This window comes from Bacillus kalamii, from assembly GCF_047238185.1.
GTDB lineage: Bacteria > Bacillota > Bacilli > Bacillales > DSM-1321 > Bacillus_AD.
Window position 1 is genome coordinate 1 of record NZ_JBDFMI010000006.1, and the last position, 115,343, is coordinate 115,343.

The 115,343-nt window shown below is 41.7% G+C and carries 129 protein-coding genes, 1 tRNA gene and 1 other annotated feature (1 of these 131 running past the window's edge); of the genes, 14 read left to right on the forward strand and 116 right to left on the reverse strand.

The features are described from left to right. Positions 1 to 3: 3 nt before the first annotated feature. The 27 genes from ABC357_RS17775 to ABC357_RS17905 all read right to left on the reverse strand — a co-directional run bounded on the left by ABC357_RS17775 (position 4) and on the right by ABC357_RS17905 (position 11,165). Positions 4 to 549 carry a site-specific integrase gene (locus tag ABC357_RS17775; protein ID WP_412888937.1) on the reverse strand — a complete coding sequence of 182 codons (546 nt, stop codon included), beginning with the start codon at positions 547 to 549 and terminating at the stop codon, positions 4 to 6. A gap of 158 nt (positions 550 to 707) precedes the next feature. Next, complete coding sequence (locus tag ABC357_RS17780; protein ID WP_412888938.1) at positions 708 to 1,352, reverse strand: hypothetical protein; 645 nt, start codon at positions 1,350 to 1,352, stop codon at positions 708 to 710. Then, on the reverse strand, positions 1,333 to 1,593 hold the full coding sequence (locus ABC357_RS17785; protein WP_412888940.1) for a hypothetical protein: 261 nt from the start codon (positions 1,591 to 1,593) through the stop codon (positions 1,333 to 1,335). The genes ABC357_RS17780 and ABC357_RS17785 overlap by 20 nt, the downstream gene beginning before the upstream one ends. A gap of 6 nt (positions 1,594 to 1,599) precedes the next feature. Beyond that, the gene (locus ABC357_RS17790) at positions 1,600 to 1,893 is read right to left on the reverse strand and encodes a hypothetical protein (protein WP_412888941.1); all 294 of its coding nucleotides are present in this window, start codon (positions 1,891 to 1,893) and stop codon (positions 1,600 to 1,602) included. Then, on the reverse strand, positions 1,883 to 2,167 hold the full coding sequence (locus ABC357_RS17795) for a hypothetical protein (RefSeq protein ID WP_412888942.1): 285 nt from the start codon (positions 2,165 to 2,167) through the stop codon (positions 1,883 to 1,885). The genes ABC357_RS17790 and ABC357_RS17795 overlap by 11 nt, the downstream gene beginning before the upstream one ends. A 14-nt stretch (positions 2,168 to 2,181) precedes the next feature. Next, on the reverse strand, positions 2,182 to 2,379 hold the full coding sequence (locus tag ABC357_RS17800) for a hypothetical protein (protein ID WP_412888943.1): 198 nt from the start codon (positions 2,377 to 2,379) through the stop codon (positions 2,182 to 2,184). A 23-nt stretch (positions 2,380 to 2,402) separates the two neighbouring features. After that, positions 2,403 to 2,672: a hypothetical protein gene (locus ABC357_RS17805; protein WP_412888944.1), complete on the reverse strand. Its 270-nt coding sequence runs from the start codon at positions 2,670 to 2,672 to the stop codon at positions 2,403 to 2,405. Positions 2,673 to 2,676: 4 nt separating this feature from the next. Next, a complete protein-coding gene (locus ABC357_RS17810; protein ID WP_412888945.1) occupies positions 2,677 to 2,865 on the reverse strand; it encodes a hypothetical protein in 189 nt (62 codons plus the stop codon). A 542-nt stretch (positions 2,866 to 3,407) separates the two neighbouring features. Then, positions 3,408 to 3,572 (reverse strand): hypothetical protein, encoded by a 165-nt coding sequence (locus ABC357_RS17815; protein ID WP_412888946.1) that lies wholly within the window; start codon positions 3,570 to 3,572, stop codon positions 3,408 to 3,410. A gap of 41 nt (positions 3,573 to 3,613) precedes the next feature. Beyond that, a complete protein-coding gene (locus ABC357_RS17820) occupies positions 3,614 to 3,772 on the reverse strand; it encodes a hypothetical protein (RefSeq protein WP_412888947.1) in 159 nt (52 codons plus the stop codon). 26 nt (positions 3,773 to 3,798) lie between these two features. Then, the gene (locus ABC357_RS17825; protein WP_412888948.1) at positions 3,799 to 3,972 is read right to left on the reverse strand and encodes a hypothetical protein; all 174 of its coding nucleotides are present in this window, start codon (positions 3,970 to 3,972) and stop codon (positions 3,799 to 3,801) included. Between the two features lie 85 nt (positions 3,973 to 4,057). Continuing rightward, on the reverse strand, positions 4,058 to 4,246 hold the full coding sequence (locus ABC357_RS17830; protein ID WP_412888949.1) for a helix-turn-helix domain-containing protein: 189 nt from the start codon (positions 4,244 to 4,246) through the stop codon (positions 4,058 to 4,060). Then, positions 4,239 to 4,712 carry a hypothetical protein gene (locus ABC357_RS17835; protein WP_412888950.1) on the reverse strand — a complete coding sequence of 158 codons (474 nt, stop codon included), beginning with the start codon at positions 4,710 to 4,712 and terminating at the stop codon, positions 4,239 to 4,241. Before ABC357_RS17835 ends, ABC357_RS17830 begins: the two co-directional genes overlap by 8 nt. Beyond that, complete coding sequence (locus tag ABC357_RS17840; protein ID WP_412888951.1) at positions 4,709 to 5,104, reverse strand: hypothetical protein; 396 nt, start codon at positions 5,102 to 5,104, stop codon at positions 4,709 to 4,711. Before ABC357_RS17840 ends, ABC357_RS17835 begins: the two co-directional genes overlap by 4 nt. Positions 5,105 to 5,299: 195 nt before the next feature. After that, on the reverse strand, positions 5,300 to 5,503 hold the full coding sequence (locus tag ABC357_RS17845; RefSeq protein WP_412888952.1) for a hypothetical protein: 204 nt from the start codon (positions 5,501 to 5,503) through the stop codon (positions 5,300 to 5,302). A 76-nt stretch (positions 5,504 to 5,579) separates the two neighbouring features. Beyond that, entirely contained in the window at positions 5,580 to 5,840 is a 261-nt protein-coding gene (locus ABC357_RS17850) for a hypothetical protein (RefSeq protein ID WP_412888953.1), read from the reverse strand. A gap of 26 nt (positions 5,841 to 5,866) precedes the next feature. Continuing rightward, positions 5,867 to 6,577 (reverse strand): hypothetical protein, encoded by a 711-nt coding sequence (locus ABC357_RS17855; RefSeq protein WP_412888954.1) that lies wholly within the window; start codon positions 6,575 to 6,577, stop codon positions 5,867 to 5,869. Between the two features lie 47 nt (positions 6,578 to 6,624). After that, on the reverse strand, positions 6,625 to 6,903 hold the full coding sequence (locus tag ABC357_RS17860; protein WP_412888955.1) for a helix-turn-helix domain-containing protein: 279 nt from the start codon (positions 6,901 to 6,903) through the stop codon (positions 6,625 to 6,627). Between the two features lie 48 nt (positions 6,904 to 6,951). Continuing rightward, on the reverse strand, positions 6,952 to 7,143 hold the full coding sequence (locus tag ABC357_RS17865) for a hypothetical protein (protein WP_412888956.1): 192 nt from the start codon (positions 7,141 to 7,143) through the stop codon (positions 6,952 to 6,954). Between the two features lie 14 nt (positions 7,144 to 7,157). After that, the gene (locus ABC357_RS17870) at positions 7,158 to 7,700 is read right to left on the reverse strand and encodes a site-specific integrase (RefSeq protein WP_412888957.1); all 543 of its coding nucleotides are present in this window, start codon (positions 7,698 to 7,700) and stop codon (positions 7,158 to 7,160) included. 15 nt (positions 7,701 to 7,715) lie between these two features. Next, on the reverse strand, positions 7,716 to 7,955 hold the full coding sequence (locus tag ABC357_RS17875) for a hypothetical protein (RefSeq protein ID WP_412888958.1): 240 nt from the start codon (positions 7,953 to 7,955) through the stop codon (positions 7,716 to 7,718). Between the two features lie 115 nt (positions 7,956 to 8,070). Continuing rightward, a complete protein-coding gene (locus tag ABC357_RS17880; RefSeq protein WP_412888959.1) occupies positions 8,071 to 8,856 on the reverse strand; it encodes an ATP-binding protein in 786 nt (261 codons plus the stop codon). After that, positions 8,834 to 9,580, reverse strand: coding sequence for a conserved phage C-terminal domain-containing protein (locus ABC357_RS17885; RefSeq protein WP_412888960.1), 747 nt, complete (start codon positions 9,578 to 9,580; stop codon positions 8,834 to 8,836). The genes ABC357_RS17880 and ABC357_RS17885 overlap by 23 nt, the downstream gene beginning before the upstream one ends. 96 nt (positions 9,581 to 9,676) lie before the next feature. Further along, complete coding sequence (locus ABC357_RS17890) at positions 9,677 to 10,342, reverse strand: ORF6N domain-containing protein (RefSeq protein WP_412888961.1); 666 nt, start codon at positions 10,340 to 10,342, stop codon at positions 9,677 to 9,679. Between the two features lie 124 nt (positions 10,343 to 10,466). Next, the gene (locus tag ABC357_RS17895; protein ID WP_412888962.1) at positions 10,467 to 10,625 is read right to left on the reverse strand and encodes a hypothetical protein; all 159 of its coding nucleotides are present in this window, start codon (positions 10,623 to 10,625) and stop codon (positions 10,467 to 10,469) included. A 29-nt stretch (positions 10,626 to 10,654) separates the two neighbouring features. Then, positions 10,655 to 10,891, reverse strand: a complete 237-nt coding sequence (locus tag ABC357_RS17900; protein WP_412888963.1) for a DUF771 domain-containing protein — start codon at positions 10,889 to 10,891, stop codon at positions 10,655 to 10,657. A 16-nt stretch (positions 10,892 to 10,907) separates the two neighbouring features. Continuing rightward, on the reverse strand, positions 10,908 to 11,165 hold the full coding sequence (locus ABC357_RS17905) for a helix-turn-helix domain-containing protein (RefSeq protein ID WP_412888964.1): 258 nt from the start codon (positions 11,163 to 11,165) through the stop codon (positions 10,908 to 10,910). A 176-nt stretch (positions 11,166 to 11,341) separates the two neighbouring features. Between ABC357_RS17905 and ABC357_RS17910 the strand changes: the two genes are divergently transcribed. From ABC357_RS17910 to ABC357_RS17920, 3 genes are read left to right on the forward strand one after another with little or no spacing between them, the layout of a single operon-like run. Further along, a complete protein-coding gene (locus ABC357_RS17910; RefSeq protein ID WP_412888965.1) occupies positions 11,342 to 11,671 on the forward strand; it encodes a helix-turn-helix domain-containing protein in 330 nt (109 codons plus the stop codon). Positions 11,672 to 11,704: 33 nt separating this feature from the next. After that, positions 11,705 to 12,103, forward strand: coding sequence for an ImmA/IrrE family metallo-endopeptidase (locus tag ABC357_RS17915; RefSeq protein WP_412888966.1), 399 nt, complete (start codon positions 11,705 to 11,707; stop codon positions 12,101 to 12,103). Positions 12,104 to 12,123: 20 nt separating this feature from the next. Beyond that, positions 12,124 to 13,257 carry a tyrosine-type recombinase/integrase gene (locus ABC357_RS17920; RefSeq protein WP_412888967.1) on the forward strand — a complete coding sequence of 378 codons (1,134 nt, stop codon included), beginning with the start codon at positions 12,124 to 12,126 and terminating at the stop codon, positions 13,255 to 13,257. A 138-nt stretch (positions 13,258 to 13,395) separates the two neighbouring features. On the opposite strand, the gene ABC357_RS17925 is transcribed toward ABC357_RS17920, so the two are convergent. Beyond that, positions 13,396 to 13,467: transfer RNA gene (locus ABC357_RS17925), tRNA-Arg, on the reverse strand. Positions 13,468 to 13,744: 277 nt separating this feature from the next. Here ABC357_RS17925 and clpP point away from each other — a divergent pair. Further along, positions 13,745 to 14,338 carry an ATP-dependent Clp endopeptidase proteolytic subunit ClpP gene (gene clpP / locus ABC357_RS17930; protein WP_412888968.1) on the forward strand — a complete coding sequence of 198 codons (594 nt, stop codon included), beginning with the start codon at positions 13,745 to 13,747 and terminating at the stop codon, positions 14,336 to 14,338. 95 nt (positions 14,339 to 14,433) lie between these two features. On the opposite strand, the gene ABC357_RS17935 is transcribed toward clpP, so the two are convergent. The 11 genes from ABC357_RS17935 to ABC357_RS17985 all read right to left on the reverse strand — a co-directional run bounded on the left by ABC357_RS17935 (position 14,434) and on the right by ABC357_RS17985 (position 28,457). Further along, positions 14,434 to 16,044 carry an MFS transporter gene (locus tag ABC357_RS17935; RefSeq protein WP_412888969.1) on the reverse strand — a complete coding sequence of 537 codons (1,611 nt, stop codon included), beginning with the start codon at positions 16,042 to 16,044 and terminating at the stop codon, positions 14,434 to 14,436. 232 nt (positions 16,045 to 16,276) lie between these two features. After that, entirely contained in the window at positions 16,277 to 17,953 is a 1,677-nt protein-coding gene (locus tag ABC357_RS17940) for an amidohydrolase (protein ID WP_412888970.1), read from the reverse strand. A gap of 30 nt (positions 17,954 to 17,983) precedes the next feature. Then, positions 17,984 to 19,606, reverse strand: a complete 1,623-nt coding sequence (locus tag ABC357_RS17945) for an MFS transporter (protein ID WP_412888971.1) — start codon at positions 19,604 to 19,606, stop codon at positions 17,984 to 17,986. Positions 19,607 to 19,703: 97 nt separating this feature from the next. After that, positions 19,704 to 21,647 (reverse strand): BglG family transcription antiterminator, encoded by a 1,944-nt coding sequence (locus ABC357_RS17950; protein WP_412888972.1) that lies wholly within the window; start codon positions 21,645 to 21,647, stop codon positions 19,704 to 19,706. A 106-nt stretch (positions 21,648 to 21,753) separates the two neighbouring features. Beyond that, entirely contained in the window at positions 21,754 to 22,014 is a 261-nt protein-coding gene (locus tag ABC357_RS17955; RefSeq protein ID WP_412888973.1) for an HPr family phosphocarrier protein, read from the reverse strand. Positions 22,015 to 22,042: 28 nt separating this feature from the next. Next, positions 22,043 to 22,987, reverse strand: a complete 945-nt coding sequence (gene whiA, locus ABC357_RS17960; protein ID WP_412888974.1) for a DNA-binding protein WhiA — start codon at positions 22,985 to 22,987, stop codon at positions 22,043 to 22,045. Positions 22,988 to 23,063: 76 nt separating this feature from the next. Next, on the reverse strand, positions 23,064 to 24,050 hold the full coding sequence (locus ABC357_RS17965) for a gluconeogenesis factor YvcK family protein (protein WP_412888975.1): 987 nt from the start codon (positions 24,048 to 24,050) through the stop codon (positions 23,064 to 23,066). Next, complete coding sequence (gene rapZ, locus ABC357_RS17970; protein WP_412888976.1) at positions 24,047 to 24,943, reverse strand: RNase adapter RapZ; 897 nt, start codon at positions 24,941 to 24,943, stop codon at positions 24,047 to 24,049. Before rapZ ends, ABC357_RS17965 begins: the two co-directional genes overlap by 4 nt. 53 nt (positions 24,944 to 24,996) lie before the next feature. Beyond that, the gene (locus ABC357_RS17975; protein WP_412888977.1) at positions 24,997 to 25,455 is read right to left on the reverse strand and encodes an NUDIX hydrolase; all 459 of its coding nucleotides are present in this window, start codon (positions 25,453 to 25,455) and stop codon (positions 24,997 to 24,999) included. 443 nt (positions 25,456 to 25,898) lie between these two features. Further along, entirely contained in the window at positions 25,899 to 26,846 is a 948-nt protein-coding gene (trxB, locus tag ABC357_RS17980; RefSeq protein WP_412888978.1) for a thioredoxin-disulfide reductase, read from the reverse strand. 117 nt (positions 26,847 to 26,963) lie between these two features. Continuing rightward, complete coding sequence (locus ABC357_RS17985) at positions 26,964 to 28,457, reverse strand: tetratricopeptide repeat protein (RefSeq protein WP_412888979.1); 1,494 nt, start codon at positions 28,455 to 28,457, stop codon at positions 26,964 to 26,966. Positions 28,458 to 28,733: 276 nt separating this feature from the next. On the opposite strand from ABC357_RS17985, the gene ABC357_RS17990 reads away from it, so the two are divergent. Further along, positions 28,734 to 28,946 carry a helix-turn-helix transcriptional regulator gene (locus tag ABC357_RS17990; RefSeq protein WP_412888980.1) on the forward strand — a complete coding sequence of 71 codons (213 nt, stop codon included), beginning with the start codon at positions 28,734 to 28,736 and terminating at the stop codon, positions 28,944 to 28,946. Positions 28,947 to 29,051: 105 nt separating this feature from the next. Here ABC357_RS17990 and hisIE read toward each other — a convergent pair whose 3' ends face one another. The 13 genes from hisIE to hprK all read right to left on the reverse strand — a co-directional run bounded on the left by hisIE (position 29,052) and on the right by hprK (position 40,192). After that, positions 29,052 to 29,684 (reverse strand): bifunctional phosphoribosyl-AMP cyclohydrolase/phosphoribosyl-ATP diphosphatase HisIE, encoded by a 633-nt coding sequence (gene hisIE, locus ABC357_RS17995; protein WP_412888981.1) that lies wholly within the window; start codon positions 29,682 to 29,684, stop codon positions 29,052 to 29,054. Then, positions 29,681 to 30,439: an imidazole glycerol phosphate synthase subunit HisF gene (hisF, locus tag ABC357_RS18000; RefSeq protein WP_412888982.1), complete on the reverse strand. Its 759-nt coding sequence runs from the start codon at positions 30,437 to 30,439 to the stop codon at positions 29,681 to 29,683. Before hisF ends, hisIE begins: the two co-directional genes overlap by 4 nt. Further along, a complete protein-coding gene (hisA, locus tag ABC357_RS18005; protein ID WP_412888983.1) occupies positions 30,436 to 31,179 on the reverse strand; it encodes a 1-(5-phosphoribosyl)-5-[(5-phosphoribosylamino)methylideneamino]imidazole-4-carboxamide isomerase in 744 nt (247 codons plus the stop codon). The genes hisF and hisA overlap by 4 nt, the downstream gene beginning before the upstream one ends. Beyond that, positions 31,176 to 31,811 (reverse strand): imidazole glycerol phosphate synthase subunit HisH, encoded by a 636-nt coding sequence (gene hisH / locus ABC357_RS18010; RefSeq protein WP_412888984.1) that lies wholly within the window; start codon positions 31,809 to 31,811, stop codon positions 31,176 to 31,178. The genes hisA and hisH overlap by 4 nt, the downstream gene beginning before the upstream one ends. Next, entirely contained in the window at positions 31,812 to 32,399 is a 588-nt protein-coding gene (gene hisB, locus ABC357_RS18015) for an imidazoleglycerol-phosphate dehydratase HisB (protein WP_412890066.1), read from the reverse strand. Between the two features lie 21 nt (positions 32,400 to 32,420). Beyond that, positions 32,421 to 33,686, reverse strand: a complete 1,266-nt coding sequence (gene hisD / locus ABC357_RS18020; RefSeq protein WP_412888985.1) for a histidinol dehydrogenase — start codon at positions 33,684 to 33,686, stop codon at positions 32,421 to 32,423. A 28-nt stretch (positions 33,687 to 33,714) separates the two neighbouring features. Beyond that, positions 33,715 to 34,338 carry an ATP phosphoribosyltransferase gene (gene hisG / locus ABC357_RS18025; protein WP_412888986.1) on the reverse strand — a complete coding sequence of 208 codons (624 nt, stop codon included), beginning with the start codon at positions 34,336 to 34,338 and terminating at the stop codon, positions 33,715 to 33,717. Then, entirely contained in the window at positions 34,335 to 35,516 is a 1,182-nt protein-coding gene (locus ABC357_RS18030) for an ATP phosphoribosyltransferase regulatory subunit (protein WP_412888987.1), read from the reverse strand. The genes hisG and ABC357_RS18030 overlap by 4 nt, the downstream gene beginning before the upstream one ends. A 211-nt stretch (positions 35,517 to 35,727) precedes the next feature. Then, positions 35,728 to 36,273, reverse strand: a complete 546-nt coding sequence (locus ABC357_RS18035; protein ID WP_412888988.1) for an acyltransferase — start codon at positions 36,271 to 36,273, stop codon at positions 35,728 to 35,730. After that, positions 36,270 to 36,923, reverse strand: a complete 654-nt coding sequence (gene ppaX, locus ABC357_RS18040) for a pyrophosphatase PpaX (protein ID WP_412888989.1) — start codon at positions 36,921 to 36,923, stop codon at positions 36,270 to 36,272. Before ppaX ends, ABC357_RS18035 begins: the two co-directional genes overlap by 4 nt. Further along, positions 36,920 to 37,867, reverse strand: coding sequence for a nucleoside recognition domain-containing protein (locus ABC357_RS18045; protein ID WP_412888990.1), 948 nt, complete (start codon positions 37,865 to 37,867; stop codon positions 36,920 to 36,922). The genes ppaX and ABC357_RS18045 overlap by 4 nt, the downstream gene beginning before the upstream one ends. Before the next feature lie 542 nt (positions 37,868 to 38,409). Then, on the reverse strand, positions 38,410 to 39,222 hold the full coding sequence (gene lgt / locus ABC357_RS18050; protein WP_412888991.1) for a prolipoprotein diacylglyceryl transferase: 813 nt from the start codon (positions 39,220 to 39,222) through the stop codon (positions 38,410 to 38,412). Between the two features lie 43 nt (positions 39,223 to 39,265). Further along, the gene (gene hprK / locus ABC357_RS18055) at positions 39,266 to 40,192 is read right to left on the reverse strand and encodes an HPr(Ser) kinase/phosphatase (protein ID WP_412888992.1); all 927 of its coding nucleotides are present in this window, start codon (positions 40,190 to 40,192) and stop codon (positions 39,266 to 39,268) included. Between the two features lie 260 nt (positions 40,193 to 40,452). On the opposite strand from hprK, the gene nagA reads away from it, so the two are divergent. From nagA to ABC357_RS18070, 3 genes are read left to right on the forward strand one after another with little or no spacing between them, the layout of a single operon-like run. After that, positions 40,453 to 41,640 (forward strand): N-acetylglucosamine-6-phosphate deacetylase, encoded by a 1,188-nt coding sequence (nagA, locus tag ABC357_RS18060; RefSeq protein ID WP_412888993.1) that lies wholly within the window; start codon positions 40,453 to 40,455, stop codon positions 41,638 to 41,640. Between the two features lie 3 nt (positions 41,641 to 41,643). Continuing rightward, on the forward strand, positions 41,644 to 42,414 hold the full coding sequence (gene nagB / locus ABC357_RS18065) for a glucosamine-6-phosphate deaminase (protein ID WP_412888994.1): 771 nt from the start codon (positions 41,644 to 41,646) through the stop codon (positions 42,412 to 42,414). Positions 42,415 to 42,445: 31 nt separating this feature from the next. After that, positions 42,446 to 43,168 carry a GntR family transcriptional regulator gene (locus ABC357_RS18070; RefSeq protein WP_412888995.1) on the forward strand — a complete coding sequence of 241 codons (723 nt, stop codon included), beginning with the start codon at positions 42,446 to 42,448 and terminating at the stop codon, positions 43,166 to 43,168. 44 nt (positions 43,169 to 43,212) lie between these two features. Here ABC357_RS18070 and ABC357_RS18075 read toward each other — a convergent pair whose 3' ends face one another. Beyond that, positions 43,213 to 43,794: an undecaprenyl-diphosphatase gene (locus ABC357_RS18075; RefSeq protein ID WP_412890067.1), complete on the reverse strand. Its 582-nt coding sequence runs from the start codon at positions 43,792 to 43,794 to the stop codon at positions 43,213 to 43,215. A gap of 271 nt (positions 43,795 to 44,065) precedes the next feature. Here ABC357_RS18075 and ABC357_RS18080 point away from each other — a divergent pair, with 271 nt between their 5' ends. Continuing rightward, on the forward strand, positions 44,066 to 44,770 hold the full coding sequence (locus ABC357_RS18080) for an N-acetylmuramoyl-L-alanine amidase (RefSeq protein WP_412888996.1): 705 nt from the start codon (positions 44,066 to 44,068) through the stop codon (positions 44,768 to 44,770). Between the two features lie 62 nt (positions 44,771 to 44,832). On the opposite strand, the gene ABC357_RS18085 is transcribed toward ABC357_RS18080, so the two are convergent. Further along, a complete protein-coding gene (locus ABC357_RS18085; RefSeq protein ID WP_412888997.1) occupies positions 44,833 to 45,924 on the reverse strand; it encodes a DUF4097 family beta strand repeat-containing protein in 1,092 nt (363 codons plus the stop codon). A 24-nt stretch (positions 45,925 to 45,948) separates the two neighbouring features. Then, on the reverse strand, positions 45,949 to 46,257 hold the full coding sequence (locus tag ABC357_RS18090; RefSeq protein ID WP_412888998.1) for a magnetosome magnetite crystal formation protein family: 309 nt from the start codon (positions 46,255 to 46,257) through the stop codon (positions 45,949 to 45,951). 411 nt (positions 46,258 to 46,668) lie between these two features. On the opposite strand from ABC357_RS18090, the gene ABC357_RS18095 reads away from it, so the two are divergent. Further along, entirely contained in the window at positions 46,669 to 46,836 is a 168-nt protein-coding gene (locus ABC357_RS18095) for a hypothetical protein (protein ID WP_412888999.1), read from the forward strand. Between the two features lie 68 nt (positions 46,837 to 46,904). Here ABC357_RS18095 and uvrA read toward each other — a convergent pair whose 3' ends face one another. From uvrA to argS, 7 genes are all read right to left on the reverse strand, one after another. After that, positions 46,905 to 49,772, reverse strand: a complete 2,868-nt coding sequence (uvrA, locus tag ABC357_RS18100; RefSeq protein ID WP_412889000.1) for an excinuclease ABC subunit UvrA — start codon at positions 49,770 to 49,772, stop codon at positions 46,905 to 46,907. Between the two features lie 7 nt (positions 49,773 to 49,779). Then, positions 49,780 to 51,756 (reverse strand): excinuclease ABC subunit UvrB, encoded by a 1,977-nt coding sequence (gene uvrB / locus ABC357_RS18105; protein WP_412889001.1) that lies wholly within the window; start codon positions 51,754 to 51,756, stop codon positions 49,780 to 49,782. A 173-nt stretch (positions 51,757 to 51,929) separates the two neighbouring features. Beyond that, the gene (locus ABC357_RS18110; RefSeq protein ID WP_412889002.1) at positions 51,930 to 52,163 is read right to left on the reverse strand and encodes a CsbA family protein; all 234 of its coding nucleotides are present in this window, start codon (positions 52,161 to 52,163) and stop codon (positions 51,930 to 51,932) included. A 101-nt stretch (positions 52,164 to 52,264) separates the two neighbouring features. Then, on the reverse strand, positions 52,265 to 53,506 hold the full coding sequence (locus ABC357_RS18115; protein WP_412889003.1) for a sensor histidine kinase: 1,242 nt from the start codon (positions 53,504 to 53,506) through the stop codon (positions 52,265 to 52,267). An 11-nt stretch (positions 53,507 to 53,517) separates the two neighbouring features. Next, positions 53,518 to 54,189, reverse strand: a complete 672-nt coding sequence (locus ABC357_RS18120; protein ID WP_412889004.1) for a response regulator transcription factor — start codon at positions 54,187 to 54,189, stop codon at positions 53,518 to 53,520. A 161-nt stretch (positions 54,190 to 54,350) separates the two neighbouring features. Further along, the gene (locus ABC357_RS18125) at positions 54,351 to 56,483 is read right to left on the reverse strand and encodes a heavy metal translocating P-type ATPase (protein ID WP_412889005.1); all 2,133 of its coding nucleotides are present in this window, start codon (positions 56,481 to 56,483) and stop codon (positions 54,351 to 54,353) included. A gap of 350 nt (positions 56,484 to 56,833) precedes the next feature. Next, complete coding sequence (argS, locus tag ABC357_RS18130; RefSeq protein ID WP_412889006.1) at positions 56,834 to 58,525, reverse strand: arginine--tRNA ligase; 1,692 nt, start codon at positions 58,523 to 58,525, stop codon at positions 56,834 to 56,836. Between the two features lie 88 nt (positions 58,526 to 58,613). Beyond that, positions 58,614 to 58,834, reverse strand: a binding site (T-box leader). Between the two features lie 281 nt (positions 58,835 to 59,115). Between argS and ABC357_RS18135 the strand changes: the two genes are divergently transcribed. After that, complete coding sequence (locus ABC357_RS18135; RefSeq protein ID WP_412890068.1) at positions 59,116 to 59,898, forward strand: histidinol-phosphatase HisJ family protein; 783 nt, start codon at positions 59,116 to 59,118, stop codon at positions 59,896 to 59,898. Positions 59,899 to 59,938: 40 nt separating this feature from the next. On the opposite strand, the gene ABC357_RS18140 is transcribed toward ABC357_RS18135, so the two are convergent. Then, a complete protein-coding gene (locus ABC357_RS18140) occupies positions 59,939 to 60,781 on the reverse strand; it encodes an STAS domain-containing protein (protein WP_412889007.1) in 843 nt (280 codons plus the stop codon). Between the two features lie 213 nt (positions 60,782 to 60,994). Here ABC357_RS18140 and ABC357_RS18145 point away from each other — a divergent pair, with 213 nt between their 5' ends. Beyond that, entirely contained in the window at positions 60,995 to 61,324 is a 330-nt protein-coding gene (locus ABC357_RS18145) for a four-helix bundle copper-binding protein (RefSeq protein WP_412889008.1), read from the forward strand. 211 nt (positions 61,325 to 61,535) lie between these two features. On the opposite strand, the gene ABC357_RS18150 is transcribed toward ABC357_RS18145, so the two are convergent. From ABC357_RS18150 to ABC357_RS18210, 13 genes are all read right to left on the reverse strand, one after another. Further along, complete coding sequence (locus tag ABC357_RS18150; RefSeq protein WP_412889009.1) at positions 61,536 to 62,354, reverse strand: SDR family NAD(P)-dependent oxidoreductase; 819 nt, start codon at positions 62,352 to 62,354, stop codon at positions 61,536 to 61,538. Positions 62,355 to 62,382: 28 nt separating this feature from the next. Further along, positions 62,383 to 62,808 (reverse strand): MarR family winged helix-turn-helix transcriptional regulator, encoded by a 426-nt coding sequence (locus ABC357_RS18155; RefSeq protein WP_412889010.1) that lies wholly within the window; start codon positions 62,806 to 62,808, stop codon positions 62,383 to 62,385. A 91-nt stretch (positions 62,809 to 62,899) separates the two neighbouring features. Next, on the reverse strand, positions 62,900 to 63,655 hold the full coding sequence (locus ABC357_RS18160; RefSeq protein WP_412889011.1) for an SDR family NAD(P)-dependent oxidoreductase: 756 nt from the start codon (positions 63,653 to 63,655) through the stop codon (positions 62,900 to 62,902). Between the two features lie 343 nt (positions 63,656 to 63,998). After that, positions 63,999 to 64,433 carry a MarR family winged helix-turn-helix transcriptional regulator gene (locus ABC357_RS18165; RefSeq protein WP_412889012.1) on the reverse strand — a complete coding sequence of 145 codons (435 nt, stop codon included), beginning with the start codon at positions 64,431 to 64,433 and terminating at the stop codon, positions 63,999 to 64,001. Between the two features lie 354 nt (positions 64,434 to 64,787). Then, a complete protein-coding gene (locus ABC357_RS18170) occupies positions 64,788 to 65,261 on the reverse strand; it encodes a GNAT family N-acetyltransferase (protein ID WP_412889013.1) in 474 nt (157 codons plus the stop codon). 61 nt (positions 65,262 to 65,322) lie between these two features. Next, on the reverse strand, positions 65,323 to 66,528 hold the full coding sequence (locus ABC357_RS18175; RefSeq protein WP_412889014.1) for an MFS transporter: 1,206 nt from the start codon (positions 66,526 to 66,528) through the stop codon (positions 65,323 to 65,325). Between the two features lie 117 nt (positions 66,529 to 66,645). After that, the gene (locus tag ABC357_RS18180) at positions 66,646 to 67,239 is read right to left on the reverse strand and encodes a TetR/AcrR family transcriptional regulator (RefSeq protein ID WP_412889015.1); all 594 of its coding nucleotides are present in this window, start codon (positions 67,237 to 67,239) and stop codon (positions 66,646 to 66,648) included. A gap of 161 nt (positions 67,240 to 67,400) precedes the next feature. Further along, a complete protein-coding gene (locus tag ABC357_RS18185) occupies positions 67,401 to 67,781 on the reverse strand; it encodes a DUF2500 domain-containing protein (protein ID WP_412889016.1) in 381 nt (126 codons plus the stop codon). Beyond that, on the reverse strand, positions 67,778 to 68,164 hold the full coding sequence (locus ABC357_RS18190; RefSeq protein ID WP_412889017.1) for a DUF2500 domain-containing protein: 387 nt from the start codon (positions 68,162 to 68,164) through the stop codon (positions 67,778 to 67,780). Before ABC357_RS18190 ends, ABC357_RS18185 begins: the two co-directional genes overlap by 4 nt. Positions 68,165 to 68,367: 203 nt before the next feature. Next, positions 68,368 to 69,090, reverse strand: coding sequence for an MBL fold metallo-hydrolase (locus ABC357_RS18195; protein ID WP_412889018.1), 723 nt, complete (start codon positions 69,088 to 69,090; stop codon positions 68,368 to 68,370). 163 nt (positions 69,091 to 69,253) lie between these two features. Further along, on the reverse strand, positions 69,254 to 70,195 hold the full coding sequence (gene manA / locus ABC357_RS18200) for a mannose-6-phosphate isomerase, class I (RefSeq protein ID WP_412889019.1): 942 nt from the start codon (positions 70,193 to 70,195) through the stop codon (positions 69,254 to 69,256). Between the two features lie 318 nt (positions 70,196 to 70,513). Beyond that, positions 70,514 to 71,446: a permease prefix domain 1-containing protein gene (locus tag ABC357_RS18205; RefSeq protein WP_412889020.1), complete on the reverse strand. Its 933-nt coding sequence runs from the start codon at positions 71,444 to 71,446 to the stop codon at positions 70,514 to 70,516. Positions 71,447 to 71,458: 12 nt separating this feature from the next. Continuing rightward, positions 71,459 to 71,785, reverse strand: a complete 327-nt coding sequence (locus tag ABC357_RS18210) for a PadR family transcriptional regulator (protein WP_412889021.1) — start codon at positions 71,783 to 71,785, stop codon at positions 71,459 to 71,461. A gap of 166 nt (positions 71,786 to 71,951) precedes the next feature. Here ABC357_RS18210 and ABC357_RS18215 point away from each other — a divergent pair, with 166 nt between their 5' ends. After that, complete coding sequence (locus ABC357_RS18215; RefSeq protein WP_412889022.1) at positions 71,952 to 73,442, forward strand: multicopper oxidase family protein; 1,491 nt, start codon at positions 71,952 to 71,954, stop codon at positions 73,440 to 73,442. Between the two features lie 214 nt (positions 73,443 to 73,656). Here ABC357_RS18215 and ABC357_RS18220 read toward each other — a convergent pair whose 3' ends face one another. The 10 genes from ABC357_RS18220 to ABC357_RS18265 all read right to left on the reverse strand — a co-directional run bounded on the left by ABC357_RS18220 (position 73,657) and on the right by ABC357_RS18265 (position 83,815). Then, positions 73,657 to 74,556: a 1,4-dihydroxy-2-naphthoate polyprenyltransferase gene (locus tag ABC357_RS18220; protein WP_412889023.1), complete on the reverse strand. Its 900-nt coding sequence runs from the start codon at positions 74,554 to 74,556 to the stop codon at positions 73,657 to 73,659. 157 nt (positions 74,557 to 74,713) lie between these two features. Beyond that, entirely contained in the window at positions 74,714 to 75,064 is a 351-nt protein-coding gene (locus ABC357_RS18225; RefSeq protein WP_412889024.1) for a hypothetical protein, read from the reverse strand. Between the two features lie 136 nt (positions 75,065 to 75,200). Beyond that, complete coding sequence (locus ABC357_RS18230; RefSeq protein ID WP_412889025.1) at positions 75,201 to 76,202, reverse strand: acyltransferase; 1,002 nt, start codon at positions 76,200 to 76,202, stop codon at positions 75,201 to 75,203. Then, a complete protein-coding gene (locus ABC357_RS18235; protein WP_412889026.1) occupies positions 76,180 to 77,274 on the reverse strand; it encodes an alanine/ornithine racemase family PLP-dependent enzyme in 1,095 nt (364 codons plus the stop codon). Before ABC357_RS18235 ends, ABC357_RS18230 begins: the two co-directional genes overlap by 23 nt. Beyond that, entirely contained in the window at positions 77,271 to 78,371 is a 1,101-nt protein-coding gene (locus ABC357_RS18240; protein ID WP_412889027.1) for a D-alanine--D-alanine ligase family protein, read from the reverse strand. The genes ABC357_RS18235 and ABC357_RS18240 overlap by 4 nt, the downstream gene beginning before the upstream one ends. Positions 78,372 to 78,948: 577 nt before the next feature. After that, the gene (locus tag ABC357_RS18245; RefSeq protein ID WP_412889028.1) at positions 78,949 to 79,401 is read right to left on the reverse strand and encodes a DUF2269 family protein; all 453 of its coding nucleotides are present in this window, start codon (positions 79,399 to 79,401) and stop codon (positions 78,949 to 78,951) included. Between the two features lie 141 nt (positions 79,402 to 79,542). After that, positions 79,543 to 80,652 (reverse strand): sensor histidine kinase, encoded by a 1,110-nt coding sequence (locus ABC357_RS18250; protein ID WP_412889029.1) that lies wholly within the window; start codon positions 80,650 to 80,652, stop codon positions 79,543 to 79,545. Further along, the gene (locus ABC357_RS18255) at positions 80,642 to 81,322 is read right to left on the reverse strand and encodes a response regulator transcription factor (RefSeq protein WP_412889030.1); all 681 of its coding nucleotides are present in this window, start codon (positions 81,320 to 81,322) and stop codon (positions 80,642 to 80,644) included. Before ABC357_RS18255 ends, ABC357_RS18250 begins: the two co-directional genes overlap by 11 nt. A 66-nt stretch (positions 81,323 to 81,388) precedes the next feature. Continuing rightward, a complete protein-coding gene (locus ABC357_RS18260; protein ID WP_412889031.1) occupies positions 81,389 to 82,333 on the reverse strand; it encodes a D-alanyl-D-alanine carboxypeptidase family protein in 945 nt (314 codons plus the stop codon). Positions 82,334 to 82,696: 363 nt separating this feature from the next. Continuing rightward, positions 82,697 to 83,815: a YkvI family membrane protein gene (locus ABC357_RS18265; protein ID WP_412889032.1), complete on the reverse strand. Its 1,119-nt coding sequence runs from the start codon at positions 83,813 to 83,815 to the stop codon at positions 82,697 to 82,699. Positions 83,816 to 83,997: 182 nt separating this feature from the next. On the opposite strand from ABC357_RS18265, the gene ABC357_RS18270 reads away from it, so the two are divergent. Further along, on the forward strand, positions 83,998 to 85,293 hold the full coding sequence (locus tag ABC357_RS18270) for an MFS transporter (RefSeq protein WP_412889033.1): 1,296 nt from the start codon (positions 83,998 to 84,000) through the stop codon (positions 85,291 to 85,293). Positions 85,294 to 85,380: 87 nt separating this feature from the next. On the opposite strand, the gene ABC357_RS18275 is transcribed toward ABC357_RS18270, so the two are convergent. The 30 genes from ABC357_RS18275 to ABC357_RS18420 all read right to left on the reverse strand — a co-directional run. Next, positions 85,381 to 86,571, reverse strand: a complete 1,191-nt coding sequence (locus ABC357_RS18275) for a PDZ domain-containing protein (RefSeq protein ID WP_412889034.1) — start codon at positions 86,569 to 86,571, stop codon at positions 85,381 to 85,383. 134 nt (positions 86,572 to 86,705) lie between these two features. Next, the gene (locus ABC357_RS18280; protein WP_412889035.1) at positions 86,706 to 88,163 is read right to left on the reverse strand and encodes a S41 family peptidase; all 1,458 of its coding nucleotides are present in this window, start codon (positions 88,161 to 88,163) and stop codon (positions 86,706 to 86,708) included. A gap of 132 nt (positions 88,164 to 88,295) precedes the next feature. Continuing rightward, complete coding sequence (gene map, locus ABC357_RS18285; protein WP_412889036.1) at positions 88,296 to 89,042, reverse strand: type I methionyl aminopeptidase; 747 nt, start codon at positions 89,040 to 89,042, stop codon at positions 88,296 to 88,298. A gap of 367 nt (positions 89,043 to 89,409) precedes the next feature. After that, on the reverse strand, positions 89,410 to 89,961 hold the full coding sequence (locus tag ABC357_RS18290; protein ID WP_412889037.1) for a GNAT family N-acetyltransferase: 552 nt from the start codon (positions 89,959 to 89,961) through the stop codon (positions 89,410 to 89,412). Positions 89,962 to 90,072: 111 nt separating this feature from the next. Beyond that, complete coding sequence (locus tag ABC357_RS18295) at positions 90,073 to 91,419, reverse strand: murein hydrolase activator EnvC family protein (RefSeq protein WP_412889038.1); 1,347 nt, start codon at positions 91,417 to 91,419, stop codon at positions 90,073 to 90,075. 131 nt (positions 91,420 to 91,550) lie between these two features. After that, complete coding sequence (gene ftsX, locus ABC357_RS18300) at positions 91,551 to 92,435, reverse strand: permease-like cell division protein FtsX (protein WP_412889039.1); 885 nt, start codon at positions 92,433 to 92,435, stop codon at positions 91,551 to 91,553. Continuing rightward, positions 92,425 to 93,111 (reverse strand): cell division ATP-binding protein FtsE, encoded by a 687-nt coding sequence (gene ftsE / locus ABC357_RS18305; RefSeq protein ID WP_412889040.1) that lies wholly within the window; start codon positions 93,109 to 93,111, stop codon positions 92,425 to 92,427. Before ftsE ends, ftsX begins: the two co-directional genes overlap by 11 nt. Positions 93,112 to 93,394: 283 nt before the next feature. Then, on the reverse strand, positions 93,395 to 93,730 hold the full coding sequence (gene cccB, locus ABC357_RS18310) for a cytochrome c551 (RefSeq protein ID WP_412889041.1): 336 nt from the start codon (positions 93,728 to 93,730) through the stop codon (positions 93,395 to 93,397). A 53-nt stretch (positions 93,731 to 93,783) separates the two neighbouring features. Further along, the gene (locus tag ABC357_RS18315; protein ID WP_412889042.1) at positions 93,784 to 94,650 is read right to left on the reverse strand and encodes a YitT family protein; all 867 of its coding nucleotides are present in this window, start codon (positions 94,648 to 94,650) and stop codon (positions 93,784 to 93,786) included. A gap of 407 nt (positions 94,651 to 95,057) precedes the next feature. Next, a protein-coding gene (gene prfB, locus ABC357_RS18320; protein ID WP_412889043.1) for a peptide chain release factor 2 occupies positions 95,058 to 96,162 on the reverse strand; the annotation gives its coding sequence in 2 pieces (ribosomal slippage) (positions 95,058 to 96,089 and positions 96,091 to 96,162; 1,104 coding nt in all). An 84-nt stretch (positions 96,163 to 96,246) separates the two neighbouring features. Next, positions 96,247 to 98,754, reverse strand: coding sequence for a preprotein translocase subunit SecA (gene secA / locus ABC357_RS18325; protein ID WP_412889044.1), 2,508 nt, complete (start codon positions 98,752 to 98,754; stop codon positions 96,247 to 96,249). 297 nt (positions 98,755 to 99,051) lie between these two features. Then, a complete protein-coding gene (hpf, locus tag ABC357_RS18330) occupies positions 99,052 to 99,612 on the reverse strand; it encodes a ribosome hibernation-promoting factor, HPF/YfiA family (RefSeq protein WP_412889045.1) in 561 nt (186 codons plus the stop codon). 851 nt (positions 99,613 to 100,463) lie between these two features. After that, positions 100,464 to 100,811, reverse strand: a complete 348-nt coding sequence (fliT, locus tag ABC357_RS18335; protein WP_412889046.1) for a flagellar protein FliT — start codon at positions 100,809 to 100,811, stop codon at positions 100,464 to 100,466. Then, a complete protein-coding gene (fliS, locus tag ABC357_RS18340; protein ID WP_412889047.1) occupies positions 100,811 to 101,209 on the reverse strand; it encodes a flagellar export chaperone FliS in 399 nt (132 codons plus the stop codon). The genes fliT and fliS overlap by 1 nt, the downstream gene beginning before the upstream one ends. Before the next feature lie 28 nt (positions 101,210 to 101,237). After that, positions 101,238 to 103,304: a flagellar filament capping protein FliD gene (gene fliD / locus ABC357_RS18345; RefSeq protein ID WP_412889048.1), complete on the reverse strand. Its 2,067-nt coding sequence runs from the start codon at positions 103,302 to 103,304 to the stop codon at positions 101,238 to 101,240. A 15-nt stretch (positions 103,305 to 103,319) separates the two neighbouring features. Further along, on the reverse strand, positions 103,320 to 103,661 hold the full coding sequence (gene flaG / locus ABC357_RS18350) for a flagellar protein FlaG (protein ID WP_412889049.1): 342 nt from the start codon (positions 103,659 to 103,661) through the stop codon (positions 103,320 to 103,322). 148 nt (positions 103,662 to 103,809) lie between these two features. Beyond that, positions 103,810 to 105,030 (reverse strand): flagellin N-terminal helical domain-containing protein, encoded by a 1,221-nt coding sequence (locus tag ABC357_RS18355; RefSeq protein ID WP_412889050.1) that lies wholly within the window; start codon positions 105,028 to 105,030, stop codon positions 103,810 to 103,812. A 156-nt stretch (positions 105,031 to 105,186) separates the two neighbouring features. Then, positions 105,187 to 105,411, reverse strand: a complete 225-nt coding sequence (csrA, locus tag ABC357_RS18360) for a carbon storage regulator CsrA (RefSeq protein WP_412889051.1) — start codon at positions 105,409 to 105,411, stop codon at positions 105,187 to 105,189. 5 nt (positions 105,412 to 105,416) lie between these two features. Continuing rightward, a complete protein-coding gene (gene fliW / locus ABC357_RS18365; RefSeq protein ID WP_412889052.1) occupies positions 105,417 to 105,854 on the reverse strand; it encodes a flagellar assembly protein FliW in 438 nt (145 codons plus the stop codon). A gap of 26 nt (positions 105,855 to 105,880) precedes the next feature. Next, on the reverse strand, positions 105,881 to 106,444 hold the full coding sequence (locus tag ABC357_RS18370; protein ID WP_412889053.1) for a DUF6470 family protein: 564 nt from the start codon (positions 106,442 to 106,444) through the stop codon (positions 105,881 to 105,883). Positions 106,445 to 106,497: 53 nt separating this feature from the next. Next, the gene (gene flgL, locus ABC357_RS18375) at positions 106,498 to 107,394 is read right to left on the reverse strand and encodes a flagellar hook-associated protein FlgL (RefSeq protein WP_412889054.1); all 897 of its coding nucleotides are present in this window, start codon (positions 107,392 to 107,394) and stop codon (positions 106,498 to 106,500) included. Between the two features lie 14 nt (positions 107,395 to 107,408). Beyond that, the gene (flgK, locus tag ABC357_RS18380) at positions 107,409 to 108,992 is read right to left on the reverse strand and encodes a flagellar hook-associated protein FlgK (protein WP_412889055.1); all 1,584 of its coding nucleotides are present in this window, start codon (positions 108,990 to 108,992) and stop codon (positions 107,409 to 107,411) included. A gap of 32 nt (positions 108,993 to 109,024) precedes the next feature. Beyond that, on the reverse strand, positions 109,025 to 109,501 hold the full coding sequence (locus ABC357_RS18385) for a flagellar protein FlgN (RefSeq protein WP_412889056.1): 477 nt from the start codon (positions 109,499 to 109,501) through the stop codon (positions 109,025 to 109,027). A gap of 137 nt (positions 109,502 to 109,638) precedes the next feature. Beyond that, on the reverse strand, positions 109,639 to 109,902 hold the full coding sequence (gene flgM, locus ABC357_RS18390) for a flagellar biosynthesis anti-sigma factor FlgM (protein WP_412889057.1): 264 nt from the start codon (positions 109,900 to 109,902) through the stop codon (positions 109,639 to 109,641). A gap of 128 nt (positions 109,903 to 110,030) precedes the next feature. After that, positions 110,031 to 110,456, reverse strand: coding sequence for a TIGR03826 family flagellar region protein (locus ABC357_RS18395; RefSeq protein WP_412889058.1), 426 nt, complete (start codon positions 110,454 to 110,456; stop codon positions 110,031 to 110,033). Positions 110,457 to 110,504: 48 nt separating this feature from the next. Then, positions 110,505 to 111,197, reverse strand: coding sequence for a ComFC family protein (locus tag ABC357_RS18400; RefSeq protein WP_412889059.1), 693 nt, complete (start codon positions 111,195 to 111,197; stop codon positions 110,505 to 110,507). Further along, on the reverse strand, positions 111,190 to 112,587 hold the full coding sequence (locus tag ABC357_RS18405; RefSeq protein ID WP_412889060.1) for an ATP-dependent helicase ComFA: 1,398 nt from the start codon (positions 112,585 to 112,587) through the stop codon (positions 111,190 to 111,192). Before ABC357_RS18405 ends, ABC357_RS18400 begins: the two co-directional genes overlap by 8 nt. 318 nt (positions 112,588 to 112,905) lie before the next feature. Next, positions 112,906 to 113,748, reverse strand: a complete 843-nt coding sequence (locus ABC357_RS18410) for a DegV family protein (RefSeq protein WP_412890069.1) — start codon at positions 113,746 to 113,748, stop codon at positions 112,906 to 112,908. 223 nt (positions 113,749 to 113,971) lie between these two features. Then, complete coding sequence (locus ABC357_RS18415) at positions 113,972 to 114,661, reverse strand: response regulator (protein WP_412889061.1); 690 nt, start codon at positions 114,659 to 114,661, stop codon at positions 113,972 to 113,974. A gap of 65 nt (positions 114,662 to 114,726) precedes the next feature. Then, positions 114,727 to 115,343, reverse strand: partial view of a sensor histidine kinase gene (locus ABC357_RS18420; RefSeq protein WP_412889062.1) — the 3' portion only. The gene runs 529 nt beyond the window's last position; only the last 617 of its 1,146 coding nucleotides appear in the window; its start codon lies off the right edge, out of view; it ends in the stop codon at positions 114,727 to 114,729.

Consider the following 115,343-nt stretch of genomic DNA (forward strand, 5'->3'; position numbering starts at 1 on the left):
AATTTAAATTTTGAAATTAGCCATTGCTTTGTCCATAATGTCTTGGTTAACTCCTATATAACGACGAGTGATATTAGGTGAGGAGTGATTAAATATTTCCTGTAGCATCGCCACATCTTTTCCTTGTTGATAATAAAAGTGGTATCCAAATGTCTTTCTTAATGTATGAGTCCCTATATTTTGAAGGTTAAATTCATCAGCTACTTCTCGTAATATTTTATATGCCATTGAACGTCCAATGGGTTTATTTACGCCTTCTCTACTTTTAAATATAAAGTGATCATCACTCATACCTTGGATAAAATGCTTTAATTCTCTTTTTAAAGAAGGTGTTATCCTAATCCACTTTTGCTTATCTGTTTTTTGCTCCCTGATAGCAATATGCATACCTTTTACATCTTTGACTTTTAGTTTCAAAATATCTGAAATTCTTAACCCTGTATTTATTCCTGTCACAAAAAGGATATAGTCTCTTTCATTTTTGTTTTTGAGATAGGCCTTGATTGCTTCGACCTTTTCCATATCTCTTATAGGCTGGACAAAGTTCACAAGCTTGTCTCCTTTCAAAAAGAAAAGACGCTGCATTTTAGCAACGTCTTAATATTCAAATGGCTACCAACCAATTCAATTCCCATAACCATTATAACGAATTCAGAATAAGGAACACAAACATTGTAATAATTGTTTAAAGTGTAAAATGTGTAAACCTAAACAGACAATTCTTCTTTATATATTAACCATGCCAGCTGTTTAACGATGCTCTTTTTTATTTCATTTAACCGGACCCTTGATAGACTCATATGAATGGCAATTGCCGTCATTGTTTCTCCATCCATAATGCATTCTAATACAGTACGTTCTTTCTCATTCCCCAAAGAAATAACAGCAGCGTCCATTTTCTCAATCTTCCTGTTTAACTCAATGTACCTCTTATACATCCTTTGCTCTCGATCATCTAAGTTCTTTAGCTCTGCCTGGCTTAATCCAGAAGATCCTTTCGGTAAACCAGCTTCATCTCCATATTGTGCCACGCCTGAACTAATTGACAGAGAAGGATCCTTGAATAACTCATTTGCTAACCTTACTCTTTCATTTCTCATCCACTTATAATTTTTCAGGTCCTCTTCAGTTTTTTGAACAATATCTAAGGCTGGTTCAATATCCAAGAAGGAAATCTGATCTTCATCTATTTTTAAAACCGGCAATTCTTCTTTGTGCCATTCTTTACAATCCTCAATTTCTCCAATGCTTTTCTGATGTACTCTGCAGATGCTTTTTTCTCCCCATAGGCTTCCAGGGCAGTTTATACAAATGGTTTCACAGAATTGGCGTTTAGGAATGGTTGTTTTCATTTAATCTCTCCTTGTCTTCCCTTGTTTCAATCATGTTCTTTACCTTTTCATAACAACCCATTAAGGTACTGGAGCATTCATGATAGTCACTATTCCAAAGTTCATATAATCCAAACTGATTTTTTTGAACATACAAGCCAGCTATTGTTAACCGGCTTGTATTATCTAAAATAGAAAGTTGGTTGAAAATTGGGTCATCAGCAGGGCCTAATTCGTGGTAAATATTTAATTGTTCGACCATAAGGACCTACATATCTACAAGCTCTGATGATTCATACAATGACAGCTTGCCTTCTAATTCTTTAATATAAATCTCTTGTTCTTCCATGCGCTTTTTCATGCCATATATATAGTGGGCTTGATCCACATTTTCTTGCATAGCATGATCAGCAAGTTGTTGTACTGTCCAAGAGGAAGGATTAAATGGTTCCAAATATTTTTCTGAACCTTTTATAATCTGTTCTCTTCTGATGGTTTCTCTATAGCTTTCGGCCTGTCTATATAAAGGATGTGTTAAATGTCTTTCAAGATTACTGCGCATTTATCTTTCCCCTTCTTTTAACAGGATGTGTGGCTGCTGTTTTTTCATCCCATCCTTTTTTTATTCGCTTATTAAATGTGACTCTTGATATTCCGAATTTCTCAGCGATCAATTTCCACTCTTTCCATTTGCCTCTGTTCTGTTTTTTAACAGGCTGCATTATTGCTCTTTCTATATCCCATCCTTGGTGATAAACTCGACTTTTTAACGATTTTTCACTAATTCCATTAAGTTCAGCTATTGCATAATGTTCTGGCGTAAGATAATTTTTCAAAATCCTTACCTCCTTTAATCATCTTCCAATAGAACTAAATTCAATCTATTTTTACTATTCTGTATTCTTTTTCGGTAAGAGGGATAGGTCATGTAGAGTAAGAAATCAATTGTTTTCTTGGTTTCAATACTGATCTGACGTATGTTACCTTCAGTAATAAATTCTTCTCCTTTATATAAAGCATAAATTCTTTCATACCAAGGAATGGACATTCATAAGACCTCCTATAACTTACTCACTGCTTTAATCTGTACTTATGGTTAAAATTGTAGTCTGTATAATTAATCTGAATATGCCCTAAATCTAAGCACCAATCTAAATAAGTGTGTTTTGGGTTGCCTTTTTCAGCTCCATTGGAAGTAATACCCCATTTGCGCTTAGTATTTATATCAGTGTCATTGCCGTATTTTTCAAAACTACGTTTTCGAATTTGCTTAAAATTACAGATGGATATGTTTTTATTTCCCTTATCAAACCACCAATCCATTAACCTCTCTTTAAGCATTATTTCACCCCTTTATAGGACATATTGCTTTAAAATACTTCTTTGTATGTGAACCAACGTCAGTTTGCACATAATTAATACCATCTGCGGTAGTACCTGAACCAATCACTTTCCCAATTTGACTAACTACAATTGAGCCTGGAAACTTCCGATGTTTAAATGTATAAGATTCTCCTACATTAGCTTCTTTCATATTTTATTCTCCCTCATTTAAACTCACTGCTTTTAATACATACTAGAATCCGATTCAAACCCACAATTTTTACAACTGTAATGTCCGTCTTCCCCTACATAGCAATCCCAAGCTCCACACTTGCATGTTGTCCATTCACAATCACATTCAGGACCATTCTCTTTTGCACCGCATCCTATGCAGGTGTCATGAAGTCCGATCATTTTCATGAGCAATCTCCCTCCGATACTCACTGCTTTATTGTGTTTCCTGAATAAAAAATCCATATTAAGGTAAAAATACTAATAGCAACATCATCTCAGTGCTGTATATCAGAAGGAGGGGAATACTTCTTCCCTTCCAAGATAAAAAAGTGTAGTATCCTTCATGAAAATATGGTAATTTAAGTTTAAATCCCGTTTCTCATCTTTTATAGATGGGAATTTTTTTATTCACAAAGGGATAATAAACTCCATATAATACATTACTTCTCTTGCATCACCATTTTCTTTTTAACCTACTCAGATTCTGGGTAGGTTTTTAATTCTATCAGTAGTCTATTTTTAATTATTTTTAGAATTAATACCATTGACCACGGCTATAATCTCATTAACCTTGTCGATCAATTCGTTACAAACCTTCCCAAGTGCTTGTACATCCTCTCGGGAATCATGAAATATTACTCGTTGCTTTGATTTTCCTATTTTTGTTTTTATAGGTTTGATCATTTCTGGTTTTCCTCCCGCATTTTCGCCAACTTTACTTTTCCTTAATCAATTGTAATAGTGAAGTTTTTATCTTCATCAAGTGTGATTTCTATCGTTTCAATTCCATTCATACAGTCACTAAATTGAAGCATTTCATGGCCTTTTGTTCTGATGACATTAACAAGCTCTTCAACTGTATTTGCTCCATACTGGACGCTCATGTTGGCCTTCCCTCCACTCAAAATTTTCATTTCTTCCGATTTCTTTTCCTGGCTGCCTTTGTCTCTTTCCTTTTAACCTTTCTCTGTTTAATGACTTTTTTATCATAATCAGTGAGAGGTGCTCTTTTTCTCCTGGTAACAATAGGTGAAGGATTCGTTATCTCCTCCAGCGCAGCCAAATATACTGACGGTACGTACATAAAGAACCTCCTTTACTCTTTTGTTTCTAAAAAAAATATATAAAAATACCGCCTGTCGATTGAACAGTACGGTATTTTTTAAACGTTATTTTTTATTTCTATTTCTGCTTTTTGGATTTTCTTGGTCCTTTACTAAAATCCAACTGTTACCAATTTTACGAGCAATTACATCTCCACTTTGACATAATCCTTTAACTCGATCTGGAGAAAGCCCCCAAAGCTCACCAGCTTCTTTAACACCCATAATAAGATCTAATACACTTTTGTTATTCATCGATGTTTTCCTCCAGATTTGGTAAGTGTTTATTTTCCAATAACAAGCGCCCATTATAATAGGCATCTTCAGCCGTTTTAAACCCTGATTTGTAATATTGCTTACCTGCCACCGTTATCCATGCTCTATAGCGAAGCTCCTTCGATTTTCGAGTGTAATACTTACTCACACCTCTGTATCCAGTAGAGCTATCACTGCGTGGAACTTGCCCTTTAAATAAAGACGTAACCACACCATCAACACGTTTTGCATCGTACTGGTATCGTAAATTTTCTTCTTCTTGAGATTTCTTCAAGCATCCACATGATTTAGTTTCACCTGTTGTTAAGTAAACTCCTTTAATGGTAATGCTCTTTCCACATTCACATTTACAATCCCACGCAATACGGTTATTTATCTTATTATCAGCTATTTTAATAACGGTTAACCTACCGTAAGTATTCCCTGTTAAATCCTTTATTTTCATATCTTTGCAATAACCTTAGCGTTATCAATTCTAGCTTCGCCTTCGTCTAATTGACTATCTTTTGATAAATGACCACCAACAAGGATAACTTGCTTATCTCCGTATATTTTGTTGAATTCAACAGCTTTTTCTATTCTTCCAGCTAGATCTTCAGCATCTTCTTCACTTAGCCAAGCTTCTAATTCGATTTCAGTAGCACAAGTGCCGTTTGTTCTTTCTCCTTCTTCGCCATCGCTATCATAAGTTGAACAATCATTTTCAAAATCCCACTCATAACTTTCTCTTGCATAATCACCGACTTCGTAATTTTCATCATCACATAAGCTTCTTACCCCAACAGATTTATTTTTATAATTTTTTATAATATCCAATGCGATGGCTAAGTAATCCATTTCCCATTCTCCTTTTATAACCGTTATCGGTTGATATATATAATATATCATACATATTAATAACCGTCAACGGTTATAAAGGAAATATTATTAATACCGTACTATTGAATTTTCGAAGAACAATAAACCTTATTAATTCTAATTAGCGTACATAATCAATCTTTTGTTTCCTACGCTTAATCTACGGAATTTGTATCACTCAAATGCTTCCTGTAGTGCTATATCTACATCTTCGCCTGTTCCTTCACGCCACGCCTTTTCAATATTTTCAAGTTTCTCTGCTTGTTTAATGAGCCAATCTTTTTCTGCTTTTATTAGTTCTGTATCAAAAACTGTTTTATTCTTTAATATATATAGCCAAACAGAATCATCTTTTTTTTTGATAGTATTCAAATCCATTTTTTATAATCATCCTTTCTGTGTCGCACAATCCTTCTACTGCGAAACAAAATAATTCTTCTGTTGCCTATTCAAACTAATACAAACGAATAACTGTATCCAAATTAGCAAGAATAAACTCTCTTTCTTCTTCCTTGATATTTTCATTTCCGAAAATAAATTTATGAAGATTTTCAATAACATCGTTCTGTTTTCGAGCTATAAGGTCTAATTCTTCTGCTTTTTTAGTCCGTTCTATAAGCCACTCCATATCAAGTGCGTTTAAGCTATTTATGCGATACCCTTCTCTCTTTTGTTCGCCTATAATGCCCCTAATTTGGTTTAATCGTATGCTCATCTTTCTTCCTCCCCTATTTGGAATGATCAATCATACTCTGGATTAGAAATTTCTAATTCACATTTTTCTTCATCTACAACAATTCTTGCTCCACTTGTATAGATTTTGAATAACGTTTCTTCGAGACCACTTAGACCTCGCATTACAGCCTTAATATCAAAATCTTGAATAAACCTTTTTCTACTGTACTCATCATCATTAATCTTAACTGAGTACAATTCACCTTCTTTACTTACATGTAATCTATACTTGCAAGAATATTCATCAATATCATTTCGCGCATCTAGCCCTATCCAATACGAACCGTAAGGATCATCAACATGCATACTCATTTCGTGATATTCGTCATATCCAATTTCATTTAAATCTTCAATTTCCTTAGACAGTTCTTTCACTAAATCTGACAACTTATATTCACGCTTTGTATCAGATAACAAACCATCGATTTGATTTTTGATTTGTGCAACACCTTGATTTGTAATTTCATCATCCAATTTATCCTTAATAGCTTTTAAAATTAAGTGATTATACGATGCTAGATTCAAATCCTTGAAATTGATTTGTAGAGCTTCTTTTGCAGTCTCTTTAAGCTCCTTGGAAAAGTCACTCCAATTACCGAACAGATCCTTTACAACATCATTAATTGTTGAAGCAACATGCTTATCAACAATCTCCTGCACCTTTCCCTCAGACTCCATTTTCGCTAAACTAGCAACAACCATTTTATTTAAATCCATGATTAATCCTCCTCAATAATTTTTAGGAAACATAATACAAATTTCATTTATGAGTGTATTTCCTTCAAAAGTGCATCTATGCCCTTTTCAATCCGATGAACCTTATCAAGTTTCAAGTTATTTTTCCCAAACAAAAAGTCATATGAGCATCCGAAATAATCTGCGATTTTCTTCATCGTTAAATAATCCGGATACGCTCGATCACTTTCCCACATTCTTAAAGCTGTGTGAGACTTTCCAATTGCTTCTGCTAACTGAGCTCCTGTAATACCTTCTATATCACGAAGCTTTTTTAATCTCTTTGCGAATGTATCAAGATTGTCCATTTCACATTACCTCCCGATAATGTTTATTTAGTAAACACAATACAAAATTTATTTAGCAGACCTTTTAGCTTCTTGAGCATGTTTTTCAATCCCTTCCAGTAATCGGACCGCGAATTCCTTATTACATTGGTCCTCATTGTCGAAGGTCTTTATATTAGCCGTTCCCTGCAGATAACCAATCGTGTAAGCTAAAGTCCTTGCCAGTTGGCTATCAGTTAATCCAGCCATCCAACTCGTCATGTAAAAACACCCTCTCATAGACTGAATCCCTCAATTGCTTCATCTATGATGTCTTGATTTATACCTATATACCGCATAGTCACCGTTGGCGATGAGTGGTTAAATATCTCCTGCAGGATGGCAATGTCCTTGTACTTCTGGTAAAAGTGATAGCCGAAGGTCTTCCGCAGTGTATGGGTACCGATTTCATTTAGACCAACAACTTCCGCAGCAGAGTTAAGTATCTTCCATGCCTGCACCCTTTTAATCGGGCATTGACCGCGTAAAGACTTGAAAAGAAAATCCTTATCATCCATGCCGGCACTATATTCAGTTATGTGTGCTTGAAGGTCACTGTTTATTTTGAATCGCTTGTTCTTGCCGGTCTTTTGCTCGATTAGAATTAGATGGCTCTTTCCTCTGACCTGTCCAACTGTGAGGCCCAAAAGGTCACTGATACGCAGACCGGTGTTAATTCCCATAAGGAATAAGAAATAATTCCTGTAATGCTGCAGCATCAATATCTGCTTCATTTCTTCATTTTTCCCTTTATCTCTAATGGGTTGAACAGTTTTCAAAATAAACAGCTCCTTTTAGCAAGTGATGAATTTATTTTTATGCACTGTGATTTTATCTTGCTGATCAATAACAAAAGCCGAATCGTATGTTGAATAATAATCTTCTTGATTTGAAAAACGGCTCAAGGCAAGTTCCTTATCAGTAGGGCTATAACAAATCGTTTTTGATAGGTTATGACCATCTTTACTCCAGACAATAATGCAATAAGGGAGAGGGCCAGTAAATCCTAACTGCTGTATGGTTCCTTTACTCATCCAGATAGCCTGTCTTTACAAAGTAATTGCGCCAGTTTTTCATGTGTCGGGCTTTCTCCAACTTTTTGAGGCTCCGTTTCAACTGTCGTTTCTTACGGGATCGATTCATTGGTACTCACCTTCCGTTCTTCTTGAATTTTTCCATTCTATAATTTGGTCCTTCAATGACAACTGATTCGCAATATTGAACCATTCGACTAAAATCCCTTTCCCCATACATATCGAGTAATTCTTTTCCTGTGAAATTAGTGGTGTAAATTGTCGCCATTCCCACTCGACTATCAATCACTTCATAGACCTTTCCTCTTGCCCATGCAGATGAACTATCTGATTTACCGTCAATTTCCACGCCTAAGTCATCCAAGACTAGAATATTTACTTTTTGAAGAGCCGTTAGTATTTCAACCTCTTGCAAGTCACTTTTTTTCCCGTATGTCGCTTTTACCTCGGTCATTAGTCTAGGAAGAGAAATGAAAATGCCGGTGTTCTTTTTATGAATAAGTTCCTTTACGATGGAAGCAGCAAGATGACTTTTCCCAACGCCTGGTCTCCCTTGAAGAACAAGACCTTTTTGTTTATCGAAACTAGCAATATATTCTCTGGCCTTTTTTAAAGCAAATGATTGGGTTTCCGTTTCTGGCTTATAAGTGGTTAAAGTAGCAATTTCTAGATCCCGATTCATCAGGCTCTTTTCCCGAAAGGCATCCATCAATTGGTTGACTTCTTTATTGGCCATTAATCTCTCGAATTCATCTTTGACAAGCTTGTCTTCTGCAGCAATCATCGAACAGTAAAAGCAAAATTCTTTGCCATCCTCAATGATTAATTTCCGTTTACAAATGGTATTTGTGATGATATCGATATTTGTACAACGTTTATCAGAAGTCGAAATCCCATTCATCCGAGTTAGTGGTTTGACCTTTTCCGTTTTGAACACCACCTTTTTGATTTAAATAAGCTTCAAATTTTGTTCCAAACAATGTCTCTGGTCGAAGGTATTTATTCATATTAGGATCATTGATCCATTCGGAAACTTTCTTATCTATGACCCTTTTAAAATCCTCCAATTTAAAATCCTCATTCCAACGTGCCTTTATTAGGTCCTTGGTTTTTTTAGTGCTGGATTTGTAATTTGTATTGGCTTTTAAATTTAAGTAATCGATGATATTGGAAAAAGGTATAGATATGTTTTTAATCTCTGTTGTAGTCTCTGTAGTAATCTCTGGTAATGGCCTGTTCATATTGACCTCTCCATCTGTCCATTTTGAACAATCCATCTGCTCATTTTGAACAGATGGTCTGTTCATGCCTTGAAGTTTGGAATAATTAATTCGGTACCATTTAGTATTATCGATTTTTAATTTATTGAAATTTCCAACAATTATTAACCCTAAGCTTTCTAATTTAGTAATGGTTCTTCTGATTGTGCTTACGGACCAAAACGGAAATTGTTTTTGCCAATCACCATATGTGTTATAAACCCATCTAGAGCCTTCTTTGAAATTTTGACTCTCCTTCAACCAATAATGTAATTGTTGCAATATGATACTTTCATTAAGACCAATCACTTCAGCTAAAGAAGGTAATATGATTAAAGGTTTATCATCTAGAAGCAATCTACTCATTTTCTTCACTTCCTTGACATAATGCTTGTCCGAATGTATATACTTGTAATAGATATTTTTGTTTGTAATCCATTGTTGACGCAATGGATTTATTTTTTATATTAAGGGACGCCATGATCTAACCCAGTCCATAGCTTCATCGAAGTCTTTTCTTTTAACAAAAATGTACTTAGGAGCTGCAAAAGCTCGTCTAAGATGGCTGTGAATTTGGGAATACAATTGATTCTTGCTTAAATCATAGTCCTCCTTAATACTCTCAACACGTTTCTTTATGGCGTGCTGCAAGGATTGTTGCTGACCATGATTTAAGACAATTTCCTCACTAACCTGCCTTTTTATCTCCATTACATCCGTCTTCAAGGAATTCAGTTCTTCCGAATTTTCAAGAGATAACTTCATGGAAGCCATTAGTTGTTCCTTTTCAGAAAGGATTTTGACTTTGTTAAAATATGAATCAACTAATTTCTCATAAACTCCCCATGCTTGATCAGTATTTAAAGATTTAGCATGGAGAAAGGCTCCTTTTTCAGTCCACAAATATAGTGTCTTAGTATTCCTTAAACCTCGGTCAAATTGTCCGCGGTCTAAAAATCTAATTTTTTCGTCACCCTCTAAAGTGAAAAAATGTTTTTCTTCAACGTACCGTTCTTTGTTACGATTGAAATTTCTGGTAACAACGTCAGTCGTCGCTCCATAACTTTCAGCCAATTGACTAGTTAACAAAACTCTTTGTCCATTCTGTTCTATAACTTGTAGCTGCATTATTCCATCTCCTTATTTTTTCTTAGCGCACAATTTCAATATCGTTTGCTTAGTATCTGTGGACAATGCCTTCCATTCACCAGCTTTGATTTTCATTCAGACCATCCTCCTTATCTATCAATTTCTATATCTTCAAGGCCTGTCCAATACTCTTCACCCCTGCTGTCAGCCACTCGGACAGATACGCCTGTTGGATATTCCTTTGCATCCACAATAAAAAAATTCTTGTGATTGAACCAGTTTGACCGATTAGGTCTGTTCTTGTTTTTGCTTCAAAGTCCACGTTCTCACCTCCTTTCAAATGGATTCATTTCATGTTGTTTGTTTATTGAATATTTCACTGAAACGATTCTCCAAAAATTCCTTCATCCTTGAAGCTATAAACATCCACTTTTCTCCTCGTTTTTCTGGATAGTAGACGAACCCTCCGTTATCAAGGTCAAGCACCCTTTTATAACATGTCTTCAGGAGGATATTTTCTTTTAACCAGTCATCACTATATCCAGTGACTTCTTCGAGATCTTTCATGGTCCACCAAAGTTTTTCCATTATCGAAACCTCCCACTTATCCAATACCAATTTTATAGTTATCGTTTTCGAAACCATGATGTACAAAATACGCATCGGAACTTATGTTATATGCACAACAGATTTTTCTTACTTCGGTTAAGGAAAAATCTCCTCCAGTTCCATTTAAATTTTGATTTAAAGCTGAAACAGATTTTTCAAGTAGTTTGGCTACCTCTCTTTGTTCAATTCCTTGTTCTACTAGGAATGCTTTGAACTTTCGATAAGGTGTGTGTCTCCTTCTAATCTCTTTCATTTTTTCACCACCTATTATCTAAACTTGATTTAATCTGTCGTTTCGAAACCGAAACTCTATATTCATATTTTACCAATCATAGTTTCGTTGTCAATAACTTTCTTTAAAAATATATTGCATTTTCGAAACCTTATATATATAATTTAGATGTATCTAAATTAGTGGAGGAATTCGAGATGGAAAGTCTAGGGGTGAAATTGAAAAAACTAAGGCAGCAGAACGGCCTTAGTCAAGAAGGTTTATGTAATGAACTCAATTCTCTTTATGGTACCTCTATAAATAAAGGCATGGTATCAAAATGGGAAAATGATCGTGAAGAACCTAGGTTAGATTACGCTCGTAAATTAGTGGAGTTTTTTGGAACATCTTTAGATTATCTTCTAGGAATTGATGATGGAGTAAAAACAATAGCAGCACATCATGATGGTGAATGTTTTACAGAGGACGAATTACAAGAAATTGAAAACTTTAAGAAATATGTCCTTAGTAAACGCAATAAGAAGTAACTTCACCATACGAATTAATTGAGGATGGTCTGAATGAATATATTTGATGTTCTGAATGATATAGAACAACACGGTATAGAACTAATCGAGAAATCTCTTCCTGGTCAACTAAGGGGTATGTATAGTGATCACACAATCCTGTTAGATCAAGATTTAACTATATGCGAAAAGAAGTGCATTCTAGCTGAAGAGTTAGGGCATCATTTCATGAACCATGGTGACGTTCTAGATAAAAATAGTCTAAACTCAATTAAACAAGAAATTTTAGCAAGAAGATGGGGACACCATTATATAATTCCTTTAACTAAAATTCAGATTACAAAATATTCTTGCGAAAATATATTTCAATTGGCTGAAGAGCTGGATGTTACAGAAGATTTTTTAATAGAGGCTATAGATCATTATCAACAAAAATATGGAGTAGCTATTTAAATTGCTTATGAGGTGATGTAATGGCCAGTATCCAGAAAGTGAATAACAACTGGCGCTATCGAGTCTCCTATAAGGAGAATGGAAAATATAAAACAAAAACAAAAGGTGGGTTCAGGACAAAAAAAGAAGCCGAAATTGCTGCTGCAGAGTTAGAAAAAAAGTTACACACCGGTTTTGATATCAGCGCTGCAGATCAGTTATTTTCAGACTATATGAGAAACTGGTATGAAATTTATAAGAAAGGAAAGTACAGTCTTTCCCATGAAAAGAATATCCAATTATCAGTTAAGTTAGTGGAAAAACATTTTATAGGCTTAAAGATGAAAGAATTAACAAGAAGTTTGTATCAGAAATTTATTAACGATATTTCTATAAATTACTCAACTGAAACTGTAAAAAAAAGACACACATACATCAAAGAGTGTATAAAAAATGCAATCGAAGATGAAATAATTACTAAGGATCCCACTTATAAAACAGTAATAAAAGGTGGAAAAAGTGAAAAATCAGAGGAACTGAAGTATCTAAATTTCGAGGAAGTGAAAGTTTTAATAGCAGAAATTAAAAAGGATTTAAATCCAAAATATATATCACGATTTATTATTTTATTTGCTATATCTACCGGAGCAAGATTTTCAGAAATTATGGGTTTAACGTGGGACTGTGTAGATTTTGAAAATAAAACAGTAAACATTAATAAATCTTGGGACTTTAAAGATAAAAATGATTTCGGAGATACTAAAAATTTTCAATCAAAAAGAATAATTACAATAGATGATGATACATGTGAAATGTTAAAAGATCTTAAGAAGTTGCAAAATGAATTTGCTTTACAGACAGGATTAAGAAATAAAAAAAATTTATGTTTTATAAATACTAAAATGTCTTTAGTAAGTAATAATGCTGTAAATAAGACTTTAAAAACCCTATGTAACAAAATTGGTATCAAAGCCATTACTTGCCATTCTCTTCGGCATACACACGCTTCTATGCTGCTTTATAACGGTGTAAATATAAAATATTTATCCAGACGCCTTGGACATAAAGATATAGTTACAACCTTGCAAACTTATTCCCATGTTTTAGATGAGATGGAGCAAAAAGAATCAAGACAAGTTGATAAGACAATGAAAGAACTTCACAATACTGTTTGATCTTTGTGCAAAATAAGTGCAAAACATTTTCAAAAAGTATTGTTTTCTTTAGGAAACTCTTTAAGATTCAAAAGTAGGAAAATCCTTTTGTATCAAGGTTTTGTGCTACTTCAAACTATTTCTTTAGTGTATTGGTAACGCCCTCGGAGGGAATCGAACCCCCATTTTAAGAACCGGAATCTTACGTGCTATCCGTTGCACCACGAGGGCATGATAGTTAATTATGTAACAGTCTGTTACCTATTATAAGATAATTATTCTAACATTGCAATGAATAATATGAACAATCATAGTGAGAAGTTTTAAAAAGCACCCTTTTGGGTATCATGGTAAGGTGCTTACATACTAATATTAGAAGGAGTTTATGATTTTTACAATCCTTGGTTTTATTTGTTTGACCTAAATTGACCAAAAAGTGTATCATAGACTTACAACGATTACGTTGAGAATTATCCAATCATTCTCTATTCAAGGAGGAACAAATACGATGAATTTAATACCTACAGTTATTGAACAAACAAATCGCGGTGAACGTGCATATGATATTTATTCACGCCTGTTGAAAGACCGCATCATTATGCTTGGCAGCCAAATTGATGATAATGTTGCCAACTCCATCGTAGCGCAGCTATTATTCTTGGAAGCTGAAAATCCGGATAAAGATATCACTATTTATATCAACAGCCCAGGCGGAAGCATAACAGCTGGTATGGCTATCTACGATACAATGCAATACATTAAGCCAAAAGTATCTACAATCTGCATCGGTATGGCTGCTTCAATGGGTGCATTCCTATTGGCTGCCGGCGAAAAAGGCAAGCGCTATGCTTTGCCAAGCAGTGAAGTCATGATTCACCAACCACTTGGCGGAGCTCAAGGCCAGGCTACAGAAATCGAGATCGCTGCACGCCGCATCCTTTACTTGCGCGACAAATTAAACAAAATCTTGTCCGAGCGTACTGGACAGCCTCTTGAAACAATCGAAAAAGATACAGAGCGCGATAATTTCATGCCAGCAGAAAAAGCAATGGAATACGGCTTGATCGATAAAGTTATCACACGCAATCAACTTGAAAAATAAGAACCTAAAAAACATGGAAAACCTTTTCCATGTTTTTTCTTTTTCTATATCCTCCATCATCACGTTTGTTTTCATACCTAATCGTGAAACCGAACTTATTTTTTTTCAGGGATATTTCTAGTCCCAAATAAAAATAGGAAAACGATGATCCCCATGGCCAATACGCCCGCCTGAGTCGCTCTTTTTCTAGCATGTTCATTGATCTGGCTTAACGCAGTAACTTCCTGGGAGTTTTTAGCGATTGGCTGAACATATTCAGTAAATGCTTGATTGGACATAAAATTGATATTTTTCAATTCAACTATTTTATCTTTTGTTTGCTCGCCAATTAAGTTGGATTGTTTGATTTCCTGATGCATTACACCATTAAGGACAAATAGAAGCACCATTCCTAATACCGCAACCCCAACCGCTTGCCCCACGTCCCTAGCTGCAATTTGAAATCCGCTTGACTGCTGGGCATCACGTGGATTTACGGCTGTAGCCACTATATCGGAAGCCTGGGATGAAACTAGTCCAAGTCCGCTTCCCATCATAAACAAACCTATATATAAAGTTACAAAAACTCCGTTATTTTCAAGAGACATTGAAAGGATAATTGTTGAAAGGGCAGCAATGATAATACCGCTGCGGCAAATCCATTTTGGAGAAGCCTTTGGCCAATAGCGTGGAAGGCCGATAGACAAAGCGATCATCGGAAAAGCCATTGATACGACTGCTAAACCCGTTGTTGTTGAGTTAAAGCCTCCCACTAATTGCAGATACGTATTGATTAATATACCTTCCCCTCCCAGGATCAAGAAAAGCATGCCTTGCAGCATGGAACCATCGCGCACCTGAGGGGTTTTCAAAAAGGACTGTGGAATTAAGGCTGAGCCACGTTTCAATTCTATACGTTTTTCAACGGGAACCAGCAAGCATAAAATGGCTGCACCAAACAAGCACATAGGTATAGACGGAGATATCCCGAATACAGTGAATGGAGCATCCAAAGGTTCTATAATGCCCCATGAAGAACATTTTGAAATAGATATAATGATAAAAAAGAGGCCTGCCGCTGTCATGGAAGCACCTACATAATCCATCTTGGCCTTCTCTGCAGTCCGTTTACTGTTCGGGATGACATAGGATGCAAAAACAACCAAAATAAAGTATACAGCCATACAACCAAAAGCAAATCTCCATCCTAATGAATCAATTAATACACCTGCAAGGATAGGCCCTATACATAACCCTATACCAGCAGCTGCTCCAGCCGCACCAAAAGCGATAGCACGCTCATTCCCTTTATAAATCGTTGGAATTAATCCTAATACAGAAGGAATCATTAAGCTTGCACCTAATCCAATTGTAAGGCGGCCTCCCCATGTAAGAACTTCAATCGTAGGCGATATAGCGACAACCAACTCTCCCAATGCACAAAGCATTGCCCCTATGCGGAAAATTCTTTTCCACCCTATAATGATCCCAAGCATTCCGCCGATAATGACGAAGCTTCCCGCACATAAAGAATAGACTGTATTTGCTAATTGGACTTCACCGATTGTAGCATGCAGAGAATCTACAAAGGATGAGGTCGCTACAAGAAGTATAGCATTATCCCCTGATGTTCCTATTTGAGCCATCATCAATACGATTAAAGCGGCCCATTGGAACTTACTGCTGGTTTTTGAAGTTACTTGATTCCTTATCATAGTTGATTCCATAATTATTCACCTGATTCTGATTAGGGTGTTTTCATATTTTCAAATAGTGTTGAACGATTGCCCATTCCACAATCGTTCAACACTATTTGGATAAAATGCAGGATTTTTCATGTCTTCTTAAGGCTGCTTTCTAACGTATTCTTATTTTCCATGGGACCCTGAAATTCATCTTACGCCCAGTGAAAACGGCTTCACTCAGGAAAACAGCCTTTTTTCATTATGTTTACAGGTTTCAGGAAAAAGGAACTTCTTTACCATCCATCACTAAATGTTTTACGGGTTGCTTCAATAAATCTGCATCACCATTCATGAAATCGTTGTCAAACACAACAAAGGATGCTCTCTTATTTGGCTCAAGGCTGCCAAATTGGTCCTCATTTCTATTTTGCTTTGCCGCTTCTATCGTGATAGCCTTTAAGCCAGATTGAACATCAATACATTGCGACGGATCATCATTAATCAAATGATCATTTATATCGCGGCGTGTCACAGCTTTATAGACTTCATATAATGGCGTTGTAGGATTATTCATTGCATCGCTGTGAAAGGATAAATGGAAATGCTCACTGTCATCCAGTACGTCCTTTAAGCGCAAAAACTCTTTTGTAAGAAACTTATCGGGATACAAACCTGCTTCCTTCCATTTATTCCAGACATCCATATAGCGTGGAAGAGCAGAAATTTGCAAATGTAAATCGCTTTCTTTTACAAACTGGAAGAATTCATCATCTTCAAAAGCAAAGTGCTGAATGGATGCAATATAATCTTCACGTGGATAAAGCTCCAATAGTTCTTTGATTTTTTTAGCAAAGGTTATTTGAGATTCATCCCCCTGGGAGTGTACATAGAAATCATACCCGTTTTCCCAGTATCTCTTAACGTCATTCACAAAAGTGTCGATATCATGGTTGAGAAATTTATAATTCCAATCATCGCTGTAACCATTTGTCAACGGTTCTGAAAGCTTTATTTGATGGTCAATGACCGCGCCGTCAAAAAAGAATTTCAGAGCCTTCATGAATTTGAAATTTTCATGATCATATTTTTTCAATAGACTTTGGATTTCTTCAAATGTTTTATCAGCATCATTTTCATTTCTAATTAAAGAATTTTGGAAGTTAATCAAGAATGAAACATGCACCGGATATTCATTTGTCGCAAGCTTAGTGTAAAAATCCAGTTCAGGATATAAACCTGCAGACGCTCCTCCCATATATTCGGATACAGCAATGACACCATGGATTTTAGCGTTTTCTAAAAATTTCTTCCGTCCTTCCTCAAGCACCTCTGGTGTATTTACTTGTTGATAGAAGCTTCCCATAAACGGCATATAGGCAGCTTCCGTGAACACCCCATTATAATCCCCATCTTCATTTAACCCGCAGCCATACGTATTTTTATCCCTTTGATCAAAACCGAATTTTTTCATCCCAACTGTATTGAAGATGGCGCCATGTCCTGTACTATGCAATAAGACAACAGGGGCATCAGGCATCATTTCATCCAATTCTTTGCGGGTGATCTCTCCATGATATTGCTTATTATAGCCGTAAAATATATAGTTCTCCCGGCCGCCTTCCGCGAATGACTCCTTCAATCGCTTCATCATTTCATCATGGGAAAGGCATGCTGGATAATGGCCATATTTCCCAAAGTCCCACTTTTTAAAATCAATCAACGGCCCCGCCCCAAAAACAATACTGGAAAAAATGCCGTGGCAATGTGGTTCAACAAACCCCGGATATATATATTGCTCACTGTATGAGTAATCAACCTCCCCTTCATATTTTGTCAATAACTCATCAAAGTCCCCAACTTCCACAACCTTTCCCTCATTCATTACCAAACCAGTTCCTGTCGTAAAATCAGCATCGACCGTATATATTTTTTTTGCTTTCACTATTTTCATATGAACCCCTCCTATATTGTTGTGATTATTTTAAGACAACTTATCAGGAACATTTTTTGTGCCGAATAAGAATAATAGTGTTAAAATCCCCATTACATATAACGCCATTTTAGTAGAGTTCTTTCTGGCATTCGCATTCATATCTGTTAGCTGATTCAATTCTGTTTTATTCTTCACAATCGGATTCATCATTTGTTTAAAATTAGAATCACTCACAAAACTGAATGAACTTTGCTGCGTTAAATGCGACTTAGTCGCAGCTGACAAGGAAGATTGATCGTTGACTTGAGAATGCATGGCACTTGACATGGAAAACAGCATCACCATACCAAGAATAGCCACACCGATTGCCTGTCCAACGTTTCTTGAAGTGGCCTGAATGCCTCCAGATTGCTGGGCATCACGGCTATTGACTGCATCGGCAACGATATTGGAGTTTTGAGATGAAACCAATCCTTGTCCTGTTCCGAAGATGAATAATCCAATATACATCAAGACTGAGACTCCATCATTCTTTAATGACATTGCCATTGGTATAACAGCAATACCTGCTAATAATATGCCTAATCGCATCACTTTTTTAGGAGAAGCTTTCGGGAAATATTTAGGCATACCCATTGAAAATAAAAACATTGGCAATCCCATTGCAATCATCGCAACACCCGTTTTTAATGCATTGAATCCCCCAACAATTTGTAAATACGGATTGACTACCATAACGGCGCCGCCAAGACATAAGAACAACATAGCTGATCCATACAAACCATTTCTTACCTGTGGTGTTGATAAAAATGACCGAGGAATTAGTGCACAGCCATTTTTCTCTTCAATCTTCCGCTCTACAGGCACTAAAATAATTAATATGACTAAACCCAAAATGGCCATCGGTAAAGCTGGTGAAATGCCAAAAATAGTAATCGGTGCATTTATCGGGCTAATCAATCCCCATGTTGAAATTTTGGATATCCCTATTAATAGTAAGAATAACCCTATTGCCGCAATAATCGTTCCTACATAATCCATTTTTAATTTACTTGTTGCCTTTTCGACTTTTGGTACCAGCAATGATCCAGCCAAAACGATAGCGAAGTAAATAGCCAGGCATCCAAACGCTACTCTCCAGCCTGCAGTGTCGATCAGTAGTCCAGCAACTATAGGCCCCATGGCAGAAGCTATTCCTGTCGCGGCACCAATGGCGCCAAATGCTAACGCTCTATCTTTTCCTTTATAGATGCCCGCTATTAATCCCAATACAGAAGGAATCATTAGGCTGGCTCCAATGCCGACGAATAATCGCCCTCCCCATGTAAACATAAGGATGGAAGGTGAAAGTGATAACGCTAACTCGCCAAGCATACATAAAGTTGCTCCTATTTGAAAATTTCGTTTCCATCCAATAATGATTCCTAGCATTCCTCCCACAACCATGAAACAGCCAGCGCATAATGAATACACCATATTTGCCAACTGTATGTCATTCATTGAAGCATTTAATGTTTTAATCAATGATGCTGTTGCTACACCTAAAATGGCATTATCACCTGATGTCCCAATTTGGGCCATCATCAACACAATCAATGCACCCCATAAAAAATGTGCCTTCACACCCGTTTCTTCTTGCTTTAAAATTACCGCACTATTTATTTGTTCCATTCTTAACTCCTCCTTCCATAAAGAAGTATAATCCTGAAACATAAGAAAAACGGGACGAAAATTACCGTTGTTGCGGTAATTTTCGTCCCGTTTTTGTTCAATTTTTATACATATTTATTATAGATCGATGGATACTCTCTTTATCTTGAATCAAATAACCCTCATTCAAGAATAAATTTCTTAACGCATCATTTATTTGGGCGTCCGTTCGCAGTTCACCCAATAGTTGAATGAAATGTCCAAATTCATTGCAGAACTTTTCATAATGTCTATCTGTCTCCGTAGATGCAATAAAAAAGACAGCAAATTTAATTTTAAGCTCCTCTAAATAAACGGAGTTCTTAAACTCGACAATATCGACTCTCGTTTTTAAAACACAGGATTGTTCTCCAATAATTAAGAGAATTCTTTCGCCAACCAAATATCGATTTTTCTCTAAAACCTTAATAGCCGTTTTTTTGAAATTTTCCGTGATAGCACCGACTGATTCCAAAGTATGGCTATACCGTTCAACCACTTCCTCTACTGTATTCAATTTTACTGTTAATGCTGAATAATAACAGTTTTGCCGAAGCAGTGAAAACGGATTTTTATTCTTTTGCACTTCCATCATATAGAGATATATTTTCATTAAATCTTCTTTTTCAAGATAGGGAGAGACGACCAACATTCTCTCTTCATATTGCGGCAAATATGTAAAGGCGATAATAAAGTCAAATGGCTCTTCTATATGAGACAAATCTGAATCTCTTATCACATCAATAATCCTAATATTATTAAAATTCTTTTCAATCTTCTTTTGAATATACAAACTTTGGTTATAACTAAATGAAGAAACAACCAATACACGCTGTTGGCGATCTTCACTGTCTTCCAAACGGTTTAATCCTTCATAAACTGCTGCAATATAATAGGTAAAATGGGCAATTTCCATTTCATTGAATTGGTAAACACTGAATAATTCATCATACAGCATGATATCCGACAAAATGGAATGGATGAACCAAAATCTCCTTCTTACTTCATAGCATTCCGGATTGTAAATTTGAAAACCATTCTTCGTTCTGTTTATTGATGTCAGCATTTGGGCTTTTAGTCCAAATAGTACCTCTTTATCATCCTCCACACAAAGGCCAATGCGTGTATTCAGCAAATATAATAATCGGTCAACCAATAGATTAGCCTGCTTATCTTCTATCATTTGCTTAGGTTCCCTAAGAGAAAAATATTTGGTTCCCGACTTAGTTAGTTCTGAAAATGTATACAATTCGAGTATTGATAAGTTAACACTAAAAATAGAATCGATTCTCTCTTTAAATTTATAAAAATAAGGATGTAATTCTTCCTCAGCACTCAACGAATCCTCTACTGGATGCCCTAATTTCAATCTCCTGATCATTGTGTATATATACATGGTTGTTTGTTTTATAGCATTTTCAGTTAATCTAATATGTAGATTTCTTTCAAGCAATATAATTTCATCTTCAATCAATTCCTTGTATTCTCCGAGAAAATCAGAAACAAAATGATCATTCATCGCTTCGGTTGCCAATTCATAAAAATAATACTCAATGAAGAAACGAATATCCGTTTCTTTTCCAATTATGCTGATGAATTTGCCCATACTCATTTGTAGTCGATATAACTTTAATCTAGATCTAATTATTTTTAAATCAAGTTGAATGGTTTTTTTAGAAACATACAGTTTATCAGCTATAGATTGAACTGAATATTTTTTCGGATCCAATAGAAGCATATTGATGATCCGATAAAATCGTTCAAAATGAAGGGTGCCTTCTGCCACTAATTGATGCAAGACTTTATCCCGCTCTTTATCAGGATCTATGAAGGCAACTCCTTTCCCTGGAACTCTTTCGATATGGCATGCCGTCATTTGCGCCAACCAGTAATCGATATCCTTTAAATCCGATCTGACTGTTTTTTCAGAACACTCCAGGTGAAAGGTAATTTCATTAATGGGAGTATATGTGCCTATTCGATGAATCAAAAATTCTAAAAGTTGCTTTTTCCTGTTGTTCATCTCTTTGGGAATCCTCCATCCGTTCAGCTTATAGGGTGGGATACTGGCCATAAAAAAAGCCGTAGCACGATTTCAAAAAGAAATGTGCTACAAACTATCAGAATAATTATAACGTTGCTTTTCCAACAAACTCACTTAAATAGTCAACGGCACGCTCTTCATCCTTGCCATCAGCGATTATTTTAATGACCGTTCCTGTACCGATCGCCAGGCTCATCAGACCCATAATGCTTTTAGCATTAACTTTCTTTCCATCCTTTTCAAGGAAAACGTCACTTGAAAATTGTGTAGCTTCCTGAACAAAAATAGCCGCAGGCCGCGCTTGCAAACCTGTTTTAAGCTGTACCTCCACTTGCTTTTCTAACATTTCTCTTCTCTCTCCCTTTGACTATCGTTTAATGGATGGACCCACCAGCGCGGAGTTTAGCCGCAATCTCATCAATTTTACGCAAACGATGATTAATCCCTGATTTACTGACTGTCCCCCCGGATACCATCTCTCCTAATTCTTTTAGAGTAACATCTTGATAAGCGACTCTCAACTCTGCAATCTCTCTCAATTTATCCGGCAAAACCGATAAACCGACCGTCTCTTCGATAAATTGGATATTCTCTACTTGCCTTAATGACGCGCCAATCGTTTTATTCAGATTGGCTGTTTCACAGTTCACAAGACGATTGACAGAATTCCGCATATCCCGCAATATACGTACATCCTCGAATCTCATTATGGCATTATTTGCACCCACAATGGCCAGAAATTCAGAAATTTTCTCTGCTTCCTTTAAATACGTAATAAAGCCTTTTTTTCTTTCGAGCGTCTTTGCCTTCAGATCAAATTGATTCATCAACTCGCAGAGGGCATCATTATGCTCCTTGTATTGCGAAAAAATTTCAAGATGGTAGGATGAGGTTTCCGGATTATTCACAGATCCTCCTGCCAGGAAAGCACCCCGCAAATAGGAGCGTTTACAGCATTTCTTCTTCACTAGTTCCGGAGAGATATCATGGATAATCGTAAAACCTTCACCTAGTATCTTCAAATCCATCAGAATTTCCTGCGCTCTTTCAGAAAACCGGACAATATAAATGTTATTCTTTTTCAATTTCATCTTTTTACGGACAAGCAATTCAACATTCAAGTCGTAATTCTTTTTAAGCAGGGTGTAAATTCTCCTGGCTATTGCCGCATTTTCTGTCTGGACGTCTATCACCAGATTGCGGTTGGAGAAGGATAATGAGCCATTCATCCGGATTAAGGCAGACAGTTCTACTTTCGAACAGCAGTCTTTCAGCTCTAATGTTGTTAATTCTTTTTTTGTTTCAGAAGCAAATGACACATTCTCACCCCCTGTCTATTACATACGCATTCTATAAGGTAGGAAATGATACGGTATGATTAGCTTCCTTTAGTATTTACGAACCGAATGCAGACTTGGTTTCGTCCATTAACATCCGATACAGGATATTAGCTACCTTTTTTGTATCATGGCGTATATATTCATCTTCAAATGTCATAATTTGTTCCTGGACCACCTCTAGTCCCAACTCCAGTAATCTTGCTACATCAAAGTGGACTGGCTGTGCCAGCTCTTCTTTATAGCGAAGCTTCATTTGGGGAGGCACCTCTTCATTGTTAACCAAAATCGTGTCAATAAAAGCGCAGTCCAAATGTTCATAAATGGCCTTGACATGATCGCTTGCCGAAAAATTGGATGTTTCTCCTGCCTGGGTCATCAGATTACAGATGTACACTTTTTTTGCCTTGGCATTGCATACTTCCAAACCAAGCTTCGGAACAAGCAAATTAGGCAAAATGCTCGTATATAAGCTTCCCGGCCCCATTACAATCATATCGGCCTGCCTAATGCTGGATATAGTCTCAGATAACGGTTTAACGTCCGGCGGCGTCAGGAATACCTTTTTAATCCGTTTGCCCGCTTTCGGGATGTTTGACTCACCGGAAATAATGGTTCCATCCTCCATCTCTGCATTTAAAACAACGTTTTGATTGGCAGCTGGAAGAATTTTTCCCCTCACATTCAGGAATTTGCTCATTTCACGTATTGCATGGACAAAATCGCCTGTAATGGATGTCATAGCCGCGATGATTAGATTGCCCAACGAATGGCCCGACAGCTCATTTTGCTGGCCAAACCGATGCTGGAACATTTCTTCCACTAAAGGTTCCACATCGGACATTGCTGCCAAAACATTGCGGATATCTCCGGGCGGCAATATGTGCAGTTCATCACGAAGCCTTCCCGAGCTTCCGCCATCATCGGCTACAGTCACAATAGCCGTGATATCAACAGGATATTGTTTAAGGCCCCGAAGCAGAACAGGAAGGCCCGTACCGCCCCCGATCACGACAATCTTTGGTTGTTCGGAATGGCCTATCATGATTGTTTGCCTTTTTTCTTATCCATGTCGCGATGCGTCACGACCGTATGATAATCATTTTTAAAGTGGTTGCCCAAATACTCGGCCAGTGCAACAGAACGGTGCTGTCCGCCTGTGCAGCCGATCGCAATGACTAATTGGGCTTTGCCTTCTCGTTTATAGTATGGAAGCATGAAGGCGAGAAGGTCTGTTACTTTTTCCAGGAATTGCGATGTTTCATTCCACTTAAGGACATAATTAGAAACGTCTTCATCAAGGCCTGTTTTTGGACGCATTTCTTCTATATAGTACGGATTTGGCAGAAAGCGCACATCAAAGACCGTATCCGCATCGATCGGCAATCCATGTTTAAAGCCGAATGACATTATATTGACTGAAAACTCAGGACGGTTATTGGTTGAGAATTCCTTCAGTATTTTCTCTCTTAACTCACGCGGTTTCATTTGGGAGGTATTATATATATTTTGTGCGCGCCCCTTGAGCTCCTGCAAGAAGGTGCGTTCAAGGTCTATCCCTTCTAACGGCAGCCCTGCATGTGCAAGAGGATGCGTTCTGCGCGTTTCCTTATAGCGTCTTACAAGAGCTGAATCGTCCGCTTCAAGGAACAGAATCTGCGGCTTCATCCAGCTCGTATTGTTCATTTCATCCAGCGCCTTCGTTAAATCATCAAAGAATTCACGCCCTCGCAAATCCATCACCAAGGCAACCTTATTCATTTTGTTTCCGGATTCCTTCATCAGCTCCATAAATTTAGGAAGCAGTGTCGGCGGCAAATTATCAACACAGAAGTAGCCTAAATCCTCAAAGCTTTGGACAGCCACCGTTTTGCCGGCTCCCGACATTCCTGTAATGATAACTAAATTTGCATCCTTGTTCAGTTGTTCATTGCTCAATTCGTATAGCCCCCATTTCAATACGTTCATAAAATCAGATTACTTTCAGGCAATCAGTTTGGATCAAGACGGTAGGACAGCAATTTAAAATCAGGCGTATAGGTGAATGTACCATATATTAGCCCTTTTCCGTGAATCATATAATCGAGTATATGATAATCCCCTTCTGCCATCGGAAGATCTTTAATTGAGTCAGCGTCTTTCCAGGCAAGCTTCCCTTCATCGCTCTCATCAAGCGGCTGCCCATCAAATTGATCTGCCATAAAGGTAAACATCATCCATTCAGATTGAACTTGATCATTTTCTTTCATAATAAATGTAAAAATCCCTTTTAAAGTTGGATTTTTGATATATATACCTGTTTCTTCTCTAAATTCGCGGATGCAGGAGTCTTTGACTGATTCACCGGGTTCCATTTTCCCGCCCGGCGCCACCCACCAGCCACGTCTCGGCTTTTGCAGGAGGAGTACCTGGCCATCCTTGTTCAATAAGCAGTTGGTCACTCGTTGCATTCTATTTCACCTCGCAGTGTATACACAGCGGCATTCGATTTCATGACAGCATGCTTCTTTGCATGTGCCGGCAAAAGAAAGAGCCGGCATCCTCCAACCGCTGGGAAAACTCGCCAGTGGCGGATTTCATTCTCTTTCGTTCTTTATATAATATGTTACTTTTCACTTCAGTAATCGCATTCAATCCATTATACTATTTCTCCATCTATTTCGGAAGGTTGGCAGATGGAAGATGCAATTGGAAGGTTACTTGAAAAAGCCGGGATAAAAAGGATGAAAAGAATCCCCTCATCCCATTGCACAAAAAAAGACACAGGATAAACCTGTGCCCATGTACCATTTATTCTAAAAGGGGGTCAATTCTTACTAATCATACCCCATTGATGTTTCACGATTGTTACAGCAGAATTAAATGGGAATTACACATATTTCCTATGGATGGATTATGCTTTTTGTAAAGTCTCTATTAATTCTTCTACATAATGCTGGGCATTTTGGGCGGCAATGCTTCCATCACCTGTTGCTGTAACGATTTGGCGAAGTGTTTTTTCACGGATATCGCCAGCTGCGAATACGCCAGCCACACTCGTTTCCATTCCTTCATTCGTTACAATGTAGCCATTATCGTTCGTGATGCCAAGGGATTGGAAAGGACCCGTCAATGGCTGCATACCGATATAGATGAACACGCCGTCCGTCTTCAATTCCTGTTCTTCTCCAGTTACCGTTGAAACAAGAGTGACACTTCCGACTTTGCCATCTTTTTCGTTGATTTCTTTAATTGTATGGTTCCAGATGAAATCCACTTTTTCATTAGCGAATGCCCGGTCTTGAAGAATTTTTTGGGCTCTAAGTGCATCTCTTCTATGGACGATTGTCACTTTAGAAGCAAAACGTGTTAAGTATACGCCTTCCTCAACAGCTGAATCGCCGCCTCCGATGACCACCAATTCCTTATTCTTAAAGAATGCCCCATCGCAAACTGCACAATAGGAAACGCCGCGGCCGCCAAGTTCTTTTTCACCTGGCACCCCGATTTTTTTGTATTGCGCACCGGCAGTTATAATGACAGCTCTCGCTTTATATTGCTTGCTGCCGCAATCAATTTCTTTATATTCCTTATGGTCAGTGATGTCTTTTACATCCCCATATGCATATTCAGCGCCAAATTTCTTGGCATGGTCAAACATTTTAGTTGAAAGCTCTGGTCCAAGGATACTTTCATAGCCCGGGTAGTTCTCAACTTCTTCCGTGTTGGCCATTTGGCCGCCCGGCACTCCTCTTTCTATCATTAAAGTCGAAAGATTGGCACGCGATGTATAAACTGCTGCTGTCATGCCGGCAGGACCTGCTCCGATAATGGCAACATCATAGATTTTTTCTTCAGACATGCTTGTCACTCCTCTATTGTGTACTTCATTCATAGTATTTCTTTACTATACGATTTATCAATAGTATTTCCTACCTTTTATCGTATATAACAGAGGATTTCCAGTCCATTTATCTGCTCAATGAAGGATATTGTTCACATTCTTTACATATTTCTGCAAGGTGGACGATGAAATCTCATATTTTTCCGCAATTGACTTCTTTGAAACAGGTTCATTTCGGATATCATTCCACACGTAGTCCACAGCTGCAGCCCATGCGGTCGGATTGATCAATTTGACGTTTTGTTCAACCGCGGCAACATAAACAGAAAACCATAAAACATACAGGCTTATTTCATCTGAAGAAATCGGCTGATAATGTTTATAAAGCTCCTCGGCCGTTCCATCCAAAAAGGCGCTTTCTGATTGTGCAACCGTCTTTGTGACAATGGCCTGCAAATAATCGTTCTCAAGTTGGCAAAACCCATTTCCTTCAATATCGCTATGATTCTCTAAATTGTCTTTCTGCATGCATTGCTTGTATAGGAATAGACCCAATAATCGTTCTTCCATATACTCACTTTGGATTTTTTTCAAAATCCATGCCAATTGATGCTCATAGCCTTCTATATTGGAGACGATTTCTCCCCATGGCTCCAACCCTTCCTTCGATGGGTTGAACTCGATCACTTTCTTCCATGCTTTACGGGCGGAGTATTCATTGCCTAATTGATACGAACAGACCGCCACCCAATAATAGAATGTTTCATCGCCATCAAATCCAATTTTCTGCAACTGCTTCAGCCACATATAAGCGGAATCATACCGTCCGATCAAAGCGAATGTTGCTCCCAGCTTATACTGCTGCTCAGGCAGGATCGGCCGTATTTTCAGAAGTGATTGGACTAGCTCTTCCACATGGTCATATTGTTTTTCATAATGGTGGAAGACAGCCAGATTGCATAGCGCATGCAGATTTCCATTATTCTTTTCAAGGACATCGTATAATGTCGCAAATGCCTCGCTTGTTTTACCGAGATAAAATTGAGCCAAAGCTAAATTATTATACGCAAACCAAAAATCGGGGTGATGGGCGATCGTTTCGTTCAACACTTCGATCGCTTTTTCAAATTCGCCAGCTTCCAGATACTCCCTTGCTTTTTCCTGTTCATTGATCAATGTATCCTGTTCAAACAAGCTCTCTTCCGTCTCATTGTCCTCAAGGGTAATTAAATCAAGCAAATCCTCGGCGTCTTCGGCAAAATCGCCCTCATAATCATTCCGAAGATATTCCTTGGCATATTTATAGGCTTCCTTGAACATGCCGAGATGGGCATAATTATTCGCAAGAAAGTAATAACACTCTGACATATATGGGTCCAACTTGGAAACAATATTTTCTAAGATCACATTGGACGCATGGTAATCAGCCAGATCCGTACAGACAATCGCCAATTGGCATGCAATCATCGGTTCCAACGGTTCCAGCTCCAATGCTCTTTCCAAGTACTTTTTAGCTTTATATAAATCACGTTGATGATACGCTTTTAAACCTTTATTAAAATAGTATTCTCCGGTCGGGTTAAAAGACAAAACTTTCGCTTTTTGTCTTAGTTTAGAGTCTTTACTCATGAAATCCTCCAGTAATAATTGATTAACCCTCGTATTATACCATATTTTTACGGTAATTTATAGATTAGCATACCGCCTACGAATAATTGGCATCCCTTCAGCCTGTTCTCCTATACATAAAGCGTCATAACTTTCCCATGATAAAATCCGTAATGTATGCATACCATTACATTTTGTATAGTCTTAGTTACTTTTTGTAAAGTCACTTTTACATTTTATGGGATATTCGTTATGATTAATAGAAGGAAAAAATTTACTGAGAGGGAGCTAAGGAGAGTGGTCACAAACAAAATTAAACACTTTCGCGTACTAAGAGATTTAACCCAGGAACAATTAGCATCGGCTGTACAGATCACACGCCAATCCTTAATTGCGATCGAAAAGAACAAATATAATCCTAGCCTTGAATTAGCTTTAAAATTCTGTTATTTTTTCGGATGCAAAGTGGAGGACTTATTCGAATTAATAAAGGATGAAGAAATGAATTGACTCAAAAGGGACTCTCGATTTCGTTTTATATTATTGTGCGCACCAAAAGAACGGGGCTCCCTCCGGTTTCCCCGTTCCATATAAGCCTATAAAAACCACTTTCTATCATTCTCTGTGTCTTTCCTTCAATACAGCAAGTACATCGCTCAGTGGCAGTTTTTGTTCTCTAAGCAACACAAGAAGATGATATAGCAGATCGGCGCTTTCCCATTTTAATTCTTCATGGTCGCGATTTTTGGCAGCAATGATGACTTCTGCCGACTCTTCTCCAACCTTCTTAAGAATTTTATCGACACCTTCTGTGAATAAGTAAGTTGTATACGATTTTTCTGGTCGCTGCTCATCTCTTTGGGCGATCAACTTTTCCAATTCATAAAGGAACGCCGCATCTTGGAATGCTTCCCCACTTTCACGCTTTCCTTCAAAGAAAACATCATTGAAACAAGATACGGCCCCCTTATGGCATGCCGGCCCTTTCGGTTCCACCTTGATGACAAGTGCATCCTGATCGCAATCATAGGCTATCGAGACAATTTTCTGCGTGTTGCCGCTTGTTTCCCCTTTATGCCAGAGCTTTTGTCTTGAACGGCTGTAGAACCAGGTTTCCCCGCTCTCCATCGACTTACCAAGCGATTCCTCGTTCATATAGGCAAGTGTCAGCACTTCCTTTGTATCGGCATCTTGGACAATAGCCGGTATCAACCCTGCTTCATCAAATTTCAATTGAATTTTATTCACCTAACATGCACTCCTTCCTGCTGCAAATATGATTTAACTTCTTTGACCGATGTTTCTTTATAATGAAAAATACTTGCCGCAAGAGCTGCATCCGCTTTTCCCTCAGCAAATACAGGTTTAAAATCCTTCACCGATCCCGCACCGCCGGACGCGATTACAGGAATAGGAACTGTAGAGGAAACAGCTGCTGTTAAAGCAAGGTCGAAGCCCGATTTTTCTCCGTCCCGATCCATGCTTGTCAATAAAATTTCTCCCGCACCAAGTTCAGCAGCTCTTTTCGCCCACTCCACCGCATCCAAATCAGTTTCTTCCCTTCCGCCGCGGGTATAAACCTTCCACCGTCTTTCGCCTGGTGAATAGGCTGCATCAATCGCAACGACGATGCATTGCGACCCTAAATAGCTGCTGCCTTCCTTTATAAGCTCTGGCCGTTTCACAGCTGCCGAATTCAATGAAATTTTATCGGCGCCTGCCCGCAAGATACGCTTCATATCGGAAAGTGTGTTGATGCCTCCGCCGACTGTAAATGGAATGGCCAATCGTGCAGCTACTTGACGTACAACTTGGATCATGGTCGAACGGCCTTCATGAGTGGCCGAAATATCAAGGAATACTAATTCATCCGCTCCTTCTGCATCATAAAAAGCAGCCAGTTCTACAGGATCGCCGGCATCCCGCAACGATACAAACTGAACGCCTTTCACCACGCGGCCATCCTTCACATCAAGGCAAGGTATAATCCTCTTTGTAATCATTCTGCATCTCTCCTTACGGAATCCAACGCTTCCTTCACCGTAAAGCGGCCGCTGTAAATCGCCTTTCCGACAATGCTGCCTGCTACTCCAGCTTCCGTTAACCCGGCAAGCCTCTCTAAATCTTTAAGTGCGCTGATTCCTCCGGATGCGATGACGGATGCGCCAGTCTCTTCCGCAAGCTCCTTTGTAGCCGCTATATTAGGGCCTGCAAGTGTCCCATCTGTTGCAATATCTGTAAAGATAAACGTATCCGCCCCTTCATCCGCAAGCTTCTTGCCCAACTCAACTGCAGAGACAGAGGAGGTCTTTAACCAGCCATGAGTGGCCGCTTGTCCATCTTTGGCATCAATCCCGATAACAATCCTGCCTGGATAGCGCTTAAGCATCTCTTTGGCGAAGGAAGGATTGGATACGGCTACACTTCCGAGAATGACACGGGATACTCCATTTTCAAGATAAAAGGCTATATCAGCTTCTGTTCTGATCCCGCCGCCAACCTGCACGGATAAGGGAAGCTTTTGAGCCACTTCGATTACAAGTTTATGGTTAACCGCATTCCCTTTCTTTGCCCCATCCAAATCGACCATATGGATCCACTTGGCTCCTTGCTCGCTAAAACTGCTTGCCATATCCAGTGGAGAGCTGCTGTATACCGTTTCTTGCCCATAATCCCCCTTATAGAGCCTCACACAATTTCCGCCCCGCAAATCAATGGCTGGATAGACCGTAAACTCATTCATACATTCACCATCCCTTCTACAAGCTGGATATAGTTGCCCAACAATTGCATGCCAAGTCCGCTGCTCTTTTCCGGATGGAACTGCATGCCGTATATATTGCCGCTCCCGACAAGAGCCGGAACACTTACTCCATATTCTGCCGCTGCAATCACCGTTTCATCGCTCGCCCCTGTAACGTAATAGGAATGAACGAAATAAGCGAACCCTTGCTCACATCCATCTAAAATAGGGGACGGATGCCTAAAGATGAGATTATTCCAGCCCATATGCGGCACCTTATAGGGCGATCCTTGTTGATCGATGCCTGAAAATCGTTGCACCTTCCCCTTTAGGATCGATAGGCCCTTGCTCCAGCCATTCTCTTCACTTTCCTCAAACAGAAGCTGCATGCCAAGGCAGATGCCTAAAAGCGGCCTGCCGCTCTCTGCGTATTGCTGCAGGAATACAGCTATCCCTGTATCCTCAAGCAAGTGCATCGCATCCTTGAAGGAACCGACCCCCGGAAGAATCAACCCGTCCGCTTTGTCTAGCTCCTCTGCGTCATCCGTTATCAAATAGTCTACTCCAAGCCGTTCAAGCGCCTTTGAGACAGAGAACAGATTGCCCATTCCATAATCAACGATGGCGATCATTTATAACATTCCTTTCGAGGACGGAACGCCTTTGATTCTTGGATCAATGGTTGTTGCCTCGTCGAGTGCACGGGCAAACGCCTTAAAGATTGCTTCGATAATATGATGCGTATTTTGGCCGTAATGAACGATCACATGCAGATTCATCCTCGCTTCAAGGGCCAGCTTCCACAAAAATTCATGGACCAATTCCGTATCGAAGGAGCCCACTCTTTGCGATGGCCATGAACCTCGGAATTCAAGGTGGGGCCGATTGCTTAAATCAATAACCACTTGAGCGAGAGCATCATCCATCGGCACAAATGCATGGCCGTATCGCTTTATCCCTTTTTTATCGCCCAGCCCCTGAAGGATGGCCTGGCCAAGGCAGATGCCGATGTCTTCCGTTGTATGATGGTCATCAATTTCAATATCCCCGATTGCACGGATATCTAAATCGAACTGACCATGCTTGGCGAACAGCTCCAGCATATGGTTCATAAAGGGGACGCCTGTTTTTAAATGGGAATGGCCTTCGCCATCGATTTTCACTTGAAGCTCGATATCTGTTTCATTTGTCTTCCGGCTAATTTTTCCTTCTCTTGCCATCATTCTTTCCCCTTTCATCATTCACTGTTTTCTGCTTTCTATTGCCCGCGCATGCGCCTCGAGGCCCTCCGCCCGTGCAAACTTGGCGATTTTCCCTGCATTCTTACGGAAATCCGTTTCACTGTACATAATAATGCTCGATTTCTTTTGAAAATCCTCCACATTTAACGGACTGGAAAAACGGGCGGTACCGTTTGTGGGGAGGACATGGTTCGGGCCGGCAAAATAATCGCCCACCGGCTCTGAACTAAAGCGGCCAAGGAAAATCGCCCCGGCATGCCGTATTTTTCCCAAGAGGGACATCGGATCAGCAGTCACAATTTCAAGGTGTTCCGGCGCGATGTCATTGACAGCTTCGATACAATGCTCCATCGTTTCTGCGACAACGATCTTCCCATACTCCTTAATCGACTGGGACGCAATCTCTTTTCTCGGCAGCAAAGCCACCTGGCGCTCCACTTCTTGTTTTACTTGTTCAGCCAATACAGCCGAATCAGTCACAAGCACAGCACAAGCTCTCGTATCGTGCTCTGCCTGCGACAGCAAATCTGCCGCCACCTCTCCTGGGACGGCTGTTTCATCCGCAAGGACAACTATTTCACTCGGACCGGCAATCATATCGATATCAACATCTCCGAACACTTCACGTTTTGCTAAAGCAACAAATAGATTGCCTGGCCCTACGATTTTATCGACTGGTTTAATCGTTTCAGTTCCATAAGCAAGCGCAGCGACTGCCTGGGCTCCACCCACTTTATAAACTTCGGTTACACCCGCGATGGAGGCTGCCGCCAAAACTGCTGCCGGAATTTTCCCGTCTTTTCCGGGAGGGCTGACCATAACAATCCTTTTCACGCCAGCTACCTTGGCCGGCAATACATTCATGAAGACAGAAGACGGATAGGCCGCTGTTCCACCCGGTACATAGACACCAACAGAATCTAAAGGTGTGATTTTTTGCCCTAGCATAGAACCGCTGTTTTGAAAATCCAGCCAGGTATTTCTCATTTGCTTGCCGTGGAATTCCGAAATATTGTCTGCTGCTTCCTTCATAATGTCTAATAATTCTTGATCAAAAGAAGATAGAGCTTCTTCTATTTCTATTTGGCTCACAAGCAATGAATCCAAGTCAGCTCCATCAAATTGTTTGGTAAAATCAAAAATTGCTCGGTTTCCTTTTGCCTTTACCTGCCCGATGATCTGCCGAACTATTGTTCTCTGTTCTTCTGTTCCCGAATCAACGGTACGCTTTAACGATAACCCTGCTGTCCATTCTTGTATGTCCATGATGCATGACCCTCCTTCTGCTTTCTAATTAAATGACCTTTTCGAGCCTTTTGACAACTTCGCCTATTCTCTGTTCCTTCAATTGATAGGAAACTGGGTTGGCAATCAACCGTGACGTAACATCAGCGATTTTTTCGTATTCAACCAAACCATTCTCCAGCAGCGTCTGTCCTGTACTCACAATATCGACAATCCGTTCAGCCAGGCCGATCAGTGGGGCCAGCTCAATCGATCCGTTCAGCTTGATAATTTCAACCTGCTCACCCTGTCTTCTAAAATAATCCGAAGCCACATTCGGATATTTACTGGCGATGCGGGGCGCAATATCATTCCATTTGGTCTGAGGCAGTCCTGCCACTGCCAAATAACAGGGGCTTATTTTCAAATCGAGCAATTCATACACGTTCCGTTCTTCTTCCAACATAACATCTTTGCCGGCGATGCCTAAATCAGCTACGCCATGGTCCACATACGTGGCCACATCCATCGGCTTTGCCAATATGAAGCGGATATTCTCTTCTTCCACTTCTAATATTAATTTTCGGTTCTCATCAAATTCATTCGGTATTTGAAAATCAGCCTTCCTCAGAAGATCGACAGCATCTTCAAATATCCGCCCCTTTGGCATTGCAATCGTCAATCTTTCTTTCACCGCAAATCCCCCTTTCTGTCGCCGATCAAATAGTGGACTTCCTTGAATGTACGGGTAAAGGCGTCCATCTCTTCAACACCATTGACATCCTGAAGGACTACCATCATGCCTTTAGACCTCAAATCTTTTGCCAATGAAATAGCTTCCGTAAATTGTTCCCTGCTATATAAAACACAAATAGATTCTTCCTTTTCTTCAATTCCTCCAAGCGCTTCCAGCAGCCTGTCAACTATTAACGCAAAACCGGTAGCAGGCGCCTTGCGTCCAAATTGCTCAAGCAAATGATCATACCTGCCTCCATTTCCGACCGGCATGCCCACACCCTCGGCATACACCTCATACAGCAGGCCTGAATAATAATTCATGGTGGAAACAAGCGTCAAATCAAACTGCACAAAAGACTGTACACCATATTCTTCCAATTGCTCCCAAAGCCCGCCTAATTCCTCGAGCACCTTCGTTCCATCCGTCCCCTCAGCAATGGCTGTTCCTTGTTCCAGCACATCAACTGTTCCGCGGAGCGACAACAGACCAATCAGCCTTTGCTGGTCTATGCTTGATATCGGCAGGCTTGCCACATGCTCCCGGAACCCGACATAATTTTTCTCGAATAAAAATTTCCGGCATATTTCCGCTCTTGCCTCCGTCCCGAGAACATCTAGAAGGATATCCTGCAAGTAACCTATATGGCCGACTGAAACCTTAAATTCTTTTAATCCCATTTTTTGCAGAGAAGAGATTAATAGACTGATCGTCTCTGCATCGGCGCTGACAGAAGGATAACCGATGCATTCAATGCCGATCTGTTCAAACTCAGCAGGACGCCCCCCTTCTCTCTGTTGGGCGCGATAAACCTTCGCACCGTATGCAAGCCGCAATGGGACTCTTTTCTCCAACAGCTTAGAAGCCGCTACTCTCGCAATAGGGGCCGTCATATCCGGCCGCAAGACTAGAGTATGCCCTTGTTGGTCCAAAAGCTTGAATAATTGCCGATCCTCAATAGCTGATGCTGCCCCGATTGTTTCATAATACTCAAGCGCAGGTGTTTCAATCATTTGATAGCCCCAACTTGCCATTTCGGATAGGATTCCATTTCTGATATGCTCCTTGGCCCCATATACAACAGGAATCGTATCTCTCATTCCAAGCGGTTTTTCAAACATAAATATATTCGACATATGTCTCACCCAACTTTTCTATATTGTCTCTCTGCCAGCCAATGTGAGGAGAGCTATATATAAACCTTTATATTCTTTTTACAGGTCTTATTTTTTAAATATTTAGATACTTTAGTTCGCTAATATACTAAAAGGTTTTAACCAAGTTTACCTTCCATCTTGCAGTAAGTCAAGAAAATCGATAAAAAAAACTGAACATCCTGATTGATGTTCAGCCTTGCTTCCTTATCATCTCTCCGTAAATGGGATCATCCTTCCATCTATGGTCCAATTGTTCTTTTGTGTAAATAATATTCATCGGATTTCCGCCGACAAATGTTCCAGGAGGGACACTTTTATGGACGACCGTTCCGGCTGCTACAATAGCGCCATCCCCGATTGTGATGCCGGGCAATATAGTTGAATTGGCTCCTATCATGACTTCATCACCAATAACGACATCCCCTAGGCGGTACTCCTTGATCAAATATTCATGGGCAAGGATTGTTGTATTATATCCTATTACTGTGTTACGCCCGACAGATATCTTTTCAGGAAACATGACATCCAGCATGACCATTAATGCGAAAGAGGTCTGCTTCCCAACCTCCATCCCCAAAAAAGTTCGGTACATCCAATTTTTCATCGAGAGAAAAGGCGTATACCTGGCCAGCTGAATGACAATGAAGTTGCGTACCACCTTCCAGAACGGCACAGTCTTATAGACATGCCACAATGAATTGGCTCCAGCTACGGGGAAACGATCTGTCTTCCTCATTGCCTTGCCGCTCCCAGTATATCCAGCAAATCGCGCATATCTACAAGTATATAATCAGGAGAGTACTGTTCCAGGTATTCGCGCCCTTTAATGCTCCACTCCACTCCAACGCTTTTGGCGCCAGCGTTCTTGGCTGCCAAAATATCATGGTGGTTATCGCCCACCATCATCGTTTCCTCCGGTAAGGAATGCAGAAGCGACAATGCTTTATGGATAGGCTCGGGGTCAGGTTTGGCATGCTTTACGTCATCGATTGTAACGATAGCATCAAACATTTGGTCGAGACGCCCGAACTCCAGGCCTTTTAAAGCGACTCTTCGAACCTTGGTTGTAACTAAACCTAGTTTGAATCCTGCCTCCTTCAACGAATGGACAGCCTCATACACCCCTTCATATTCCCTGATCAACAGGTCATGGTTCTCCATATTAAATTGGCGGTATCGAAGGACCATTTCCTCCGTCTTTTCCGGAGAAATACTATGAAAGGAGTCATAAAGAGGCGGGCCGATAAACGAAAGGACATCTTCCCGTTTATACTGCCCAGGATAATAATAGTCCAGTGTATGCAAAAAAGAAGCAATAATTAGTTCATTAGTATTAATAAGCGTTCCGTCTAAATCAAATAGAATAGTCGTAATGTTCGTCTTCATAATGAAAGTTCCGTTTCCTTTCTTTTCCTCAGCTCTGTTCGCTTCCAAACATTCCCCACAATCACAGTCAATACAGCAGCCACTACTAACCGGATAGCCAATAACGGCAAAACAGGGATTCCTAGTGGTATAAAAATAAGTGTATCCTCGACTACAGCGTGACATCCCGCAAGAAAAATGATGGCCAATGTCGCATCCTTCTTCGTGACACCGTCTTCACGGACAGCCTGAATCATGACGCCAGCCCCCATTGCCAGCCCAAAAAACAAACCAGAAATAAGCGTCAATGAAGCATTGCGCCCCATTCCGAAAGCTCCGGTAATAAAATCTGTTTTATTCGAAATAAAATCAATCCATTTTAAGTCCTTCATGATTTGGATAAAAATCATTAAAGGAATGACAATAATGGCCAGCTGCAAAACACCACTAGCTGCTTTCCCTATTGATTGGAATATGACATCCCAAAAACCATCCGCATGCCTGGCAGCTGCTTGTGCAAACCCATATTGAGCTAGCCCGCTTCCGCCATCCCATAATCGGCTGATGGCAAAAGCCGACAAAAAGGCAAGCCCGTACCGAACAAGCAATACAATCCATAACTTGACCCCTACCTTCAATGCCACGCCGGTTTCAATAAAAATGTTGTGGGCAAACGAAAGCATAACCGCAACGATGAAAACTTCCTTCACGGTCAGATCAAGCGATAGAATTCCTCCAATGGCTGCATATAAATTCAAAAAATTGCCTAGAACAAGCGGCACAGCCGCTTCTCCAGGCAAACCAAACCATTTCATAACAGGCGCCACAAGACCGACAATCTTCTCCATAATCGGCGTGAAGCCCAAAGCCGTCACAATAAATGTAACAGGAAACACAATCTTCCCTAACAGCCAGGTCGTATAAAACCCCGACTGCACCCCTTTCAACCAAGAAATCCTCCCCATAAACCCCCTCCTAGAAAAGCGGAGGCAGGCGTTTAGCCACGCAGGGATTGGACCGACCCATTCGAGATAAAGGAAACACAGCGAGCCTGCGAGCTGATGTTGACTTATCGTAAGGATGGAGCGGGAAATCCTCCAGTGGCTGCCTGCCATAGCTGGATCACTGAAAAGCGGAAAGTGCCTGTTTACCTCCGACAAGCTTAAGACAGGCTTGCCTCAAAGGCTGCTTTTCGCCTTTGAGCAGGTCTGGCTTAAGACCTCGAGGAGGTGGCACTTGCAGCTGGATCATGAAAAGCGGAGGCAGGCGTTTAGCCACTCAGGGATTGGACCGATCCATTCGAGATAAAGGAAACACAGCGAGCCTGCGAGCTGATGTTGACTTATCGTAAGGATGGAACGGGAAATCCTCCAGTGGCTGCCTGCCATAGCTGGATCACTGAAAAGCGGAAAGTGCCTGTTTACCTCCGGCACGATAAGCGTCTTCGGCAACGTTTTTCCCTATGTAGTTTCCGCTATTAATGTTCTCTTCCCTTATATATCAGTCGTTACTGATCCAAATACCGCTTATCGCTGTATCCTTTTACTCTTCTGAAAATAAGTGTAGCGATCGAAACGACAATCAACACAATCGAAATGACCTGGGCCATCCGCAGATTACTTGTCAGCATCAAGCTGTCTGTGCGCATGCCTTCAATAAAGTAGCGGCCGATGCTATACCATATCAGATACGTTAAGAAAATTTCACCTCTGCGCAAATTCACCTTGCGAAGCAGCAGCAAGATAATGACTCCCACAAAATTCCAAAGTGATTCGTATAAGAAGGTTGGGTGATAATAGACTCCGTCTATATACATTTGATTAATGATCCAATCAGGTATCATCAAATTTTCAAGGAATTGCCGCGATACTTCCCCACCGAAGGCTTCCTGATTGATGAAGTTGCCCCAACGCCCAATCGCCTGGCCGAGCAAAACACTTGGTGCTGCAATATCCGCCATCTTCCAGAAAGAGATTTTTTTGATTCTGCAAAATACGAATGCAGTCAAAACAGCGCCGATTAGCGCGCCATGAATGGCGATTCCGCCGTTCCAAATCTTGATGATGTCCCCCGGATGCGCAGAGTAATAATCCCATTCAAAAGTGACATAGTAAATACGTGCGCAAATAATGGAGATCGGCACCGCGAATAGAATCATATCCAGAAATGTTTCCTTCGTCAGCCCTCTCCGGTCGGATTCACGCAGGGCGAGCCATAATCCAAGCAATAGGCCCAGACCGATAATAACGCCATACCAATGGACCGTTATTGGCCCCAAATCCAATGCAATTGGATTAATTGGTTGTATTTGTTTTTCCATACATTTACCTCTCTTCCTGTCCCCTCTTTATCCCAAGTTGTTCTTATTGGTCTCCTTCTTCAATAACTTCAGAAAGTTTATTTGAAAACTGTTTAGCAGCGTTCAGGCCCATTCGCTTCAAACGGAAATTCATGGACGCCACTTCGATGATGACTGCCAGGTTTCGTCCTGGACGAACTGGAATCGTTAGGCGGGGCACTTCTGTATCAATGATTTTTTGCTTTTCATCATCCAAGCCAAGGCGGTCATACTGCTTGTTCTTTTCCCACAGCTCCAGTGAGATGATCAATGATATTTTCTTATGGCTTAAAACGGCGCCAGCCCCGAATAAAGTCATGACATTGATAATGCCGAGACCGCGGATTTCCAGTAGATGTTCAATTAATCCCGGCGCTCCTCCAACCAATGTGTCTTGGTCTTCCTGGCGAATTTCCACACAGTCATCCGCAACAAGCCGGTGGCCGCGTTTTACTAATTCAAGCGCAGTTTCACTTTTACCCACACCGCTTTTTCCTGTAATCAAAACACCTACACCATAAATATCAACAAGCACGCCATGAACAGCCGTTGTCGGCGCCAGCTTGCTTTCCAAATAATTAGTCAAACGGCTGTATAACCTGGTTGTTTTCATGGGCGATCTTAACACCGGGACTGATTCCCTGTTAGATGCTTCAATCAACTCTGGGGGAACTTCCTGGTCTCGCGTTATGATAATGACAGGGGTTATGTCAGTGCAGAGCATATCCATCCTGTTTTTCTTTTCCGCCGGGCTTAGCTTTTCAAAAAAAGTCAATTCCGTCTTTCCTAACAATTGCATTCTTTCAGCAGGATAATATTCATAGAAGCCCGCTAACTCAATTCCCGGCCTTGATAAATCGCTCGTTGAGATTGGCTTATTAATTCCTTCTTCACCACTAATTAACTCTAAGTTGAATTTTTCCAAAATATCTTTTGTTCGAACCTTAGCCAAAAATAGTCCTCCTTCAATATATAGGATATTTCATATAGTTTAGCACTCTTTTGAATAGAACAGAAATACTCTAAACATACATCTTATAGTATAAACAAAAAAATAAGCAGAAATAGGGCACTATGATAAAAATCAATGAATTTTGAATGGGATAAATTTCTTTTTGGATTCCGAGTCACTGGTATAGACAACTAGATATCTAAATTGATATTATAGAGATAGGACATAATAAACAGATCGAAAATCCAAGGAGGTTCATTATGAGTATCCTTTTAAAACAAGCAGACGTTTATTTAGAAAATGACATTATTAAAAACGGTTATGTGTTAGTAGCCGATGGCAAAATAGTTGAGACCGGTTCATTGGAACAATTGGATGAAAGCAAGCTGAGCAATGTGCAGATCATTGAACTGGAAGCCGGAACAAAAGTGGTACCTGGTTTTATCGACGTTCACATCCATGGTGCTGGAGGGGCAGATACAATGGACGGCACACCTGAAGCTTTACAGACAATGGCCCATTATTTACCCCAAGAAGGAACTACCAGTTTCCTTGCAACTACGATGACACAGGAGAAAGGCAACATTGTCAACGCTCTTCGCAACGCGGCTTCTTACCAACAACACCAACAAACAAATGAGAGAGCAGAAGCAGAAGTGGTCGGTGTACACCTTGAAGGCCCTTTCATCAATCCGAGCAAAAAAGGGGCACAACCTGAGGAGCACATTCTCGAGCCAAGCATTGAAGTATTCAAAGAATGGCAAAAAGAAGCTGGGAATAGCATTAAACTTGTAACGGTCGCACCGGAAATGCCTCACGGAATGGAATTCGTTAAATACCTTGCCGAGCATGAAGTGACCGCTTCAATCGGCCATACAAGCGCCAACTATGAAGAGGTAAAGGAAGCGGTAGAAGCAGGGGCTACACAAGTCACTCACCTTTATAACGGAATGCAGGGCATGCACCACCGCGAACCAGGCACAGCCGGCGCAGCTCTTTTATTTGACGAACTGAAAGTGGAATTAATATCTGACGGCATCCATATCCGCCCTGAGATGATTGATTTGGCCATCCGCCTAAAGGGAACGGACGGCGCTCTCTTAATTACAGATGCCATGCGTGCTAAATGCTTAAAGAACGGGAACTACGAGCTTGGGGGCCAGCCAGTTATCGTTGAAGACGGAAGAGCTACTCTCCATGACGGAACTCTAGCAGGAAGTATCCTGAAAATGATCGATTCTGTAAAAAACATGTTGAAGTTTACATCCCTTGACCTTCAAGATGTCATCAAGCTTGCTGCAGTTAACCCAGCTAAGCAAATCCGCATGTTCGACAGAAAAGGAAGCATCGCTGCCGGTAAAGACGCCGACTTAGTCGTATTAAATAAAGAGAACGATATTGACTTAACCATTTGTCGTGGACAAATTGCATACAAAAAAGGGGAATAACTAATGAACACAAACAAAAATACAACACATAAGGTGAATACTATGTTATTTGAAATCATTCGTGCAGAAAATTATGAAGACATGAGCAAAATTGCTGCTAAACGCATTATCGGCAAAGTCCAACAAAAACCGAACGCAGTTCTAGGATTGGCAACAGGAAGCACTCCGGAAGGCCTTTACAAAGAATTGATCGAGGACCATAAAGAAAATGGAACTTCATATAAAGATGTAAACACTGTCAACCTGGATGAATACATGGGACTGGACAGAAATGACAAAAACAGTTATTTTACATTCATGAGAGAAAAATTATTCAACCATATCGATATCAACCTTGATAACACAAACGTTCCAAACGGAATGGTATCTAATATGGAGGAAGAAGCGGCTCGTTATGAAGAGCACATCAAGGAACTTGGCGGTGTTGACCTTCAAATTCTTGGAATCGGACATAACGGACATATCGGCTTCAACGAACCAGGAACGTCTTTCCAAAGTAAAACACATGTAATCGAATTGGCTGAAAGCACTCGTGAAGCAAACTCAAGATACTTCGATTCAATTGATGATGTGCCTACACACGCTATTACAATGGGCATTGATAGTATCATGAACAGCAAAGAAATCATCCTGCTTGCTTCAGGTGCCGGTAAAGCAGAAGCAATGAAAAAACTAGTGTATGGTGAAATTTCAGAAGACTTCCCTGCTTCTGCTCTAAGATTGCATAAAAAAGTGACGATCATTGCAGACCAAGATGCTTTGCAATTGATTTAAGCTGTCACGTCCAAGGAGCTATAGAAACATAATGATTGATAAAAAATCACCTGTACCTATTTATCACCAATTAGAGGAATTGATCAAAACACAAATCGACTCTGGCCTGCTCCGCCCTGATCAGGCCATCCCTTCTGAAAGGGAATTTGCGGAGCAATACCAGATTAGCCGGATGACTGTCAGACAAGCACTGACGAATCTTGTGAATGAAGGTTTCCTATACAGAAAAAAAGGAACAGGCACATTTGTAAGCAAACAAAAAGTAGGCCAAGGATTACAGGGTTTAACCAGCTTCTCAGAGCATATGCTTGAAAGAGGTCTGACTCCAAGCTCAAAAATATTATCTTATGATAATGTACCTGCTGGAAAAACAGTTGCCTCAAAGCTGGGTATCCCTGCTTCCTCCACCGTCCTTAAAATAGAACGGATCCGTCTTGCAGATGATGTTCCTATGGCCCTTGAGACTGCCTATATGCCTACAAGCCTTACAAAAGGGCTGGATAAAGAGCAAGCGAAGGACTCCATTTATCAATACATCGAGGAAGAACTGCTCTTAAAGATCGATGAAGCTAGACAAGAACTGGAAGCCATTGCCGCCAGCAAACACGAAGCGAAATATTTACAGATTAAAGAAGGAAGTCCCGTCTTGCGGATTATACAGGTGACATATCTTGCAAACGGCACACCTTTTGAATATGTCAAATCTTCCTTCCGTGCCGACCGTTATCGATTTTATAATCTGCTTAAACGTTGAAAAAATCCCGCACATCTGCGGGATTTTTTCTTATTTATATCTTTTTATATATTTCTTGTTCTACTTTTGTCCGTAGCAGTTGCTTTATAAGGCGATGGCCAGATTTTCCGGACTATTTTTAGCCTTGGAATAACCCGATAGCCGATATAAGATGACAGAATGCCCAGCAAAGCTCCTACGATTACATCAAACGGATAGTGTACACCTACCCAAATACGGGAGATTCCCACGCAAAAAGCTGCAATAACCCATAACCAACGCCCTTTTTTCCCAAAGAAGAAAAAAGAAAAACAAACCGTAAAGAATAAAATAGTATGATCACTCGGAAAAGAATTATCAACTGTCTTTTCAATCAACTTGTTTACATGAGCCAATTCAGCAAACGGCTGGTTATTGGTGTGGAAAAGCCCTACTATTTTGGCCAGTATTTCTGCAAGCACTAATGAAAACGCAATGGAAACAACCATTATTTTATTTTTGGCAGGCTTGCTGAAAAAATAAATAACTACCGCCAAGCCCAGCAGATAAACTGTATACTGCGCTATAAATACAAAGATAGGATTCAAAAACGTATAATCCTTCCCTAAATCATTGACCATCCTGAACATATGTATGTTCGCATCCATCATAACCCCAAAACTCCCCTTTTCGCTTTTCCTTCAATCGACAAATGGCCCCTTTTGGTTTCATTGCCGATATGTAGAAAATCATACCGTATATCACTAAAATACTCCAATTTTAGACGCTCCTTTTAATGCCTTGTTTCATATAATAGGAAGAATCATTGATTTGCAGAGTTCTGCCTGTCCAATTCCAAGTTTGTGCACGCTCAATCGACAGCCTTCTTTATGGCAGGTATTTTACTCGTATTATGGACAAGTTGGTAGGAGGAGATCTATGAAGGTCATATTAGATGCCGGGCATGGTTTGAGCACGCCCGGAAAAAGAAGCCCCGATGGCTTAAAGGAGTATGAAATCAATCGCGCAATCGCTTCTTATTCAAAAGAAGCACTCTCACTGTATGATAATGTGCAAGTCATTTATACCCACAGTGATGCAATGGATGTCCCCTTACAGACAAGGACTGAACAAGCAAACGCATTGGCAGCGGATTGCTTCATTTCCATCCATTCCAACGCAGCGGGCAACGGGCATGATTGGCATACAGCTTCCGGCATTGAAACCTATGTTTATACAAAGCCGAACCAACAAGCACGAATGCTCGCGGATAAAATCCATCAGCAGTTAATCGCCACAACCGGCCTCATTAATCGCGGGATTAAAAAAGCAGACTTCCATGTATTGCGGGAAACCAAAATGCCCGCTATTTTGGTCGAGTGCGGTTTTATGACGAATCAACAAGAGTGTAAATTGCTCCGTTCTACCCTATTTCAAAAAACATGCGGAGATGCCATCGCAAATGGGATTGCCCAAACTTTTTCCCTGAAAAAGAAGAATAGCAGGAACATGGATACACATAATGCCAAGGGCATCTATAAGGTCCAGGTCGGGGCATTTACCGAAAAAAAACATGCGGATGCACTTGCCCAGCTTCTCGAGAAACAAGGCCATCATCCATATATCGCCTTTGAAAAAAACTGAACATGCGAAAAGACGCCTCCTCAGTAAACGAAGGGCGTCTTTCTTTATAAATGTACACTGTATCAGCCATGCTGCAATGTTATGCTTCCTGTCTTGGAGTCCGCAAATATATCCAAGGTTGCCTGCTCATTATTTTTGAATTTAAGGATCTTTTGAATGACTTCTGTCTTTTCTTCAACTATATTCATGCCATCCATTTTCACGTTCAGCCCCCCTAGGTTGGCGCGCACTTCTCCGGTCGCACGAACAACATCCGGCACGATAATCTTAATGGATCCTGTAGTCGATTTAGCACGTATATAGGATGCTTTTTCATCGAAATGATCGATAAAGATTCCTCCGTTGAAGGTCTCATATTCCGCTTTTCCAAACATCCCTGACGATTTAATAACGCCATTCAAGGTTTCACAGCTAATCGTATCAACAGAAAAATCCTGTATGTCAATATTGCCATTTGCAGTATCCAAATCAACCTCTTCTCCTTCTAAGTGGGTGAAGGCGATTTTTCCGTTAGCCGTTTTAGCTTTGATTTGTTTGACATCCAATTGTTCTCCGGTTATAGATCCATTAAACAAACGGACTTTCAATTTCTCATATGTTTCTTTTGGCAGGAACATCTTGGTGTGCACTCTCATCCATTTTTGGCCGACAATGTAATACAGCTTTCCATCTTTAATATCGAATGATATCTCTTCAAGCAAAATCTTTCTTGCCTCTGTCATATCCTCTGTACGGTATACTTTTGCTTCTACTTCGACTTTCACATCAGGTTGATCCCATATTATGAATTCCATATTGCCGTTTGCCACTTCGATATTGATCTCATTGAAAACCGTATTGGTTTGGTGGAAAATATGAGAAATCTCAATGCTTTTCGAAAAATTCAAATCTAAATCTTTTACTTTGTTAAAGACATTATCAACAAAATCAAGAATCATATCTTTAGCGGACGATACCTTTTTCTGTGCCTTCTGGTCTTCTTTCTCTTCTTCATCCAAAATCACAAATGTAGAAACATCATTCATGATTTCTTTTTCTTTATGTTCAGTCTGCTTTTGCTCCTGCTCCAATAATTCTAATAAGGTTAATGCTTCTGAGGAAGTGATTTTCCCCTCTTCCACCAATTTTAAAATTCGTTTCTTTTCTTCATTCATACTAAATACCTCCATTCAAATCCTTTATTGAATTAGCAGTTTTACACCTCTTACTAAATTCCAAATCAAAATAACAAAGCTGACAAGCACTCCTATAAGCGCCACACCTAATATGAACCAAGGAATCTCAGATGGACTGGAAGAATCCATAAACACACCAAATATTAAAAAGGGTATGAATACCAATGGAATAATATGTGACCATAAGCTTGATTTTGCGTGTTTTTTAACAAATGAATCATCACTGGCCAACCAGATAATAAGCGGCAAAATAAACGGAGCCACCAATACACTAAAATAACTGATGGATGCTAACACTTTATTTGTATTCACTTCATGTATCCTCCTCTATAGGCTCTATATGTAAATACGTCTGTTGTCGATAAAGGTTTCATGAACGAAAGAATACTGCGGTATGACATTTTTCTATACTTATCTACATTATTTCCTAAGAAATAGTAACACTAACCTCTTTCCGACAATAATTCCAACAGATTTTTGACAATCCTGACCTTATTTCCAAACCATTCGAAACTAAATAAAGGAGAACAGCTGAAAGGAAGCAGGCCTTCTATCTATTTTTACTGCAAAGAAGACTTAATAGTATGCAAAGTGGGTAAAGTAAAATTAGAGATTAATACGACATATTGCAACGCTTTTTATCATCATCCAATACTAAAATGAACAACCATTTTTCAAAAAACCGGATATGAAAATAGGCAAGCATAAAGGAGCATGACTGATATGGATGGATTAACTGAAACAAGAATCGAACTGCGCGATATGCTAACTGAGGCACTGGACCGAGATTTAACCATTACAGAAGGAGAAATATTAAACCGGATTATTTCATCCGGCCAAGAACATCGAACAGCTTTTATGGAAATGATGAAATCGCTGATTAATAAGTAAGATTACAAATCAGCAAGTAAAAAGGCCGCTTCCCAATCATGGTGAAGCGGCCTTTTTGCTTGCCTATATCAAACTTGCGCTTTTTCAAGCACAGCTTCTTTCATTCGCTTACGGTCTCTTTCCAATACAGGCTGCAAGTACTTGCCGGTATATGATTCTTCGACCTGAATAATCTCTTCAGGCGTACCTGTGGCTATGATTGTACCACCCTTGTCTCCGCCTTCCGGCCCAAGGTCAACAATATAGTCTGCAGCTTTAATGACATCAAGGTTATGCTCAATGACCAATACTGTATCTCCATTTTCTACTAGCCGCTGCAATACAACCAGCAAGCGTGAAATATCATCTACATGCAGACCTGTCGTCGGCTCGTCCAAAATATAAAATGAACGCCCTGTTGAGCGGCGGTGCAGTTCAGCCGCAAGCTTGACCCGTTGCGCTTCCCCGCCGGACAAGGTTGTAGCCGGCTGGCCAAGCTTTATATAACCAAGGCCGACATCTTGGATTGTTTGAAGCTTACGGCTGATTTTAGGGATATTTTCAAAAAATACAACTGCATCTTCAACGGTCATATCGAGGATATCCGCTATGCTCTTGCCTTTATATTTGACTTCAAGCGTTTCCCTGTTATACCGTTTGCCATGGCATACTTCACACGGAACATAGACATCCGGCAAGAAGTGCATCTCTATCTTGATAATACCGTCCCCACGGCATGCTTCACAGCGGCCGCCTTTCACGTTAAATGAGAACCGTCCCTTTTTATAGCCGCGGACCTTTGCCTCATTCGTTGAGGCGAATACATCACGAATATCATCAAACACACTGGTGTATGTGGCCGGATTTGACCGAGGTGTTCTGCCAATCGGCGATTGGTCAATATCAATGACCTTATCCAAATGTTCAATCCCTTTTATTTCTTTATGTTCACCCGGTTTGGTTTTCGCTCGGTTCAGCTTTTGCGCAAGGGATTTATGGAGGATTTCATTCACAAGCGTACTTTTCCCTGATCCGGATACTCCAGTAACAGCCGTAAAAGTTCCCAACGGAAATTTGACATTGACGTTTTTAAGATTATTTTCCTTCGCACCCTTAACTTCAATATACCGTCCATCAGGCTTTCTTCTTTCATCAGGAAGCGGGATGAACTTTTTACCGGACAAATATTGGCCCGTTAAAGAATTTGGATCCTTCATGACCTCTTCCGGTGTACCTTCAGAAATGATTTTGCCGCCATGGACACCCGCACCTGGACCGACATCAATCAGATGGTCTGCCGCAAGCATCGTATCTTCATCATGCTCGACAACAATCAACGTGTTGCCGATATCCCGCATATTTTGCAGGGTCTCAATCAAGCGGTCATTATCACGTTGATGCAAGCCGATGGAAGGTTCATCCAAGATATACAGGACGCCTGTCAATCGGGATCCTATTTGGGTGGCGAGACGGATCCGCTGTGCTTCCCCGCCGGACAGCGTGCCGGCTGCACGGTGAAGGGTCAGGTATTCCAGCCCTACATTCGCCAAGAAACCTAATCGTTCCTGGATTTCACGAAGGATCAGCTTTGCGATTTTTTGTTCTTTTTCGGTCAGCTCAAGGTGGCTGAACCATTGATAGGAATCCTCAATGCTTAATGCCGTTACTTTCCCGATGTGCTGTCCGTTAATCAAGACAGCTAGCGCTTCTTTTTTCAGTCGGTATCCCTTACATGTCGGACAAGCATGCTCAGCCATATACTTTTCCATTTGCTCACGGACATAATCAGAAGATGTTTCTTTGAACCGTCGTTCCACATTGTGGATGACGCCTTCGAATTGGATATAATTTTCCCGTACTTGCCCAAAATCATTTTCATAGCGGAAATAGATTTTATCCTTGCCTGACCCATACAGAATCTTATCCAGGTCGTTCTTCGGTAAATCCTTCACTGGTATATCCATATCAATGCCGTAGTGATTCGCCACTGTCTCCAGCAGCGTAGGATAATACTGCGAACTTGTTGGCACCCAAGGAGCTATAGCACCGTCTCTCAAGCTGACATTTTTATCGGGAATGACAAGGTCTACATCCACTTCCATTTTCGAGCCCAAACCATCACAGCTGGGGCAAGCGCCGAATGGGCTATTGAAAGAGAAAAGTCTCGGTTCAAGTTCGTCTATCGAGAAACCGCAGATAGGACAAGCATGATGCTCGCTGAATAAAAGTTCCTCCTGGCCGATTACATCGATAATGACTTTTCCGCCACCAAGCTTCAATGCGCTTTCCAGTGAATCGGACAGACGGGCTTCAATGCCTTCTTTCAATACAATCCGATCGATGATGACTTCAATATCATGTTTTTTATTCTTTTCCAGTTCAAATTCATCGGAGACATCATACATATCTCCGTCCACCCTCACTCGGACATAGCCTTGTTTCTTAATATCCTCGAAGATTTTTGCATGTGTTCCTTTCCGTCCAGATACAACGGGCGCCAATACTTGCATTTTCGTTTTCTCCGGATATTCCATAATCCGGTCCACCATTTGTTCAATGGTTTGCGATGAGATTTCAATGCCGTGCGTCGGGCAGGTTGGACGGCCCACGCGGGCATATAATAAGCGCAGATAATCATAAATCTCCGTTACTGTCCCAACTGTCGAGCGAGGATTCCGGCTCGTTGTCTTCTGATCAATGGAGATTGCCGGTGATAATCCTTCTATCGTATCTACATCAGGCTTATCCATTTGCCCAAGGAATTGTCTTGCATAAGCAGAAAGTGATTCGACATAACGCCGTTGCCCTTCTGCATAAATGGTATCAAACGCCAGGGAGGATTTACCCGATCCGGATAAACCGGTTAAGACAACCAGTTTATCTCTCGGGATAGTGACATCTATATTTTGAAGATTATTGACCCTAGCTCCTTTGATTTCTATACGTTCCATCGCCATTCGTTCGTCACCCTTCCAATTTCAACTCTAGTATGAGATCGCGCAATTCAGCAGCACGCTCGAAGTTCAGCGCCTTGGCAGCTTCCTTCATTTCCAGCTCCATGTCTGCAATTACCTTTTCCCTTTGTTTCTTATCCAGCTTATCCAGCTTCAGATCTACATTGTAGCCTTCCTGCTCCTCTGCAGCATGGGTAGCGCGTATAGTATCCCTGATTTCCTTCTGGATCGTAGTCGGTGTAATATGGTGTTTTTCATTATATTCTTCCTGGATGGCTCGGCGTCTTTTCGTTTCTGTAATAGCCAATTCCATCGAATTTGTTATTTTATCGGCATACATGATGACCCGTCCGTTTGCATTACGGGCCGCGCGTCCAATTGTTTGGATGAGCGACCGCTCTGACCGCAGGAAGCCTTCCTTATCGGCATCCAGTATAGCAATCAATGAAACTTCCGGGATATCCAATCCCTCCCGGAGAAGGTTAATCCCCACAAGGACATCATATTTGCCCATCCGCAGCTCTCTGATAATCTCTATCCGTTCCAGAGTCTTCACCTCGGAATGCAGGTACTGTACCTTAATGCCGATTTCCTTCAGATAATCAGTCAAATCTTCGGACATCTTTTTCGTTAATGTGGTAATCAGTACCCTCTCGTTGCGTTTGACCTGATCCTGTATTTCTCCAATCAAATCATCAATTTGCCCTTTAATCGGACGGACTTCAATTGTAGGGTCCAACAATCCGGTCGGACGGATAATCTGCTCGACCATCTGCGGTGTATGCTCAAGCTCATAAGGGCCCGGTGTCGCCGATACAAAGATGGATTGCCCGACCTTCGCTTTGAACTCTTCAAAGCGAAGTGGACGGTTATCCATTGCGGACGGCAATCGGAAACCATGATCGACCAGCACCTGTTTTCTTGCCTGGTCACCATTGTACATGCCGCGTATTTGCGGCAAAGTAACATGCGATTCATCCACTACCAGAAGAAAATCTTCCGGAAAGTAATCGAGCAATGTATACGGTGTGGAACCAGCCGGACGAAGCGTCAAATGGCGGGAGTAGTTTTCAATTCCTGAACAGAACCCCATCTCTCTCATCATTTCCAAATCGTAGCGGGTTCTTTGCTCCAAGCGCTGCGCTTCAAGCAATTTGCCATTCTCACGGAAGACAGCCAACTGTTCTTCCAATTCCTTTTCAATATTTTCGATGGCTTTCTTCATTTTTTCTTCGCGGGTTACGAAGTGGGATGCCGGAAAAATGGCGATATGGTCACGTTCACCAATGATTTCGCCGGTCAGCGCATCCACTTCTCGAATCCGGTCAATTTCGTCGCCGAAAAATTCAACCCGGATACAATGCTCATCGCGTGAAGCAGGAAAAATCTCCACTACATCTCCGCGTACCCTGAATGTCCCGCGTTTGAAATCTATGTCATTCCGCTCATATTGGATGTCCACAAGCTTGCGGAGCAAAGCGTTGCGCTCTATCTCCATGCCTGTACGGAGCGATAAGACCATTTCCTTGTATTCTTCCGGGGAACCTAAACCGTAAATACAAGAAACACTGGCAATAATAATAACATCGTTTCTTTCAAAAAGAGACGATGTGGCAGAGTGGCGTAATTTATCTATTTCATCATTGATGCTGGCATCCTTCTCAATGAAAGTGTCTGTTTGCGGAACATAGGCTTCCGGTTGGTAATAATCATAATAACTGACGAAATATTCGACAGCATTATTAGGGAAAAATTCCTTGAACTCACTATAAAGCTGGCCTGCCAACGTTTTATTGTGGGCAATCACCAAAGTAGGCTTATTGATTTCCTTAATGACATTGGACACAGTGAACGTTTTCCCTGTTCCTGTCGCCCCAAGCAACGTCTGGTGCTTTTTGCCGTTCTGAATGCCTTCAACTAACGTTTTAATGGCTTGAGGTTGATCTCCCTGAGGGGAATACTTCGATACTAATTCAAATTCTTTCATATTGGATTCCGGCCTCCTACTGTAACAATCTCTTCATCTATTGTGCACGAACTGTGTATTATATAGACATTCTACCACAAACACACAGAATATAACCATCAATAAACGAACGTTCATTCGCATTTGTACAGCCGGCTTTATTGACACGAAACAAAAAGAAGAGAAGCACCCCTTCAGGTGCTTCTGCGTTTCGGTTGTTTCATATATCTTTTAGACAGCCATAACCCAAATGTTATGGAGCAGGCATCTATTATGATAATGGGCCATGTATGCGTATAGCCCGCGTAAGCGGATGCTGAAATTAAGGCAACAGTCAGTGCCAAGCCAACATAAGGATTATATGTGACTTTGGAAAGAATGTAGACTAATAGCGCCGGCAATAGCAAAGCTGAAAAATACCAGCCCATTTCCTCATCTCCTTGCTCATCCCATTAGTAATAATGATCAAGCTACCTCGATTATAACATAAAAAGGGAATTTTTAGCTTCTATTCTCACTCGATTATCCATCATTTAGGGAAAGACACTTTAAAAATAGTCCCTTTTCCTTCTTCACTGTTCACTTTGATTTTTCCGTTATGCTGGTCGACAATCCATTTGCCGATTGACAGGCCTAATCCGGTACCTTCATTCATTGTACGGCTTTTTTCTCCCTGGTAGAACCGGTCAAAAATATATGGAATATCCTCTTTGGCAATGCCGCTTCCATTATCCGCTACTGAGAGATCGATGCTGTTATTTGATTTCTTGCAGAGAACGGTAATCTCTCCGCCTTCATCCGTGAATTTCAAAGCATTATCCAGCAGAATAACAATCAGCTGATGGATTCTTTCTTCATCGCCCTTCATCATAAGTGATTGCTCTCTTGTATTCAACTTTACCGTTTTACCTTGCATTTCAGCCAGCTCGCTGTAATTTTCCAGCACTTCGTTCAAAAGATGAATCGTATCAAATTCTGCCTTATTTATATTCACCCGCTCGGTATCGGCCCTTGCCAGCAGTAGCAAATGGTTCACCAATTTCGTAAGCCGTCTGATTTCTTTTGAAATAATCGATATCTCAAGCGCTTTATCCTCCACAGTGGCGGCTGGTGTACGCAGGAGTAAATCGGCCCTGGACTGGATCACGGCTAAAGGCGTCCGCAATTCATGGGATGCATCCGAAACAAATTGCTGCTGCTTATTCCACGCTTCCTTGATCGGAACAAGAGCCACCCCCGCCAAATAAAATCCCGCCACGATTGCCATGATTCCTCCAATCAATGTCCCAACCGTCAGGACAAGACCTACACGCTGGATCATTTCCTGTTCAGAATTGACGTTGCGCACAAGCTGGACCGTAAAGTCGCCGTATTTAGTCGAAAAGTTCGAAGAAATAGTTCTGAAATAATAACCTTTCGCCGTTTTTTCCTCAATTTTATGCTGCTTGTCCGGTTTGAATTCTTTTTGGTTTTTCGTGAATAATGTATTCTCATCATCAATTTTGATCATTTTGCCGTCTTTATCCCATAGCAGGACAGATACACGCGGATCTTGGATAAAGGTGGGCTTCGTAAGAGTGGCTTCCAGTGGGATATAGCCTTTCTTAACCGTCGTTTCATACTGGCCGATCAACTCTTCCAAATCCTTGTCTAGATCACTGTAAAGCAATACCTGCATATAGGAATAGACTGTCGCCGCAATAGCCCCGATGATCAGGATCAAAATCATAGAGTTCTGAATGGTCAGCCTGATTCTGGTTTTCTGAAACATTCCTTTTTCTCCTATTCCTTTTTGAGCATATAGCCGATGCCCCGGACTGTCTTAATATCTTTATCATAGCCGAACGGCTCGAGCTTCTTGCGTAAATGGTGCGTGAATACCTCGACGACTCCGACTGTCGTATCGGAATCGTAGCCCCATATCCGGTCATAAATCTGTTCCCTTGTTAGGATGGAGCCTACATTTCCGATAAAAAACTCTAACAGCTCATATTGCTTCAATGTCAATTTAATCGGCTGGCCATCGACAAGGATATCATTTTCTTTCCCCAGCAATTCAATTCCCTTGTAGCGGATGGTCTGTTCGTTCGTAAAAGAACCGCTCCGGCGAAGCAATGCGCGAAGGCGCGCTTCTAATTCAGGCGCCTGAAACGGCTTCATTAAATAATCATCACCGCCAAGATCCAGCCCCTTCACTCGATCCTCTAAGGAATCTCTTGCCGTCAGGAACATTGTCGGTGTTTCAATATGCTCCTCACGAAGTTTGCGAAGAATTTCAAAACCATCCATCCCAGGTAGCATGACATCCAAAATGATGGCATCATAAATATTCTGCTGGGCCAAAAAATACCCTTCTTCTCCATTTGATGCTATATCTACAGTAAAATTCTTTTGTAATATATCTCTGATGGAATGCAGCAGAGATATATGGTCTTCTACCACTAATATCCTCATTAGACTAGTCTCCCGCTCATTAGTTTCACTAGAAAGTATACTTCACCTGTATCTTTATGTAAAAAGAATGCATTTATCCCATTGCCATGTTGGCCAATGTACCATACTGTTTATCCTTTCTTATGTACAAAAAGGAAGAGCATAAGCTCCCCCTTTTGCCATTATCCTTTTTTCACTCTGAGCAAACGCAAGGCATTCAATGTCACCATCAATGTGGCGCCGAGATCGGCAAATATAGCGATCCACAATGTGAGCCAGCCCGGTACAACAAGAAGCAGTGCGACAATTTTAATGCCGATTGCAAAGGAAATATTTTGTTTAATGATGCTCATCGCTTTTCGGCTTAAGGAAATCGTATATGGCAATTTTTCGAGATCGTCGCCCATAAGAGCTACATCCGCCGTTTCTAATGCCGTATCAGACCCAACACCGCCCATCGCAATACCTGTCGTTGAGGCAGCAAGTGCCGGTGCATCGTTCACACCGTCTCCGACCATTGCCACATTGCCGTATTGCTCGCGCAGCATTTTGATTTTTTCCAGCTTCTCTTCTGGAAGCAAGCCTGCCGCCACTTCAGATACGCCAACCTTTTTTCCGATTTCCCGTGCTGCAGCATCGGAATCGCCTGTCAGCATAATACTCTTCGAAACACCAAGTGATTTAAGTTTTTCAATGACTTTCCGTGAGCTGGAGCGAACTTCATCGGCTACTGCGACAATAGCAAGGATCTCGGTAGCACTGCCTGCGAGCATCGCTGTTTTCCCTTGGCTTTGCAGCTGCTCAATAAGCTTCGGCAACTCGGACTGGGACTCCAGAAGCCCTTTTTCACTGAATAGCGCTGGATTGCCGATATAATACATCTCTCCATTAATTTCCCCTTGGATGCCTTTTCCGACAATCGAAGAGAAATCCTCGATTCTATAGGATGAATAGTCCATTCCCTCCTGATTGGCTTTCTTTATAAAAGCGGACGCCAATGGATGCTGCGAATAATTTTCCAGCGCCGTCATCTTTGCGAACAAGTCTTTCTCAGTCTCCCGGAAAAGCTTGTAATCGGTGATGGCAGGAATACCCTTTGTCAGCGTACCCGTTTTATCGAAAGCGATTGCTTTTACTTTTCCGGCATTTTCAAGGTGTATGCCTCCCTTAATCAAAATGCCTTGCTTCGCTGCATTCCCTATCGCAGTGACAATGGCTACCGGTGTTGAAATAACCAATGCGCACGGGCATCCGACGACAAGCACTGCAAGCCCCTGGTACACCCATTCACTCCAGCTGGCCCCTCCGACCAAAGGAGGAAGAACAGCTACAAGAACCGCCACAAGAATAATGGCCGGTGTGTAATATTTGGCAAACACATCGACAAATGCCTGTGATGGCGCCCTTTCAGCTTGCGCTTCTTCTACAAGGTGAATCATCTTTGCAATCGTTGTATCGTCGACCAGCTTTGTCACTCTCACTTCCAATAAACCCTCGCCATTTAACGTTCCGGCGAATACTTCATCATCCAACTGCTTATCGACCGGCAGTGATTCCCCTGTAATGGCTGCTTGATTGACACTGGAGTGGCCTTTGACAATCTGGCCATCCATAGCTATTTTTTGTCCCGGTTTAACAATCATGATGTCATTCAAGAGGATATCATCGACCGAGATGGTTTCCTCAGCCCCATTTCGGCGGACGACGGCTGTTTTTGGCGAAATATCCATCAACGATGTAATGCTTCTGCGGGCTTTATCCATCGAGTAGCCCTCCAGAGCCTCGCTTATAGCAAAGAGAATGATAACAACTGCCCCCTCGCTCCATTCCCCTATGATGGCTGCACCGATAATCGCAATCGTCATCAATGTTTTCATATCAAATTGCAGGTGGATTAAATTTTTGAACCCGATTTTGAATAGTGAAAATCCGCCTATAACAATACAGGCGATGAAAGCAGCAATCGTAAAGGCATTTCCTTCTCCGGCTGTATACTGGAGAGCATAGCCGATCACCAGGAAGCAAAAAGCGATAATCGTTACACGATGCTCCTCCCAAAGTGTTTTCTTGCGCATTTCCACCTTTGATTTTTCCGGCATAATTTGAAGCTTTTCAAAGGCTCCCGCTTTTTCGAGTTCCTTCATGTCTACATGCCCGACAACAGTCAACTTTGATGCCCCAAAATTCACTTTAGCTTCTTCCACTCCATTTAGCTGCTGTACATTTTGCTCAAAACGCTTTGCACATCCTGCACAAGAAAATCCCTGGACCCGAAAAACTTGATTTTCCTTTTCACGGCCTGTTGCTTCACTCATCATCATTCACCTTACTTTCATTTCATGTGGAAATCAGTACAATTCCCTTTTCCTCTTCACTTCCGCCATCTCGTTATATGCATTTGGATCCTTATACTTAGTATGAACATGTTTCCGCAAGAGTTGCACACCCTCTAGCGATCCTCTTATTTATATGCATATCTGTTAATTCATGCATATATATACTTCTATCGTATTCAATTTTTATGCCTCCCGCAACCGTTTTAAGAAAATTTACACGTTTTATCCAACATATATATGAACAATCCAAATGGTTCCTATTTTACAAATCAGGGAAAACGCTAAAAAGCCCCCCTACATTGCGCAAGGGGGACTTTTCTAATTTTTAATTACATTTCTTTAGGGGCTTCAAGGCCGACAAGACGCAAGCTTTCAGCAAGAACAACCGTCACAGCGTTCACCAATGCAAGGCGGGATGCTTTCGTATCGTTATCCTCAAGGATGCGTACTTCTCCGTAATATTTATTGAAGCTTTGAGCCAAGTCGATTGCATACTTTCCAATTAAGGAAGGATCGTATTTATCCATGGCGCGTCTTACGATTTCAGGGAATTCCTGCAGCATTTTCACTACTTCCCATGCACTGTCGCCTTCAAGCGATACAGACACATTTTTATCGAATTCATAATTGCCTTTACGCAATAGTGAGCAGGCACGTGCGTGCGTATATTGAACATAAGGACCTGTTTCTCCTTCAAAACGAAGCATATCTTCCATAGAGAATTCAATATCATTCATACGATAATTTTTCAAATCGTGGAAGATAACAGCGCCGACACCTACTTGTTTAGCTACTTCTTCTTTGTTAGGCAATTCCGGATTGCGCTCATTGATGATGGACAATGCCATATCGATCGTTTCTTCCAATACTTTTTCAAGAAGGATGATTTTCCCTTTACGGGTGGACATTTTCTTGCCATCCTTCAGCATCATGCCGAACGGGATATGTGAAATATCATCAGCCCATTTATAGCCCATCTTGCTTAAAACAGCTTTTAGCTGTTTAAAGTGCAAGGATTGCTCGTTGCCGACTACGTATAATGATTTCACGAAGTTATAATGTTCTTTACGGTATTTAGCGGCAGCCAGGTCACGAGTTGCATAGAGAGTCGCGCCATCGGATTTACGGATTAAGCAAGGAGGCAATTCCTCTTCATCCAGTTTCACGACATAAGCGGAATCAGATAGAGTCAACAACCCTTGTTTATCCATTATATCAATCACTGCGCCCATTTTATCATTGTAGAATGCTTCCCCTGCATAAGAGTCAAAAGACACATTAAGCAATTCGTAGATTTCTTCAAATTCCTTCAAAGATTCTTCACGGAACCAAGTCCACAGCTCAGTGGCTTCTTCGTCTCCATCTTCTAATGCTTTGAACCAACGGCGCCCTTCATCTTCTAATTCAGGTTTCGCTTCGGCCTCTTCATGGAAACGCACATACAGTTCCAACAATTCTTTAATTGGATTTGCCTTTACTTTTTCTTCAGATCCCCACAGCTTATAAGCAGTGATCAATTTTCCGAACTGTGTTCCCCAATCTCCAAGATGGTTGATTTTAACTGGCTTATAGCCATTCTTATCACTGATCAATGCAAGAGCATTCCCGATCACCGTTGAACGCAGATGTCCCATTGAGAATGGTTTAGCGATATTCGGCGATGACATATCGATTGTAACGACTCCTTCATGGCCATCGTTGTTGCTGCCATATTGGCTGCCCTTAGACAATACGTCCTGTACCACTTCCTTGGATACAGTCTCCTTATTTAGGAATACATTTAAATATCCACCTGCTACTTCCACTTTTTCAAATAAAGGAGAGTCTAGTTTTTCACTGATGTCTTGTGCAATTTTTTGCGGTGCTGCCTTGCGGATTTTTGCAAGGGAAAAGCAAGGGAAGGAAAGATCTCCCTGTGTACTATATTTTGGCTTTTCAATAAGTGAAGTGATTTTTTCTAGTTCCAACTCTTCATGCAGGACAGTATGCAGCTGCTGCGCAAATTCATTAACATATTTCATTGACTTTACCTCCAACATATTTTTTTATATTTAGGTACTTTCTTACTATCGATATATTCAAAATAAAAAAACCCCCGTCTCTATTAAGATAAGAGACGAGAGTTATGTATTCCCGCGGTACCACTCTAATTGTCCGAATCGTTCCGGACCAGCTCTGTTTGTTAACGAGGTCTTTTCCCCGAGGTTCCCTACTGCTTTCAGGAATCTTTCTCAAAAGTGCGTTTCACTGCCGAACTACCTTCAGGCTTCCACCATCCCTGAATCGCTTCTGTCATCCGGTACAGTTACTCTCTTTCTCACAGAATCATTCTATTTTGTACTTAATTGTACTGCAAATCCAGTCGACAATCAAACATTTTTTCAAAAAAGTAATTATTTCGATAATATATAATTCTTACATTAAGTATGTCCTATTAGAAGTACACACTTCAAATAGTAGCCATTATTGTACCATTTTATGCAATTTAACTAAATCTGTATGTACCATTACATAAATTAGTAACATATTAATAACTATTTTGCGATTATTTTAGTTTATAATGTAATAGATTAAATCAGGTAATTATACGGAGGCGTTTCATTTGTATTACATGGACTATCATCATCACTCAAATCATTCCTTTGACAGCAAAGCAGAAATGAAGGATATTTGCGCTGCAGCTATAGAAAAAGGGATTCAAGAATTATGTTTTACGGAACACTTCTCCGTTAATCCTCTTACTCCCACTTATGGGCATATGAATTTTGAATCATATTTTCAAGATTTACAGAACTGCCGTGAACTCTTTGGGGAACAACTCACCATCAAAACAGGTATCGAACTATGTGAACCCCACCTTATGAAGCAGGAATATGACCAAGCTCTCCAATCACTGTCTTTCGACTTTATCATGGGTTCTATCCATAATATCCAACAGAAAAAATTAAGCGCCATCATCAATGAATACGGTGATAAAGCCAATGATCTGTACTTTGAAGAAGTATATAAACTTGTCAGTACAGCAGATATCGACGTACTTGCCCATATCGACCTCATCAAGAGATATACATATCGTGACAAAGGGACTGTGTATTCATTTGAACAATATAAAGGGATCATTGAGAAAATTTTACGGAAGGCGATTGAAAGAGGGATTGGAATAGAAATAAACACATCCGGTCTCCGTACCTCTCTGAATGCAGCAATGCCCAGCAAAGAAATCGTACAGCTGTACAAGGAACTGGGAGGCAAAATCCTGACCATTGGGTCCGATTCCCACAGTTCAAAGGATGTCGGCGGCAAAGTGCTGGATGGATACGAAATCGCGAAGGAATGCGGATTTACGGAATTGACTGTCTTTACGGGACGCAAGCCCGAGCAGATCCATCTGTAATCCAAAAGAGCTGCCCATATGCTTGGGCAGCTCTTTTAATTCAGGATTCCGATTCATTTTTAATAATCGCTTGTGACAGTGTAGATGTCACACTAACCGTGTCAAAGGTCAGGCCAAGCTGCATGGCCGTCACCGCTATCTCAGGACGGATTCCGGACAATGTGGATTCCACGCCAATTAATTTCAACGCTTCAATGAGATGGAACAATTCATTAGCGACCATTGTGTCAATCATGACAACCCCTGATAGATCGATAAATAAATGATGGACTCCCTTTTTAGAGCATTGCTGCAAAGTATTTTCCATAATCGCCCGTGAACGCTGTGTATCGATATCTCCCACCAAAGGCAATAAGGCAGTATGGTGCTTCAAGGATATGATAGGCGAGCTCAACTCATTGATCATTTCCTGCTGGGCTTTCATCAATTGCTTGGAATTCCTGTAATACTCTTCAACGAACTTGGTGATTGTAGTATCAAACGCACGCCTAACCATCCGATTCCATTTGCTATGCTGCTCCCTGCTGACCTGCTCTTCATGCTCGAATACAAACCGATCAATATAATCCGCGTATTGCTCGCGGACCCTCATGAATTCACGCAGAATATAATGGATAGGTGTAGCCACATGCTGGCTGTCCTTGGCCACAGATAAAATCCAAGAGTTGAATCCCTTAAAAAACGTTTCTTCATCTTCAATAAAGATATTGCAAATCGATTCATGAAACTCATTATTTTGCCCTTTCAAGTTCTTAACAATTTCGGGATCTACCGCCGCATATACCGAATCAGGATCCTTATCATCCAGTGAAGTGTACCATTCATCTGTTAATTGGTCCTTCAAGTTAAAAAAGTAATCGCGTATTTCTTGATTTAAATCCATCCTCAGCCCCACCCTTTTGACTAAAAAGCCAGCCTAATATATTTATAGACTCATTATACCCAGTCCTTGTGCAAAAAGCTTATTCCAGACCTGCTACTCGGCAAAAAAGAAGAGCATAGGTTTATAGGCATTCCCCACCGGCATAGATGTTGTTTCACCTCCTAATAAATGGGTAATAAAACAGAAACGCACCTAAATATAAAAGGAGGAGAAATGAAAATGAATTATGAAGAATGTATAAAGGCATGCAAAGAATGCATGGAGGCTTGCAACGTTTGTTATGATGCTTGTTTGAACGAAAAAGACATTGATATGATGAGAGATTGCATCCGCATGGACCGGGAATGTGCGGATATGTGCACCTTGGCTCTGAAAGCCATGCAATCCAGATCCCCATTCGCTGAACAAATCTGCGGCCTTTGCGCTGATATCTGCCAAGCATGCGGAGAAGAATGCGGAAAACATGATAGCGAGCATTGCCAAAAATGCGCAAAAGCATGCCGGGCGTGTGCAGATGCATGCCGCCAGATGGCAACCGTTTAATTGGCTATCCTACGGTACAAGCCGCGGTTTAAAACTCAGACCGTTGAAAAAGTCGTTAAGGATGGGAAAAACACAAGAATTATCCACTATATATAACAATATAAAAGGAGTCCGCAATCTAGATGTTGTAGATTGCGGACTCCTTTTTCACTAAACTTCAGACTTTTTAAGTGCCCTGTTCAAAACTATGCGGCTTTATCTATGCATTCTTTTATTTTTCCTGTGAGGCCATCGCCTTGGCTACATATTCATTTACGTCAGCGATGCTCGGATTGGCCATATAATGTCCGCCTTCAACCTGGATGGTTTGGCCAGTGATGAATTTAGATTCATCGGATGCAAGGAACAAAACGGTATATCCAATATCATTTGCTTCGCCGTGATAAGGAACTTTATTATACTTTTCAAAAATGGCGAGCATTTCTGCAGGCATATTGTTTTTGGCGGCAGGAGTCAAAATTAGACCGGGAGCTACACCATTGCAGCGGATATGGTCTTTCCCGTATTGGGCAGCGATATACTTTGTCAAGTTGGCGACTGCCGCTTTGGAAGCGCCATAGGCTGTGCGGACTGAATCGCCGGCAAAAGCCGCCATGGAAACGGTATTTATAATAGATCCGCCGCCCGCCTTCTTCATATAAGGAATAGCGAAACGGGCTCCAAGGAGAACACTTTTCGCATTTACATTCATAAGGCGGTCCCATTCATCCAAGTCCATATTGACGGCATCCAAATCTTTTTTCAAATTCGTCATACCGACATTATTGTATAGAACATCAATCTTTCCATACGTTTCAACAGTAAAATCAACCGCCTCTTTAATGGATTCCTCTTTTGAAGCATCGAGGAAAACAGCAGTTGCTTCTCCGCCATTATTTTTAATATGTTCGGCTGCCTCCTTGGCGCCTTCAATATTGAAATCCGCAATGACGACTTTTGCCCCTTCTTGCGCCATTAATGTCGCTGCAGACAATCCAATGCCAGAGGCAGCTCCAGTCACTAATGCAACTTTTCCTTGTACACGACCCATATGGTTAGTCCCCTTTCAGAATACTCTTCTATTCTCCGAAATGATCAAGCAATTTTTTATGGATGGCCAAAAATTGTTGGACTTCCTCTTCCGTTAAGGCTTCGAACAACTGTTGGCGCAATTCCGTGCCCTTTTGATGTGCTTCATTCAGAATGTGAACGCCCTTATCCGTTATGGTCAGAAACACATTTCTGCGGTCTTCCTTGCTATACTCCCTGACAGCCAGTCCATTTTTAATTAATTTATTGGCTATATTGGTGATGGAACCAGGGGTATACCCTAGTCTAGCAGCAAGGACAGACTGCTTCTGCGAACCATTATTATGCAATTCTGCCAGTACGAGAATGGATGAAATGCCGATGCTTTTATTAAAAGCCTTCGACCACCTGATAATCGCTTCATTATTGAACAGATTGATTGTGTGTATAAGTTCGAATATATTGCTATGTCCCACAATATCCTCCTACTTTCCCATCCTTGCGCTTACAATCAGAAAAAAAGAACCCGGGGATGCGTGTTTTGCGCCCACCGGGTTTTCCAAAATATTAGCGAAGCATTGTAGCTCCACCATCAACCATGATGGTTTGTCCAGTTGTATAATTTGAATCTTCGCTTGCCAACCATACAGCTGCACGGCCAATATCTTCTTCCAATTCCCCAAGTCTTCTCATTGGAATGTTAGAAATCATGCGTTCATAGTATTCAGGCATTCTTTCTGACCAAGCAATCATACCTGGTGATTTAGCGATTGGAGAAATACAGTTCACATTGATGCCGAATGGGCCAAATTCACGAGCTCCTACACGAGTAATAGCACGGATTGCTTCTTTGGCTGCTGCATATGCTGCTTGTGTAGCATCGCCGTTGATGCCTGCACCTGAAGCGAAGTTGATGATTTTTCCTTTTGTTTCTTTCAAATATGGAAGCGCTGCTTGCATGAAGTAGAAAGTTGGATAGAAACCTGTTCCGAATGACAGATCCAAATCTTCCTGAGTCAATTCTTCAAATGGTTTTTGTTTTGAAGCATGCGCATTGTTTACTAGAATATCAAGTTTGCCGTAAGTGTCGACTACTTTTTTAACAACATCTTTTAATTTGTCATGTTCCATTAAGTTTGCTTGGATAAACATTGATTCAGGTGAATACTTTTGTAATTCCTTAACTGTTTGATCCCCTGTTTCCTGGTTTAAATCGACAATCACTACTTTTGCCCCTTCTTTAACGAAGGCTTTAGCCATACCGCTACCGATACCGCCGGCTCCCCCAGTAATAATTGCCACTTTATCTTGTAATTTTCCCATTATTACATCCCCTCTCTATGCATTTAGTTTAACACCAAACCTTTTAACATTAAAATAATATGCTTAACATTTTTTAAATAGTGCAAATATGTTTATTTGTGAATTATTTCACATAATTAATTCTTGCCGTAATCGCTTTCATCCCTGCAAATACAAACCTGAATCCACTTTGACTAAATTAAGAATACATACTGTTTCACAGCATTTACCCTTCATTCATGTTATTAATCTATTGTATTGTCCATGCTGGTTTGATTATCAAATAGAGAAAGTTGCTTCTAAGTGAGGGTTTTTTACGGAAATGGCAAAGAAAAAACCTGAAGAAAAACTTCAGGTTGCTCCTTTAAGTGGATTGGTCATCAAAATGTGCAAGCAATTTTTCATGAATCTCCAAAAACTGCTGGACTTCCTCTTCCGTCAAAGCTTCAAATAACTCTTGGCGCAGCTCTGTCCCCTTCAGATGGGCTTCATTCACGACGTCCAATCCTTTATCTGTGATAGTAAGATATACAGTGCGCCGATCACTTTCACTATATTCCCTCACGGCCATTCCATTTTTCACAAGTTTGTTGGCGATGTTCGTAATAGAACCGGGTGTGTAGCCCAGTTTATTGGCCAAATCAGTCTGTTTCTGGGAGCCGTTATGCAACAGCTCCGATAAGACAAGAATAGGCGAGATGCCAATGCTGTACTGGAACGATTTAGACCACTTGATGATTGCTTTATTCGTGAATAACTCGACTGCGTGGATCAATTTAAATATGTCACTCTGTCCCAAAAAATCCTCCTGCTTTCTCCAAAAATTTTAGGAATCCTAGCTCCCTGCCTGCCCGGCTGTTCAAATGGCGGGATATTCCCAGCAAAAACGGCTTGCAACATATCCGTACAGATTACTCCTATCCCTTCAGTTTATCACTAAGGATTTTAATATAAATAAGACTTTGCTTGGAAATGATACGATAATTTGTAAATAACCGTTAAACAGCAGGAGGTCAATAAAAATAATTAGTGTCTGTTTTTTAAGAACTTTTATCCAGAAAAATAGCCTATTATACTAACATATACAGGTTAATGCCGAATCCAAGGCTTTATCCCCCACAAAAATGGCAGCTGATATCAGCTGCCATCCATTTTAATTCCTCATATATTCCTGTCCATAATCGTGGAGCACCATCGTCAAACCGGAAATAACGCCTGTATGGTCTTCTTCCCCGTTCAATCGGAAACCATACTTCTCATACAGCTTCTGGGCCACTTGATTATCCGGCGAGATGCTAAGGAAGAGCGTATCGCAATTATATTTCTTCTCAATATGGGCTATCAGCATCGGCAGAAACTTGGATGCATATCCTTTCCCCTGAAAATGCCGATCGACCATAAACCGATCAAGCCAAACGTCTCCGCTTCCGGGATCATACCCGTACATCGCATATCCTACCGCTTCATCGCCTTCATATAAACCGGCGGATGTCCAATGCGGTTCAAATATCGATTGGGCAATCGAGAACGAATTGCTTTCAATATAACCAGTCTGCTCTTCATTAACTGATAATAAGGCAATGGTTTGCCAATTATCAGCATTTACCTCACAAATGCGGAGGCTCATAATTCCACTTCGCTTTCATTCATTTTATATAGTAAAAGGGCTTTTAAAAACACCCTCAAACTTACATTCTTGCCATCGTTCTTACTTTTTTGCGATGGGAGACGAGAATAACTCCCAGCAGGACCGTCATTACGCCGATTGCCGCAGCAACTATATATATGGCTTGCGAAACCGGGAAGACATCCATTAATACTCCTCCTATAAACGGTCCGGCAATCATGCCGACCCCATGGAACATGCTGAACAATCCATATGCAGCTCCATAGGAATTACTGCCGGTCTGGTCAACAATGCCGGCGAGCGTCGCTAAAGTAGGAGACAGAGCCAATCCTATGCTTGCTCCTATCATAACCATTCCAATAGTAACTTGCCATAAAGAAGCAGCATTTATTAAGAATGGAAGAGACAATCCCAAAATGCCAATCCCCGCGACCATTAAATATTGCGGACGGATTTTATTAGTAAGGGCACCTGATACTGGCGCCATCATTCCATATGCCACTGTCATTATACCGAACAGGAGGCCTATCATGGATGGAGTTGCGTTGAATTGCCCTGATATATAAATAGGGAGCGTTGGCTCCATAAGGCACATAGTCGTTTCGGCTGTCAGTATTATTCCCACAATCCACAGCACTGTTTTATTCTTCAAAAGAAAAAGGGCGCTCTCTTCCTGCGCTTCAAGATGTTCAGGGTCCTTCAAGAGAATATAAGAAAGGCCGAATGTGAGGACTGTAAGGACAGCCGCAAAGATAAACGGCATTTCATATCCTCCGTTTTCCATCAGCCAGCCTCCGATAGGGGCTCCAAGCAATGTTCCTGCGGAAATGCCTGAAAGGGCGATTCCCATCGCAGCCCCCCGCTCTTTTACAGAAAATAAGTCAGCCAGCAAAGCGAGAGCAGCTGCCCAAGCTGCTGCCCCAGCCAATCCTTGGACTGCTCTGGCTGCAATCATCGCCTCTATGGAATGGGAGGAAAAAGCGAAAATGACTGTCGCTAGCGCCATCCCTGTCAGCCCTAAAAGCAATGGTTTCTTGCGCCCGATCTTATCCGATAATCGCCCAAAGAAAGGTGTAAAAATCAAAAAAGCAATAGCATAGGAACTGAACAGGATGCCGACCAACGTTGATGAAGGTTTGAGCACCTCAGTTATATAAGGGGTAATAGGGATTATTAAACTATACAGCAGCATATCGATGAACAAAATGGTGATAACCAATGTTAGTCCAATTCGTTGATTTTTTGTACTATCTTTAAAAAAACTCATTTTCTTCCCTCCTTGCTATAAAACCACAAAACTATTTTTGTTTTTATAGTTTTATCCATCCATAAAAAAAGAGTCTGAATCATACCATTTGATCTCTCCAGCCTCTATACTAGATTTTTATGCTTCCTTTTTTTGTTCTGCTGCAAGAGCAATCGGGTGATGCTGATCGATCAGGCCGAACAGCAATATATCAACAATAGCAGCCAATGCATCATTTAAATTGATGCTGTTCTCAATAAAAAATGATCGGTCCAGCGTAGAATTCGTCGCGTCCAATATTAATTTCATCATCAATGGAACATTCCTATTCACAATCAGACCTTCTTCAATTCCCTTTTCAATCAATCCACGAAGGGCATCCCATTGGTTTAATGCCGTATGCATCCGTTCATACTGGACAGGATAATATCTTTTCATCTGCTCGAGAATCCTTAAATCATAAAACTCATTATATTTCGGAACAACTGTAATCACTTTTTTTATTTTTTCAAGAAGGTTCAATGAATCATCTTCCAGAATCCTCTCTGTCTGTTCGTCAAATTCAGCAATCGTATGCTCTATGATGCCATCAAGAATCTGAATCTTAGAGGAAAAATGCTCATAAAGCGTCCTTTTGCTGATTCCCAAACGTTTCGCTAAATCATCCATCGTAAACTTCATGCCTTTAGCCTGAATTTCTTCGATGAATGCATTCATAATTCTTGCCTGCATAAACTGCCTCCCTGCGGAAAATAAAGCCAGCTCAAAAACCAATAAAACATTTTTAGTTTTCTTTGTGCATTTTTATCTTATCTCACTGTAATATAAAAAGCAAACCATCCTGAAAATACGCAAAAGGGATTCCTTTTGTGCCAGGAAACACGATCGGCAAATTAGAATGCCGATTCCTTTTCTCGATATCGTTGGAAATCGACAAACCTTGTTCCCTGAAAACGCAGCGCCCCTTCATCCCCTTCACATAATTGACCGAAATCGTCGCCTCTCACTTGCAGTTCCATCCTATCTCCGCTCGCTACTTCAAACGTGACAAAATAGGATTGATGAACGCTTGTTTCTCCCCCTCCCCCGGCTTTATGGCGTTTCGCCACAACACGGGCGGAAACATCCAGAACCGGTAAACGATTGTTCTTTCTCCAAGTGGCTATCCCTCCCACAAGTCCAGCGATAAAAACGCAAACAATGAGCCCGAAAACAGTCACAAAGACAATTGGAAAAACCGTTGCCAAACCATCAAAAAAACGGTCCCCTGTCATTCAACACCCACTCCGGAGGAAGGCATACGCGTAAAGCCAAGATAGCGTGTCCCTTGAAATTGCAAATTTCCTTCGTCCCCTTCGCTCAACAGGCCAAATTCGCGCCCCTTTACTTCCAGCTCCATCCTGTCCCCATTTAATACTTCAAACGTAACAAAATAAAAATGGCGGACCCTTGATTCGCCGCCTCCTCTGATTGAAGTGCGCTTGGCGACTATTCGCGCCGGAACGTCCAATATAGGCGATTGATTGTTCTTTTGCCAAACTGCCAGATTTTTCGTTACTGTATATATGGCTACAACAACAATAATAGCTAAAATGATGAAGAACAAAGGCGGCGCACTGTCAAATACGCTATAGCCAAACTGCATTTCCTCTTCCATTAAACCATCCTCCTTAAACCAACTAATAGTAGTATACAAAATATAAATTGAAATAAATACCATTTATTAGATTTAATGATCGTTCCTTCCGGTTAAGAACTATTGGGCCAACAAAAAAAGATGGTCCCTTATAAAAGGGCCATCATTTCCAAGAATTCAATGCTGCACATCTTTCCGTTGTTCAACACAAGTCGGGAATACGCTTAAACAGATTCAACGACATGAAAGCCGAGGCTTTCTGCTTCTTCCCTGGAAAATGTTTCATCCAAATGCATGCAATACACTTTATCGCGGTGCTCTGCCGGAATCAATTCAGTCAGCTTCCGCAGAGACAGATGCACATTATTCTCCGGATCAGCTTTACTTGTATCCTGATAAAATTGATCTATTTTCCCATCAAGCATCAAGCTTAAGATGTCATCCGGCACCATATTGCAGTCGCCGCTGTAGTATACGTTTTTTCCGTCAATCTCCATTAAATAGGCAAAGCAAGTCAAGGTCGGGACATGCTCCACCAAATAAGGCTTAATTGAGGTAATGCCCATTAAATCCTTTGGCGCATAGGAATCGCCGATTGCTACTTGATCATATTGGTCATCGCTGATTCCTTCACTCCGTAATATCTCCTGAATATCTTTTACTAACGCCTTTGGAGAAAGAATGCTGATTTTTTTCACTTTCTGCGGCTTCATCACATTGAAGGAATAACCGACCAGATCCCCAAGCGACCCGACGTGATCTGCATGAAGATGCGTCTGTAGCAATGTAATCTGCCTTACTCCGTCCAGCATCCCTCTTTCCATTATTCTGCTGAAATTTGTAGAGCCGCAATCAATTAAAAACAAATCCTTTTCTTTTTTCATGCAGGCATTATTATTTCCCAATGCCGTATTGAATGCACTTCCGATTCCGATAAACGAAAACATACGATCAACTCCTTACTAATGTACATACCCCATATCCCTACATCTTAGTAATGTATCCTAAAATATGCAAGTTCTTCGGATAGACTCGGCTAGTTTAATTAAAAGTTCTTTTACGTAAGCGAAGAAGCCGTTCCTGCCTAGCTTGCAGAAACGGCTTCTATTTTTATACATGGGAAGCGATTATGTCCACTTTACCGCAAATCGTAAACTCTCCGAACCCATTAGGCAGAATGAAGTGATCGCCTTTTTTTAGCGCATACTCTTCATTCTCTTTCTTCAATACTCCTTCACCATCAATAACAGAGCATAACATATACGTATCGTAAGCGAATGGTGTGCAGTCTGAGATCATCCACTTATAAACGGAGAAGAACTCCGACTCCAGGTACTTCATGATCTTTGCATGGCCCCTCTGCTCAAAAGTGGCTTGTGGCGCTTCTGCCTTGTGAGGAATCGTTGCCACTTCGAGAGATTTATCCACGTGTAATTCACGAGGGTTGCCCTGATCGTCCGTTCGGCCATAGTCATACAAACGATAGGTTGTATCAGAGCTTTGCTGAGTTTCAAGCACTAGCGTCCCTTCACAAAGAGCATGTATGGTTCCACTTGGCACATAGAAGAAATCGCCAGGCTTAATAGACACACGATTCAGCAGTCCATCCCAGTTTCCGTCCTTCATTAGTTGAATGAATTCTTCCTTCGTTTTGGCAGAGTGGCCGTAAATCAAGCTGGCACCTGGCTTGCAATCAAGAATGTACCAGCATTCCGTTTTGCCAAGTTCGCCATTTTCATGTTCTTTTGCATAAGCATCATCTGGATGGACCTGAACCGATAAATCCATATTCGCATCCAAGATCTTTGTCAGCAAGGGGAATACATCTTCCTTAGGATGGCCGAATAATTGAGGCTGTTCTTTCCATAAACGGTCCAATGTCTGGCCCTTGTAGGGTCCGTTCATGACAGTCGACGGACCATTCGGATGAGCAGAAATGGCCCAGCATTCGCCCGTGCGGTTGCTAGGAATTTCGTATCCAAATTGTGTGCGGAGTGCATCTCCCCCCCAAATTCTTTCTTGAAATACAGGTTGTAAAAACAATGGTTCCATGTTGTTCCTCCCGAATAGTGTAGTCTGATTTGTTGCAGTTATATAGTGATGGATATTGAAAGTAAAGGATAAAGAGATAAGCAGTCTTAAGCTTTGTAGTGATACAAACCGAAACGTTGAGCATATGCAAATTGTTGATAATCACATCTATGCTTGCATAGCTTTTTCCCTTATATCCTAACATGCCCTTTTTTTAATGGGCGTACAAATTATGTACCATCTGTTACAATTGCCTACGCCCTAAAAAAGGCTTCAACTTAGCTATTTTAACTCTTCAATACTGAATAATACTCAAAAAAAGCCCAAAGTTCCATGAACTCAGGCTTGTGGAGTACGCTTTCCTGCATAAAAAGCTTCAAGCAGCACTTGTATACCTATGGCAAAAATAAAGACAAGCCATGAATAGGCCCAGCTTCCAAAGAAGCCGATCACTAGAAACAAACCGATGGCAAAGATCCATAATGCGCCGGATAGATTTCCATGGACCATCATGGCTCTTATTGCTTCTTTCTCTTCAGGGTTCGCATTAGCCAGGTGGTTGCTATTCCAGATGGTTTGCTTGCTACGGTCTGTTTCAGTCAACCCTAAAAAGACGAATAAACAAATGGCTGGTAAAACAAATGGCACCAATGTAGAAATAGCGACGAAAATGGCTTCATTATTGAAAGACAGCAATTGGTTCATATGTTCAAGCTGACCTGTAAGGCCCATTCTTTCAAGATAGACAATAAAAGAAATGAACAATCCGATAGTCAACAACAAAGCGGCAATCGCATATACAGCTGCCCTCTTTTTCTTCATCGCATAGTGCTGATCCGTTTCATGTGTTAATCCGATGAAAACGAATGCAGTAACCGATATGGCCGCAAACGGAAAGAATACTGAAATCCCTGTGAATAGGTTTTGGTTTTGAAAGAATACAATGAGCGCTGTAATAATACCGAACAACAAAATCCCTGTCGCAATTGTATATCCTAAAGCAAGCTTTTTCCCCAATGGTTTCCGGATATACATCGCGTCGTATACTTCCATTTTTCTGCTCAACGAGATTTCCTCCGCCACTTCACTGATATCGCCCAGTTCCTTCATTCCTTGCTGAAAAGCTTCCTCTTCCGGCATTCCGTCTGCCATTGCTTCTTCAATGCGGATGGCCAAATTCGCTTTTATTTCTTCCTTCAGCTCATGCAGTTGCTTCGACTCTTTATAGTCCTCAAAAATGCGGTCCACATAACGCTGGATACGGTCTTCCATACAATCAACTCCTTATATTAATTGATCAATCATATTTTTAGTAAATTCCCAATCGGTTTTATTCCGCTTGTATAATGTTTCTCCTGCAGCATTCAGCTTGTAATATTTACGTCTGCCTCCCTGGCTTTCATCCCCCCAATAGGATGAAATGTATCCTTCTTTTTCAAGCCTCCTGAAGCTTGAATATAAAGTAGCTTCTTTCAATTCATACAAGCCTTTGCTTTTTGCGAGAATTCTCTTATATATATCATAGCCATAGCTGTCTCCATCGCGAAGAATGCCCAATACAATGGTATCCGTATGCCCTCTAATTAAATCTGAAGATATCTTGCCTTCCATGCCACCGCCTCCTGAGTACAATATATAACATATTACTTTGTCTGTCAAAGTAATGTAACAGACAAAATGATACTTTATTCCCCAAACGATTCAAAGAACGCCATCTGCAAACATTCTACATATTTGCCGGTTAAGATAGAAACGAACACAAAGGAGGAAAGAAAACATGAAAAAAAGACTCGCAATACCTTTATTACTAGCCGGATCCCTCACTATTACTGCTTGCTCTGACAAAAATGACGAGCACATGGAAGGCATGGATATGTCCCATTCTGATAACAGCAGCAAGCAAGGAATGAATATGGAGATGGGGCATAATGAATCGATATCACTGAAGGATTCGACTGGAGAAAATGAACTCAATATGCCTGCTATCCTAAAAGCAGACAGCCAATCAGATAACGAAGTGACCTATACAGTGGATGCAAGGCAAGGACAATCAGAGTTATTCAAAGGAACAAAAACAAATACGCTCGGCTATAACGGCTCTTTTATGGGCCCTGTCTTAAAGCTAAAAAAGGGACAAAATGTCCATATCAAGACGAAAAACAGCCTGCAGGAGGATACAACTTTCCACTGGCATGGACTGGAGGTTGCTGGATCAGCTGACGGTGGGCCGCATAATGTGCTGAAGCCCGGTACAACTAAGGAATTATCCTTCAAAGTGGAACAGCCTGCCGCCACCCTTTGGTTCCATCCCCATGTAATGGGCAAAACAGCGAAACAAGTTTTTAACGGCTTAGCTGGGCTCATATATATAGAGGATGATCAGGAAAATAAACTGAATTTGCCGAATGAATATGGAAAGAATGACATTCCTTTGATCATTCAGGATAAGGCATTCACAGAAACCAAACAATTAAATTATGATGGCGTTCATAATAGCGATGGAACTACCGGTGATACGACTGTCATCAATGGAACAGTGAACCCTCGGTTAACAGTAGACAAAGGACAGATCAGATTACGTTTGCTGAACGGTTCAAACGCGCGCAATTATACATTCAAGCTAAGCAACGGACAATCATTCAACCAGATTGCCTCTGATGGAGGATTGCTCAATGAACCTGTCTCCATGAAGGAATTAAAACTTGGTCCGGCAGAGCGGGCAGAAATTATTGTGGATTTTTCAAATACCGACGAAAAAACAGTGTCCTTGATTGATGGCAAGGATACAGTTCTTTTGCCGATCCATTTTAAAGAAGATACACATAATAAGAAGTCCGGGAAGCTGCCAGGCACGCTAACTACCATTTCTCTTTCTGAAGATCTGAAGCAAAAACCTATCGACAAAAAAGTCGAGCTCTTTGGAATGGGCAACAATGTCACCATCAATGGCAAACCATTCGATATGAATCGCATAGATTTTACCCAGAAGCAAGGCATCACAGAGATATGGGAAATCTACAATAAGCCCGACCATATGGGAGGCATGATCCATCCTTTCCATATCCACGGGACACAATTCAAGGTAGTGTCCATAAATGGCAAACAGCCGCCTGCCAATGAACAAGGCTATAAGGACACCGTCTTGCTCGATCCAGGCGATAGAATCAAGCTCGCGGTCTCCTTTCCCCATAAAGGCATTTACATGTACCACTGCCACATACTAGAGCATGAAGAAAACGGCATGATGGGCCAAATCAAAGTTGAATAACTAAAGCGAAAAGCGCCTGTTTACCCCCGACAAGCTTAAGGCGAGCACTGCTTAAAGGCTGCTCTTTGCCTTTAACAGAGATTGACTTAAGACCTCGAGGGGGTGGCGCTTGCAGCTGGATGAAACTAAAGCGAAAAGCGCCTGTTTACCCCCGACAAGCTTAAGATGGGGCACTGACAAAGGCTCTGCTTAAGGCTTCGAGGTTTTCCAATTCTCAGGTTAAGAACAACCCGATTGACAATAATAAGCCGAAGACTGTATTCGTCTGGGCTGTCGATTTCATCGCTGTAATCATTTTCAGCTTGATGCCTTCGCTCAGGAAACCTTTTACGGCTTTAACCGGAATTGGAATGCTGAGGAATACAAATAACGTCCAAGGACTTGCAACACCGGCAAATACAAGTGCCAGAATCCATAGATAGGCCAGCACGAAGGAAGCAGCCAATACATAAACAGCTTTCCTTCTTCCAATCAGAATAGCAAGTGTTTTACGGCCCCCCAGTGTATCTTCCTCAATATCGCGAATATTATTAGACAGGTTGATTGCCCCGACAAGGATGGCAATTGGGATGGACAGCAGAATGCTCTGCGCATTCACAAACCCAGTCTGTAAATAAAACGCAATGAGAATGAACATGGATCCCATGCATAATCCAGAGAACAGCTCGCCAAAAGGAGTATAGGCAATCGGCAGCGGACCGCCTGTATACAGATAGCCAATGGCCATTCCGACAAGTCCGACTAACGCCAGCCACCAAGTAGTGCTTGCACAAATATATACACCGATCAATAAAGCTATCGCATAGCAAGCAAGCGCCATTTGCAGCACTGTCCGCGGTTTCATGCCTTCACGTACAATCGCACCGCCGATGCCGACAGATTCCTCTGTATCTAGCCCTCTCCTAAAATCGTAATATTCATTGAATAGATTCGTAGCGATTTGAATGAAGAGGCAGGCAAACATCATGGCTATAAATAATCCAAAATCTAGCTTACTATAAGACTTGGCTGCAGCTGTTCCAATTAACACAGGAACAAAAGAAGCCGTTAAAGTATGAGGCCGGGTTAACTTCCACAATATTGCCATCTTCTTCTTCGTAAAATGTCTTTTCATCTCATCTACCCTTCCCCTAAATGATAATCCCGTCCAAAAGTTTAACATATAGTTGCCGGTTTAAGCGAATTTTGTCGAAAAATAATACGCATACCAAGCAAACGGCGATTATCTTCAGATTGATGTCCCGATCCATATTTCAAATCCAATCAACTCTTTACATGCTTACAATGACAAAAAGCAAGATACATAAAGCCGCAGTAATAAATGACAGTATAAAGAGAAGCAGGCTATACAGTACATTATTCGGCCATTCCTTAAAACCAGACAACACCATTAACAATATGGAAATGATAGTAATCGGAATGAATAAAGCATCTGCCCAATATCGAGGCATACGTTCATACACGCCGCCTAGAAATAAGAATCCATTCATCCCCCAAACTAAAATAGCAATCATTGTCATGACTAATGGCCTTCGTTTCAACTTCCCGCTTTTGTCAGTCACCGATGTAATCACGACAAGGGCAAGCATGGAGGCCAGCAAAAAGAGAAACCATTCCAACATTTATCCAAGCCCCCTCTTGATAGGTCCAGTATACCACGTTCCCTGCCCATTCATCTAAAGGGAAGAATCGCATGAAAAAGGCAGCCTTCTAAATGAAAGCCGCCCTATGCCCTGGCCAAATCCCTACTCTCGCTCTTTAATATAACTGCCGGATAAAACGATTCTTCTTACCGATGTAGATAAAACCAATTGAAAATAAGAAAGAAAGAACGACGATTGCTGTACTGTATAGAAAGGAATTCATTTGAAAGACTATTCCGACTGTCAGCAGGAACAATCCATGTGATACATACATCAAAAAGCTGATTGGCCTTAGCATTCGGTAAATCGGCCTATTACGTAACCCTGCGTTTCTCAGGAACGAAAATAAGAAATAAACGGCAGGGGCAAGCATTAACCACATGCCATTTCCCTTTGTAAAAGATTCTCCCCTCAATAAGCTTACTTCCAAAAGTAAGAATAGGAAGAAAAGAATACAATACCACAAGTCTTTTCGCGGCTTTCTTTTTTCTCCAAACATCGCTAAATATATGCCCGCACTCACAAAAAAGCTCCCGAAAAATAATCCATTCCTTGTTGTCAGGAAAAGGGCATAATACCATGAAAGCAAATCCTGTTGTTGAAAAAGGTCATAGTACGATTGAAGCAACGTACCTGCCACAAATAGTGTAAACGTTATGTACATAACGAATTTGGGCTTTAAAAACTTAAATAGGCAATATGAAAAAACAACAGCAAATAAGAGAGAAGGAAGATACCAGAGTGTATAATAGCTTCCTTCAAAAAAGAATTTCTGGAGGTATTCCCCCCAGTATTGCCAGCCGCCTCCCTTCGCCAGCCAAACCATTGCCTGTAAAGGCAAGTAGATCAGACTCCATAGCACATACAATTTGAGCAGTTTTTTTGCATATATAAGGAGAAAGGTTTGTTTCTCACCAGATCCTGAATGCCCATCCAGCTTTTTGAAAAAGAAATAACCTGAAGCCATAAAGAAAAATGGTACAGCCACACGGCAAACCCCTGAGACCCATATGTAGTTAAACGCCGGCGACAGATCAAGAAAGGGATCTGTATGAATGCTGATCACGAATAAAGCTGCTACAAATCTCATCAAATCAATAGCATTGTATGACTTCATGGATAGCCTCCTGGTGGATGTACGGAGAAGCCATCGCTGTCAATATGCCCGAATAGGTTGCCACCTCGAATAACACCCAATCTCCTGTCTGGTAAGTCTCTACTGCTTCTGTAAGATCCAATATCAAATGATCGCTACTCGCCCCCTCAATGGTAATGCCTGAATCGTAAGGGGTTAGACCACTAACATCCATATCCTGCCTTCCGATCGCCACAATGGCTCTTTTCCTTAATCCTTTATCCTCGAAAAGAGGGATGTCCCCAAATGCATTCATTCTCGCAGTTTCCCCCTGCGGCAATGAAGGCTTTTCTTGGATTTCAATAATTTCCGCCTTTAAAGAAACCGTCCTCGAAGTCCATCCAGGCACTTTATTCCCCTGCCCTATTTCCATCCCTAGATAAATGGCTTGGTTTACACGAAGCTGTGTGACCCCTTTCGGCAGCCTTCCTTCATACAGCATTTGCAGAATGCTTGAATTCCCTCCGGATATAATGGGCAAATCAATGCCGTATCGTCCCCGTATTTCCTCACCTAAGGAAATGAAATGCCCATAATTTTGTTCAGTCGGCATAATCCCGCCGAAGCAGGTAACATTCGTTCCTAATCCTTCTAGCACAATTCCTTTCATCTGGACAATCGAATCAATCATGGCAAACATATTTTCGGAATGCTCATGCCAAATGCCTTCGCGTAAATCTCCTACATCGACCATCAGAATAACACCATGTTTTTTCTTTAATTCGGCCGCTGCTTTGTCAAGAGCACGGATAACCATCAAGTCAGAATTCAAGCTATAATCAGCGAATGTGACAACCTCATTCACTTCACTCAACTTAGGCGATCTTAACAGCATTTTGGGGATGGGCAGATGATTGAGTTTCTTCAGGTTTTCAATTCGTGAATCTGCCAACAAATCAACACCTGCTTCCATTTGGGCTTTAGCAAAAGCTTCGTTTCCGCAGCATCCTTTCGTGATCCCGGCCACACTCACTCCATATTCCCTGGCTTTATTCACCAGCTGCCTGGTATTATGTTTGATTTTCTCCAAGTCTATCTGCAGTACAGGCTTCATAGCTGTGTTCCCCCCAGCTGCTTCCGATCCAGCTGTTGATAGTGAAGGGTATCCATTTTTTTAAATTGTAAGGCCCCGAGCTTAATCAGTTGGTCCAAAACCTCTGAATAACTGCAATTTTCGGAAGCCTGCACCAATAAAGGAAACATGCTGTGCTTGGTGAACCCCGGTATGGTATTCACTTCATTCAGATAAATGGACTGATTTTCTGTAATAAAGAAATCTGCCCTAAGCATTCCTGTGCATCCCAAAGCACGATAAGCTTCCTTCGCATATTCGCACATTTTCAAATAAATATCATCGGAAATGTCAGCAGGGATGATCGGAGTGAGTCCGGCATCCATGTACTTATCCTCATATCCAAAAAAAGAAGCTTCTCTCTTCCATTCTCCAGCCATTGAACACCTGATCATCTGATTGCCTGTTAAAGCAACCAATACCTCTTTGCCTTGAATTTCTTCTTCTATTAGAATTTTATAATCATATTGAAAAGCCGCCATGATTGCCCCTTCTAAATCTGCCCTTGACAGACAACGGGTAATGCCGATGCTGGAGCCCATATTAGCGGGCTTCACATAGCAAGGATAACCGATTTCTTCTGTGGCTCTCTGTAAGCAGCCATATGGATTACGCTTGTACTCATCTTCTTGAAAGGCAATAAAAGCGGCCTGAGGAATAGAATGGCAGCTGAAAACCTTCTTGGCCAAAACTTTATCCATCGCAACAGCTGAGGCAGCCACCCCATTCCCCACGTAAGCTATATTCATCATTTCCAATAGTCCCTGCAGCTTTCCGTCTTCTCCAAAAGTACCATGCATGACGGGAAACACGATGCTATTTTCATCGTTTATACTTAATAAAAGCTCCAAAATAGAATGTGTTTGGGACAAGGGTGATGTTCTTAGTACAGCCGCTTCTGTCACCTCCTGCCCATTCATCTGCCAAGGCCTTGTCCAAATGCCATCACGGGTTATATACAAGGCAAAAACATCATAGAGTTCTTTATTTAATTCATTAAGGACATTCACAGCTGAAGACACCGATACATCATGCTCCCCCGTCTTGCCACCGAATAATACATAGACTTTCTTCTTCACAGCTATTCCTCCACGCAAATTTTATTTTTGGCCGCATCTCCACACTCTTTCATTTGGGCAATCAAGATCATGATAAAACGCCAGGTTTAGAAGCCGGTCCATACCGCCTGCCCAACTAAATATCTGAGAGTAGAGACCATAACCGATCTTGACTAAAAGTATAAAGTGTAAAAATAAAGCCCCAATAAATAAAAACTTAAGAAAAGCTGAAGAAAAACCAATAAGAATGTTAATTTCCTTCCAGCTCCTATAATGGCAACATGATGCAAACCATCCGTGATCATGGCCGATTTAGTTTTGTAACTGGCCAATCCAAACAAGTTATTATTTACAGGATGCTTTTAACGATCCCAAAACGAAGAAACACGTTCTTATTGGCAGGCTCATTGTATGGATATCATCTTTCCAGACTATATTTCACAACAAAAAACCGACCCACATAGGGATCGGTTCTTTTTTAAATGTATGTAATGGTTTTCTAAGAAATGGACAACTTTGCCCTCTTCTCCTGCGCTACTGGCAACTGCTTTATACAACATAAAAAGACAGCTCCCCTCAAAAAACTATTCTTTCTTTATTAGAAAGGCTTCCATACCATCAGAATGACAAGAAGAAATGTGGCAGTATGGGCAATGGCTGACCATGGCGCCATTTCCTTGGCTATTCCTAAATAATGGGAAGGTAACCGTTCATCTTCTGCACTCTTCAAGGCATCCACTTGCCGATCAAGCTTCCGTGGAATCATTACAATGAAAATTGGCTGGATCAGCACATATAACACCAAAGAAGCTGTGAACCAGATTTCTCCCCAAAGATATGTATTCATTATCCCCATCAAGACACCTGTAAGAAGAAGAACAATCCCCCCTATTTTGGCAACCTTGGATATCCCTCTATAAAGCTCAATGGAAAAAAGAGCCTGGGAGACCGTCTTAGGATAGGAAATAACTAGCGGCATAATAAAGGTCCCGCCAATACCACAAACAGCGGCCGTCACATGCAACAGTATTAACAAACCGAACAAAGTCATACTTATTCCCCCGATAAAAGATAATAACAACTCTATTAATATAGTATGTAAGAACTATATTAACAACCACTTTTAATCAAAAATGTAAAAAATATCTAATAAAACCAGTCCGAACAAAAAAACCGACCCAGTAGGATCGGTTCACTCTTTATCAGTTTCAAGCAATGGCAGCCTCACGGTAAAGGTCGTTCTCTCCTGGCTGCTCTTCGCTCCTATTGTTCCGCCATGAGATTCCACAATCCCCTTAGCGATGGCCAGGCCAAGTCCAGCTCCGCCTGTGTCGGAAGACCGTGATGCTTCGACACGGTATAAGCGATTAAATAATAATGGAAGAGCCGCTTCCGGAATCGGGTCCCCAGCATTTATGATTTCAATCACTGCCTGTTTTTTCTCGCCGGACAGAATAATGAGTATATCTTCCCCGGCTTTTCCATACTTTAAGGCATTGGAAATGATATTTTCAAACACTCGAACCAGCTTATCGGCATCAGCCCCTACAAGGATGGATTCCTTTTCATCCAAATCGATACAGATGCCTAATTTGGTCGTTTCGGGAAGAAACTGGGCAATCAGTTGTTTCAGCAATTCATTCAGATTAATCTCTGTTTTATAAAGAACAAGCTCCTCATTCTGAAGCTTTGTATATTCAAAAAGGTCATTGACCATCCGTTTCAGCCTAACCGATTTTTCATAAGCGATATCCGCATAATAAATCAGTTCCACCTCGTCTTTATACTTACCCTCTTCTATTAACTGCAGATAACCAATCATCGATGTCAGCGGTGTCCTTAAATCATGGGATACATTGGTGATCAAATCATTCTTCAGATGGCTGATCCGTTTTTCTTCCTTGATCAAGTAATCAAGCTGCCGCTTCATTAATTCAAGATTATTGAAAATACTTAATGGCATGGACGGCAAATCCTTCGGGATCTGGACATCGAAATTCCCCTTCGATAATTCATGGGTCACATGCTCCGCCTGGGAAACATATTTGGCCGGCTTCCTTACGAGCAGCATAAAATAGACAAACAAAAAAAGAACGACAAGTATGCTGGCGGCGGGTGCCAATCCATATGTATAGTACAACTTGCGGATAAGCGGTCCGACAAAACCATCAATAGTCGAATGCTTATAGATATAATAAACGATGCCGAGAAGTAAAGCAGCTGTCGCAATTGAGAGTAAAAGACTGTATAGAAGAAGAAGAAACAATTTAATCGTAAGAGATAACCGTATGTTATTTCTCAATTTTGTAGCCTACTCCCCAAATCGTCTTAATCACTTTATAGCCAAGCTCTTTTTCCAGTTTCTCCCGGAGATTGCTTATATGGACCATAATGGTATTGTTTGCATTGATATAGGATTCCTTCCAAACAAGCTTATACAACTCTTCAGAACTGTAGACACGCCCCGGATTGGAGGCAAGAATCGACAGAATGCTGAACTCCTTCGCCGTCAGGGTAATTTCCTTTCCAGCGGCCGTCACTTTATGCTCCTTTTGATCAATTTCCAGATTATCAATGGAAATATGCGATTTATTTGCATTTTCGCTATATTGATAGGCCCTGCGCAACAATGTCTTTACTCTTGCTACCACCTCAAGCGGATTGAAGGGCTTCGTCAAATAATCATCTGCACCGCTCATCAGTCCAGTTATTTTATCCATATCCTCCGATTTGGCGGTCAACATCAATATAGGGACCAGACTCGTTTCCCTTAGCACTCTGCACATCTCCATACCATCCATGACAGGCATCATCAAGTCCAGAATGACTAAATCAATCGGTTCGATTTCCATTATCTCCAGTGCTTCCTTCCCATTGGAAGCAGTATGAATGATAAACCCTTCATTCTTCAAATAAATAGAAATCAAATGGACGATTTCATCATCATCATCCACCACGAGAATTTGCTTCATAAGTGCAGCCCCCTTTCCTATTGAACGTAATTCAATGAATACTTTAAAAATTATATCATATAGCGATTAGCTTCCATAGGTTATCCCTGCACTCAGTAATGCGGATGAATCATTGAAAACCTCCTCATTGGTCGAGTCGAAGACTAAAGCCACCAAATGCCGGCCGTCTACTTTTATGGAGGAAACTAAGCATCTACCTGCTTCATCTGTAAATCCAGTTTTTATGCCATCCACCCCCTCGAAATAATGTTCATTTTCCGGATCCAACAATTGATTGGTATTTTTATAGGAAACGTTTTTATCACGATAAGTGGACTGGGATACAATCGCCATGAATTCAGGGATTTTCATAGCCGCTTCTGTAATGATGGCCATATCATAGGCGGTCGTATAATGATTACGGTCATGCAGTCCATTCGAATTCACGAAATGGGAATGGGTTGCACCTAACTGATCAGCATACTCGTTCATCTCCCGGACAAATACGGCCATCGCTTTTTCATTGCTGAGATGGAGATTCCCTTCTATTTTTTTGCCTGCATAAATAGCGATTGTCCTCGCCGCATCATTTCCGGAAGGAAGCATTAAGCCAGACATCAACTCCCGCAGTGTATAGGATTGCCCTTCAACAAGGTATGCGGTACTTTCCCCTTTTTCTTTCATATTGACTTCATCGCCAACTGTGATTCGGTCATTCAGATTTCCATATTTAAGCGCTAATTGTGCTGTCAGTATTTTGGTCGTGCTGGCGGGATATATTCGTTTATTTGCATTTTTTTCATATAAGATGTTTCCATCTCTCTCATCAAAAAGCAGGGCGACTTTGCCCGTCAAACCCAATTCGGGTATCTTTTTCTCCTCTTTTTGCTTAGGTTCTGGCTCAGGTTCTAGCTTAGTACGTTCTGGATGGAGAACCTCCATCTTACTATTGGATGTGTCATTATATACTTGGTATCCCCAATATCCGGCCACGGCCGCAATCAGAATAAAAATGGCAAAGATTTTCTTCATTGTTATGATCTCCTGGAATGTATTTTGTATAACATACTGTACAGGACGATGATAAAGAGAAATGAAAGAAAATCTTAAGAAAACCTTAACTTCTTAATTTAATTGAATTGGATTGCATCAAAATAGACCTCCTAAAAGGTCTATTTCTCCATGAATTTATGATTCTCGATTTGACTTTAGACATCGGGAAAGAAGGTCCATATCGCATAAAATAGCTTTTTTTATACATATGTCGGGGCAGTTCTCATATTCGGCTGCCAATCGCTTCAATTCCCTGACAAACAGTTTTCTTTCATATAAATCCAATCACCCATCACCTTTCATTTTATGTTAGATGTTCTGACCATACTGAAGATGGCCATCTCAGACTATTTTTTTCTGGTCGGCGGATTTTCCGAAAGATTTCATTCTGAAAGAGGAGACAACCAGAATGCCAATCAGCAATAATCCTAAATAACCAAATAAGGGATATAAAAAGGAGACAAGTTGTGTGAAGCCAAAAAAGCTGGCGAAGAAACCAATTAATAGAACGATAAACACAAAACCATTGAATTTCTTTGTCTTCGGTTTAAAAAAACGTGTCCCTAACGAAAAAAACATCGAAACTGCCGAATTGAAAATCATTCCTAACAGAACAATGGAATAGACAATTCCTAACACTGGGGAAATTTGGTTTGCCAATCCCAACGAGGGCATATCAAGACCTGCAAGCTGATCAATATTCGCGAAGATGGCCAGATGACTCATAATGACTAAAATCCCCACTCCAACTCCGCCTACCAGGCCTCCAATGGATGCTATTCTTTCATTGGATTCATCTCCTCCCATCACTAACGTCATGGAAGCTCCCATAGCAATAGCCAATGACACATAGTTAATAGCAGATACTAGCCAATGTCCGGCTGCTGAAGGCTGCTCCTTGGCCAGCATGTCCAATTCACTGAAGGACACATCCATTGTAAACATGCTGTAGATAAACAGAAAAATAACAACAAAAATAAGAAAAGGAGTCACCAATGCAATCACTTTTACTACTTGATCTACATTGGACATAACGGTGGCCAGCACAAGAAGCGTCATTAATACAGTCCCTGCTATCTCCGGAATGCCGAACTGCTGCCTGAAGATGGAGCCGGAACCTGCAATCATGACAACCCCGATCCCAAATAAGATGACGACCAATATATAGTCGATCACCCTTCCCAGATGCTTTCCACTGATCCTAACAATAGCTTCCTGATGGGAATCGGTCTGTGTCCTGATTCCAAGCTTCATGAGTGTCATACCCATATATCCAAATAAGATCACAGATATAACCGCTCCGACAGTCCCCTTTATTCCAAAGCTCGTAAAATATTGCAAAATCTCCTGACCTGAAGCAAACCCTGCTCCAATCAAAATACCGATAAATGCACTAGAAATTTTAAAAATAGTTCCCATACGTTTCTCTGCAATCCCCCCTGGTACGTTTGATGCGTACATGGCACGTTTATCACCTCTATAATTGTGACTAACATGCAAAACACATACTCCTCCTCTTCCCTGCCATATAAGGATAAAACGTAGAAATGCCATTTCCTCCTATAATCAACTTGTTTGACTTTTTATTTTTGTGGAAAAGAGATAAAAGACTATCTTAGATCGACACGAGAAGAGGAATTGGAATGACAGACAATCAAACTTCACGGCCAAAGGGCTCCAATACAAGATGGATGATTTCCTCTCTATTATGCTCAATGGTTATGCTGAATTATTTTGACCGTGTGGCTGTTTCTATTGCCGCACCTGATTTACAGCACAGTTTCGGGCTGACAGCCTTCGAAATCGGGCTCGTTTTCTCTATCTATAATTATTCATATACCTTGATGCAGCTTCCAATCGGCTACCTGCTTGATAAAAAAGGGGTAAGCCCGGTTGTGAGAACAGGGCTGGTCATATGGAGCCTATTAACCATTGTGTTTGCCTTTATACAAGGGAAGCTGCTGCTCTATATCCTTCGGTTTTTCACAGGAATGGCGAGCGCGGCCGCATTTCCCGCCGCATCAAAGGCAACGGCTAATTGGTTTCCGGCACATGAACGCGGGCTTGCCAATGCATTGTTCGATTCATCGGCCAAGCTATCGAATGTCATAGGCGCTCCATTGGTGGCACTCATTATCTCCTTTTTTGATTGGAGAGTGGCCGTTTTGAGCATTGGAATCATGAACGTTCTGTTCACGGTCATTTTTTGGCGCAATTATGCGGAACCAAAGAATCATAAAAAAGTATCAGAACGCGAGCTTCACTATATCCGCGACACGCAAGAATCAGAAGAAGTATCTTATCCGTTCTTATATGTATTAAAGAAATTATTCTCAAGCCGAAAAGTATGGGGAGTGACCATCGGATTTACCGGTTATGGCTATACCTTCAATTTATTGCTGATGTGGCTGCCGACTTTTTTCAAGGAGCAATTCAAATTGGATTCAGTGACCACCTCGTTATTGGTCGCCATTCCCTGGCTTATCGCAGCGCTGGTCGGCATCTTGGTCGGCGGATGGCTAGTGGATATCTTAATTCGAAAAGGCGTGGAAGAAAATAAAGTGTATAGACGGATTATCATCACAGGTTTTACAGTCGGCCTTGTATTTTTGGGTTCCATCTTTACCGACAATCCGATTATATCCATGTTTTGCATCACCATTGGTTTGGCTGGAATTTCCGCTACCGCCCCTATCGGATGGTCCATCGTATCAAAAATTGCTCCCCCAGGGACCAATGCCAATATGAGCGCGATCATCAATTTTTCCAACAATTTATTTGGCGGAATCATCGCTTCATTAGTGACCGGCTATATCATCGACGTAACAGGCTCCTTTAATCTGGCCTTTCTCATCGCCGGAGCGGTCCTTATCATCGGCATTTTCTTCTATACAGTCGTTTTAGGGAAAATGGAAAGAATTGTGTGGGAAGAAGAATAAAAATATATAATGATACGAGTAAAGAGGCTGGGATATAGCTAAAATGCTATTGTCCCAGCCTCTTTTCCTAAATCTGTATAATCTAAATTATGCAGTCGAAGCACGGATTTCCTCCGGCAAAAAGAGGATGCCCAGTTCATAATGCTCGCCTTCAAACAGCGCACGCTGGACAAACCGGATTTGGCCATTGGTATCCAGCACCTCCAGCTTGCAGTAGGCACGGTTATGCTGCAGCGCTTCATAGAGCTGGTGTTCTGTTTGAACCGGTGTACCATTCACCTTTGTAATTAACTCGCCGACCTCCAGGGCCATTTTTTCGGCCGGTGAATCCGGCATGACTGCCAGAATCAATACGCCATGCTCCCGCTTCGAGAAGTAAAACGGCAAATGCTGTTCGGCTATTTTTCCGAAGTAATGGATGCTTTCACGGCCAAGTACGGCCACTGCCGCTGCTACGATGGTGAGAATCGGCAGCCAAATGCTTGCGATTGCGATCAGCAGAACAAAGCCGGATAAAATGAACACGCGGTTGGCTGTCATTCTGATGGATTCCTCAGGCAGCCGTCCGTGCACATGCTGAGAAAAGCCGATCAGGAACGGCAGGAATAGAGGCGCCACATGCATATCGCCTGCTATGTGAAAGACCGGCCACCATTCAAAAGGCGCAGACAGCTCGCCACCCGGGACAAATAAAAACATCGGAACTAGCCAGAGCCTGCTCGATACATGCGATCCGACGGTCATGCCGCGATTCGAGGTAATGAGCTCAGGCGAAGTGCCTTTAACGGCATTCCGCTTAATCAGAATGCCTTCCGCTACCAGCATCAGCCCCATCACAGCAGCCAATGCAGGAGACAGGGACGAAGGCATATCTTCAACCGCTTTTCCGAGGAAAGGAATGTCCAGCTTATGCCCATACAAAAAAAACAAAATGAAGATAGAAGCCCCTATCGTATAAGCAGGGGATAGCAATCTAGTTTGTAGCGTCAAACTAAACAGAACCGTAACGGCTCCTACAACCAGAACTGCCGCAAACGGGATGGCCATCCCCGCCACAATACTGATCACCGAAAGGGCCAAACCGATCAAAAGGCCCATCTTCCATACATTGCGCAGCTCGAAATAGCCGCTTTCCACCCGGATTTTAAAATCCGACCTTTCTTTTTTGACGCGCCGATACCCCATGATCAAGCAGAGCAATAAAGAATAGTAGAATAGTGGATGTAGAAATAATTTTCCGAGTCCCAATAAGAATTGCTGTATCCAAATAGTATCCACTACTTACACTTCCTTTCAAAATAGACGGAATTATGCTATCTACTATTCTATCAAAGAACGATAAGCGTGCCTATCACAAATAGATGCCATACAAAAGGGATATCCGCGTCGTGATTCGCAAATATCCCCCTTCATTATTTTTTCACCAAATAAAGAAGCGCTGCCTGCAGCTGCATATCATTGTCTTCTTCCTTCTTCGCTTTACTCACGCTCGACTCCAAAGCAGCTGCTGTTTTTTCATTGATGGTGCCTGTATTCTTTATTTTTTCTCCGTTTTGGAAGGCGCGGACGGCTGTTTCTGTTTTTGTGTCGTAATAGCCATCTGTACGCCCTGGATTGTAACCAAGACTCTTCAGGATGACCTGGGCGTGCTGCACCTGTTCATTATTCATATCAAGCTTCAACGCTTTTTCGATGGTCAATGGCTGCGTATGGTACACTTTTGGCTGCTTGATGGCCATTGTCGGCTGGATTCCCTTTTTATGGATCCAATTGCCATCCGGGGTCAACCATTTGTAAAGTGTCAGTTTAATATTGCTGCCATCATCCAGTTCCACTGCCTGCTGTACGGTCCCTTTTCCGAACGTCTTCTCCCCGATGAGCGGATAGCCGCCCGCTTCATGCATGGAGGCCGCCATAATTTCCGAGGCGGAGGCGCTGCCGCTGTCGATCAGAACCGCGATGTTGTAATCCTTTTTCTTGCCCAGCTTGCTATAGTATTTATCCTGGTTGCCGCTGCGCTCCTCAATCCGAAATAGCGGTTTATTATTCGGTATGAATTCATTAAGGATATTTTGGACGGAATCCAATAAACCTCCTGGATTTTTGCGCACATCGATCACAAGCCCTTTTATCTTCTTTTCTTCCAGCTTTTCCAGCTGTTTTTTGAAATCTTCATCCGTCTCCTTGCTGAAAGAAGTAATTTCAATATAGCCCACCTTCTTGCCCTGGACGGTCTTCAGCTTTGAAAAAACGGTCTCTACAGGTATCTCATCGCGTTTAATGGAAAACATGATCGTGTCCCTGACACCCGGGCGTTTAATTTCCAGCCGGACCTTCGTCCCCTTCTTTCCGCGGATTTTACCGGATACCTCCTGTACATTCAACCCGTTGATGCTCTCTCCATCCACCGATATGATTTCATCCTTGGATTTCAGGCCGGCTTTTTCTGCCGGTGAATCCTTATAGGGAGATACTATCAACACCTTATCGTTCTCCACACCGATTTCCGTGCCGATCCCTTCAAAGGATGAATCAAGGGAGTCATTGAATTGCTTGGCGGTCACCTTATCCATATAGACCGAATAAGGATCCTTCAGGGAGGACAGCATCCCCTGAATGGCTCCTGAGACCAATTCATCATCGCTCTTCTGTTCTATATAATGCTTTTTGATCAAGTCATACGCCTGCTCCACCTTTTGCAGGTCGGGGCTTGTCTGTTTTTCCTCCAAAGTGGCAGACGGCTGTCTTTCATTGTCCTTCTTCGGTGTTTCCCATTTCATAAAAATATCCGGACCGACCATCATTCCTCCTGCCGCTCCTGCGCCAAGCGACAATGTGATCGCCGTAGGAAGGACCCATTTTCTATTCATAACTGTCTCCTCTCCATACATGGCTTATACAAAAAAGGCATCGCACATAATATGCGGATGCCTTGTACGTATTATAGATGTATGAAAAAAAGTGGACAAATATGATTTGATGCCGTAATTTTTACAGGCTGTTTATTGCTTTGTAAGAATGACAGGACCATCCTCTGTAATCGCCAAAGTATGCTCATACTGGGCGGAAAGGCCGCCGTCTACCGTACGTGCTGTCCAGCCGTTGCTATCCATTTTGGCCTGCCAGCCTCCGGTATTGACCATCGGCTCGATCGTAATGACCATGCCCGCTTTCAAACGGGGGCCTTTGCCAGGCAAGCCATAGTGCGGGATATACGGATCTTCGTGGATTGTCCGGCCGATGCCGTGCCCTGTGAAATCGCGGACCACTGAATAGCCTTTGCTTTCCACATATTGCTGAATGGCATGCCCGATATCGCCGACACGGTTGCCGACAACAGCTTGCTCAATGCCAAGGTATAGAGATTTTTCCGTTACCTCCAATAAGTCCTGCACGTTGTCTGGCACTTTTCCTACCGGATATGTCCATGCTGAATCAGCCAGAAATCCGTTCAGGTTCACTACCATATCGACGGTTACGATATCTCCTTCCTTCAACGGCTTCTTAGTAGGGAAACCGTGGCAGATTTCATCATTGACAGAGGCACAGGTAGCATAAGGATAATTCTGATACCCTTTTTGCTCCGCTGTCGCTCCATGGTCTTTTAAATATTTTTCTACAAAATGCTCAATATACTCCGTTGTCATGCCAGGCTTGATCATCGTTTTCAATTCACGGTGCACGCTCGCCAGTAAATCGCCTGCTTTTTTCATATTTTCTATTTCATTTTTGGATTTTAAAACAATCATCCTACACACTCTCCTTCTTACTTCACTTGCTGTCCGTTTTCTTATGATCGGTATTTGACTGTTACCTTATCTCCCTTTTAATCATATCAGTTCTCGGCCGTTCCTCCAAAAAATAACCCCTTCACTGAATGAAAGGATGCCTATAAATCAAACCTCCAACCGTTTTCCTTTTGCATGCAACAAACAGCCGCTACAGGATGCTCGCTTCCATTCACCATGACCAAAATAGCACCCTTATGAAAAGCAGCCAAAGAAAAACAGCCCTCCTTTGGGAAAGATGGCTGTTTTCTACGTTTACGGCTAGGCTATTACGGTTAAACTATTCATATAGCTAAAAAAGGAGTAGCCTTTAAGCCATTCACTCTAGCTATTTGACTATTTTTCTATTTAATGTTTTTTCTAACAATGCCCAGGCTTCATAACAGGTTGGGCCTGTGATGAAAGGTTCAAATCCATAATTTAAATACATATTGATTGCTTGGTAACTGGTCGTTTGAGATGTAAGGTAGGCTTTTGTATGATGATGGGCCAAAATATTCATAGCAGCACTCAGTAATGGCTTAGAAAGCTTAGCCCCTTGATATTCAGGAGCGATAGCTACCCAATGTATTCTGCCGAATAGTTCTCCATCGCCATTCAAGTCCCCAAACCATGCTGTTGCCGTTCCAATTACTTCACCGTTTTTATTTTCGATGAATAGGCAACGCTTGGACATTTCATCCAGATATGGGGCAAATTCGTTATTGAAACGTTCTAATGCATCCTTCTCGCTTGCAAATTCAGCTACACTTGTTTCAAGCTTAGCCCAGTTATGTTCATCGCCTTTTTCAAATAATCTAATTCGAAATCCAGCCGGAAGAAAATATTCAGGAATATCCAATAAATTTTTCCTCACCATTTTAACGGGAATGTTTATCATGGAAGCAACTCCTTTTAATGGGGTATGATCATGGTTAAATCAATGCGCCCTTTAAAAAAAGCAGCTAAGTTAACGTTTAACCTAGCTGCCTTCCCAACGCACATGTATTTTTTATAGAGGCACAATGCCGATCGGGTTGATGGCGCCGCTCTTAGAAGGTGTCCATGGCCCCTTGTGCAATTCGAAGTGCAAATGCTGGCCGGTTGATTGTCCTGTATTGCCCATGATGCCGATCTGTTGGCCTTTTTTCACTGTTTGGCCGGTGCTTACTATTCGGCTGTCCATATGGGCATAAACGGTTGTATATAACTGGCCGTTAATGCTATGCGAAATGAATACCGCATTTCCATATGAGGAAGAATAGTAGGAACGAGCAACTACTCCGTCTGCCGCTGAAACAATCGGCACACTTGCAGAGTTGGCGATGTCGACACCAAAGTGTGTAGCTCCCCAACGGCCGCCGAAGCCTGATGACAGAACGCCTGCCGCAGGTCTCGTGAATGCGCCTGCTGAAATGCTCGGAGCTGAACCGGAGCTTGAACCGCCGCTATTGGAGGAGCCGGAGCTAGAGCTTGAACCAGAATTTGATTGGTTGGATGGAGTTTTATTGGTTGATGATTGTTTAGCCGCTTCCTGACGGGCACGCTCTTCAGCTTTACGGGCTTTTTCCAATTCAGCCTGGCGTGATTGTTCATTAGAGATTGCTTTTGAAATCGCATCCTGCTGAGATGACAACAAATCATTCTCTTCTTCTAAATCCATTTTATATGTATGGGTTTCATTTTCTTCTTTTTCAAGCTTGGCCATCAATTGGTCTTTTGCGGCTTTTTGCTTGGAAAGAGTCGTTTTCATCGTTTCAAGGTCACTTCTCATTTTTTCAAGGGAAGCAAGCTTTGTTTCTACTTTGGAACGTTTTGATTCAAGCGATTTTTTGTCTTCTTCATGCTGCTTGACCAGCTCGGAATCTGCTTCCATGATGGTAGAGACTGCGCCGACACGCTCGATGAATTCCCCGAAGCTTGAAGCGCCGAAGATAACTTCCAAATAGCTTGAATTTCCGCCGTTTTCCTGGAACGTCAATGCGCGGTTCTTCAGTACTTCCGTCCGTTTGGCAATGCGCTCTTTTAGCACTTCGATTTCTTTTTTAAGCTTTTCTATATCTTCTTTTGTAGATACGATCTGCTCATTTTTTTCCCTGATTTTTGCGTTCGTCGATGAAATGGAATCATCAATTTTCTTCATTTCTGCTTTCGTTTTAGCTTGTTGATCCTGCAAAGATTTAATTTTTGCGTCTGCACTTTGAATATTGGATTGAACTCCAGAGCGTTGATCTTGGATTTTCTTCTTCTTGTTTTCCATATCGCTGATTGTTTCAGCGCTGACTCCGCTGGCTGCAAACACACTCGATAGCCCCAACACAACTGTTGTGTTTAAGACTAGCAATTTAGATTTTAGCATTCCTTGATCACCTTTCTCTTCAACTCTATTTTCGCATGGCTGACATTTTTGCCTTAAAAAAAGAAGGGCCGGACGATGGAGCTGGCCGACCCAACCAAACTATAGTAACTTGTTCTTGTATGGCACTGATCTTAAATTTTCAAGAACTTGCGTACGGACATCATACTGCCCCAAACACCAATCAATGCTCCCATCAATACAAGCACCCCAGACACCTGCCATATAAATGGATTGTATGGCAAGAGCTGCAGGAACGGCATATCCGGACGGTCGCCGACCTTATCAATGACATTGTAATAGGTAGTCGCTATCAAGATAATTGGGATAATGGCTCCCATCACTCCCAGCCATAAGCCTTCCAGGAAGAAAGGCCAACGGATGAAGGAATTGGATGCCCCTACCAATCTCATAATCTCAATTTCACGGCTTCTCGCGACAATTGTAATTTTAATCGTATTGGAGATTAGGAACATCGCTGTGAACAACAGGCCGATAATCAATACTAGGCCGATATTGCGCGACACGTCTACAACCTTGAATAGGTTTTCGACCGTTCCTTGTCCATACTTCACTTTCTCTACATAATTATACTTTTCGATTTTTTTCGCCACTTTAATAACATCTTGCGGTTTTTCTGTTTTTACTACATAGACATTCCGTAAAGGGTTGTCTTGCTCAAACAAGGCAAATGCTTTACCCATGCTTTTGATGATTGAATCCAGTTCCTGCTCCTTGGAGGAGAAGGTTACTGTCTTGACATGAGAGGTATCCTTCAATTCTTTCCCGAGCTTATCCATATCGGCCTGGGAAGCTGCTGCATCTATCTGGACGCGAATCTCGACATCGTTCTCTACATTCGTTGCAATATTATTCAGGTTCATCAAAATGACAAAAAACACACCGACAAGCAAAAGCGTCACCGTAACGGCACTGACGGACGCGAATGTCATCCAGGCGTTACGGCCAAGGCTCTTAAAGCTCTCTCTAAAATGACGAAGCAGACTATTAATATTCATATCCGTAGTCACCTCGTTGTTCGTCTCTCATAATCGTGCCATTTTCGATCGCGATAACGCGATGGCGAAGATTATCTACAATTTCTTTATTATGGGTCGCCATTACAATGGTCGTCCCCCGCTTATTGATTTCCTCAAAAATATTCATGATTTCCCATGATGTCTCGGGATCAAGGTTGCCGGTCGGCTCATCGGCGATGACCACTTTCGGTTCATTGACGATGGAACGGGCAATCGATACACGCTGCTGCTCTCCACCCGATAATTCAGAAGGGAACATGCGCGCCTTGTGCTTCAGCCCGACCAAATCGAGTACTTCCATGACACGTTTTTTAATTTCCTGAGGGTTTTTCTCGATGACCTCAAGAGCAAAGGCCACATTTTCATAAACCGTAAGCTTCGTCAGTAATTTGAAATCCTGGAATACAACGCCGATATTGCGGCGGAATACAGGCACCTTGCTGTTTCGGATTTTTCCCAATGTAATCCCGTTGACCGTAATCGTTCCGCTCGTAGGCTTTTCCTCGCGGTACATCATTTTAATAAACGTTGATTTACCTGCACCACTAGGCCCTACTACGTAAACGAACTCGCCTTTTTTAATTTTTACGTTAATACCGCTGACAGCTTTGACGCCGTTGCTGTAGGTTTTATTCACATCAACCATTTCAATCATAAAAAAACCACCTATATTGATGCCCTCCAAGCAGAAGGCTCTATTCTAGATTTGTTTAGCATATTCGACAAACATATATTTATATCAGCAATTTCCAACAAATTTCCTCGTTTTCTCCAAAGCCATTATAACATTCCCCCATGGCAATTACTGTTTAAAATATATTACATTTATATTTCATTCGAATCAGTAATTTTCAGACAATATATCCATCATATAGGCTATTTGTCTCATTTACAAACAAAAAAGCTGAATCCGTATTGGAATCCAGCTTGGAAATACGTTATTTTTTTTCAGATAGCCACTGCGCCACTGTTTCTGCGTCCTTCCCCTTCAGCAGGCCTTTCGGCATTCCGCCTCCGGTTCCCTCCACTATAATCTTCTCGATTTCAGCCTCGGATTTTTCCGCCCCTATTGTTTGAAGGTTAGGGCCGTTCACGCCTTGGAGATTATCCCCGTGGCAAGCAAAGCAATTTTTGCTGTACAGCTGTCCGCCTTCACTGTCATCCACATACGTTTTGCCGTCTCCCTTCGGCTTTTCGTCTGATGCCTTGTCCCCGCCGCATGCCGCCAATGCCAATGATGTCCCGAGGAACAGTGCAAGTAGCTTTTTGTTCATACATATACCCCCACATTTGTAAATAGTATAACTCTTTTCTATATTATACCATTCTATGCCCTGCTGAAACCTTCCCCAAGCACTTCATGAGCATCTGTAACAACAACAAACGCATGCGGATCCACTTCCCGGGCCACTTGTTTCAATTTTGTGAATTGCGATTGGTCGACAACACACATAAGGACCGGCTTATCACTTTCCGTAAAACCGCCTTTGCCATGCAGCTCCGTCACACCGCGCTTGACGTGGGTAAAGATGGCCTTGCGCATTTCTTCTTCCTTATTCGTAATAATCAACGCCATCTTACTATTGTCCATTCCCATTTGCACGAGATCAATCGTCTTGCTTGTCGCATATAAACCGATCAGCGCATAAAGCCCGCGTTCGATATCGAATACAAAGCTGGCGGCAATAACAATCAATCCATCAATGAATGCTACACATTTCCCTAGCGAAATGCGGGTATATTTATGGACAATCTGAGCGGCTAAATCGGTGCCCCCTGTAGATGCTTTTCCAAGAAAAACAATACCGAGGCCCAAGCCTACTCCAATTCCCCCGACTAAAGCGCCCAGCAATGGATCAGTCGTCCACGGGTCCAAGCCCTTCGTCAAAAATACGGCAAACGGGAAGAAACAAGTTCCCACAAATGTTTTAATGCCGAACTGCTTCCCGAGCAAAATAACGCCGGCAATGAATAAAGGTATATTAAGCGCCCATTGGACGTAAGCAGGCTCCCAGCCAAACTTAGCATATAAAATCGTCGAAATACCACTTGTCCCACCCGAAGCGATATTATTGGGCAATAAAAAAACATTGAATGATAAAGCCACTACAGCAGCGCCTATCATTACGTATACATAATCAAACCAAGCATTGCTTGTTGCATCCTTAAAGGATCCCTTCATCTTATCTACCATAGTGCAACCTCCAGATGTCCAACACTACATTACAGTTTTGAAAAATGATTCCAAAAAAGAGTATAGCACCCTGTTTAAGACTGTGTAAATAACAGCTAGATAACGTAGTAACGCATTAAAACAGTTGCTTCAAAACCTTTCCAATATAGTTTAAACAGTCGCCATCGCTTTTATGAACCATACAAACAACTAAAAAAGCCGCAAAGGTTTATCCTTTACGGCTTTTGTTTATTTTCATCCAGTTCCAAGCGCCATCCCCTCGAGGTCTTAAGCCAATCTCTGTTAAAGGCAAAACCAGCCTTTAAGCAGAGCTCCTCTTAAGCTTGTCGGGGATGAACAGGCGCTTTCCGCTTTTGTGCTCATCCAGCTACAGGGAGCAGCGACTAGCAAACTTCCCGCTTTTGAACTTATTCGGCTAATTTAGAACGCAGGAATGCGTCAATGAACATATTTAAATCGCCGTCCATGACTGCCTGCACGTTCCCTGTTTCCGCTCCTGTACGGTGGTCCTTGACCATGGAGTACGGATGGAATACATACGAACGAATTTGGCTTCCCCAGCTGATATCGCTCTTTTCTCCGCGGATTTCATCCAGCTGCGCTTGCTGCTCTTCGATTTGGCGTTGATATAGCTTTGCTTTCAGCATGTTCATCGCTTTCTCGCGGTTTTTGATTTGTGAACGCTCGTTTTGGCATGTCACGACTACGCCAGTCGGAGTATGCGTGATACGGACCGCTGAATCGGTCGTATTGATATGCTGCCCGCCGGCGCCGCTCGCACGGTATGTGTCGATTTTCAAATCTTCACTGCGGATTTCGATATCGATATCATCATCCAATTCAGGCATGACATCACATGATACGAATGACGTATGGCGGCGTCCGGATGCATCGAACGGAGAAATACGGACAAGGCGGTGTACCCCTTTTTCCGCTTTCAAGTAACCATAAGCGTTATGGCCTTTGATCAACAGCGTTACGCTCTTGATTCCTGCTTCGTCGCCTGGAAGGTAATCCAGCGTTTCCACCTTGAAACCTTGCTTCTCAGCCCAGCGTGTATACATACGCAATAGCATGGATCCCCAGTCCTGGGACTCGGTGCCGCCCGCTCCCGGGTGCAATTCGAGAATGGCATTATTTTTATCATATGGCTCGCTTAATAGCGCCTGCAGCTCATATTCATTCATTTCTTCAGTCAACTTGGAGATTTCGGATTCCATTTCCTGCTGAAGGTCTTCATCGTATTCTTCTTTCAGAAGCTCATAGGTCACTTCCAAGTTTTCATGTGCTTCACTCATTGAATAGAATTTCTCAACCAATTCCTTCAATCCGTTCGCTTCGTTGATAACGCCTTGGGCCGCTTGTTGATCATTCCAAAAATCCGGATGTGTCATTTCGTGGTCCAATTCGGCAATTCGGGCTTCCTTCTCTTCTAAGTCAAAGAGACCCCCTAAAGTCCGCTAATTTCTTAGCTGTTTTTTCGAGCTCTGATCTGATTTCTGCTAATTCCATGCTCTTCACCTCTAATAGTAGTAATGTAACAAAGGAAAAGAGGCGGCAGAAGCCACTCCTCTTTTCACCAATCATCAGGCCTAATTATACACGGCCATGACAGTTTTTATATTTTTTGCCGCTGCCGCAAGGACAAGGATCATTGCGTCCCACTTCTTGCTTTTTGCGCACCGGTTTCTTCTTCACTTCTTCTCCATCTTCCTTCGGATGCACCGCTTGGCCTTGTGCCACTTCCTGGCGTTCCAGGTTATTGCGGATTTCAGCTTTCATGATGTACATAGCCACTTCATCTTCGATCGCGGCAATCATTTCATTGAACATCGCGAAGCCTTCCTGCTGGTATTCCTTCAGCGGATCGATCTGGCCGTATGCACGAAGGTGGATACCTTGGCGCAATTGTTCCATGGCATCGATATGGTCCATCCACTTGCTGTCAACCGCACGAAGAAGGATGACTTTTTCGAATTCGCGCATTTGCTCGGAGGAAAGCTGTTCTTCCTTCTCATCATAATGCTCTTTCACTTTTTCAAGAATGAACTCGCTGATTTCATCGCTTTCTTTGCCTCTCAGGTCATCGACTGTTATCATGCCTTCAGGAAGCAGGTTTCCTTCGACATAGTCAATGATTCCTTCCAGGTTGTAGCCTTCTTCCTCCTCGCCGCTTGTGAATGCGGCAATTTGGCGTTCAACTGATGTATTGATCATTGTTTCGATGATTTCACGGAGGTTATCGCTATCCAGCACTTCAAAGCGCTGTTTATAGATGATCTCACGCTGCTGGCGAAGGACATCATCATATTGAAGCAATTGCTTACGTGCATCGAAGTTATTGCCTTCAACCCGTTTTTGCGCGGATTCAACCGCTTTTGTGACCATCTTGCTTTGGATTGGCTGTGTATCGTCCATACCAAGGCGGGCCATCATATTCTTCATGTTATCACTTCCGAAACGGCGCATCAATTCATCTTCCATCGATAGGTAGAATTGAGTGACACCAGGGTCTCCCTGACGTCCTGACCGTCCACGAAGCTGGTTATCGATCCGTCTTGATTCATGGCGCTCCGTACCGATTACGGCTAAACCGCCAAGTTCTTTAACGCCTTCGCCAAGCTTGATATCCGTACCACGTCCGGCCATGTTGGTCGCAATGGTGACAGAACCCTGCTTACCGGCATCGGCGATGATTTCCGCTTCACGGAAATGGTTCTTCGCATTCAGGACATTGTGCGGAATTTTACGCTTCGCTAACAATTGTGAGATCAATTCGGATGTCTCGATCGCAACTGTACCGACTAGGACCGGCTGCCCATTTTCATGGCGTTCCTGAATATCGTCAACAACGGCATTGAACTTGCCGCTCATGCTAGCATAGATCAGATCCGCGCGGTCGTCACGGACGATATCGCGGTTCGTCGGGATGACGATAACGTACATATTATAGATATTGCGGAATTCCTCTTCCTCTGTCTTTGCGGTACCTGTCATACCGGCAAGCTTTTCATACATACGGAAGTAGTTCTGGAAGGTGATGGTCGCAAGCGTCATGCTCTCATTCTGGATTTCCAATCCTTCCTTCGCTTCAATCGCCTGGTGTAGCCCATCACTGTAACGGCGGCCTTTCATAAGGCGGCCAGTGAATTGGTCGACGATGATGATCTCGCCTTCCTGCACCACGTAATCAACATCATTGTGCATGGAGACATGCGCCTTCAATGCCTGGTTAATATGATGGTTCAAGGCTACATGGGATATGTCGAACAGGTTGTCGATGCGGAAAGCACGTTCAGCCTTCGTGATCCCTTCCTCCGTCAATTGGACACTCTTTGTCTTTTCATCATATGTGTAGTCCGTATCTTTCGTTAATGTACGGACAAAACCGTTTGCCTGAATATAAAGGGCTGTCGATTTTTGGGCGCTGCCTGAAATGATCAAAGGCGTACGCGCTTCATCGATCAGGATGCTGTCGACTTCATCGATTACGGCATAATGCAATGGCCGCTGAACCATTTGCTCTTTGTACAGCACCATGTTGTCACGAAGGTAATCGAAACCGAACTCATTATTCGTACCGTATGTGATGTCGGCATTGTATGCTTCCTGCTTTTCTTCACGGCTTAAACCATTTGTGTTCAAGCCGACTGTCAAGCCAAGGAATTCGAACAGCTGGCCCATTTCAGTGGCGTCACGTGAAGCCAGGTAATCATTGACCGTAATGACGTGCACGCCTTTTCCTGAAAGCGCGTTTAAATAAACCGGCATCGTGGAGGTCAATGTTTTACCTTCCCCGGTTTTCATCTCGGAAATATTGCCGTCGTGAAGGGAAATACCACCCATCAGCTGCACCTTGAACGGATACATGCCGAGCACTCGCTTGGATGCTTCGCGGACAACCGCAAAAGCCTCTGTCAGCATGCTGTCGAGCGACTCTCCTTTTTGGTAGCGCTCCTGGAATTCCGCCGTTTTTGCCTTCAGTTCGTCGTCGGACATAGCTTCCATTTGCGGAGCCAATGCATCTATTTGATCTGCCATCTTCTGCAGACGTTTTACTTCTTTCTTATTTGAATCGAATACTTTATTTAATATTGATAACATGTCACAAACGCTCCTCTGTTTTGTGATGACGTGAAACTTGCAATAATGCGGCTATATAGGAAAGAACAGCGATCTTGCACCCTATTCTTTCATTATTAAAATTTATCCATTTTATAATATTACCATTTCTATCACCGTGGTACAACTGCGGGCTAATAGGGAAACGCCTTCTTTCATCGCTATCATTTTACAGCATTCGACATGGGCGCCCGGATTCAGGCAATGAAAAAATGCGGGATGTCCCACTCTGTTAGGAATGGGGCATCACCGCATTTTTCGTTTAGTTTTATCTATTATTTAGTTGGGTTCAATTAAGCCGTAACGGCCGTCCTTACGCTTGTAAACAACGTTAGTCATTTCCGTTTCAGCATTTGTGTAAACGAAGAAATTGTGGCCCAACAGGTTCATTTGAAGAATCGCTTCCTCACTGTCCATTGGTTTTAAGTCGAAGCGTTTGTTACGCACAACTTCCAAATCATTGTCCTCTGTTTCCACAGCGTCCTGCGGAGTGCCTTCTTCCGGTTCAAAATCGAAAAGATCAGCCGTGCTTCCCGCTGTGCGGAATTTACGGTTCACTTTTGTCTTATGCTTGCGGATTTGTCTTTCAAGCTTATCAGTGATTGTATCAATCGCAGCATACATATCTGCATTTCTTTCTTCTGCCCGTAGAACAAGATTAGACATTGGAACAGTGACTTCAACCTTAGACGTCTTATCGTTATAAACCTTTAGGTTTACATGAACGGTAGCATTAGATGTGTTGTTAAAATATCTTTCCAATTTTCCAATTTTCTTCTCCACGTATTCGCGCAGAGCTGGAGTTACCTCAATGTTTTCACCACGAATGTTATAATCCATAAGTGAGTCCTCCTTTAATAAATAAAACTATACCTATAGATTCTATGATACCCCTTCCAAACCCTCTATGAAACATTAATTTTATTTGTCGAATTTACGAACAAAAATTTTCACAGAATCTTCACGTTATAGCGAAAAATAGAGGTTTAAATGGATGATTTTTGGTGAATTTCTTTGTTGGATTGAATTGATGCTAACAGAGGAAAGCCTTGTGGGAGAAATTGCTGATGTTGGCGTAGTAAGTAGTGGTATACCGTTGATTTCCGCTGCGAGTGGACGCTTTCCGCGGGCGGGGCCGAGCCGCTTCCTTCGCTTCGCTGCGTCCAGGGTCTCGACTGTCCCGCTGTTCCCGCAGGAGTCGCCACTCTTCACTGCAATCAACTGGTTGGGCGGATCGGGATAGAGCGGGAATTGGTTCCTACTTTCTTTAAAAGTAGTCTCTTCTATAATGTATATCGTTTTGAAAATTAAACCCGTTTTTCATTGAAAGTATAATTAATACAGATTTTAATAATTTTCTTTATAAGCAACTCTATACGCATGGAGACAAAACACCGTTGATCTCCGCTGCGAGTGGACGCTTTCCGCGGGCGGGGCCGAGCCGCTTCCTTCACTTCGCTGCGTCCAGGGTCTCGACTGTCCCGCTTTTCCCGCAGGAGTCGCCACTCTTCGCTTCAATCAACTGGTTAGGCGGATCTGTTTGGGATGGAGAATTGATTCCTTATTCTTCAGAGTAATCTCTTATTATGGTTATTCAATCGGTTAATCTGAGAAAAAAACAACAAATGCAATATAAAAACTCCAAAATAAAAGGTATCGAGAAGATTTTCCCAATACCTGTTTCGGTTAGTTTAGTTACGTTTATCCAAAAAGTAGCTGCCGACGTCGTTGTTTGTGTAGCCGAGATAGCTTTTTGTTGATTTATCCTGTTTTTTTACTTCGCGGATTTTCTTTGCCAGTTCCTTCTTAATGGAAGCAAGCTGCTGATCGATTTCCTTATTATAAAGAACAATCACTCTTCCAATCTTTTCTTCATCAGCGGTGAATGGCGGTTTGATCGCTTGCAGCACCTTTTCACGCCGGTCCAGAAGCTGACCTATTTCATCGTATTGTCCGTCCGTTAAATCGCTCTGTGGGAGACGAGAAAGCTTCAGCAGGCTGTCTGTTAGTTGATAGCATTCCTTTATGCTTGCTCTCATCAGATGCTGCCACCGTGATACTGCTGCTTGCGGTTTGATTGAATAACCTGTTTCCATGTATCGCGAAATTCAACTACAAGACCCTCTACTTCATCAAGAGGTGCACTGTCATTCTGGATATTGGCATCGGAAAGGCGCTGCATCATAAAATCATAGAGCGTCATCATATTCTTGGACACATCCACATCCATATTCAACGTAACCATCAGCTCACGGATAATATTTTGCGCTTTTTGGATATTCATGTTTTTTTCCTCAAATTGACCTTTTGCTATAGCTATCTTTGCCTTCGTGATGAACTTCAGGCAACCATTGTACAACATTAGCGTCAACTCAGCTGGTGAAGCGGTGTTGACCGAATTCTGTTCATACGTCTTATATGGATTATTTGCTGCCATGATTGTGACACTCCTTTATATAAAGCTATTAGTTTCCGTTACTAAACATTTGTGTTAAATAATTTGATTGGCTGTTTGCCTTCTGGATTGCCTGCTCCATTGCCGTAAATTGGCGGTAATATCGGTCTTCTAGGTCTTTCAGGCGGTCTTCCAATGATTTTTGACGAGTCTCAATCGTATCCAGCTCCCGGCCGATTGTAAAGGTTTGGTTGGTAGAATTACTATTACCTGCCTTCAACTTGACTGTATCCATTGCTTTCGTAACAGTATCAGTCAGTTTCTGGGTAATTCCGTTTTCTCCACGGAAAAGCTGTTCTATAGAATCCGGATCTTCCTCAATCGCTTTTTTAAGCTTTTCTTCATTTATTTCAAGCTTGCCTCCAGAAAGATAATCCGCAGTAGTTGTAATGCCTATTTTCGATAATTGATCGTAGTCCTTCGAGATTTCGCTGTTCTTAACCTGTCCGTAGAAATCCATCCGCATATTGGATAAGACGCCACTTAAAGTCGAATCATGACGCAGCAACCCTGATTTCGCTAATTCTTCCCATTTTTCTTGTTGCTTATCGCTCAATGATTCTTTTTGGTCATCCGTTAATGGAGCATAATCTTTATACTTTTTCTCATCCAGCTTCCCTTGGATTTTATCGATCATTTCATTATAGCTTTTAACAAAATTTGAAATGTTTTCATAGACTTTGTTTGTATCATTAGAAATACCGATTGTCACAGGCTGAGCTGACCCAGTGTCGAAAGTTTGCTTCAAGGTGAACGTTACTCCATTCATTTCAAATGTATTAGAGGAGCGCTCAGTGGAAAGACCGTTTATATCAAATTTTGCATTAACTGCTTTTTCTTTCGGAGTTTCATTCATATCAAATTTCAAAATTTTTGTAAGGAAACTTCCTTCACCTCTGATTTCAGAAGTATTCATCGTTCCTTCAATAAAAGTACCAGTTTCTGAACGAGTCATCGTCATTTTACCTGTATTTTTATCATAAAACATCGAAACCCCAACTTTACTGCCATTTACTTTACTTATTACATTATTAAGTGACTCTTTACCAGTGATAATAAAGTTTTCATACTGTTCACCACTTGATGTACTGGTATTTAATGAAAACGATGCATATTTATGTTGATAAGACGCTTCCATCCTATATGTTGTATCCTTTGTTGAGGAAGGTATTTTTCCAGGTTCGAATGTAATTAAGCCTGTTTCATTATCTAATTCACCAACTTTTGTATTTCCTTCATAAATCATACCATCGTCATCTACTGTATATGTTTTATAGGGTTGAGCATTACTATTGCCATCTATTTTTGTAATTTTTATCTCTTTTAAATTACTAATACCATTTTGAGACAACTGCCATGAAGATGTACTACTTCCTAATGTAAGTGATTCTGTTTTGGCTTTACCAATGTAGTCCACTTTAATAGTACTGTCTTTTGAGATTGATTTATTAAATTTGATATTACCATCATTATCAACAAATACAGTTGAATCGGATAGTTTGCTTTGATCAGTTACAACTTTATAAGATTTACCATCAACTTTGACACTCCATGAATTTTGTTTATCCTCCAGTATGTTATTTGTCTCCCCTTCCCCAAATAACTTATAATCGGAAGTTCCATCACCTGTTAAAGATTGCGATACAACCGCTCCTGTCTTCCATACAGGTTGAACACTAGATGGTAATTCACTATTTTGAGCGTACAAAGATTTTGTTTGATCAAGTTTTCCGTTATAAATCTTATCTGTATTAATACGCACCTCTGCCTTTGCCAACCGTTCGACTTTGGAAATGGAATATGAAGATAAACCAGCTGCACCGGTTGCCGTTGCTGTAACCTTGCTTTCATCAGAAGAACTTACTGTTCTGACTCGATAAGCAGAAGATAGCTTCATATCCAGCAAACCATTTCTGAAATTCAACAGTAATGTATTCATAGAACGGTAATCATCTCGTTGCCATTCTAGCGTTTGTTTCTTTTGTTTCAATTTATCCAACGGCACACTTTGCGCCTTCATCATATCTTTAACAATGCTATCTATATCCATTCCGCTCGCCAAACCTGTTATTCTCATGCTTTACACACCTCTTTATATCTTTTTATCAACCAGCCAGCCAATCTGCTCCATCATGGAGGCGTACATATCCAAGAACTTCTTTGGAGGTATTTCTCTGACAACTTCCTGGGTATCATTATTTACAACGGACACATAATATTCTTGGAGCTTATCGTGAAATTGAAATCTTACATGTGTGGTAGATGCATCAATAAATGAATTCATGCTATCCACTATTTTTTCAAAATGTTCTTTTCTTAGTAATACATCTTCTGTGTTGTTCTCTTTATTCACATTCTGATTAATAGGTGAGCTATTCGTATTTCTCCCATTAGAAACCGTTGTATCAACAGGAATAGACACTTTATGAATCATGAAAGTAACCCCTCTCAACACCTCTTTATTTATCTTTAATATCGGTAATAAACCTCCATAGTTAATAGATAGAAACAATAAGTAACAAACAACAAAAAAAGCCTTACAAAGGAATCTTTCCTCTGATAAGGCTTTAAAATTATAATTCTTATTTCAACAATTGTAGAACGCCTTGTGGTTGTTGGTTAGCTTGAGCCAACATAGCTTGAGAAGCTTGTTGAAGAATGTTGTTCTTTGTTTGCTCCATCATTTCTTTAGCCATATCAACGTCACGAATACGAGATTCAGCAGCTGACAAGTTTTCAGAAGATGTGCTCAAGTTATTAATTGTGTGTTCTAAACGATTTTGGCTTGCACCTAATTTAGAACGTTCAGCTGATACAGCATCAATTGCAGATTGGATAACTGTAATTGCATTTGCTGCTTTTTCATGTGTAGAAACATCTAAAGCATTTTCATTATTAGTTGCATCTGTACCATTATTAACAGTTGCCGTTCCAGTAAAGTTTGCACCATTTCCTGTAATACCTAGTGCAGATGCTCTCATGTCTGCTATTTCAATAGACATACTTTGGTTTTGGTTGGCACCAATTTGGAATTTAAGCTCCGCTCCAGCTTTTACTGCTTCTTCAGCTGCTACAGCTTTAACACTTGCAGTATCTTCAGTTGTATTTGTTGGAGCATCAGTTTGACCGGAAGCAACTTTTTCAGTTAAAACAAGATCAGTTCCATCTTTTGTGATATCATATGTTTGACCTAGACTTGAAGCTTTTGCCAAATCCATTAATTCGTCAATATCACTAAATTTCCCATCAGCCGTAGTAGCGCTATGTGTAAAATCAACGCCACCTATCGAAACGTCACCAGTAAGAGTTGAGGCATCAAATTTATAAACACCTTTTACAGCATCTACTGCTTCTACTGCTTCTTTAGCTGCTGTTCTAGTGTCTTTACTACCATTCAATAATTTTTGAGTATTAAATTCAGTTGTATTACCGATACGGTTGATTTCAGATGTTAAAGAGTTAATTTCTTTTTGAATTTCGCCACGATCTGATTCAGTATTTGTATCGTTAGCTGCTTGAGTAGCAAGCTCACGCATACGTTGAAGAATGCTGTGAGTTTCGTTCAAAGCGCCTTCAGCAGTTTGAATCAAAGAGATACCATCCTGAGAGTTTTTAGAAGCCATATCTAATCCACGGATTTGCCCGCGCATTTTTTCAGAAATAGCAAGACCAGCTGCGTCATCTCCTGCACGGTTAATTCTCATACCAGATGATAGTTTTTCCATGTTTTTAGATTGTGCGTTTTGTGCGTTACCCATTTGACGGTATGTGTTAAGTGCTGCGATATTATGATTGATAATCATTTTATTTCCTCCTTGAATAAGTAGGTTCACATCCTTGTGAACACTATTAGTTTCGAAAGGATGACGGCCGTACACCCTTTCTTTCACACTAGTTATATCGACTCAAATTAATAGGATTTAATAGGTAAAAATGAAAATCCAAAAAGAAATTTTAAATTATTTACTGTTTTGTTTTAAAATAGCTAATAATTGATTGTTTCCAGAAATAGCAGCTTTATTCTCATTCTGTATGCTTTCAAACACTTCTTTCCGATGAATCTCTACCTCTTTAGGCGCTTTTATGCCAATCTTGATTTGATCGCCTTTACTCTCCAAAACTATTATTTCAATATCATCGCCAATAATGATGCTCTCGCCTGCTTTTCTTGTCAGTACTAACATGTTTCTTACCCCTCTCTCTCTGTATGTTTAAGAGGGTGCTTCGTCATATACCCTGAATCATGCAGAATGACTTGCTTGGCTTTTTGATTGCTCAAGTTAAAAATAACAGGAGCCTGCAGATTGGCTGTCGATTCTTCCATTGAATCTCCCAAAGTAAGAATCACTAACGGAAGGACATCATTTTTTTCTTTTATGTCCAACTGGCTGATAATAGAGGTCTCCAGTTCAAAGTCATAGGCAGGAAAAAAAGGGAACGGGCTGGCTACGACAAAAGCAATGTTTTCATTTTTGGTTGATTGAAGAACAGAAAAGGTATCTCCTTCGGATAATGGGTATAATGCGAATTCATGCTCTGCAGGAAAACCGGGTATACCGCTTTGGAAGTTCCACATTTGATGTTCATTGATGTCCAATTCTCCGTGATACTTTGTCTTTATATTCATATCTTCACTCCGCTTTGTATAGATTCCTAAATATCTTCACTGACAAAATCGACCGTCAGCGAGTTTTTCTGAAGCATGCCTACATCTACATTTCCCCGCTGGTATTCTACTACCGGTTTATTGGCATGGGAATTGATATTCGGTTTATGGGTTTGCCAGTTCACTTCTACTTTACCAGGGTCATAATCCAGTTTAACGCTGAACATCGGCGGAATAAAGCCGAGATTGAATTGCTTTTCAGGCTGTTCGCTGTTGCGCTTTGCCTGCTCTGCAATCGGATCGCCGCCATATTCGATTTGCATCAGTTCATCGCCGTCCTGTGCCCGCCGGGCCATTCCATCCAACAACGCTTGCTCACCGTCGGCAGCGTATTCTTCCGTTCTGCGGCGGCTTGATTTCAAATCCATCGCTTCCCAGGCAGCCGTCTGGTCGATCGTTAATCGGGATGGTGTCCGCTCGATATCCATCTCCGCCTTGGGCTGTTCAATATCAATGTTCGCTCCAGGCTGTTCGATATTTGCAACCGCATTATTTGTTTTTAACGATATTAATGCCGGCTGGGATTCCAATCTGATCTGCGGCACTCTCATAGTGTGTCCTCCTTTCTTACTGAAAGAAAAAAGCTATCCCGAAGGAATAGCTTTTATCGTAGAAAATCCATCAGAGTCGGCTGCATGATTTTGGCGCCGACACTGAGCGCGACACGATGGACGCTTTCCTGCATGGTTAAATTCATTATAGCTTCCTCTAATTCTATATTTTCATTATCCGATAGAATTTGAGTAGACGTAACCTCTTGTGTATCCAAACGATCGCTCATCATATCAACACGATTCTGCTTAGCTCCGACATTCGAGCGTGCCGTCAGGAATTTATCGATTTGTTGATCTAACTTGCTCAAGTGATTACTGATGTCTGTTTCACTTGCATTTGGGTCTTTTAAAGTATTGATTAAACTCGTGATAGATGAGTTACTATCTTTTGATGTAACATCACCGAATATATCTTTTCCAGGCGTATTAAGGGGCAATGTGATACCCGAGAAAACCTCAAGGTTAATTTTATCTGTATTCAATTGATCTGGATCTGTATCTGGATTAACGCTTGAAGGAGGTACTGTTGTATTTGTGCCATTAAAAATATATTTACCGCCAATTTGTGTGTCGTATACATTTCTCAGTTGTTCCTGTAACTGTTCTATTTCAGTCGCAACGTAGGATCGTTGTGATTCTTCCATGGAGCCATTACTAGCCTGAACAGTTAACTCACGTATTTTTTGCAATGCCAGAACACCTTGATTTAGCGCATCATCAGTACTATCCACCCATGTCTTGACTTCACCTATGTTTTGCTGATATTGCTTAATATTATTTAAATCTGTACGATAGCCCATAGCTCTCATAGCAGCAACTGGATTATCGGAAGGCTTAGAAAACTTCTTTCCCGTCTGTGTCTGCTCCTGCAGTTGAGCTAGTTTACTGTAGCTTTCACTAATATGTCTCAATGTATTATTACTGATCATTGATTGTGTTACGCGCATATTTTCTCAACTCCTTATCTTCCTCCGACACCCATGCCGTTTATGATTTTATCTAACATTTCATCAATAATAGTGATATTTCTGGCACTTGCATTGTAAGCATGCTGGAACTTAATCATATTCACCATTTCTTCATCAAGAGAAACCGCGCTTACCGATTGACGATTTTGATCGACCGATGATGCAATGGTATACGCATTCTTCAGATTTTGCGCAGCACTTTGCGACTCGACACCGAGTTTGCCGATAACACCAGAATAATAGCTATCAATATTTCCCGTTAAGTCTGTAGGGAATCCCGCATTCCCCTTTGTGGAATATTTATCAAAGCTTAATGTCTTTAAATTAGCCAGAGCTTGGGCGTTTTTATTATTCCCAGCATCTCCATTGCCGTCGCCCGCTCTGATTGAAGCAGGATCATCTGTGATGCTGTCTTTGACCCTTAGACTTTTGGCGGGATCATTTGGATCAAATTCAAAGAAATTAAGTTTTCCATCTGCATTATCTGTAGGGATTGATTCTTCATTAAGTGCATAGCCTTTTGCATGAATGGCGTTGAATTCCGTGGCAAATGCAAATGCCATCTTGTTCAACTTATCAAGCATTTCAGGATATTTACCTTTAACATCAGTACCATCCATATATCCAAAGTTTTGGATTAAAGCAGCTAATTCACCTGATTTATCAAAATTTTTCGGGGCAATTGTCTCAGTCCCAACTTTAATTCCATTTACTGCTCCGGTGGCAGTATCCTTTGAAATACTGACCTCATTATACCCTTCATTTCCTCTTTCCTTAGAGGCACTGACTAGATTAATAGGCGGATCATAGGACTTTCCATCTTCTTTTACTAATTCAATATTGATAAGACCATCAGCTTGAGGTAAAGCAAGGCCATAATTATCCGGTTTTACATTAGATACTTTTATATTGACCATGCTCGATAGCTTATCGATTAATTCATCACGCTGGTCATACAAATCATTAGGCAAATAGCCATGCGGCTCTGATTCTGCTATTTGCTTATTCAATTCAGATATACTTTTAAGTGTTTGGTTAATATCTGTGACTCTTACATCTATTTGACTGTCGATATCATCCTTGACACGAGTAAGAGAGTTATAGTAGTAATTAAAGACGTCTGCGACAGCCTGCCCTGAAGAGGCAACCACATCACGCGCACCGCTATTTTCCGTATTGGCTGCCAGCGTCTGCAAAGAATTCCAGAACTTATCCATTGCATTCTGCAAACCGCTCGTCGATGGCTCATTCATGATTTGCTCAATTTTCGTCAATGAATCGCTCATGGCGCCATAATAACCCATACTATTGCTCTGCTGGCGGAACTGGGTATCCAAGAACGAATCCCTAACCCGCTCGATGCTCCCAGTCGTTACACCCGTTCCGATCTGGCCGGGAATGCCCGGGCGGTTCATGCCTGAATACGGGTAGGTGTCGGTTTGGATCATGTTGGCGCGCTGGCGTGTGTAGCCTGGTGTGTTTACATTGGAAATATTATTGCCTGTCACGTAAAGTGCTCCCTGTTGCGTGAACATGCCACGCTTGGCTGTTTCTAAGCCCATGAAGGTTGAACGCATGGTCGTTCCTCCGATCTTCTTTGTGAAATGGTTTATGCTTTCGAGTCGAACATGCTTCGTTTCTGCTGCTGGCTGCCTGCTTTGGCGGGCTTTTGGTAGTTGAAATCCGTTTCGCGGGGGCGAAGCATATCGAGAGATAGATTGACGAACTGCAGTGACGTATAGATTAATTGCTGGTTCAATTGATTGGCTTCCTTCAATTGCTTGGTCAGCGCCAATAGTTGGTCCCTTTGCTTGCTTAATTGTTCTTTTTCAGGGCCTTCGGCGTTCTCCACCACATCAAGCAGGCTTGCTTCCGGCTGGCCCATCAGCTGCGCGACTGCTTTTTGCCGTTCATTTTCGATTTGGTTGATGGCTTTTATATATTTTTGCTCTTCGTTCATCAAGTTTTCCAGTTTGGCAATGTCGCTGTTCTTGATGGTGTCCGTCTTTTGGTCGGCGAGCTTTAATAGACTGGCATGAAGTTTGATCAATGTATCCAGATGCTGGATAAGTGCTGCTCTTCCCATCATGCTCCTCCTTTATTGTTCAAAAAGTATGTAGGTTCTATAGGTGTAATATTGAGTTTTGCTGCAGCCCCATCCCATGGAAGGACAGATGATTGCAATCAATCATCTGCCTAATCGCCAAGGAGCTCCGGGCTGTTTTATTTTTTGGAATAAAAGTTCACTATGCTCTTGGCGGTTGCTTTGGGGTCGATGCTGTATGTTCCATTTTCAATAGAGACCTTAATGTCTTCGACACGGGCTTGCCGTTGTGAAACAATTTGTGAGGATTGCTGCATTTCTTTGGCTGTTGAGGATATTTCTATTTGGTCTTTTTTATAAGTGGACTTTTGCAAACCGTCCAGCTTATTCATGTTTTGCTTATACGGATTCATTCCTGCCGGGCCTATATTATTGATTTTCATCGCTCTTCCCTCACTTTCAAAAAACCGGTTCATTCATCTTATTCTTACTATCGGCCGAAACTATGAATTTGTTATGTTATTTTATCATTTTTTATTGACAAATTTCATCCATCCGTACTTCTTCATTATTAAAGAGGATGTTTATGATCTTTTGTGTAATACGTAACATTCTTGCCACGCTCTTCGATGGCCTTGCGCTGCTCTTCCATTTCCTCAAAATGGTGCAATTCCGTTCTCAATGATTTCGAACAATCGGAACAAAGACGCCCTTCACGTATGGTAGCGCCGCAGCGGTCGCACTTATAGCCGAGTTTCGGGAATTGGGCGAGCTTCAGGCGGCCTTTTTTGATGTATTTGATGATCAGCTCTTCTTCCACACCTGTTGCCTCAATCACTTGATCCATCGCAGCTGTACGGTTTTCACGCTTGCGGATATAATTGTATACTTTTTCAAAATCCTTTTCTTCTTCTTTGTAGCATTCGTCGCATACATCACGAAATTTTGTTTCTATGAATAACTTGTCGCAACGGCGGCAATTCGTCAATTCGCCCATTGTGGTTCCTCCTTGTGCTGCTTCTGATGACTGTATGATTCTGGTACACTACCTGGCAACCGTAAGTGAATGGACGGAGCTGGCTCCTGCCTGGATGAGCAATTCGGCTGCATGTCGCAGTGTGCTTCCTGTAGTATAAATATCGTCCACCAGCACAATATGTTTACTGGTGATGGCTGAATTATGACGGCAAGTGAAAATTTGCGGCAATTCAATCCGCTGCCTCCTCGATTTCTTCGATTGCTTTTCACTATGGCTTCGATTCAGCAGCAAAACAGGCGAATGCCCAGCTGCTTTAATCAGCTCCTCACTTTGGTTGAAGCCCCGCTCCTGCATCCGTTCCTCACTTAGTGGCACAGGGCAAATAAGCGCACCTTTCCACTTCTTCAACTGCTTCCTTAAATCATCTGCGAACAGATTCGCCAGAGCAACATCTCCCCTGTATTTATAGAGCGCAATCAGCTCTTTCATAAAATCGTTATACGCATACAGCGATGTATTTCCGCTAAGCGTGCCCTTCCATCTGTTATCCTGCTCCCATCGCTCGCAATCATGGCATAGCGTTTCTCCCTGTTCAGGCATCACTCGGGAACAAATCCGGCAGCAAGCTCCTTCTATTCGTTCCATTTTTCCATAGCATTCCTGGCATAACAGCGGCTGATCGAATACAAATAATGTTTCCCATGAATAAGCAGCCTCAAACACAGCGCCGCAGTACAGGCAAATCAGTTTCTTAAACATCGATCAATCCCCTTTCCAAGGCGGCTTCATTCATTGAATTGATTTGGGCAACGGCCCTTTTCATCGCCCACGTCTTTCCATAGTGGAAGAAAATGATGTCTCCGTCCGGGGCGTCCTTTTTCCTTCCGACCCGGCCGGCAATTTGCACAAGTGCGCTTTCTGTAAAAATAGCTTCCTCCGCACCGATAACCGCAACATTCAGGCGAGGAATCGTGACACCCCGCTCTAAAATCGTCGTCGTTAGCAGCCCAAGGACCTTTCCTTCTCTCAACGATTGCACCTTTTCTTTCCGGTCTTCATCCTCCGAATGGACAGACAATAGCTCCGGGTATTCCTGCTGGAAGAGAGGCAAATACTCATTCATTAAACGGATAGTAGGGAAGAAAAGAAGAAATGGCGTCTGATTGGAAAGCTGCTGGGAGTACCATGCATGCACTTGTTTAGGGATTTTCTTTTTCGAGAAGCTTTTCTTCCAATTGCCGCACCACCTGTATTCAGGGACAGGAATGCTGTGGCGATGGAAACGGGCGGGTATGGTGACACTGAGGATTTCATTTGTGGCTGCTCTTTTTCGGAGGCTTCGGGAGGGGGTAGCAGTTAAATAAACCAACGCTGAGGATGGCTTGCGGCTCTGGGCCACCGCATATTGAAGCGCTTGATCGGCGCTGTAGGGAAAGGCATCCACCTCATCGACTACTACAAGATCGAAGGCATTTTTATAGCGAAGGAGCTGGTGGGTAGTCGAAATAACCAATTGGGCACAGATCGATTTTTCTTCACTGCCCCCATATAAGGCCGCCACCGGCACATGGGGAAAGGCTGCCTTGAGTCGCGGAGCCAGTTCCAGCACCACATCCGTCCGTGGAGTGGAAATGCAGACTCGTTCCCCTCTCGCCAGTGCCGCTGCTATACCTTCAAACAGCACCTCTGTTTTGCCTGCGCCGCAAACCGCCCAGACCAGACAGACTTTTTTATTCTTCACCGCTTCAACCACTATACTTGAAGCCTCCTGCTGGGCAGGCGATAAGGTCCCGCTCCATTCAAGAGCATTTTCAAGCTTCGAGAAAGAATACGGCGGCCCTGTCCACGAAATGAGGGATTCGCATGACCGCACCTTCCCCATAATGATGCAATTGCGGCAATAAGCGCAGATCTTGCCGCAACGGGCACAGATATGCGAATAAAAATGCCGCTGATCCTCCGTCCCGCACCGCCGGCAGCTATAGCGGGCTTTTTGTTCAACAATGCCCTTTTCATACGTAATGTAACCGTGCTCCACGTGTTCCTGAAGAATAGGGGAAAAATCGGAAAGCTCATCGATCAGAAGTGATTTTCCATACAGAAAAGCTTGAAGTTCTTTAGAGGAAGTAAAACTTTGGGACACATCCATATTATCTATTCAGCTCCTTTACAGCTATTATTCGACAGCAACTTGCTGAATCCTCTCTGTAAAAAAACGTGAGCTTTTACGAAATAGGAACGGTGATTTTACCGTCTAACTAACAGCGGAAGGTGCGAGACTCCTGCGGGATCAGCGGGACAGGCGAGACCCCACAGGCTGACACGCCGAGGAGGCTCGCCGCACGCCCCGCGGAAAGCGAGCATCCTGGAGCGCCTATCACTCGTTATCTATTCCATAAGTAAGCAAACAAAAAAAAGCAAAAATGCCATTCAATCAGCATTTTTGCTTTTCGCATTATATATTCACTTATTTCTTATACCAGCCCATACCCATCGAGCCTTCACCCAGATGCGTCCCGATAACCGGTCCGAAATAGCTGAGCTCGAAGTCCACATTCGGGAATCGCGCGGACAATTCTGCCATCCATTCCATCGCTTCTTCTTCACGCTTGGCATGGATAATGACCGCTTCCATCGGTTCGCCCGATTTCGCATCCTGTTCCAACAGTTCGACGATGCGGTTCATCGCTTTTTTTCTTGTGCGGATTTTTTCGAACGGCACGATCAGCTTGTCCTGGAAGTGCAGGATCGGCTTCACCTTAAGCAAGCTGCCAAGGATCGCCTGCGCGCTGCTTAGACGGCCGCCGCGCTGCAGGTGGGCAAGATCATCCACCATGAAATAAGCACGTACACTTTTTTTCATTTCATCCAAGCGGGCGATGATTTGCTCCGGCGTAGCGCCATTTTGCGCCATTTTGGCTGCCTCGATCACATAGAAGCCCTGCACGCGGCATGAAATTTCGGAATCATATCCGTATACATCTATATCCTCCACCATATCGCCTGCGGATACAGCGCCCTGGAATGTGCCGCTGATCCCGCTTGATAAATGGATGCTTACAATTGCATCATACTCTTTCGCTAATTCGGAATATGTTTCGATGAATAAACCGACTGGAGGCTGGGAGGTGGTTGGCAGTTTATCTTCTTTCTTTACTTCCTCGTAAAAATCGTCTGCTTTTATATCTATTTCTTCTCTATAAGTTTCAGTTCCAAATACAACACTTAAGGGAATCATATGTATATTTAACTGTTCACGTAACGTTTTCGGGATGTACGCAGTACTATCCGTCACAACTGCCGTTTTCATAAAAGTTGTACCTACCTTATAATAATTTTCTACTACTGCCATTATAATTACCATTCTATATGAAAAGTGGTAGCTTTGCATTAAAATGTTCGTTCCCTTTTTGCACTTTGCTTTCATTATGGACGTTTCGCCCTCTTTTTACACCTGCACAAGGGACGAAAGCAATGAGGGCATAATAAAAGGGATGCAACAGGTGTATTGCATCCCTTTTATGCCCTATGGATTAGCGCACTTCCACCCAGCCATTCTTGATGGCAAGGACCACTGCCTGTGTACGGTCGTTGACCGCCATTTTCTGAAGGATATTGCTCACATGGTTCTTGACCGTCTTTTCAGAAATGAACAATGTTTCCCCAATGACGCGGTTGCTTTGGCCGTCAGCCAGCAGTTGCAGTACTTCGCATTCGCGGCGGGTCAGCAGGTGAAGCGGACGGCGGATTTCAGTCGCAAGGTTTGAGGAATTCTCTTCAGCCATATCAGTGGCCAACCGGCGGTATTCCCTCACCAGGTTATGCGTTACCTTCGGATGCAGGTATGAACCGCCATCGGCGACCACCTTCACCGCTTCGATCAATGCATCGGCATCCATTTCTTTCAATAAATAACCGCTTGCTCCCGTTTTGAGTGCATGTGTGACGTAATTTTCATCATCGTGGATGGAAAGGATGATGACCTTCGTATTCGGGTACTGCTGGATCAATTGCTTTGTTGCTTCAATGCCGTTTATGTTCGGCATATTAATGTCCATGATGACCACATCAGGTCTGAACCGTTCAACCAAACCGATCGCTTCGCTGCCATCATCCCCTTCGGCCACTACTGAAAACGATTCTTCAAAATCCAGTATTCTTTTTACTCCTTCACGGAATAGTTGGTGATCGTCTATAATCACAATACTCGTCGTACTCAACATGTTCCACTCCCCTTGTCTTTATCCGATAACCTACTAATGCCTGTACTGCTTTCTTTCTATTTATTTCATGAAACTTCAATCGGCATAGAAATCATGACGACTGTACCCTTGCCAATACTTGAATCCACGGTCAGATCCCCATTCAGAAGGTCAACGCGTTCCATCATTCCTATCAGGCCGAATGAACCTTCTTTCTTCGCATCTGTGTCAAATCCTTTGCCATCATCCTTGATAATGGCCATCACATGCGTCTGATTGATTTCAATCTTCACTGTGATGGTTGAAGCGTCAGCATGCTTGATTGCATTTTGAACGGATTCCTGAATCAACCGAAAAAGCGCCACTTCCATTTTAGGCGGCAGCCGCACCTCTTCACGAAGCGAGACAAAATCAATTTTTAAGGTTTGGTTATACTCTTCAATATTGCTTAAATATTTCCGGAGGGTCGGGACCAATCCTAAATCATCGAGCGCCATTGGCCGCAAGTCATAAATAATTCGTCTTACCTCATATAACGCATTGCGGACCATCTTCTTCAGGCTGCGGATTTCCTTCAACGCTTCATCGGCACCCTGTTCTCGAAAGATTCTATCAATTAAATCTGATCTCATCATGACATTCGCCATCATCTGGGCAGGACCGTCATGGATTTCACGCGACAGCCGCTTACGCTCTTCCTCCT

Coding starts and splice junctions, on each gene's coding strand:
- flgL (WP_412889054.1), bottom strand. CDS start 107,394: ATGCGCGTAACACAATCAATGATCAGTAATAATACATTGAGACATATT.
- ABC357_RS17920 (WP_412888967.1), top strand. CDS start 12,124: ATGGCCAGTATCCAGAAAGTGAATAACAACTGGCGCTATCGAGTCTCC.
- ABC357_RS17790 (WP_412888941.1), bottom strand. CDS start 1,893: ATGCGCAGTAATCTTGAAAGACATTTAACACATCCTTTATATAGACAG.
- ABC357_RS18410 (WP_412890069.1), bottom strand. CDS start 113,748: ATGAAAACGGCAGTTGTGACGGATAGTACTGCGTACATCCCGAAAACG.
- ABC357_RS17835 (WP_412888950.1), bottom strand. CDS start 4,712: ATGAAAATAAAGGATTTAACAGGGAATACTTACGGTAGGTTAACCGTT.
- clpP (WP_412888968.1), top strand. CDS start 13,745: ATGAATTTAATACCTACAGTTATTGAACAAACAAATCGCGGTGAACGT.
- ABC357_RS17800 (WP_412888943.1), bottom strand. CDS start 2,379: ATGTCCATTCCTTGGTATGAAAGAATTTATGCTTTATATAAAGGAGAA.
- fliD (WP_412889048.1), bottom strand. CDS start 103,304: ATGAGAATAACAGGTTTGGCGAGCGGAATGGATATAGATAGCATTGTT.
- ABC357_RS18035 (WP_412888988.1), bottom strand. CDS start 36,273: ATGAGGAAGACAGATCGTTTCCCCGTAGCTGGAGCCAATTCATTGTGG.
- ABC357_RS18085 (WP_412888997.1), bottom strand. CDS start 45,924: ATGAATGAAGAAAAGAAACGAATTTTAAAATTGGTGGAAGAGGGGAAA.
- ABC357_RS17905 (WP_412888964.1), bottom strand. CDS start 11,165: ATGAAAGAGATTAGAAGGAGACACACACCTTATCGAAAGTTCAAAGCA.
- ABC357_RS18180 (WP_412889015.1), bottom strand. CDS start 67,239: ATGCAGGCAAGAATTATGAATGCATTCATCGAAGAAATTCAGGCTAAA.
- hpf (WP_412889045.1), bottom strand. CDS start 99,612: ATGGATTATAACATTCGTGGTGAAAACATTGAGGTAACTCCAGCTCTG.
- flgK (WP_412889055.1), bottom strand. CDS start 108,992: ATGCGTTCAACCTTCATGGGCTTAGAAACAGCCAAGCGTGGCATGTTC.
- ABC357_RS18395 (WP_412889058.1), bottom strand. CDS start 110,456: ATGGGCGAATTGACGAATTGCCGCCGTTGCGACAAGTTATTCATAGAA.
- ABC357_RS18145 (WP_412889008.1), top strand. CDS start 60,995: ATGAAAATGAATTATGAAGAATGTATAAAGGCATGCAAAGAATGCATG.
- ABC357_RS18370 (WP_412889053.1), bottom strand. CDS start 106,444: ATGAGAGTGCCGCAGATCAGATTGGAATCCCAGCCGGCATTAATATCG.
- ABC357_RS18210 (WP_412889021.1), bottom strand. CDS start 71,785: ATGGAAGGCAAGATATCTTCAGATTTAATTAGAGGGCATACGGATACC.
- ABC357_RS18115 (WP_412889003.1), bottom strand. CDS start 53,506: ATGTTTCAGAAAACCAGAATCAGGCTGACCATTCAGAACTCTATGATT.
- ABC357_RS18075 (WP_412890067.1), bottom strand. CDS start 43,794: ATGGATGCGAACATACATATGTTCAGGATGGTCAATGATTTAGGGAAG.
- ABC357_RS17955 (WP_412888973.1), bottom strand. CDS start 22,014: ATGTTAGAAAAGCAAGTGGAGGTACAGCTTAAAACAGGTTTGCAAGCG.
- ABC357_RS18415 (WP_412889061.1), bottom strand. CDS start 114,661: ATGTTGAGTACGACGAGTATTGTGATTATAGACGATCACCAACTATTC.
- ABC357_RS18230 (WP_412889025.1), bottom strand. CDS start 76,202: ATGAAGTCATACAATGCTATTGATTTGATGAGATTTGTAGCAGCTTTA.
- ABC357_RS17890 (WP_412888961.1), bottom strand. CDS start 10,342: ATGCAGCTACAAGTTATAGAACAGAATGGACAAAGAGTTTTGTTAACT.
- ABC357_RS18160 (WP_412889011.1), bottom strand. CDS start 63,655: ATGGGAAAATTACAAGATAAAGTGGCAATTATTACTGGGGGAGCCGGC.
- ABC357_RS17840 (WP_412888951.1), bottom strand. CDS start 5,104: ATGGATTACTTAGCCATCGCATTGGATATTATAAAAAATTATAAAAAT.
- ABC357_RS18220 (WP_412889023.1), bottom strand. CDS start 74,556: ATGAAAAGACATTTTACGAAGAAGAAGATGGCAATATTGTGGAAGTTA.
- ABC357_RS17945 (WP_412888971.1), bottom strand. CDS start 19,606: ATGGAACAAATAAATAGTGCGGTAATTTTAAAGCAAGAAGAAACGGGT.
- ABC357_RS17815 (WP_412888946.1), bottom strand. CDS start 3,572: ATGATCAAACCTATAAAAACAAAAATAGGAAAATCAAAGCAACGAGTA.
- ABC357_RS18260 (WP_412889031.1), bottom strand. CDS start 82,333: ATGAAGAAAATCTTTGCCATTTTTATTCTGATTGCGGCCGTGGCCGGA.
- ABC357_RS17965 (WP_412888975.1), bottom strand. CDS start 24,050: ATGATAGGCCATTCCGAACAACCAAAGATTGTCGTGATCGGGGGCGGT.
- uvrA (WP_412889000.1), bottom strand. CDS start 49,772: ATGGCGATGGAACGTATAGAAATCAAAGGAGCTAGGGTCAATAATCTT.
- cccB (WP_412889041.1), bottom strand. CDS start 93,730: ATGAACAAAAAGCTACTTGCACTGTTCCTCGGGACATCATTGGCATTG.
- ABC357_RS17915 (WP_412888966.1), top strand. CDS start 11,705: ATGAATATATTTGATGTTCTGAATGATATAGAACAACACGGTATAGAA.
- trxB (WP_412888978.1), bottom strand. CDS start 26,846: ATGTCTGAAGAAAAAATCTATGATGTTGCCATTATCGGAGCAGGTCCT.
- ABC357_RS17885 (WP_412888960.1), bottom strand. CDS start 9,580: ATGAGTAGATTGCTTCTAGATGATAAACCTTTAATCATATTACCTTCT.
- map (WP_412889036.1), bottom strand. CDS start 89,042: ATGATTGTTTTAAAATCCAAAAATGAAATAGAAAATATGAAAAAAGCA.
- ABC357_RS17875 (WP_412888958.1), bottom strand. CDS start 7,955: ATGAGTAAAGGAACCATACAGCAGTTAGGATTTACTGGCCCTCTCCCT.
- manA (WP_412889019.1), bottom strand. CDS start 70,195: ATGGAACCATTGTTTTTACAACCTGTATTTCAAGAAAGAATTTGGGGG.
- ABC357_RS17810 (WP_412888945.1), bottom strand. CDS start 2,865: ATGAAAGAAGCTAATGTAGGAGAATCTTATACATTTAAACATCGGAAG.
- fliS (WP_412889047.1), bottom strand. CDS start 101,209: ATGGCAGCAAATAATCCATATAAGACGTATGAACAGAATTCGGTCAAC.
- ABC357_RS18080 (WP_412888996.1), top strand. CDS start 44,066: ATGAAGGTCATATTAGATGCCGGGCATGGTTTGAGCACGCCCGGAAAA.
- ABC357_RS18215 (WP_412889022.1), top strand. CDS start 71,952: ATGAAAAAAAGACTCGCAATACCTTTATTACTAGCCGGATCCCTCACT.
- ABC357_RS18355 (WP_412889050.1), bottom strand. CDS start 105,030: ATGATTATCAATCATAATATCGCAGCACTTAACACATACCGTCAAATG.
- secA (WP_412889044.1), bottom strand. CDS start 98,754: ATGTTATCAATATTAAATAAAGTATTCGATTCAAATAAGAAAGAAGTA.
- ABC357_RS17880 (WP_412888959.1), bottom strand. CDS start 8,856: ATGAATGGGATTTCGACTTCTGATAAACGTTGTACAAATATCGATATC.
- ABC357_RS18030 (WP_412888987.1), bottom strand. CDS start 35,516: ATGTCGAATATATTTATGTTTGAAAAACCGCTTGGAATGAGAGATACG.
- ABC357_RS18265 (WP_412889032.1), bottom strand. CDS start 83,815: ATGTACGCATCAAACGTACCAGGGGGGATTGCAGAGAAACGTATGGGA.
- ABC357_RS18135 (WP_412890068.1), top strand. CDS start 59,116: ATGGACTATCATCATCACTCAAATCATTCCTTTGACAGCAAAGCAGAA.
- ABC357_RS17850 (WP_412888953.1), bottom strand. CDS start 5,840: ATGAGCATACGATTAAACCAAATTAGGGGCATTATAGGCGAACAAAAG.
- ABC357_RS18195 (WP_412889018.1), bottom strand. CDS start 69,090: ATGTTTTCGTTTATCGGAATCGGAAGTGCATTCAATACGGCATTGGGA.
- ABC357_RS17855 (WP_412888954.1), bottom strand. CDS start 6,577: ATGGATTTAAATAAAATGGTTGTTGCTAGTTTAGCGAAAATGGAGTCT.
- ABC357_RS17865 (WP_412888956.1), bottom strand. CDS start 7,143: ATGACGAGTTGGATGGCTGGATTAACTGATAGCCAACTGGCAAGGACT.
- ABC357_RS18315 (WP_412889042.1), bottom strand. CDS start 94,650: ATGGTAGATAAGATGAAGGGATCCTTTAAGGATGCAACAAGCAATGCT.
- ABC357_RS18125 (WP_412889005.1), bottom strand. CDS start 56,483: ATGAGTGAAGCAACAGGCCGTGAAAAGGAAAATCAAGTTTTTCGGGTC.
- fliT (WP_412889046.1), bottom strand. CDS start 100,811: ATGAGAGCAAGCATAAAGGAATGCTATCAACTAACAGACAGCCTGCTG.
- ppaX (WP_412888989.1), bottom strand. CDS start 36,923: ATGAAGACGAACATTACGACTATTCTATTTGATTTAGACGGAACGCTT.
- hisH (WP_412888984.1), bottom strand. CDS start 31,811: ATGATCGCCATCGTTGATTATGGAATGGGCAATCTGTTCTCTGTCTCA.
- ABC357_RS17805 (WP_412888944.1), bottom strand. CDS start 2,672: ATGCTTAAAGAGAGGTTAATGGATTGGTGGTTTGATAAGGGAAATAAA.
- ABC357_RS17780 (WP_412888938.1), bottom strand. CDS start 1,352: ATGAAAACAACCATTCCTAAACGCCAATTCTGTGAAACCATTTGTATA.
- ABC357_RS18235 (WP_412889026.1), bottom strand. CDS start 77,274: ATGAAGCCTGTACTGCAGATAGACTTGGAGAAAATCAAACATAATACC.
- ABC357_RS17785 (WP_412888940.1), bottom strand. CDS start 1,593: ATGGTCGAACAATTAAATATTTACCACGAATTAGGCCCTGCTGATGAC.
- flaG (WP_412889049.1), bottom strand. CDS start 103,661: ATGATTCATAAAGTGTCTATTCCTGTTGATACAACGGTTTCTAATGGG.
- argS (WP_412889006.1), bottom strand. CDS start 58,525: ATGAAATATGTTAATGAATTTGCGCAGCAGCTGCATACTGTCCTGCAT.
- ABC357_RS18170 (WP_412889013.1), bottom strand. CDS start 65,261: ATGAGCCTCCGCATTTGTGAGGTAAATGCTGATAATTGGCAAACCATT.
- ABC357_RS17975 (WP_412888977.1), bottom strand. CDS start 25,455: ATGCAACGAGTGACCAACTGCTTATTGAACAAGGATGGCCAGGTACTC.
- csrA (WP_412889051.1), bottom strand. CDS start 105,411: ATGTTAGTACTGACAAGAAAAGCAGGCGAGAGCATCATTATTGGCGAT.
- ABC357_RS18270 (WP_412889033.1), top strand. CDS start 83,998: ATGACAGACAATCAAACTTCACGGCCAAAGGGCTCCAATACAAGATGG.
- ABC357_RS18150 (WP_412889009.1), bottom strand. CDS start 62,354: ATGGGTCGTGTACAAGGAAAAGTTGCATTAGTGACTGGAGCTGCCTCT.
- ABC357_RS18205 (WP_412889020.1), bottom strand. CDS start 71,446: ATGGAAGACCGTATCCAGCGTTATGTGGACCGCATTTTTGAGGACTAT.
- hisA (WP_412888983.1), bottom strand. CDS start 31,179: ATGAATGAGTTTACGGTCTATCCAGCCATTGATTTGCGGGGCGGAAAT.
- ABC357_RS18120 (WP_412889004.1), bottom strand. CDS start 54,189: ATGAGGATATTAGTGGTAGAAGACCATATATCTCTGCTGCATTCCATC.
- ABC357_RS18190 (WP_412889017.1), bottom strand. CDS start 68,164: ATGGAAGAGGAAATGCAGTTTGGCTATAGCGTATTTGACAGTGCGCCG.
- ABC357_RS17985 (WP_412888979.1), bottom strand. CDS start 28,457: ATGAGTAAAGACTCTAAACTAAGACAAAAAGCGAAAGTTTTGTCTTTT.
- nagB (WP_412888994.1), top strand. CDS start 41,644: ATGAACACAAACAAAAATACAACACATAAGGTGAATACTATGTTATTT.
- ABC357_RS18405 (WP_412889060.1), bottom strand. CDS start 112,587: ATGGATGTGTCCCAAAGTTTTACTTCCTCTAAAGAACTTCAAGCTTTT.
- ABC357_RS18245 (WP_412889028.1), bottom strand. CDS start 79,401: ATGACTTTGTTCGGTTTGTTAATACTGTTGCATGTGACGGCCGCTGTT.
- flgM (WP_412889057.1), bottom strand. CDS start 109,902: ATGAAAATCAATAATATAGGCCCGGCAGGAATGAATCCGTATAAGCAA.
- ABC357_RS18070 (WP_412888995.1), top strand. CDS start 42,446: ATGATTGATAAAAAATCACCTGTACCTATTTATCACCAATTAGAGGAA.
- ABC357_RS18290 (WP_412889037.1), bottom strand. CDS start 89,961: ATGATAAACATTCCCGTTAAAATGGTGAGGAAAAATTTATTGGATATT.
- ABC357_RS18185 (WP_412889016.1), bottom strand. CDS start 67,781: ATGACAGGGGACCGTTTTTTTGATGGTTTGGCAACGGTTTTTCCAATT.
- ABC357_RS17845 (WP_412888952.1), bottom strand. CDS start 5,503: ATGGATTTGAATACTATCAAAAAAAAAGATGATTCTGTTTGGCTATAT.
- ftsX (WP_412889039.1), bottom strand. CDS start 92,435: ATGAATATTAATAGTCTGCTTCGTCATTTTAGAGAGAGCTTTAAGAGC.
- hisD (WP_412888985.1), bottom strand. CDS start 33,686: ATGGACATACAAGAATGGACAGCAGGGTTATCGTTAAAGCGTACCGTT.
- ABC357_RS17830 (WP_412888949.1), bottom strand. CDS start 4,246: ATGAATAACAAAAGTGTATTAGATCTTATTATGGGTGTTAAAGAAGCT.
- uvrB (WP_412889001.1), bottom strand. CDS start 51,756: ATGAAAGAATTTGAATTAGTATCGAAGTATTCCCCTCAGGGAGATCAA.
- ABC357_RS18110 (WP_412889002.1), bottom strand. CDS start 52,163: ATGGGCTGGTATTTTTCAGCTTTGCTATTGCCGGCGCTATTAGTCTAC.
- nagA (WP_412888993.1), top strand. CDS start 40,453: ATGAGTATCCTTTTAAAACAAGCAGACGTTTATTTAGAAAATGACATT.
- ABC357_RS18295 (WP_412889038.1), bottom strand. CDS start 91,419: ATGCTAAAATCTAAATTGCTAGTCTTAAACACAACAGTTGTGTTGGGG.
- fliW (WP_412889052.1), bottom strand. CDS start 105,854: ATGAATATAAAGACAAAGTATCACGGAGAATTGGACATCAATGAACAT.
- ABC357_RS17820 (WP_412888947.1), bottom strand. CDS start 3,772: ATGAGCGTCCAGTATGGAGCAAATACAGTTGAAGAGCTTGTTAATGTC.
- hisF (WP_412888982.1), bottom strand. CDS start 30,439: ATGATTACAAAGAGGATTATACCTTGCCTTGATGTGAAGGATGGCCGC.
- ABC357_RS17910 (WP_412888965.1), top strand. CDS start 11,342: ATGGAAAGTCTAGGGGTGAAATTGAAAAAACTAAGGCAGCAGAACGGC.
- ABC357_RS18140 (WP_412889007.1), bottom strand. CDS start 60,781: ATGGATTTAAATCAAGAAATACGCGATTACTTTTTTAACTTGAAGGAC.
- ABC357_RS17935 (WP_412888969.1), bottom strand. CDS start 16,044: ATGGAATCAACTATGATAAGGAATCAAGTAACTTCAAAAACCAGCAGT.
- ABC357_RS17900 (WP_412888963.1), bottom strand. CDS start 10,891: ATGGAAAAACTTTGGTGGACCATGAAAGATCTCGAAGAAGTCACTGGA.
- ABC357_RS18400 (WP_412889059.1), bottom strand. CDS start 111,197: ATGTTTAAGAAACTGATTTGCCTGTACTGCGGCGCTGTGTTTGAGGCT.
- lgt (WP_412888991.1), bottom strand. CDS start 39,222: ATGGAAAAACAAATACAACCAATTAATCCAATTGCATTGGATTTGGGG.
- ABC357_RS18095 (WP_412888999.1), top strand. CDS start 46,669: ATGGATGGATTAACTGAAACAAGAATCGAACTGCGCGATATGCTAACT.
- ABC357_RS18175 (WP_412889014.1), bottom strand. CDS start 66,528: ATGAGTTTTTTTAAAGATAGTACAAAAAATCAACGAATTGGACTAACA.
- hisB (WP_412890066.1), bottom strand. CDS start 32,399: ATGGCAAGAGAAGGAAAAATTAGCCGGAAGACAAATGAAACAGATATC.
- ABC357_RS17940 (WP_412888970.1), bottom strand. CDS start 17,953: ATGAAAATAGTGAAAGCAAAAAAAATATATACGGTCGATGCTGATTTT.
- ABC357_RS18045 (WP_412888990.1), bottom strand. CDS start 37,867: ATGGGGAGGATTTCTTGGTTGAAAGGGGTGCAGTCGGGGTTTTATACG.
- ABC357_RS18225 (WP_412889024.1), bottom strand. CDS start 75,064: ATGTTGGAATGGTTTCTCTTTTTGCTGGCCTCCATGCTTGCCCTTGTC.
- ABC357_RS17860 (WP_412888955.1), bottom strand. CDS start 6,903: ATGGACAATCTTGATACATTCGCAAAGAGATTAAAAAAGCTTCGTGAT.
- ABC357_RS18255 (WP_412889030.1), bottom strand. CDS start 81,322: ATGAAGCAAATTCTCGTGGTGGATGATGATGATGAAATCGTCCATTTG.
- ABC357_RS17950 (WP_412888972.1), bottom strand. CDS start 21,647: ATGAACAACAGGAAAAAGCAACTTTTAGAATTTTTGATTCATCGAATA.
- ABC357_RS18280 (WP_412889035.1), bottom strand. CDS start 88,163: ATGAATAGAAAATGGGTCCTTCCTACGGCGATCACATTGTCGCTTGGC.
- ABC357_RS18385 (WP_412889056.1), bottom strand. CDS start 109,501: ATGGGAAGAGCAGCACTTATCCAGCATCTGGATACATTGATCAAACTT.
- ABC357_RS17825 (WP_412888948.1), bottom strand. CDS start 3,972: ATGTACGTACCGTCAGTATATTTGGCTGCGCTGGAGGAGATAACGAAT.
- ftsE (WP_412889040.1), bottom strand. CDS start 93,111: ATGATTGAAATGGTTGATGTGAATAAAACCTACAGCAACGGCGTCAAA.